We start from the raw sequence: 115,343 nt of genomic DNA on the forward strand, positions 1-115,343 counted from the left end.
CTGCGAAGAACGTATGGAACGCCCACAGTTCCTCATACCAGACAGCAGGGTAGATCGTATTGTACAGTCTTGCGTTGTACCAAATCACGACATGGGTGATGGCAACGCCAAGCCAGATCGCGTAGATCGGCGCCCAGACCAGCAAGCGCACGCCAAGCGGCTTGCCCCCGTCTTCCCTCGACGCGACATAGGCGCGAAGCTTAGGATAGAAGATCCCCATCGCCGCGCCCGTCATGAAGTAGGAGAAGTAAGAGAGCGACCAGCTGCCTTTGTTCGAGAGCTGCCAATCATACAGATTCCAAAGCACGAATGCCCATTGTACGGCAAATCCAAGGGGAATGAGCCAGTAGGCCGTCTTCTTCCAACGCTTCGTAATGGCCAGCAAAATCGGGAACATGAGATAGAATTGAATGCTTATGAAGATGAAGTAGAGATGCGAATAAGCCTTGCCTTGCCAGAGATCGTCCAGGAAATCATGAAGCGAGTCCATAGAGAAGACAGGCAAATGAACGGCAAGCCGCACTCTAACAAAATAAATAATAGAGAATAGCACATAGGGAATAATAATATATAAGAGCCGCTTCTTATAGAAGCCGGTCACCAGCTTGCGGTCCAGCGGACGGTTATAATAGCTGTAGAACAGGACAAAGCTGCTGAGCATAATGAAAGTAGGCGTGCCGATGCGCATGAAGATGTTAATAAAGTTATAGAAGAAATAATAGGCTGAATCCTTCATGTCGATGGTAGCCGAGGCCGTCGCGTGAACAGAGATAACGGCAAGAATGGCAAGCGCCCGAACGATCTGCAGCTCGGGAATATGTTCTTTTTTTACAGGCATGTTCGATTTCATTCGTCTACCTTTCTCACTGCTGGATTGGGAGCGCGAAAGCGCGCGTATCTTGTCCATAGTATCACTCTCGCAATTGCGCGCGCAAGGAAATAGACTGTAAATCATAGACTAGAAATGATAATGAATTGTAAATAAAAGATTGCGCATACTAATGTAACGCCGAAAGCTCTATTAAAGTTGCATAGATGAGAATAACCTCATGCAAAGAAACAGCCCCTGAAAGAGGCTGCTTCAACAATGCCAAGGCTTGCCATTAGCGGGCATAAGCCGGTTATCTGACAACGAACGCCATCATCGGCTTTGTTCGCCGAACATGCTGATGTATGTGTGAGCGGGAGATTAGCTATTCTCGTCGAAGGCTTCCATCAACTCCTTAGCGCGATCGATATCGTTCTTCTTCACATGAATTCTTTTGATCGAATTGCCTTCCATCGTCACCTTGGCCTTCAATCCCTCGGCCTTGAAATTGGCATACAAGCGGTCGATATCATCCGCTCTGGCGCCGCTCTCCGTTCGCACGGTTACCCAAGAACTACCGAACAAACCCATACTTATCACCTCCTCTGATCCCAAGAAGCGCAATAGTGGAGACTCCCTTCATATGTATTCGTGTCCCATCCTGTTTCATGACAACGAAAATCATCGATATTCCATAAAATATTGAAGTGTCGGGGACGAATATCCGAAATTGGCGGTTGAATACGGGGGAATGAAGCCGCGGACTACCCTTGAGCGGCTCCATAATAACGTTTCCGATATTGAATGGCCGGGATGGACTCATATCTCCGGAACATTCGGCTGAAGTGGTTCAACGTCTGGAAGCCTGTAAGCTCTGCGATTTCCTTCAATGAATAGGATGTATTCACGAGAAGATCCTTTGCTCGCTGCAGACGCAATTGCCGCAAATACTCAGAGGGCGGCATTCCCATTGTTGTCCGGAAGAGGAGACGGAGATGGCTTTCGCTGATATACAGGTATTGGGCCAGGTTCGACAGCGACAGCCGTTTGTCCAGGTTTGCTTGCATATAGTCGCACAGCCGGCTGATGCGGGAATCGATTTCCTTAGGATAGTCAGGCAAATGGCGTCGCAGAATGTCCAGGATGCGAATAAACCAGGCTTGGAACGAGGCGTTTACGGCTAGCAGCGCGATCGTTTCATCGGTGTCGACCTTGCCGATAATCAGTTGGGGTTGATTCAAGGCGTTAAGCGTTTTGATTACTGCCAGGGCTTGCGACAGAAGCTTCGCGGTCAGCTCCGCCAGCTCGTGAAGGGCGGATGTATCATTAATCGTCGATTGCAAAGGCAGTTTGTATAATTCCACGAAGTTCAGGGAGCCTATCTTGATATCGCAGCCGATTGAATAGTAGTGGAACGGGGCGGAGGACGGCTTGCCCAATAACACGATGCGAGGTGTTTGAGGCGGGATGACGACAATATCTCCTGCTCGCACCTCATGTAGGAAACCGTTCACCTCTATCGTTCTTTCACCGTCCAGCACGAGCCATATAATCGTATTCGGGTAACTGGCACGCGGGAATTCCGTCTCGGCCTCCACGACATTCTCGATAACCCATGCCATTCGGATAAAGAGTTCTTCAATAAATTTGATCCTGCTGAGAATAGCCAACGGCATACAGACCTCCTTGTTCATTGCTGTCATCATAATCGAATATGCATAATGGTTAATCGGTTGTCCTTCACTCACTATGCTACTATTTGATTGTATCACACGGTCTCTAAGGCAGAGTGACAGCGTTTACATTAGACGGAGGAAACTACATGCGCACGATTCAGGGGAAAATGTTCATGGCCTTCAGCATTATGATCTGCTTGGCAATCATTCCGATTTCGTACAGCACCTATCGAAACGCTTCGAGCGTTATTGAGGAGAATGCGACAACCTATATTTCGGACAGCATTCGAAGAGCGGATGAGAAGCTTCGCTCCACAATGGAGGAAGCCGATCAAATCGCCAAGGTGATTGTTACCCGGGACATGATGGCTCAAAGCTTGCTTAGCGACACGGCCGCTCCTTCGTATGAGTGGTTCAAAGAGAAGAAGCTGGTTGAGGATTATATCACCTCTATGGCGGCGTATAAAGCCTATATAGAGCGAATTTCGATTATCGGCTATAACGGCAAGCTGTTTCAGAACGGCTCTGCGAGGATCAGTCGGTCCAAGCTGCAAAGGCTGCTTGAGAACGAGGATTTGCGGAACAATCAAAGGCATGTGCTATTCGACAATGGAACGGAGAACTCCATGTTTCTTATTCGCCCTTTATTGGCGGGAGGGAAGAGCATTGGGCTATGCGTGATCGAATTTCATACCGACTTCATGAAACGGGTCTTCGAAATTCAACCTTTGAAGGGGAGTGTCATCGGCGTGGTCGACAGCCAGAGCCGAATGATCTATTACAGCGGTTCTAATGAAAGCGGGCAGCCGAATCTGGCTTTGGCGATGGAGGACGTGAGCAGGGAGGCGGGAACGGATTCCGGAAGTCATCTGAAGCCGGCCGGGGGAGAAACGTATTTAACCGTACAGATTGCGTCGGAGCTCACAGGCTGGACCACGATCGGTATGGTTCCGACAAGGGAGCTGCTGCGGGAGGTGGAGCAGATTCGCAAGCATCTCATTCTGAATACGCTTCTGGTGTTGCTGGCCGTGCATATGATCTCCATCGTGCTCTCGAGACAGATTACTAAAAATTTGAAGCGATTGCACAACACGATGAAGCGCGTTCGGGAAGGACAATTAAAGGCAAGGCCGCGCATTCAAGGGGATGATGAGGTGGGACAGCTTAGCGTGATGTTCTCCTCTATGATGACGCATGTTCAGGAGCTGATGGAGGAGACGGAAGAGCGGGGCAGGCAAAAGCGGGAAGCCGAATACCGAGCGCTGCAATCGCAGATTAATCCGCATTTTCTCTATAATACGCTGAACACGATTAATTATTTGGCCAAAATGCAGCAGGTGCCGAATATTGGCGAAATCTCGTCGGCTCTCGTCGAGCTCATGCGTTCCGCCGTGGATCAGAAACAGGATCTGATTTCGATCCGCGAAGAACTCGAGCTGTTGAAGCGCTATTTGAGCATTCAGAAATATCGCTTTATGGATCGAATTACCGTAAGCATCGATGCGGAAGAACAGACGTTGGAATATCTGATTCCGAAGTTTGTGCTTCAACCGATCGTGGAAAACGCGCTGTTGCACGGGTTTGGCGTTTCATCGGAGCGAGGAGGTATGATTACGATCAAATGCTATTGCGGTAATCATTCCGATTTGATTATCGATGTGACGGACAATGGCACGGGAATGACGGAGGAGCAAATCGCAGCCATCCATAAGCCTGAATCCGGAACGGATGCACAGGAGGGTACCGGCATTGGGATCCGCAATGTGGAGGACCGCATAAGGCTTACCTTCGGAGATTCGTATGGATTGTCGATTGTCAGCGTGCCGGGCATGATGACGACGGTGGAGCTGCGGCTTCCGCAATGCAAAGAGAAGGGCAGGGCAAAAGCATGAACTGGAAAATCGCCTTCATCGATGACGAACCGCTGGTGCGCAATCACCTTCGTTCCATTCTGGAATGGGAGAAGGAAGGCTTCGTGCTGTGCGGAGAAGCCGGAGACGGACACGAAGCGCTGGAACTGGTGGAGTCGCAGAGGCCGGATGCCGTAATCGTCGATATGAGCATGCCGGGCATGACCGGCTTGGAGTTAATTCGTCAACTGCTTGCCGCCAATCCTCTTTTGAGAGTAATCGTGCTAAGCAGTTATGATTCTTTCGAGTACGTTCGGGGGTCTCTTAGCCATGGAGCGGTCGATTATTTGTTGAAGCATCGGCTATCTCCCGATACGCTCGGCGCTGTAATCGGCCATATCCGCAAACAGCTTCAGGAGAGCGAAGCACGGAAGCAGGCAACGGAGCTTGCGGACATGGCATTGGCCAGAACCGTTCTTCACGATCATTTCATGGGCGTAGATTCCGATTTGCATCCTTTGGAAAGCTACTTCTCGAAGAGCGGCTTGAGCAGGGAGCAATCGAGCTTTGTTCTTATGGTTATACAGCTTGCCCACTACGACGTACTCGCCGCGCGCATGCAAGAGCAGGAATTAATTCCGTATCTAAAGTCGATAACCGATTTATGCGATCAAGCCGTCGGCGGATATCCATGGAGCTGCACCGTAGCGTTGGATCGCGGACGCTGGGCTATGCTGATTGTCAGCGGCAAGGAGAGAAGCGAGCATGCGGCAGCGCAGCGGGTCGCGGCCAAGGGCTCCCGTCTGGAATCTTCGCTGAAGCTGTATATGAACTTGGCAGCCAAGCTTCTGATCAGTCCGAGCTTCTCCATGCTCGAGCAGAGCAATGAGGTCTATCGTCGACTTATTCAACAACTGGAAAGACAGGAAAGCCGGTTTGTCCATGACGGACATTCTTCGGAGGCTCCGTTTGTGACCATCGGGCACGAGAAGCGGCTTCTCGCCGCTATGGAGGCGGCCGATGCGGAGGAGGCGATAGCTGTCATTCAGGATATCATGGGCGCCGGGAAGCAAGGGCAAGCCAAGACGATGCCTCTGGAACGAGTATCCGCGGAGCTGGTGCAAATCGCGGCCAAAATTGCGCGGAAGGCGAATCTTTCGGCTGCCTGGATGGTGCAGGAGCTATCGATATTCCAGCGCCCCGGCCTGACGAGCGCCCAAGCGCGATCGGCGGTCTGCTGTATTTATACGAAGTTGGCCGAGGAGCTCCAAAGTCGTCATTTCTCTTCCGGCTATTCGCGTCATGTACGGCAAGCGCTGCAGATCATCGCCGGGCGATACCGCGAAGGCGTTACGCTGGAGGAAACCGCGGATGGTCTAGGCATCACGCCATCGTACTTAAGTCGGTTAGTGAAGGAAGAGACCGGCCGGACGTTCACAGGCCTGCTGACGGAGCAGCGCATCGAACGCGGCAAGCAGCTTTTGCTTGAAGGGGATACGCCGCTCAAAGAGCTTCATGCCAAGCTGGGGTTCAGCAGCAACAGCTATTTCATCCGCGTGTTCAAGGAAGCGACAGGCGAAACGCCATATGCCTACATGCAACGCATACAAGGACGATCTCATTGAAGACGGCTTCATAAATGTGATACGAAAGTGCATAAATGTGAAACGCTTTCACAAGCTCCCCCGGTTTATAATGATTTCAAGTTCCCGAATGTAAGCCTTTGCATAAGAGTGGGGACCATGATAATGAGAAAAGGGGATGAAGGGTTAAATGAAGGCGAGGACGAGGAAGCTTATGTTCACGATGCTTGCGACTGTCTTGACGGCAACGACGCTGACATCGGCTTGCAGCAACGCAAAGGAAAAGAATGATTCCGATTCCAACCATTCGGAAACGGGAACAAATCTCACTGAGTCGGGCTTTCCGATCGTGAATGAGGCCGTCACCATGAAGGTATTCGGCTGCAAGGATCCGAATCAGGCGGAATGGGGCGATGTTCTGATTTTCAAGGCATACGAGAAAATGAGCAACGTCAAGCTGCAATTCGACGAGATTCCATCGAGCGGACAGGGCTGCGACGAGAAGCGGAATTTGCTGTTTGCCTCGAATGAGCTGCCGGATATTTTCCTTCGGGCCGGTCTGACCAATACGGATATTTCACGCTACGGACAGCAGGAGCAAATGCTGATTCCTCTCGAGGATTTGATAGACGACAACGCACCCAATCTGAAGAAAATTTTCGAGGATTATCCGGAAGTGAAAAAATCGGTGACGGCTGCCGACGGGCATATCTACTCGCTGCCAAGCGTGCGCCTGCAGAGCTCGGGCCGTTCGGACAAGATCTGGATCAACAAGGAATGGCTAGCCAAGCTTAATATGGAAGCGCCTGCGAATATCGACGAGCTGTTCACGGTGCTCCGCGCGTTCCGCGACAACGATCCGAACGGCAACGGCAAGAAGGATGAGATAGCGCTCGGCTTAAGGGATATTGGAATGGTGTATTCCACATTCTCGGGCTCGTTCGGCCTGGAGCAGCAGATGGGCTATCAGCTCAACATCGAGGACGGACAGGCTCGAATTTGGCTGGCGGATGACCGTTTCAAGGAATTGCTGCAATTTCTGAATCGGCTCTACAGCGAGAAGCTGTTGTGGCAAGACTTCTATGCCGGTGATTTGCCAAGCTGGAGAAGCAATTTGTCCCAGGCCCTTATCGGCATGTTCTTTATTCAAGCCTCCGATCCGTTCTTGCAGGTCGAGAATCAATTCACCGGCATGGCGCCGATTACGGGTCCACATGGCGATCAGATCTACTCGGCTACCGGACCGATTGCCGCGCCGATTGGTACGTTTGCGATTACCAGGGAGAACAAAAACCCGGAAGCCGCCATTCGTTGGGTCGATTATTTCTACAGCGAGGAAGGATCTAAATTTTTTCAATATGGCGTAGAAGGCGAGACTTATACGATGAAGGACGGCAAGCCGGTCATCAATGATTCGATCAAGAATGATTCCCGCGGCTTTATGGCATCTCTGGGCGAAGTGAATCTGGTGCCCGGCGGAGGCTTTCCTTACGTCGTGACAGAGAAATACGGCAATATCGTTGAAAATGACAAGGTGTTGGAGCTGAATCAATATATTGAAGATTATTTGCCCGAAACCGTCCTGGGCGCTCCGATCTTCGACAAGGAAACCTCGGATCGCATCATCCCGATCAAAGCGGATATTGATAAATACGTGAAGGAATCGGTTGCGAGGTTCATTATCGGCGAGCTCAGCTTCGATAAGTGGGACGAATACGCGGCTACGCTGAAGAAGATGAAGATTGACGAACTGGAGAAGGCGTATCAAGCGGCGTACGAAGCCATGAAATAAGGAGGGCCCCCGGGGCGGCGAATCGAACGCCGCCTTCGGTTTTTCCAGGGGCCTATAGACAGGAGCGTGAAAGGATGCAAGCGGAGGCTGCGAAACCGGCAGCATCACCCCGAGGCGGGCTGAAACAGAAGCATGTTTTATGGAAACGCGCGCTGATTCGCTATCAACTCTACGTGATGCTGTTAATCCCTGTAATCTGGTATATTTTGTTTAAATATGTTCCCATGTACGGCATTACGATTGCCTTCAAGGATTTCTCTGCGACGAAGGGCATCATGGATAGTCCATGGGCGGGCTTCAAGCATTTTGATCGATTTTTCTCCTCGGTTTACTTCTGGGATTTGCTGTGGAATACGATCTCCCTTAGCGCGCTTCAGTTGATTGTCGGCTTCCCGATTCCAATCCTGCTGGCGCTGCTGCTTAATGAAATTCGAATCGGCTGGCTGAAGAAGCTGCTGCAGAATACGACGTACATTCCTCATTTTCTCTCGATTATCGTACTGGTCGGGATGCTGAATATCTTCCTCGATCCGGAGACCGGCAAGGTGAATCAAATGCTGACGATGCTGGGAATGGACCCCGTGTTCTTCATGAAGAAGGCGGAATGGTTTCAAGCGATCTTCGTCTCCTCGGGCATCTGGCAGCATATGGGGTGGGGCTCGATTATTTACCTTGCCGCGCTTAGCGGCATCGATCCCACCTTGTACGAAGCGGCCAAAATCGATGGCGCCACGAGGCTTCGGCGGATCCTGCATGTATCGATTCCGGGCATTCTGCCAACCGTCATTATTTTGTTCATTCTTCAGATTGGCTCATTGATGGATGTTGGCTTCGAGAAGGCGCTGTTGATGCAGAATCCGCTGAATGCAAGCAGGAGCGACATATTGCCGACCTTCGTTTATAAAAACGGGATTCAAGGCGGTCAATTCAGCTATACGGCGGCTGCCGGTCTGTTCAATACCTTGATTGATTTCACCCTTTTGTTGCTGGTGAATTGGTTTGCGCGGAAAAAAACCGGTTCGAGTCTATGGTAGAGGAGAGAGAACATGCATACATCGAATGATACCGGGCTGCGATCAAGAGATGACAAGATCTTCGACGCCGTTGTCTACGGCATCACTATCCTTCTTTTTATAATGGTTGGGTATCCCTTGCTATTCGTGATCAGCGCCTCGTTCAGCAATCCGATTGACGTTGTTGACGGAAGGGTTTGGCTGCTCCCCAAAGGCTTTACATTGGAGCCGTATAAGCTGGTTTTCGAGAACGAGAAAATCTGGAACGGCTATGCCAATACTATTTTTTACGCGGTGGCGGGCACCATCATTAATCTGACAATGACCGTGCTGGCGGCTTATCCGCTTTCCCGCAAGGATCTGCCGGGCCAAAGCTACCTGATGTTCTTTGTGACGTTCACGATGTTTTTCAGCGGAGGCTTGATTCCGACTTATTTGTTGGTGAAGGATCTGGGGATAAACAATACAGTGTGGGCTATGCTGCTTCCCGGCGCCATCGCGACCTACAATCTCATCGTGATGCGGAGCTTTTTTCAGAACAGCATCCCTGGCGAGCTTCAGGAGTCCGCATGGATGGACGGCTGCAACTTTTTTCGAATGCTGTGGAGCATCATTCTGCCGCTTTCCAAGCCGATTCTGGCGGTGATGGTGCTGTTCTACGGCGTAGCGCACTGGAATTCTTATTTCAATGCTTTGATCTATCTGAAGGATCGCGATTTATATCCGCTTCAGCTTGTTCTGCGTGAAATTCTTATTCTGAATCAGGATGACATGACAGGCGGCGATATCGGCATGACGGAGCGCGTCATGATGGCCGAGAGCATCAAGTATTCGGTTATTATCGTTTCGAGCGCTCCCGTGCTGCTGCTTTATCCGTTCATTCAACGTTATTTCGTCAAGGGCGTCATGATCGGCTCCATTAAAGGCTGAGGGCTTAGAGGCCGCAGATTTCGAGGAAAGGGAGAAAGAGATGAGCAACAGACTTAATTTGCTTCTTGTTCAAACGGATCAGCAATCGGCGGAAACGCTTGGGTTGTACGGCAACTCCGTATTAAAAACACCCGCGCTGGAGAAGTTGGCCGAACGCGGGGTTGTCTTCGAGCATGCTTTCTGCAATTATCCGGCTTGCTCGCCGTCAAGATCGTCGATGTTCACGGGCAGGTATGCGTCTACAATCGGAGTTCAGGCGAATCATATGATGATTAATCCTGCCGAGGTTACCTTGCCCCAGGTTCTCAAGGCAAACGGCTATCAGACGGCTCTTATCGGCAAGAATCATGCGTTCATGGACAACGCCAAGACGTATGATTCGGCGGGAATGACGGAGCCAGGGAAGGCGAGCGTGCTTGGGGAGGTATTCGATTACGTCCGGCTGGCGGATCATGGCCATCTCGTTGACGGCTACAGGGATGATCCCGAATGCAAGGCGGCGCATGAGTGGTCCCGATCTTGCTGGGCAAGTCCGCTCGGGCATGGAACGAATCCGGCGCGTCCTGAGAAATGCGGAACCTACCTGCTCGGGGAAACCATGCTCGACTATCTGGAGAATAAGCGCGATCCCGAGAAGCCCTTCTTCACCTGGCTGTCGTTCCCGGATCCGCACACGCCCTATCAGGCTCCCGAACCGTACGCGAGTCTGATCGATCCCGCAACGGTGCCGCTTCCGCCCAAGGACCGCTTGGAGGAGAAGCCGGAACGGCAGCGCGTGGCTCATCTGATGGACGCCATGGACACGGCGGACGACGATCTGGTCCGCAAGGTTCGGGCGATTCATTACGGCATGATTCGCTTCATTGACGATACGCTTGAACGAGTGTTTGCGAAGCTGGACGAGCTGGGGCTAACGAACAATACCGTCGTCCTGTTCACATCGGATCACGGCGATTCGATGGGCGCTCATGGATTGATTCAGAAGCATAACATGTTCTACGATTCCTTCACCCGCGTTCCGTTCATCGTGGCCGCCCCTGGCTATGGAGGGTCGCGCAGGACCGCGCAGATGGCGGAGTTGATCGACATGATGCCCACCTTCCTGGACATGGCCGGCATCCCGATTCCGCCAGGCGTTCAGGGTAAGAGCCTTGCGCCTTTCCTGAGAGGCGAGCCTTGCTCGGCGCGCGAGTATGTGGTGATCGAGAGCGGCGAGGAAGGAGAGCCCATGCGCGTCTCCGATATTACGGTTCGCCCGGAGCATCCGTTCGATGACCGGTATTTCGTCTGGTGCGCTTACCGCGACGCTTGGGTAGGAAGAGGGAGGAGCATCCGCACGCCGGAGTGGAAGCTGAACGTCTACGCGAACGGAGAAGGCGAGCTCTACGATCTCGCGGGCGATCCCGACGAGCTTCGCAATCGGTTCGATGATCCCGCTTGCTCGGATATCCGTTCGTCGCTCGAGCGGAAGCTGCTGCATTGGATGCTGGAGAAGGAGGATCGTCTGCCTCTGAACGAGACGGTGAAGCTGAATTATGCAGAGGTGAAAGCGAAGCATATCTAATCGTCGTCACAAAGCGATCTGCGCGATTTCCGGGACATTCGTTATCCAAAAGCCTCTTTCGAAGATTAGCGAATAATTGCGGCTCGAAATCCATATCCTACACATGGCGCGTGCAATGAATAGGCAGAGCTTCAATTGAAAATACCGCTATGCAGCCCTTGACAGCATCAACTGTAACTGATAATATTACAGTATCAAGCAAGGGAGGCCAGCTCACAGTGAATAGTGAATTTACGATTGCGGTTCACAGTCTCGTATATTTAGCTTATTTGCCGGAGAGAATGGCGAGCAGCGACATGATTGCCGAGAATGTCGGCACGCATTCCGCGCGTATCCGCAAGGTCATGAGCGGACTGCGCAAGAGCGGTTACGTGGAGACTCGCGAAGGCTCCGGAGGCGGCTACAGGCTGACCATCGATCCGGCTTCGGTGACTCTGTCCGATATTTATCGCGTAATGGCGCAAGGCTCCTTAATCCCAAGCTGGTGCTCGGGCGATCCTTGCATGGATTGCTTAGTGGGCTCCAATATGAATCAAGTAATGTTCGGCATCTTCTGTACCGCGGAGAAGAAGCTGGAGGAGCATTTCAGCACGATTACCATTGGTGATGTGCTCAGTCAGATTCATGATTGCCAGTAGCGGGTAATGATTTGCAGCGATGAGGGCGGGATATCCCATCATCATATATAATTTGGATAAGAGAGGATGATTAGAATGGCAGTAGCACTGACGAAAGACAACTTTACCGATAAAGTGCAAAGCGGCGTATCCTTGGTGGATTTCTGGGCGCCATGGTGCGGACCTTGCAAAATGCAGCTTCCAATCGTTGAGGAATTGGCCGGCGAGCTTGAAGGGCAAGCGACAATTGCGAAAATCAACGTGGACGAGGAGCCTGAGCTGGCTTCCCAATTCGGCGTTATGAGCATTCCGACATTGATTTTGTTCAAAGACGGGCAGCCTGTCGACAAAATGGTAGGCCTGCAGAGCAAAGACGCTTTGAAAGCGAAAATTTCGAGTCAAATGTAAGCTATAGCTGTAAAACAAAAACCGCTTGTTCATCGTCTCAGGACGAGGCAGGCGGTTTTTTTGGCGCGTGTGGAGTGGGTGTCGCAGCTCGAGAGGTGGAGCGGGCGGAGCTGTTGAAGGTGCGGAGTGGCTGGGGCGGGTGGAGCTGCTGGAGGTGCGGAGTGGCTGGAGTGGACGGAGCTGTTGAAGAGTGTAGAGTAGGCGAAGCTATTGGAGCGGCTGGAGCTGTCGCGAGCGCTAACGGACATTTTCGACTCTTACACAGCAAAATCAGCTCGTTTTTATTTTTAAAGGACATTTTCGACTGTTAGAGCCCATTCTTAGGTTGATATTTGTTCATTCGTCGCTCTAAGGGTCCAAAATGTCCTTTAGAATTTGGATTTAACCGAAATGGGCTTCTAAGAGCCGGAAATGTCCGTTACATTCTAGCAGATGCCAGGATGCCAGGATGCCAGGATGCCAGGATGCCAGAATCCAGAATCCAGAATCCAGGATACAAGGATGCGAGGATCCGAGGATGCAGATGGAGTGGGAGTCGGGCAACTGCCCTATGCTCAGGACAGCTCCCGGGCATACGCATCGGGCGGTTTGCCGACCATCGCCTTGAAGTCCTTGATGAAATGGGCCTGATCGAAATAACCGAGCTCTTGGGCGAGAGCGGTCCAATCGTCGTGCTCTCCCAGCTTCATGCGTTCGGCAGCCTCTTGAAGGCGGAAGCGCTTGATGACCCATTTCGGACTAACGCCGATATAGCGGCTGAAGAGACGCTGCAGCGTGCGCACATGAAGGCTGAAATGTTCAGCGATATTTTCTACGGAGATGACCGAACGCTCCTCGCTGATCCAATCGACAATTAGTCCGGCAAGCTCGGCTTGCTCGTCGCGCTCAGGAAGTCTCGCAAGCAGGAACCGTTCGGCGGCCTCAGCCATGCTCGCCACGGTATGCTGCTCCAGAATGAAGGCGATATCTTGAGAAGAGGTCTCCACATGTCCCTCTAATGGCAGGATCTTATCGTTAAGCTCGGCGACGCTTCGTTTCCAGAACGGGAAGAAGCCGCCAGGCTTGAATTTCACGCCGAGCACCATGCCTTCATCCTGCAAGGAACGCGTATATGTAGCGCTGGGAATGCCGTAGACGCCCGCGAATCTCTCGTCTCCGATGATTTCGAAGGAGAGATTCACCGACGGGAAGGAGAGAATCGTCTGCTTGTACGGCGCATGATCTCTGAGATCCCATTTCACCGACCAATAGTTCTCAACGAAAGGCCGGAGCGCGTCTGCAGGCTCGAATCGATCCAATTCGAAGTTTTGAAATCCTGCGGCAGGCTTCAGAATGCCTCGGGTAGAATCGGGTTGCTGAGCCGTCAATGTTGCCACCTCCTTTGAGTTGATACGGAATTGTCGCAATTTTACAATACGAAGTTTCGATAGCCTATTATCATAGAGATTAGCAATCGCTTACCAACATTGCAACTACTAACCACGTATCCCCAAGGAGGACATTCCTATGAAACCAGAGTTGAGCTATGTAATCTATGTCGGCACGGAGCCGCAGAAGGTATGGGACGCGCTCGTAAGCCCAGAAGGGGTGAAGGCGATCTTCTTCGGCTGCGCGCTCGACACCACCTTCGAGATTGGCGCTCCTTACCGTTATATTGGTCCGGGAAGCGAAGGCGACGAGACGGTTCATGTCTACGGCAATATTCTTGCGTTCGAGCAGAACAAAGTCATGAGCTATACCGAGCATCCGGGACCGTCCTATAACGAGAATCACGCCAATCTTGAAACGCGAGTTACCCTGACGCTTGATCAGGTTGGCAACAGCACCAAGGTTACGCTCATCAATGATGAGTGGCCGGATGATCATCCTTCCTACGAGAGAACGCGGGAGAGCTGGCCGATCATTATGAGCAATGTGAAGACGTACGCCGAGACGGGCAAGACGATGGATATGGGCTTCTAGATTTTTGTACGCGCAGCAAAATAGACTTTCCCCGGGCCGGCGTTGATTCATGAATCGCGCCGGCTTATTCGTATTCTCATATCCAATCGATTAATTTGACCCTGAATGCAACCAAATCATTAGCCGCATCGTCTAAATAGATGAATATATTTCCATGATCAGAGGGGGAGTATGAATTGAAGTCGAACAGAATGAAAAAAACGGCGCTTGTGTGGACCGCTGCCATGCTGGCAGGAGCTTTGACTTTGCCTGCTGCGGCCTACGCAGCCGACAAACCGACAATGGGGATGGCGAATGATATGGACGGAGACATGTTCAGCGGGGCGGCAGGAGAAAGCGTGAATGCGGTTTCCGGCTCCGGCGGCGACGGAACATCGGGAGCTGCTGGCATTCCGGAGGAAAGCGGGGACGCCTCAGAAGCGAAAATCTCGAAGGAACAAGCAGAGAAGCTGATTCGTCAATATGTCAGCGTGCCGAAGGAGTATGTCCTTCAGAATACGAGTTATGGCTCCTATAAGCTAGTGAATGGCGAGCAAAATCGATGGTCGATGGACTTCGTGAAGCGGGTGAACGGCAAACAAACGGGCAGCATTAATGCTTCCATCGATGCGGACAGCGGTCAATTGCTGAGCTTCTATTCGTATACGAACAACCCCAATGCGAAGCCGACTTATCCGCTTGAGGTAGATCGCGAAGCGGCTAAGGGGCTTGCTGAGACATTCATTAGCCAGGTCGCGCCGGACTACGCGAACCAGTTGGCCTTCAATGCGGATTACGGCAAGCAGCTGCTGCCTCCGTTGTCCGGCGAGGTTCGTCATCAACTGCGCTTCGAGCGAGTCGTGAACGGCATTGCCTTTCCTGCCAATTACATAGACATGGAGTTCAACAGCGACGGGCAGGCACTCAGCTTTCAAATGCAATGGGACGACACGATTGAGTTCGGGAAGGCTTCCGGGCATCTGACACAGGAGCAAGCCCAAGCGGCTATGCTGGAGGCGGCCGATCCTGAACTGCATTATATCAAGCTGTACGGTGGAAACGGCAGCCAGTCGTCGACTGCGCTCAGCTACGAGCTGCCAGCCTTCGCAATCGACGCGGCTTCGGGAGAGAGGATGGACGATGCCCGGTTATCTTATTACCGTTACGGCGAGTTATCGGAAACGCCCCTGACCGACGCTCCGCTCGGGTCTCGACCGAAGCCCGGCAAGATATCGGAGGAGCAAGCGATTGCGAGTGTGGAGACGGCGTTCGGCAAGCTGCCGGCGGGAGCGGAGCTGCAGTCCTCCAACTATAATGAAAATAAGAATGAGAACGGCGGCGTCAGTTCACAGTGGTATTTGGGGTGGACGGTGAAGAAGGACGGCAAGGAGGTCGGCTCGATCTCCGCTGCGGTGGACGGCAGCACGGGCACCGTTCAGAGCTATAATCAATATGAATTCAATCAAAGCCAGGCTTCGACTTCCTCCTCCGTTACGCTGGAGCAAGCCGAGATGAAGGCTGCCGCGACGGTGAAGAGGCTGTTGCCTTGGTTGACTGACGAGTTGTATGAGAACGAGCTTAAGGCAGAGCAATACGAAGGCCGCTTGCCGGAGGATATCGGTTCGTACTATATCCGATTCACGCACAAGGTGCATGACGCGATTGTTGACTATGACAGCGTCAACGTAACGATCGATGCGCTCACTGGAGAGGTGCGCAGCTTCGATGCCAATTTGTCGGACGACAGCTATCCGCAATTTGCGCCTAAGACGATATCGGCGGAAGCCGCGACCGAGAAGTGGCTTGATTATTATGACACCAAGCTGGAATATCGCTTGAATCAACAGTACAGGCTTGGCGGTCAGCCGATTCCGCTGGAGAAATACAAGCTGATGTTGGCGTCCGGAGAACAGATAAGCGATAAAGTGGAGCAAGACGTCACAATCGAGCTTGTCTACCAGCTCGAGTCGAAGCCGGTGCAGGAGAGCGTATTCCTGGACGCGACAACAGGTGAGTGGAGAAGCCGGGACACAGGAGATGTAACCACGCTGGAGCTGCCCGTGGCTACGGATGCGGAAGGTCATTGGGCCGAAGAGTCGCTTCAACTCATGGTAGCTTACAAGGCGCTTGATCTGGTCGACGGCAAGGTACGGCCGAACGAGCTTATTACAAGGGGCGAGCTGATCAAGATGCTCGTGCTCGCGAGCAGCGGAGGAAGGTTCTATAGCTATGCAATGGATGATGCGGCGGACGGTGCGGCATCTCAGGCTTCCTTCAAAGATGTGGCGGCAAATTCCGATTTCTTCGCTTATGTCGAGAGTGCGCTCGATCAGAATTTGATCGATATCGGCGACGGCTCCTTCAATCCCGATGCGAATGTGTCGCGCGATGAGATGTCGGGGTTGATTGTCAGAGCGCTGGGCTACAATACACTCGCTCAGTATGATTATATCTTCAACTCCAGCTTCAAGGACGAAGCGGACATCGAGGGCAAAGGTCAGGCCGCAATCGTGGTCGGGCTCAAGATTATGAGCCTCGCGGACGGCAAGTTCCTGCCGCTGAAGAAGGTGACGAGAGCGGAGGCGTCCATCGCGTTCTTCCGTTACCTGCAGAAGCGGGCCGAGTTGCAGGAGGCTCCGCTGAGGATGTAGCATAAGATCTCACGATCCAACTGACCGACGAGATGCTGAAGGGAGAATTCTGGATTGCGAATGAAGAGCAGCATCTTCGACTATGAGCGGATTGTCGCCTTGCTCAAGGGAGATTAATCGCTCGAAGCAGAGGCAGTGAGCGTACTGAATCAAAGCCAAGACAGCTGTAAAGGGTTAAAATGATGAGGTTGCAAGGCGCCTTCTCTCTAAAACTGGAGAGGGGGCGTTTTTGCTGTGCGCAATGCGAGAATTTTCACCCCGAAATCGTAGAAATGTACCCCTCGAACCGATAGGAATATCCCCCGCCAAATGAGAGGAATGTACCCCCGAAAAAGCCGTCCAATCCGTTGACGAAGGCTGTGTTTATGCCCTAACATTTTGAGTGTAGCCCGATCGGAAACGAGTGGGGCGATTCCAAATCTAATTCATTTTGAGGGGGATTTTACACATGAAGAAGTCGGCATTTACGCTTGTAAGCTTGCTGCTGGTGATGACGATGTTCCTGGCAGCCTGCGGCAACAACGGCAATAATAACAACGGCGGGAACACGGGGAATAATACCGGTACGGCAACGAGTACACCGGAACCGACAAAAGAGCCTGAGAAAGAGCCCGACCCGGTTAAGCTTCGCGTCTTCTCGACCTTCGGCGGCACGGACGCCGCTCGCGACGCCTTCCAGGCGAGACTGGACGCCTTCACGGCGGCCAATCCGAATGTAACGATCGAGAACGACACGATGTCGGCCAATGATGACGGCTTCCGTACGAAGGTCAACACGGACATGACAAGCGGCAACGAGCCGGACCTGCTCTTCTATTTCATCGGCACGGACGCGCAGGACATTATCGACGCCGGGAAAGTCGTTCCAATGGACGATATCCTTGCTTCCGATCCGGAGTGGAAGGACGGCTTCGCGCCAGCGGCGCTGGATTTCGCCAAGACGGGCGACGGCCACATCTATGCGATTCCTTTGACAGGCTACTATGAAGGTCTGTTCGTGAACAAGAAGCTGTTCGAGGACAACAACGTGGAGCTTCCTACCGATTGGGACAAAATGAAAGCAGCCGTATCCGCATTCGCGGCGAAAGGCATTACGCCTCTGGCGGGTCCGTTCGACCAATCCCACTACCTGATTGAGCATTTCGTGCTTGGCGCGGCCGGAACGGGTCATAACGCTGGTCTGTTGAACGGCATCGATCCGAACTGGGAGAAGGGCCTTGCGGCGATGAAGGAGCTGTACGATCTGGGCGCATTCCCTAAGGATGCCGCGACTATCGATCTTGGCATGGCGAGCAACTACTACAGCCAAGGACTCGCGGCGATGATCATAGAAGGCTCATGGGCAATCGGCGGTTGGGCGGATGATGTCAAGAACAATACAACGGTGCTTCCTTTCCCTGCAATCCCTGGAGGTGCGGGAACAGGCAAAGATGTCATCGGCGGATTCGGATCGGGCTTCTATATGTCGAAAGCCGCTTATGATAATGCAGCCAAGAAGGACGCAACGATTGCACTGCTTAAGTTCATGACCAACAAGGACAGCATTACCGAGATTGCGACGGCTAATGGCGGTACTCCAGCAGGCAAGGATATTCAAATCGAAGGCTTGCCTCAAGCGGCGTTGGACGGCTTCAAGATGGTGGCGGACGCAACCTCCGTGAACGCTCCGATCGACAGCCAGGTGGATCCGGAGACCTTCACCACGCTTCGCGGCACGATTCAGCCGGTATTGACGGGCAAGATGACGCCGATGGAGGCTCTGGAGAAAGCGCAGAAGGTCGAAGTGGAAGCGAAGAAGTAAGCTGGAGTTGGGAAGCGCGTGAGAGTAAGCGCGAGCGAGTAAGAGGAATCAAACAAGTAAGAGGAGTAAGTAAGAGTAATTCGGTAAGTGACAGTAAGGTAAGCGAGTAAGGCAAACAAGTAAGCGAGTGAGAGCAAGGCGAGTGAGGCAAGTAAGTGAGTGAGAGCAAGGTAAGCGAGCAAAGCAAACAATTAAGTGAGTGAGAGCAAGAGAAAGTTACAAAGCAAGTAAAAGCCATGCAGCGGGATGCCTTTGGGAAAAAAGGAAAGCTGCTTGTAAGGTCGAAGGCAAGACGCAATTGGCAAAATGGAGGATGTCGCCGCCCCTCTGCCTTCACGGGCGGCGACAATATCTGTAACGGACATCTGCGACCGTTAGAAGTTGGTTTGAGCCTATTTGGATTTCTAACGGACATTTGATCCGCTTAGCGGGCTAAATGAGCTAAGTTTGCGCCTTTTTTATCCGCTAAGGTGACGAAATGTCCGTTAGAGCAAATGGATGCTGAAAAAAGCAGTCTAAGGAGACCAAATGTCCGTTAGAGCTTTAGCCGTAGCTGTAGCTGGAGCTAGAGCAAGTGCAGGTGCAGGTGCAGGAGCAAGTGCAAGTGCAGGTGCAGGTGCAGGTGCTGCACTTCATAGACAGATGAAGTCCGTTATAGCCGTAGTGCAACTGCTGCATTTGATAGTCAGATGTATAGACAGATGTAGTTCTTTTGAGCATGTGCAAGTGCCCGTTTTTTTCAAGGAAGCCACAGCCGTTACTGCATAATCAGCTTGCGCAACAACAAATAAACATCAAAGGTGATAAGGATGAAGGGTGATCGAAAGTATATTTTGATGTTTTTGCTGCCCGCAGCTGCCATCATGTCCATCTTCTTATATTATCCGTTCTTCAAGAGCGTGTTCTTCAGCTTCTTCCGAACGAAAGGTTTCTTCGAGAAAACCTTCATAGGCTTCGACAATTATGTGAGGATGTTCTCCGACGGAGAGCTAGGCGCCTCCACTCTTCATACATTAGAACTCATGGTATACGTCATCGTGTTCCAGGTCGGCATTGCCTTGCTGCTTGCGGTGCTTGTCGATAACATCACGTTCGGCAAGAGCTTCTTCCGCATCGTGCTGTTCTTCCCAGTTGTTATCTCGGGCACGGCGATCGCGCTGTTGTTTGTGTTATTTTACAACTACCAATTCGGTCTGCTGAATACGATTCTGGCGCATTTCGGCGTGGAGAAGGTGCTATGGCTTGGCGAGCATACGGCGCTGAAGGCGATTGCCGTTCCGACCGTATGGCATTACGTGGGCTTCTATTTCGTCCTGTTCCTGACGGCGATGTCGAAGATCCCGGCGGATTTCTACGAGGCGGCGAAGCTGGAGGGCATTACGGGCGTGAAGAAAACGTTCCAACTGACGATTCCGCTCATCATGAGCGACATCAAGGTTGTCATCACACTGGCGATAACAGGCACGCTCAAGGTGTTCGAATTCATCTTCGTGCTCTCCAGAGGTCAGAACGGCACGGAGGTGCTTGGAACCTATATGTACAAGCGGGCGCTCGTCGATCAGAATTTCGGCTATGGCTCCACTATCGCGATCTATATCGTCGTGTTCGGCGTTCTGCTGTCGCTGCTGGCGAATCGTGTGCTGAAGAGAGAGGAAATCACATACTAAGCAAGCAATAGGGGTGTACGATTATGCAGCCAAATGTAAGAGGACAGCTTCACATGCCGCATTCGAGGGCAAAACGCAAAATTCAGACGGGCGCCTTCCTGTCCTATTTGATCCTGAGCGCTTGGTCGTTCACGACGATCTATGCCTTGTTCTGGCTCGTGAACAATTCCTTCAAGATCTCGAGCGACGTCATGAACAGCTCCTTCAAGCTCGCTTGGAACCCGATAACGGTGAATTATACCGCGGCGTTCGACCGCATTAATATCGGACGCAGCTATCTCAACAGCTTGATCATGTCGGGCGGCGTGGTGCTGCTTGTGCTGCTGTTCGGCGGCCTTGCCGCCTATGTGCTGGCGAGATTCAGATTCCGGGGGAGATCGGCGATCTTTTCGATTCTATATGCAAGTCTGCTGATTCCAGCCTTCGCTACCGTTGTTCCCGTCTATGAGCTGCTGATCAAATGGAGCCTGGTCAACACCTACGGAGGCTTGATCTTCCCGCAGACGGCGGGCAACTTGACCTTCGCCATCCTGGTGCTGGCGGGCTATATGTCCACGATTCCGAAGGAGCTCGAGGAAGCGGCCTTCATCGACGGCTGCAACCGCTGGAGCATGTTCGTGAAGATTTTCATGCCGGTATCGAAGCCGGCCTTCGCCTCCGCGAGCATCTTCGTATTCCTGTGGTCGTACAACGATCTGTTCTCGGCTTTGATTTTCGTGAACAAGGATAATGTGCGTCCGATCGTGGCTCTGCTGAGCGAAATCAGTTCGCAATACGGCACGGACTTCGGCCTCATGGCGACTGCTGTGTCGCTCACTGTCGTGCCGGTGCTGATTGTGTACTTGTTCATTCAGCGCTTTATCGAGCAGGGGCTGACGGAGGGCGCGGTGAAGGGGTAGCAGAACCTAACGAAGACTCATAACGTTAATCTCATCCAGCCGCACTTTGTATAAATCTAACGAAGACTTATATCGTTATTACGGCAAAAAAGCGATTTTGCAGCTAAATAACGGCAAATAAGGTTATAAATATTCGTTAGATTTCTAATCATGCAGAATAATGACTAATAACGTTATGAGGATTCGTTAGCGTTTAAGCTCTTCATCGAGCGTTCCAACTTTTCATCGAATGCGAAGTTTGCGTCGACTCCATATTTTTAACGGCGGCAGCTCTGAATGAGATCATAAAGTGATAGCGCAAAAGCCTCGGTAATCAGCCTGGCAGTTAACGAATGGGCGTATAACGGAGCACCATGACGCCGGAGGCGAAGGAATTGGTTCCGCTCAGCTTCAGATTCAGCCGATCATGAATCCCCCCCAATAGTCGAGGACCGCGTCCAGCGACGATTGGCTGTATCAGAAAATGATACTCATCCACCAAGCCTAGTTGCGCCAAGGTGGAACCAAGGCCGGGCCCGCCGTTAACGATCAGCCTCTTCCCTTCCTCTATAAGCTTCGGCACCTCCTCGGAAACGGCCCCCTTCAACAAGAAAGAGTTCTGCCACGTCACTTCATCCAGCGTCCGCGAGAAGACGTACTTGGTTTTCTGATCGAGCTTTCGCGCATAGTCGACCATGAATGGAGGGCCTTCGCCGCTTCGAGCAACGGCCGGCCAGAACTCTTCCATGAGCTGGTAGATTTTACGGCCTGCAAGCAAACCGTCAGAGAGGTCCATCAGGTCCTCTGTATAGCGATGCAGTTCCTCGTCCGCTATAACCTGTGTGTGGTCGCAGCAACCGTCCAGAGTCACATTCATCATCAGAATGACACGTCCCATATTGATTTCCCCCTTAATTAAGCATGTATACCATTCCAAAGCAGGGCAAATTTCTATGGTTGCTAGATTGCGTAGTCCGGGCTCTGCCCAATACAGCTTAAGTGTAACGGAGAAAGGGAGATTAAACAAATCAGACCGTAAGCTCGTGTAAGTAATGAACGCCAAGGGGGGACGCTTGCAGAATTGAAACGGTCAATGCTGCCCATTTCCTGGGAAATAAGCCCGATATATCGAGGGGAAAGGCTGTTCTTCGACAGGAGTCGGAGGGACAGCCTTATTTTTTACTGATTCTGCATGAGGTTAGCCAATAACGACAGGACCAGCATGACCGGCATCATCATGCTATACTGCGTTACAGCTCTATGTGGCTCAAACCGCTTGGACTTAATCGGTCCGCTTCTTCTTCGAGGAAAAATTGCTGACGGATTTCGCATCCTCGACATTATCGTTGACGAACGCCATGTCTTGGTTCCTGGCTTTCATGTTTGTTGTTCCTTTGTAGTTGCCCTTGTGCTTCTGATTTTCCATATTCAATCACCTCCCTGCTATGTTTAGTATGGCTTGAGGGCGGGAGAAGATTCGTAAGGATAGCGCATCTTGAATGAAGAAGCAATTGGTCGCCCATTACACTTTCAAAGTGGGGTCTGCTGGGGTATAATGACGGGAGTTGTTTACTATTTCGGATAATAGGGGTGTCTTATACATGGCTTTGAAAGCAGGCATAGTGGGCTTGCCGAATGTCGGCAAATCGACTTTATTTAACGCAATAACGCAGGCGGGCGCAGAATCCGCGAACTATCCGTTCTGTACGATCGATCCGAATGTCGGCGTCGTTGAGGTGCCGGACGAGCGTCTGGACAAGCTGGTTGAGCTGGTGGAGCCGAAGAGCATCGTGCCGACTGCCTTTGAATTTGTGGATATCGCGGGACTTGTAGCAGGAGCGAGCAAGGGCGAGGGTCTGGGCAACAAATTCCTCGCCCATATCCGCGAGGTGGATGCGATTGTGCATGTCGTGCGCTGCTTCCAGGACGAGAACATTACGCATGTATCGGGCAAGGTAGATCCGATCAGCGATATCGAGACGATCAATCTGGAGCTGATTCTGGCGGATGCGGATTCGGTCGAGCGCAAGATTGAGCGTTCGCGCAAAAACCTCAAGAGCGGCGACAAGAAGATTGCTCAAGAGGTTGAGGTGCTGGAGCGTCTCAAGGAAACGCTGTACAACGATCTGCCTGCGCGCAGCCTGGAGCTGACCGATGACGAGAAGCTGCTCGTTCGCGATCTGCATTTGCTGACGATGAAGCCTGTGCTGTACGCGACGAACGTGAGCGAGGCGGAAGCGGGCAATGCGGATAACAACGAATACGTGCAGCGCGTGCGTGAATTTGCGGCGCAGCAAGGCGCGGAGGTTGTGCCAATCAGCGCGAAGGTGGAGTCCGAGATTGCCGAGCTGGAGGGCGAAGACAAGGAGATGTTCCTAGAGGAGCTGGGCATGGCGGAATCCGGTCTGAATCGGTTGATTCGCGCAGCGTACAAGCTGCTGGGCTTGTACACGTACTTTACTGCGGGCGTGCAAGAGGTTCGCGCCTGGACGATTCGTCAAGGCACGAAAGCGCCTCAAGCGGCCGGCGTGATTCATACGGATTTCGAACGCGGCTTTATCCGCGCGGAGATTGTGTCGTTCGATGATTTGGCGGCGGCGGGCTCGATGGGCGCTGTTCGCGAGAGAGGCCAGCTTCGTCTGGAGGGCAAGGAATACGTCGTGCGCGACGGCGATGTGATTCATTTCCGATTTAATGTGTAGAGGACGACACCCATACTTCAACATGAATAAGCGTCTGCAACGATCCCTGTTAGACCGTTGCAGACGTTTTTCTTATTATGTCGGTTCATTTTCATTTCTAGCGGCGTTCTAATGGGCCACGGTCTATTCTAACGAAGACTGGTAACGTTAAAAGCCGTCTGCTTCATGAATCAGAAATCTAACGAAGATCTATAACCTTATTTGTCACTATTGCTCGATAAAAGGTCCATTTTTGCTGGAATAGCGACATGAATCTTTGTTAAAATCCATATTGGGCTGATTTCGAGGAAATAACGTTATGACTATTCGTTAGGTGGGAATATACCTCAAGATAGAGCGAATAAGTTGTTGCGAATATACAAAAATAAATGAATACATCCCTAAAAAAACCTGCATATATTCTAAAGCGCTTACAGAGTATAATACATATAGGCTTGCTTTATCATTAATCTGCGGTTGAAAATGAGTGATTTATAATGGGAAAACATTGGAAATGGCTGATGCCATTGCCTTTATTTTTTATGTTGGTCGCTTGCCGCAATGCGAATCCATTGCAAAGCGACCTCCACACCGTACAAGAAACGGCGAAAACAGAAATATCTATTGCAGCGACAAATGATAATTTGACGCCTTTAATGATTTCGGAATTTGAAAGCAATCATCCGGGCATCCATCTGAAGCGAGTGGAGCCCAATCCTTATCTCTTGTTAAATCCAAACTCAATCGCCGATGTTCCGGATATTATTTCGATTTCGCTCGAGGATTTCCCCTATTATGCGCAGCAAGGAGCCGCGCTCAATTTAGGCCCGTATGTCAAGGACAATGCTGCATTTGATTCAGAAGCTTTATTCCCGATTGTGAACTTTTTCAGATATAACGGAAGTCAGCACGGGAGCGGCGATTTGTACGGTTTTCTGAAAGGGTGGTCTCCAGGCTCTGTTTTGTTGTACCACAAATCATTGTTTGACGCTGCCGATCTCCCTTATCCGGAGAGAGAACAGCCGATGACTTGGGATGAATTGCTTGAGATATCCCGGAGTTTGACCATTAAACATGAAGAGAAGCATGATCAATATGGATTTGGCGTTCTGGATGAGAATTCGATTATGAATCAGAATATGTATTTGCTTCAAATGGCTCAGCTTGGGAAAACGCCCTGGTACAGCAATTACAATAAGGCGGATTTCACGAGCGATGAATCGAAACGAATATTTCAATATTGGAATCAAGTCCTGCAATATGAAATTGGCCCTGATCCGATGAATCTGGTGACGAATTCCTCCAAGGAGTTGTTCCTGGAAGGGAAGCTTGCGATTCTGATGGCGGATTACGGCTTTGCGATGCAAGTAGAGCAGAGCGCTCTGGACCCTCGGGATATTGGGTTCGCCCCTCTTCCCTTATACGAAAATGGCAAGCATGTCCTCCCTTTTCAGTCCAAGAGCGCAGCTATTATTTATTCGAAGACCGAGCATCCCGATGCCGCCTGGAAGGTGTTCGAATGGTACTTGACAGGTCAGCCCGCCCGGGAATGGGTAACCATGCATAATGAGTTTCCTGTATCCAAGGCTGAGGCAAGCGATTTGTATGCATCAAGCGCATGGAGCCGGCAAGTGTTGAACTTCTTCCAACAACAAATAAACATGGTCCAGCCGTTTCCCGACTTTAATCCCTATGTAACGAATCGGGTCATGAATAATCTGTTCGACAAATATTTGATTCCCGTTTATTTTCACAAAGTAGAGCTCCAAACCGCCATGTACAAGCTGTCCCAAGACGTTTATTTCGAGATTCAAGATCATATTCAAATGGCGGAGTAACGTACAGAAGGGAGGCGTCATGAAAATGCTGAAGCTTGTCATTGTTGATGATGAAGCGGATATACGCGAAGGACTCAGTCTCTATCCTTGGGCGGATATTGGCTTGCAGCTATCCTGCGTCTGTCAGCATGGAATGGAGGCGCTCAAATGGATGGAGGAGCATCCTGTTGATCTATTAATAACAGATATTCGAATGCCTATTATGGATGGATTGGAATTGGTCAGAAGGGTGAGAGCCCACTTTCCTTATATCAAAGTTGTCGTTTTGTCCGGTTATGAAGACTTCGCATACGCGCAGACCTGCATTCAATACGGCGTGTCCAAATATTTGCTTAAGCCGATCGATCCTGCGCTGTTGTTTGAAGCCATTAAGGAGCTGCAAGCGCAGCAGAAGCTGGAATATGAGAAGCTTGAGCAAAATCGCTTGCTGGAGAGAAGATCGAATCAACTGGTGAAAGGCTTGAGAAGGGAGTTTCTCGAGAGGCTGCTGTCCAAGCCGCTTTCAAACTTCGAGATAGAAGACGGCTGCTCCCTGAGCGAAATGATTCTGGACGGAGACAACTATGTGGTCGCGTTAATCCGATTGGATCAGGCCCATATGCACAAAGCGCATTATGCGGAGGAAGAATGGAACTTGATTTTATTCGCCTTTAATAATATTTTGACGGAGGTATGGGAGGACGAGGGCTTAGGCTACCACTACGTCGATAGAAGATCGGGGAACGGGTATTTAATAACGACGTTAAGAGAACAATTGGAAGACGATCTTCAACGTATTCGAAAGCTGCTTTATCGATTCCGGGGACTATTCCGCAGCACCATCTCCATCATTGTCGGCACGCCGGCTCCTTCTGTGTCCAGCCTGCATTCGTCCAGATTGAAAGCCGATCATGTGGCGAGCCAGCTTGCCGAAGGCAGCTTTGAAATCATTCATTTCGATCCGCTAACCTATAGCCAAGGCAAGTCTGCGATGCAGGGCAAGACCGTTTCCGACTCCAGCATGACCATTATCAACAAAGCAAAGCAATATATTTTCAACCATTATTCGCGATCCCTTACGTTATCCGAAGTAGCGGAAGCTACTTTTGTGAACAGCAGTTATTTGAGCCATCTCTTCACGGAAGCTACGGGCAACACCTTTGTCCATTATTTGTCCAGGTGTCGCATCGAGAAAGCCAAGGAAATGCTGGAGCATTCCAATCTTAAGATTTATGAGGTGGGGGAGATGGTCGGTTACCAAAACCCGCGCTATTTCAGCAGCATATTTCGCAAATTGACCGGCGTAACACCGAACGAGTACCGGACGCATAAAGGATAGATGCACAAGTGAGAAACCGAATCATTCTCTTCTCCTTTCTGATCTCCATTCTTGTTCATGCTGTGATCGGCTGGAACGCCATTCACACGCTGCGCAAGGCCGACAAAGAAATGTCAAATCAGAATGATCAGGAAATGATGAACCAGACAAGCTTGAATATCGTGAACTATTACCAGGATTTAGAATCGTTGGCTTCTTTGCTGCGTTCAGAACAGATTACGAATTTCTCCCGACTATATTTGAATATGCAAGCGGATGCGGTTGAATCGCAAGAGGGCAACAAGGTGAATGCGTTCCTGGACCGATTGTCGCTGCAGAATAACTGGGTCGATAAGATTTATATTTTAGGCAAGAACAATAATCAAGCCAATTTCAGCAAAACCATAGGCGAATCGGGTTGGAGTACGGATGAACTGCCTTCAATCGATGAACTGGAGGAATATGGTTTAATGGATGTCCTCTTGAGAGGCGATGGCATTCCTGCTTACCATACGAGGCAAGAATTGCTTCATGTTCTTAGCCATGCTCAAAAGTCAGAATTGGAAATTCCGCAATTGGTAAAGAATGTTCATCTTGTGAATGAGATTGAGGACCGAATGACGATTGCTGTATATGATCACGATGTAATCGTATTAATCGTATTGCCCCAGAATTTCATGCCTTCTTTGACGAATGATGCGTTAACGAAATCGCATGTGAAACTCAGGCTGTACAACCCGGATGAGAGTGTCATATGGACCAGCGATTCCTCAAGCCAATCGACCCCGGGAACAATGGTGCAGAGCAAGCTGTTATTACCGTATCAGCATCGTTTGGAGCTTTATCATGATGAGGCTAATGGGGCGGATTCATGGAGAAATGCTTTAGAAATCGCTTCTTTGCTGGTGATCTCGCTCTTCTCGTCTGTTTTGATCGCTTATTTTCTGTCCGGCTATATCTTCCTGCCCCTCCGTCAAGTATCGCAAGCCATCAAGAATGGGAATGGCAAGATCTTTCCATTCCGTCCGATCAGGTTTAAGAATCCGAATCGTATGCTGGGCAAAATGTCGCTCCAGAGAAAGCTGTTTTACTATTTTGTCTGCACAGTGATGCTTCCGACCGTCTGTATGGGACTGCTCGTATCGTATTCCACCTTTCAGATGCATAAGCAGCAGCTTATTTCCTTCAAAGAGCTTATTACGGAACAGCTTGGCGTCAATGTAGCGCTCAATAAGCAAAGCCTGACGAACTTATCCTATCAACTCATGCTGCAAGAGACGGACTTGCGGAGCTATGCGGTGTCTCTGCATCCCAAGATGAATGACATCAGCTATTACATTCGCTATGACAGCAAGGGAACGACGCAGTTTTCCTCCATCTATGGCAATAATCCCGAGTTGTTTCCCATTGACCCCTCGATTCTGACGAATGCCTTCGAGCAGTCGGAATGGATATCGCTGTCACAAGATGTTTTTAGTCAAAGCACGTCGTCGTTCATTAATAAGATGATGGAAAATGGGCAAACAAAAGGGTATATCGAATTGAGAATAAAACCAAGCGGCTTAGTAACGGAAAGCAGCCTGTCGCGTTCTGTATTATTGTTGCTCAATGAGAACAATCAAGCGCTCTTTCAAAGCTATCCAGGCGATTTGATGTTCAGATCTTCTGCTGCTATTGGAAACCTGCAACAAGTCGATCAGCTCCTTCACATGGAAGGCGAGGACTATATCCGATTTGCGAAGCCCGTTGCCGATACCGGCTGGACCCTGCTGCAGTTTGTTTCTCTGAAAGAGATCGGCAATGACAGCAAAATGATACTCATCAAGCATATTTATGTTCCTGTGAGCATTCTGATTCTGGCCTTTATTCTCTCGTATGCGCTGTCGAGGCGACTGGTTAAGCCGCTTGCCTTGCTGCATCAGCATATGAGCTTGGTCGGAGAAGGAAGCTTCGTCTTATATGAACGGGAGCAGAAGGATGAGATCAAAGAGCTGGCGGATAATTTCAATCGCATGATATCTGAAATCAATCATCTGATGGAAGATCAAATTAACAGTAAAATTCGCGAACAAGAGCTGTCTTCGCTTCGAGTGAAGGCTGAGCTTGCCATGCTTCAGCAGCAGATTAATCCGCATTTCCTCTACAACACCCTGGAATCGGTCAAATATCGAGCAAAGCAGAATGATGTAGAGGGAATCAACAACATTATTATGTCGCTTGCGGAGATGCTTCGTTATGCGGTTCGAGGCGGCTCGCAAGAAGTGCCGTTAGCGGAGGAACTGAAACAAATCAATCATTATTATACCATCCAAAAAATCAGAATGCGCGATAAGCTGCACATGGAATGGGATATAGAGGAGCAAGCCTTGAATGTTCGGGTATTGAAATTTATTCTCCAGCCGCTTGTCGAGAACGCGATTGAACACGGCATCCTTCAGGTGCACACTGGCGGCAGGATAGCCATAAGCGCAAGTCAGGATGAGCAGGCATTAGTGATCGAGGTCAAGGACAATGGCGTAGGGATGGATGAGGAAGAGCTTCAAGAGCTGCGAGCATCCTTGGAGTGGGACGAGCAGAATAGCAATCGAGACGGCGGGGTCGGACTCAAGAATGTCTATCAGAGACTGCAGCTCTTCTATCAAGGAGAAGCGTCCATGCAGATTGAATCTGCAATCATGAAAGGCACGCTGATACGCTTGCGGATTCCGCGATAGACCGGATTTCATCCAAAAAAAGTGGATGGTTTGTCAAAAGAAAGCTACATTGTGGGAACGATTGCCCTGCCTTATCATTAAGTTGTGGCCATGATTGATCATAATCGTAATGGGAGGGTCAACAATGTTTAAGAAAAGAACAAAGCATTTATTGTTAGCGGCAGTCATGATGACAAGCCTCATTGCAGGCTGCAGTTCGAATGGAAATAACAATGATTCGAATGGAAAGGGATCGCAGTCAACAGACAAAAAAACAGAACTTACCTTCGTTAGCTGGTCAAGCGAAGAATCCTCGGGACAAATCATTAAGGATCTCATGGTGAAATCATGGAATGACGAGAATCAAAACGCGCCAGTCAATGTGATTGGATATCCATGGAAGGATACCTTGCAGCAATTAATTATCAAGACAACCTCGAAAGAAAAGCTGGACATTGCCCAAATTCAAAGCAGCTGGCTTATTCCTCTTGCCGATCAGGATGTCTTGGTCGATCTGAACACGGTGCTTGACCCGGCCTGGATGAAGAGCACCTTCTCCGAAGCGGCGCTTAAAGGCGGCCAAGTTGACGGTCATCAGTATGCGCTGCCTTGGACGATTGCGGCTATCGCTCCTCTCTATAATCCGGAATTGCTGGAAAAGGCGGGCGTGGACAAGGCTCCGACAACAATAGCCGAGTTCGAGGATGCTTTAAAGAAGGTCAAAGAATCGATCCCGGATGTGGTTCCTTATGCGATTAGCACAGAAAGCGCATCCAACATTTCGCAAGATTTCCAGGCATGGCTGTGGACCTTCGGAGGTCATGTATTCGACGAGAACGGCAACGTCATTATCAACAACGAGAATGGCGTGAAGGCTCTGCAATGGCTGAAGGATTTGAAGGATAAAGACTATATTCAGATGGGCGTTAATCGCGCAGCAGCTAGAGATTTATTCGGCTTGAATCAGGCTGCCTTCTATGATGATTCCATTGTCGCCCGTGGTTTCCAGGTATCGAAGGGGTTTACGATGGAAGACATGCCTTCTCATATGGTTCCTATGCAGAGACCTGTATTGAAAGAAGGAGATACACCGCGTTCCATTCTGTGGGGACATTATTTGGTAGTGTTCAAATCCAGCAAGGCTCCGGACAAATCAGCTGAGTTCATTCAACATCTATTGAAAGATGATCTGTCCATTGCCTACTTCAAATCTGCTTCCGTGCCTCCGGTTACGAGCACGGCGAAGGAAGATCCGATCATTAAAAACGACAGTTACGTGAATGCGTACCTGGATGTAGCGCAAAATTCCGATCCGCTTGAAACGGAAAATTTCACTCAGGTCAGCGCGCTCGACAATATTATCTCTGAGGAATTTCAGGCTGCTCTACTCGATGCCAAATCGCCTCAGAAGGCGTTGGACGATGCTGCGGCGCGCATAGCAGACACCTTGAAATAACATGAATTCGGAGGGTAACTATGAATGCACCCACAGATAAAGTTCGCCACTTCCGGACGAAAAGCAAGACAGCGGCAGAAAACCAGTTTGGTTTTCTGCTCGCTCTTCCGGCAATGCTCCTATTTACAGCAGTCATCTTGTACCCCTTCCTGAAATCGGTCTATTACAGCTTTACAGATGAAAGCCTGCTAAGACCGATTACGGAATGGGTCAATGTGGATAATTATTCGAATTTTCTGACATCTTCCTATTTTGCCGATACCTTGTGGAACACGTTGCAGTTTGTCGTCATTACGACCTTCATCCCGTTTATTATCGCATTCGCTTGGTCTATCGTGCTTGTCCAAGGCTTCCGCGGAGAGAAATGGCTGAGAACATTAACGTTGTATTGCTGGATATTGCCGTCTGCTTCCATTGGCCTGTTGTGGAAATGGCTCTTCAATGCAAACTATGGAATCATCAATCACATCCTGCAGAACCTGGGCTTCCTATCCGGGAAAATTAATTTTCTCGGGGATGACTCCACCGCTATGATGGCGGTATGCGTGGCTATGATCTGGCATTCCTTTCCCTGGATGATGGCGTTTCTTCTTGGCGGTCTTCATTCCGTGCCGCAAGATCAGATTGAAGCCGTGCGAATCGACGGCGGGGGGAATTGGTCGGTCCTGAAAACGGTGGTCCTGCCTCATATGAATCAAATTGTCATTGTCATTCTTATTCTGTCTTTAATTAACCGTTTCCAGCACTTTGATCTATTATGGGTCATGACCGAAGGCGGTCCTGCTCATTCCACAACAACCTTCTCCGTAGAAGTCTATCATCAAGCCTTCCAAAGCTTTGAAATCGGCAAAGCCGCTGCCATTGGCATGATATGGGTAGTGCTCCTGTCCGTTCTGATTTTCTTCTATATGAGAACAATCAAGGATCACGACTAATCGGCTCTTCCAAGGAGGTGACTGCGCCTATGTTCGAGAGGACGGCAGGATTTCGCATTTTTTTCTGGTTAACGGTAACGATCATCGGTATTTTTGTGTTCTTCCCTATATACTGGATGGTGAACACATCCTTTAAATCGCCTGGCGAGTTATTGAATTCGGACTTTATACCGCTTAAGCCTACGCTGCAACACTACATCGATGCCATTAAGGATAAGCAGTTGCGTATTTATTTCCAAAATAGTGCTATTACTTCGATTATTAGCAGTCTGCTTGCGACAATTGTGTCCGCCTATGCGGCTTATAGCTTCTCCAAGTTCAAGTATAGAGGCAAGAAAACATTTATGATGCTCATTATGATTTCGAAGATGCTTCCTTATGCGATTTTATTGATTTCCATCTATAGTCTCATGAGGGCTTACGGATTGTTGGACAGCTATTTCTCGCTTATATTCGCTTATATTACCTTTACTCTTCCTGTAGGCACATGGACGCTCAAGACATTCTTCGATGAAATTCCCAATGAATTAATGGAGGCGGCCAAGATCGACGGCGCCAGCCAACTGCGCACCTTCCACAGCATTATTTTCCCGCTGGCGATTCCAGGGATGATTGCGGTGTCTGTTTTGGGATTTGTCACGAGCTGGAATGATTTGCTCTATGCGTTAACGCTTGTAACGGACCCTGCCAAACGAACGCTTGCGCCTGGACTGGTGTTTCGTTATTTAGGAGAATCAAGCTCGGATTACGGGGGAATGATGGCGGCGTCTACACTCATATCATTGCCGGCCGCATTCGTATTCCTGTTCGTTCAACGCTTCTTTATTAGAGGACTTACGGCAGGTTCTGTGAAAGGATGAGTATGATGAATGAAATGACGCACAGACGCCCCAATATGATCCTGATTCTCATGGATGATATGGGCTGGATGGATCTTGGATGTTACGGGAGCTCGTTCTATGAAACGCCGAATTTGGACCGACTGGCGGCGGAAGGCATGACATTCAGGGATGCCTATGCGGCTTGTCCGGTATGCTCCCCTACGCGGGCAAGCATCATGTCCGGCAAATATCCGGCCACTCTCGGCATTACCAACTATATAGGGGCTCTGCAGGAGAAGGGCAAGCTCCTCGGGGCGCCTTATGTGGATCATCTGCCTCTCAGCGAGAAAAGTGTCGCCGCCGCTTTGCGTGACGGAGGCTATCGGACATGGCATGTCGGCAAATGGCATCTGGGCGCTTCTCCGTACTATCCCCAGCATCATGGCTTTGATGTGAATATTGGCGGCAATCATTTCGGCCAACCGAAATCGGGGTACTTCAGCCCGTATCATCTGGAGCATCTGGAGGATGGTCCGCAGGGCGAATATTTGACAGATCGACTGACCGATGAAGCCATTGCACTATTATCCGAACAGAGCGATCGGCCTTTCTTCTTGCATCTGGCTCATTATGCCGTTCATACGCCTATTCAGGCGCCAAGCGAGGAGCTTGTGCTCAAATACGAGCGCAAAGCGGAGGCGATGGGCTTAAAGCAGAAACAGATATTCGCCGAAGGAGAATTATTCCCCGCCGAGCACAAGAAGGATCAGCGCCTTATGCGCAGATTGGTGCAATCGGATGGGAGGTATGCGGCCATGATTGAAAATCTGGATCATAACATAGGCAGATTGCTCGATGCGCTTGATCAATCCGGGCAGGCGGACAACACGCTTATTCTATTCACCTCAGACAATGGCGGATTGTCGAGCGCCGAAGGATCGCCTACATGCAATGCGCCGTTGCAGGAAGGCAAGGGATGGATGTACGAAGGAGGCGTGAGGGAGCCGTTGATTGTGAAATGGCCCGGTGTAACGCAGCCTGGCCGAATTTGCGAGGCTCCCGTTACGAGTCCCGACTTCTATCCCACGCTGCTTGAAGCCGCCGGCCTTCCCCTTCTCCCGGAGCAGCATCGGGATGGTGTAAGCATCTTGCCTCTGCTGCAAGGCGCAGAAGCTCTGGAGCGCGAGTCTATATTCTGGCACTACCCGCATTATGGCAATCAAGGCGGAACGCCCGGCTCATCGATTCGGATGGGCGATTATAAGCTTATTGAGTTTTTCGAAGACGGCCGTTTGGAATTGTATCATCTCAGAGACGACATCTCCGAAGAGCATAATCTGGCCCAGAGAGAGCCGCAGCTTGCAGCCAAGCTGCATGCCGCTTTAACCAAGTGGAGGGAAGAGACGGAAGCGATTCTTCCGCTGCCGAATGAGGCGTATATGCCCTGGAAGTGACAGCATGATCAGGGAAGGCGAATGACAGGTTAACATCCCTGTCACTCGCCTTTTTGCTGTGCATCAATTCAAGTTGACGCTGATATGATCGAATTCCGAGGAAGCGTAGTATGTATGAAGAGCGATTTGGCCCGAGGATAATGATGAATCCGTCTGACTCATAAGCAAGGAACCGTTCAGCCATACTTTCAAGCTATCATCGTTTGCCTCTGCCTTCACTTTATATATTTGATCGGTCTGGAAGGTGGCCGGAGCGGATTGGAGCACGGTCTTGACTCCTCCCACCCTTTTCACCAACTGAATGGCATCCGGCGTTATTGCGACGAAATAACGATTGGATAGATCGGTATAACGAAGATTTATATTAATGCCGGCGTTAGCTCCATTAAAGCTTAGTGGCTTTACATCCACTTCCAGAGAGTAGTCCGTCCATGCACTATTACCGGCTTTGGCAACAGCGGCAATGTTGTTGCGGGCTTGTTTGTATACGTAGGTATCATCGTTCACCACTGACCAAGAGCCGGAATCGACGGTCCAATTACTGGCGTTTCCGCTTTCAAAGTCGTCGTACCAATCCGCAGCAGACCATTGACCCGTTTCTGTATCGATTGTCCATTGACCGGAGTTGCTGATGGATATGCCGGTTCCGCTGAATGCGATAGGAAGCCAGATGTTCTTGCTGTTCCCCAGATAGCTGCTGTCCCATCGGTCAGCCACAAACATATACGTAGTTGAAGAGCTTCCCTGAATAACAGCAACATCCGAGCCTTGCGAGTGATAGGTAGTGGCGTTGCCGAAATTAGCGGCAGCGGACCATGGTCCGTTTAAGCTGGAAGCCGTATAGTACTTGGACTGATTGGGATTCCAGCCGGAAGCGCCCGAGGTAATCAAATAATAGATGTTGTCTTTCTTGAATATATTCGGCGCTTCGCGGCCGTTTGCCGTATAGGTGATGTGAGTACTAATGCTCTGAAAATCGCTTGATAATTGATCGATGGAAATCCTTCTATTAGAGGTGGACGAATCGATAGCGCTGTAGACCAGATAAGCCTTGCCATCATCATCCAGGAACAAGGTGGGATCGCCAACATAGTCGCCATTATTGCCGAATGTCGCACCTGCAAAGGAGTAATTCCCGCATACGCTGTCGCTTGTCGCATACGCCGCTTTTCTCAAATTGTTATCTCCATCTTCTTTCCATTTGAACCACATGACATAGTTGTTATTCGCTGCATTGTACAGAATTTTCGCTCGGGTGGCCACGTCTGTCGATTTCAGAATGGTTCCATCCGGCGCGAGAATTTCATTCTCATACGTCCAATTTTTCAAATCGGTTGATGAATAACATACAAATCCCCTGAATTCATTATCATAGGAGCTTGTCCCATTGACTCTTTTTTCGCCAATTAAGTAGTACGTATTATTCTCTTCATACATGCTGGCGCCGTGAACGTCCATTTGCAAACCGTTGGAATCATACCAGAATTCCCCGTTCTTGTTCGTCGTAAATTCGGCAGCATGAACGGAAGCGGTTGAACCGACAAAAAGCATGGCAAAGACGGATAACATGGCAATGAATCTTTTGTTTCTCATTTGTTTTGCCTCCCATGAATAAAGTAAAGGAATGAAACTGGCTTGAGTACAAGCATCACCTCTCAACAATAAAGCGTTTTCAAAATAGTGTTGCGGCCTTTATGGAAAGCCGGGTCCGCGCCTTGTTTCCATAATTGCTCTTATAATATAGAGTGATGCTCGAGGTTTGACAACGCAGTATTCTTTCGAAGTTTATTCCGATATTTTTTGGATGAATTCCTCGATTGGAGTCGTTTCAGATAGAGATGACCGTTTTCGGATTTCATTTCGCGGAAGGCTTGTGTATAACTTTTGTTTCAAAATGCGTAGAATATGTCGATAATCGCGAATTTTCTGTCTTTTCAGCCTATTATCCACTTGATGTGGACAAGATGTGCACAGCCTGTGGATGATATTGTGGATAACTGTGGATAGGTTGGGGATAGCTCGAAGTAGCCGATTATCTGCCGAAAATGCAGGGGATGAGCCCCGGAATCATAAGACCAAAATCCATCCCTATAGAGCGGACGCAGATCTGGATATCGATACGCTTCGAACGTTGTGCTATACTAAGGAATATCCTATAGGAAGAAAACAAGAGGTGAATGACAGTGTTTGATCGATTACAAGCACTTGCCGACAGATACGAGAAGCTGAGCGAGCTGTTATGCGATCCGGATGTATCCAGCGATCCGAAGCGGCTTAGAGAGCTGTCCAAGGAACAGTCGGACTTACAAGAGGCCTACGATGCCTATACTGAATATAAGCAGGTGTCTGAACAACTCGACGACGCCAAGCTGATGCAAGGCGAGAAGCTGGACGATGAGATGCGCGAAATGGTGAAGATGGAGATCGATGAGCTGTCCGGCCGCAAGAGCGAGCTGGAGGAGCAAATTCGCATTTTGCTTCTGCCGAAGGATCCGAACGACGATAAGAACGTGATCGTGGAGATACGCGGCGCGGCGGGGGGCGACGAAGCGGCGCTGTTTGCTTATGAGCTGTACCGGATGTACACGAAGTTCGCGGATGCGCAGGGCTGGCGCGTGGAATTGATGGATTTCAGCGAAAATGATCTCGGCGGTTTCAAAGAGGTTATTTTCATGGTGAACGGCAAGGGCGCTTACAGCAAGCTCAAGTATGAGAGCGGAGCGCATCGCGTACAGCGCATTCCGGTGACGGAATCCGGCGGACGGATTCATACCTCGACTTCGACGGTAGCGGTTATACCGGAGGTTGAAGAGGTGGATGTGGAAATCTTCGACAAGGATATTCGCGTGGATACGTTCTGCTCCAGCGGCGCGGGCGGCCAGTCCGTCAATACGACGAAATCCGCCGTTCGCGTGCTTCATGTGCCGACAGGCATCATGGCGACTTGCCAGGACGGCAAATCGCAGAATGACAACAAGGCGAAGGCGCTGCAGGTGCTTCGCGCGCGCATTGCCGACGCGCAGCGGCAAGAGGAAGAAGCGAAATATGCCAGCGAGCGCAAGAGCAAGGTGGGGACGGGCGATCGCAGCGAGCGGATTCGCACCTACAACTTCCCGCAAAGCCGTGTGACGGATCATCGCATCAATCTGACGCTTCACAAGCTGGATTCGGTCATGAACGGAGACATGGATGAGATCATCTCGTCGCTGACGATTGCCGAGCAGGCCGATCTGATGGAACGCGAGACGATGGGAATTTAACGCCTGGCCTGGGCAAGCCGATTATTTATTTGACGGCAGGAGGGGCAGGGAAGATTAGGCTTGGGGCCGGTTCGCGGTTGCCGCCTCGCTTGAGCGAGCGGCTGCGGCGGGCTGGCTTTTTTCTGTAGGTCAGTAGAAGATGATGATGGGGTGGCGGAAGCCGAAAAGATGCGGATATACCGTTTTTTTGTTGAATGGCGTGTGATGGGGTAAAAGGATGCAAATATACAGGAGTTTTGTGTGTGAGAGAGTAAAGAAGGGATATATGCTGTGAATTCATGTATGATCGCATCTTTTTCTCGATTATGGCGTTATATTCGCCAAATTCATGTATATTAGCATCTTTTCACTCCTGAAACAGGTTAGGGCTCTTGTGATTGCGGAGTATTTGGAAGTGAAGAGGTGTTCGTTGTGGATGAGAAGGCTGGTGGGCAGGTTGCTGGAGATGAATACGAGAAGCGGGACGAATTGAAGGTGGAATCAGGAACGTTGCAGGAGTGTCGGGGCGGCGCTCCCATGTGGTTTCGGCTGCCGCTGACGATAAGGGAAGCGCTGACGGGGGCGTCCGCCTGGCTCGAAGCGCAGGCGGTGGATGAGGCTCGTAGCAATGCGGAGCTGCTGCTCATGCATGTGCTGGGGGTGGAGCGCGCGGCGCTGCTGCTTGCCTGGAACGACCCCTTCCCGGCGGAGAAGGGGAAGCTGTGGCAAGCGCTTCTGCGGCGCAAAGCGGCTGGCGAGCCGATCCAGTACATGATCGGCTCGCAGTGGTTCTACGGCCGGCCGTTCGCGGTCACGCCGGCCGTTCTTATTCCGCGCCCGGAGACGGAGCTCCTCGTCGAGGCGGTGCTGGCGGCGGCCGACCGGCTGTGGCCCGACGCCGCTGCAGAGGAGGGCGCGCCCGCGTCGGCCGCGCGCCCAAGCGCTGACGCGCCGACGGTCGTCGACGTCGGCACGGGCAGCGGCGCCATCGCCGTGACGCTTGCTGCGCAGCGTCCGGGCTGGCGCCTGTGCGCGTCCGATCTGTCCCCGGACGCGCTTGACGTCGCCCGCGCGAACGCGGCCCGCCACGGAGCGGCGGACCGAATGGCGTTCGCGCAGGGCGACCTGCTCGCGCCGTTCCTGGCCGGCGGGAGCGATAACACGGAGCACGCGGGCATGCGCATCGACGTGCTCGTATCCAATCCGCCGTATATACCGGCGGCGGATATGGGCGGGCTGCAGCGCGAGGTGCGGGATTACGAGCCGCATCTCGCGCTGGCGGGCGGCGAGGACGGGCTCGATCCCTATCGCCGCATGCTGGAGCAGTTGCGCGGACTCTCGCGAATCCCGCGCATCGTCGCTTTCGAGCTAGGCATCGGCCAGCCGGCCATTGTCGCCGAGTGGATGGAGCGGATGGAGGCCTGGGACGACATCCGCATTATTCGGGATTACGGCGGGATCGACCGTCATATCGTGGCGGTTCGAAGCGCGGAATAGTCCCCAGAGCCGTCAAGCCGTCAGTCGTTTCATCGAGCGATCATCATTTTTGTTGTCGTGCCTGCAGCGCATTTGACACTGAGGGCCGTTATTTCATTGCTCGTGCTCGAGAATGTTGACAAGCCTGCCGAAGGGATCGCGGACGAAGAAGCGCCGAACGCCCCAAGGCTCTGACACAATACCATATTCAATGGGGAATCCGGCTCGCTTCATGCCCTCGAACGCCGCGTCGAGATCGTCTACTTCAATCGACAGATGGGGCGTGGTCGTGCCTGATCCGCCCTGTTCGGCGAAGCTGATTTGAACGCTCATGCTCTCGTCAGATCCATACGTGCGAATCCATCCGTGATCCATCAACAATTGGAGTCCAAGCACATCCTCATAGAAGGCTTTGGCCTTCTCGGGATGCTCCGCATGGATATTGGCAACGATTCTTTTCACCTTCATGGTTCGCCTCCAGAATCAGAATGTGGATATGGTTATATTAACCATAGTATCATACAGAGCGCGATCATCCCTGTCGCAGAAGGGAAGGCCGCAAGCGCCACGATGAAGTGGTACTTGCGGCCTTCGTTAGTCTAAGAAAACCGGCATGAACGGCTGACCGGAGTTTAACGGATGTTTCAATCATCAGAGGCTGATTCTTACCTGTTTTCCAGCACTAATGTAGCCCAAGTGTCGCCGTCCAGCACTAATGGAGCTTCAGCCGCGGCGTTGCAATCTCGTTTCTAAGGTGAAGCAAAGAGGCTGTCGATTCATTGTGGAAAGGGCTACAAAGCAGAAATTCAGCGTTACAGCCTCGGAGCACGGTCCGACGAGCACTCTAGTGCAGAATTTCAGCGCTGCAGCCTCGGCGCGCGGTCCGACGAGCACTCTAACACAGAAATTCAGCGCTGCAGCCTCGGAGCACGGTCCGACGAGCACTCTAGTGCAGAAATTCAGCGCCGCAGCCTCGGCGCACGGTCCGACGAGCGCTCTATCGCTGAATTTCTGCGCTGCAACTTCAAAAGCGGTACCGGCCGAGATGCTCTACAGGTTGGTGATTAACGAATCGATAGCCTCAGCAAGATCCGTTGCTGCTGATCATTGCGTCCATACAATGATACCGAGCTCTTCTAGCTGCGATTTCGAGCTATCCCAGTTTTCCGGCTCTCAGTCTTTACTCCGGAAGCATCTGCGTCGTAATGGCGATGCGGTTCCACGCGTTAATCGTCACGATTGCCATGATTAGCTCGCCGATGCCCTTGTTATCGTAGAAGCGGGCTACTCCGTTGTATACCTCATCCGACACATGGCGGCCGGAGATCAGCGTGACAGACTCCGTCAGCTCCAGCACGGCGCGTTCTTCCTCCGTGAAGAAATTCGTGTCCCTCCAGGCGCTGAGCGCATAAATGCGTTGCTCTGTTTCGCCCTTTGCGCGGGCATCCTTAGTATGCATATTAATACAGAAAGCGCAGCCATTGATTTGGGATGCTCTTATTTTGATCAGTTCGATAATGGTTTTGTTCAGGCTCGATGATTGAACGAAAGCCTCAAGGCCGGCCATCGCTTGGTAGCCTTTCGGTATTTCTTTTCCGATTTCCATTCTTTGTTCCATTGTATTCTCACTCCCAGACATGGTATTGGAACCGCCGCCCCGTGCACAGGTCTCCGGGTTCGCGACCCCGGCGGCCGGTGGAATGGGCAGTGCTTTTGTTTGCGGTTCTGCTATATAGACAAAGCAGCAAGGTCGTTTGTGACACGCCTTGAGAGAAAGCTCGAAAAAAAATGCAATTATTCAACAAAGCGCCCCAATAGGCAGTCTCGGGCATCGAACCGTCGAAGCGTGCCTAAGCCTGCGACAGCGAGATCGTCACGATAACGCCATCGCTATTATTGCCTGAAATCGTATAATCATGCTCCTCCGGAAGCTCGACCGTCGCGCTGCCCGTAACGGGCACATAGCGAATATCGTAGCTTCGTCCGTCGACCTCGACCGTAAGGCTCTTCTTGTCCTTCAGCTTATCCAGGTATTCCTCCAGAGTGAGATTCAATTCCTTCATGATCTTGCTGTGCGGAAGCCCGACGTAGCGGAAATGCCAGGGTTCGTACCTGATGCCGGTTACCGAGAATTTATTGGGAGGATAGCGCAAAATAAAGCCGTAATCCGCTGCATGCTCCTTCAGCCACTTGCCCTCGGGCGCATGCTCCATCTCCATCAGGGTAGAACCGATGTCGAGCGACATTCCCAGATTATGCTCGCTATGGCCGGCAGGCAAAGCATAGGCGTCGCCTTGCTGCTCGAAGAGCGCCGTCTGCTCCTCCTCGTCCCGATAGCCGCTGGTAATCATGAAATGATTGACATTATCGCTGCCAGCGGCATCCACCATAGCGGCGTATTGACCGAGAACCTCGAGCGACATTCGGATCGTGGCATCATACAACGCCAGACCTGGATAGGTGTCCAAATGCCGATTAACCTTCACAATATCCTGCCGCACGCCTACTTCATGGACGGGAAATTGCTGATTGACCAGCACCAGATTGCCTCTGAATATTTGCTCCTCTTCAATCTTTATCCGTTCGGTATTATTCTGAGTCCCGGTACCTGGTTTCGTTGGCGCCACTGACGATGCGGTGTTATTCGTCTGCCCCTGGGTGTTCGTGGAAGTTGATCCTGAGCGGGTCTGAATAGCCGCATTATTGCTGGAATCGAAAGCGTGACATCCGACCAACAAGATCAGGCTAAGTGCGAGTCCCCATTTTTTCATGCGAAACAGCTCCTAAACGTTGTTTTCACAAGAATAGGCCGAATTCTTTAAAAGAAAACGAGGAAATTCTAAAATTTTTCTTAACCTTTATGAAGGCTTGCGACTATAACGGACTTTTCCGAACCTTAGAAGCTCTTTTTAGCTAGCCCGGATTTTTAACGAATCTTTTCGAAGCTGTCGATTAACTGTGGACTGGGCTGCAATGCTGCTTACCAGCGCAGCAGCTTCGGTTGACGCCCCGACATGCGCTCTAGCGCAGATTTTCAGCGCAGCAGCCTCGGTTGACGCCCCGACATGCGCTCTAGCGCTGATTTTCAGCGCTAGAGCTTCAAATGCGGAACTGGCTGAGGTGTTCCACAAGAAGGTGGTCCACAATTAATTGACAGCCTCCTTTTCGCCTCTTAACGGGTTAATCCCGTTGTTTTTTCGCTCGTTTGGTTGGCTAAGAGGATAAAAAGTCCGTCCCTCTGGTATTAAGGTGTTTTAGAACAAGTTGCTGCTTTCGAAGGATGCCGTAGCCGTTTCACCTTGATTAGCGGTATGCGATGGAGGAAGACGGAGCGCAAAGGCGTGTGTCTTGCCCAGGTTGCTGCATGCTTCAATCATTTGTACGGACCGGAAGCCGAACCTCGAAGACGGTGCGGGTAATGCTGCTGTCGGCGGTGATCGTTCCTCCATGCTGCTCGACGATGTTCTTGGCTATGAATAATCCGAGTCCCGTGCCGCCCTCCTGCGGAGACCGCGCCTTGTCTCCCGTGTAGAACATGTCGAAGAGAAGGGGCAGCTCTTCTTCTGCGATAACATGGCCGTAATTGATGACCTGCACAACAGCCGCAGCAGCATTCTCCTCCTCTATGCTCTCCAGACGAGCCTCGATATCGACGAATTGTCCGTCCTTGCCATACCGGGCGGCGTTCATAACCAGATTCTCGAATACTCTCGCCAGCAGCTCGCCTTCGCCTTCAACGATGATTCCGGGCGCTGCGCGAAGCCTGGCGGAGATACGATTCTTCTCGAAGACGGGGTACATCTCTTCGCTTAGCTGATGCAGGAGCTCGCTGAGATCGATTGGCTTTTTCTCGATGGAGAGCATGCCGTAGTTCATCTTCGCGATCCCGAACAGCTCTTCGATCAGCTTCTCGAGGCGGAGCGACTTCGTGTGGGCGATGGTGGTGTAATGCCGGATCTGCTCCGGCGTCAGGTCGTCATTCTTCAGCAGGAAGTCCAGATAACCGAGCACGGAGGTGAGCGGCGTGCGCAGATCATGCGCCAGATTGAGCAGAAGCTGATCCTTGCTGCTTTCGGCGAAATCTCCGCGTTCCACCGCTTTTTTGAGCTGTGCGCTCGCCCGGTTGATATCCTCCGCAATCGTCTCGAATTCATCCCCGGAATGCAGCTCGACGCGTGATTGGAAATTGCCGACGGCAAGATTATGAATGCCGGATGAGATGCTGTTGAAATAAGAGGCATAGCGATTGGTGAACAGGAAGAAGAACAGGATGGACAAAGGCACGAAGACGATCAGGAAGAAGTTGACGTCGCCGACCTCTTTAATCATTCTGCGCCAGTAGGCGACCGGATCGCCATATCTCGCGTTTTCGCGGTAATAGTATTGCAGAGCCTTGTAGAGCGCATAGGTAATGACGCCGGAGACAAGCATGCTGAGTCCCAGCCACGCTATCATTCTCGATCTGAAGCTGCGCATCCCGTTATTCATTGAACGTGTACCCTACTCCCCAGATGGTTTTGATAAAATGGTTCTTCTCCTCGCCCAGCTTCTTGCGAAGCGTGCGGATATGGACCATGACCGTATTGCCGTCGCTCTCGTAATACGATTCTCCCCATACCTGATGGAAGATATTGTCCGCGCTGAACACTTTCTTCGGATGGCGAGCGAGGAGCAGCAGGATGTCGAACTCCTTGGGTGTGAGTTCTATGGGTTGGCCGAAGACCTGCACGGTTCGCTTGTCGGGATCGATATGCAAACCGCCTGACTCGATCGCCGAAGGATGCTCCTGCAATTGCGGATTCAGAAGCAGGGATCGGCGAAGCAGCGCCTTCACTCTCGCGACCAGCTCCATCGGGTTGAACGGCTTGGTCATATAGTCGTCTGCTCCGAGCACGAGTCCCGTGATTTTGTCCAGATCGGTCGTCTTCGCGCTTAGGAACATGATTGGCAGGCCATTCTGCTCCCGGATTTGCCTTGTCGCCTCGTGGCCGTCCAGAGCAGGCATCATGATGTCCAGAATGGCGAGATCGATTCGCTGGGAACGCACGGCTTCCACAGCGGCTTCGCCGTCGGCGACGATAACAGTCCTGTAGCCTTCCTTCTCCAGATGCATGGCCACAAGGCCGGCGATTTCCTTCTCGTCATCGGCGATGAGAATCGTGATCGCGCTCATGATCGCTTCAATCCTTCCGTCACTGAGGGTTTGGAGATATGCGCAAGCTTCTCGGGATTTCGGATCATGAAGATGCGGTCGATTTTGCCGGCCTCGTCAAGCCCGAACGTCACGACATTGGTCGTCTCCTCGCCGCTGAACAGCACAATGCCCGGCTGGCCGCTTACGTCGGCGAACGAATAGCTTTCGAACAGCGGATTCTTGCGAAGAACGCCTTCGTAGAAGGCGATTACGCGATCTCTGCCGTAGATCGGGAAGATCGCCGCATTGACCTTGCCGCCTCCGTCCGTGGTAAGGACGGCATCCTTTGCGAGCAGGCCGATCAATTGGTCGAAGCTTCCGCTGTCGAGGGCGCTGATAAAGGTGTGGGCCAGCGCCGTCACCTTGCTCTGGCTCGCTCCGTCAGCGAATCCCCCAATCCGCTCGTCGGCGAGCCTGCTATCTTGCTTGTCGGCACAGTCTCCGCTCCCCTCTCCTGCTTCCTTGCTACCAGATTGGCCTGCCTCTCCTCTGGCCGCATGGCCATTCGATATCCCTCCCATGTGATTCGCGCGTCTTTGACTGTCTGCCTCGGACAGGTTGGTGTTCTTCTTCGCGAGCTTCTCCTTCGCGCGGCTGAACAGCTTGCGGCAATTCGTCTCCGACTTTTGAACGATATCCGCAATCTCGGCATAGTCGTAACCGAGCGTCTCGCGCAGCAGGAATACGGCACGCTCTACGCCCGACAGCTCCTCCATCAGCACCAGCATCGCATAGGTAATCGACTCCTTCCGCTCAATCTGGTCGGCGGGATCCCGAAAGCCGCTGCTCGCGTCCATATAGCTGACCGATGGCTCTGGCAGCCAATTACCCACATATTGCTCTCTGCGTACGCGCGCGGATTGCTTCAGATTGATGCAGCGATTGGTGACCATTCGGATTAGATACGCCTTCTCGTGCTTGACGGCGGCAGGGCTCTTGACGCAGCTCCTCTCCGCCGGTGCCTCTAACGCCGCAGCCGTTGTTCGAAGATAATAATCGGCAAGCGCATCCTGCACAATGTCCTCCGCTTCGGCAACAGAGCCCAACATGCGGTAAGCAAGCGTGCGGAGCAGGGGGCGATATGCCTCATAATCCGTTGTCGAGATTGCCATGATGATCAACTCTCCTTTTTATTCGGACGATCTGATTTGTTGATATGGCCAGGGTGCGAAGGTCCACGGGGCTGAACGATTGATCCGCAGCCGCTGGAAGATCTTGCGAAGCTCCCCAGGTACTTCACTGACGCACAGGTACACAGATCCACAGATCCCCAGGTACACAGATGCACAAGTGGAATTCCTGCATATATCCATCATTTTAACGAGGTTGGCTCAAAGACAGTAAAATGCTGCATATATACAGGAATGTTCTGCTGAAAGTACTGCTCAAGTAAAAAGATGCAGGAATTAATGGATATTTGCATCAATTCTTCAAATTTACGCTCTAATCTGAAAAATGGATGGATAATTGCAGGATTTATCGCAGAATCCAACCCACACTCCGGTCAAACAAGCCAATCCTGCCGAAATCCTGCCCAATTCTGCTCTACCCACAATACCCGCCAACTCCAAACTCCCATGCCGCCCAAGCGAAGGGATAATAGACTTCGGTTTACTAGGTTTATAGATTCCTCATCGCGGGCATAATGACGGATAGAGACGTTCCGGAACGCAAGCAGACGCACCGGCGGGTGCGCGAGAGGAGCTTGTGTGATGTCCCATTATTATACCCAATCTTATCCGTATCGCCATACTTACCGTTTTCCTTATCGCAAATCCTATGGGTTCATCGTTTTTGCTATTATTATTCTAATTATGAGCTGGGAAGCCGGCAAGATGGACGCTGCGATTGTTAGTGCGGATATTCCGCAAGAAGCGATTAGATTACGCATTCTGGCTAATTCGGACTCTCCGTCCGATCAGCTTGTGAAGCGTCTGGTTCGCGACGAGGTCGTGAAGGCCATGGCTTCCTGGGCGACGGGCCCGCAGACGATTGAAGAGGCGCGTGCTACGATTCGTTCGCATATGGATGAGCTGAATGCTATTGCGGGGAATGTGCTCGCAAGCAGAGGCTTTGGCTACACGTCGACGATACAACTGGGAAATGTCGATTTCCCTACGAAAATATACGGCAACAAAGTGTATCCCGCAGGCGAGTATGAAGCGTTGCTGATTACGATTGGCGATGGCGCGGGGCAGAATTGGTGGTGCGTGCTGTTCCCGCCGCTCTGCTTCATGGATGCGACAACGGGCGAAGCTTCGGCGGCTTCTGCCGATGCAGCGTCGCCTGACGCTGACGGAAGCTCCGCGAAGACGGCGCAAGGGAAGGCCGAGGTCAAGGAGCAGACGTCCAAGAGCGACGCGAAGCCGGTCATTAAGCCGTTGTCAGACGAATCGGGGGCCAAGGCGCAGAAGCAAGATGTTGGCGAGACGCCTGACGTGAAGTTCTTCTTGTGGGAAATGATCAAGAAGCTTATCGCTTGGATTGTATCCCTATTCTCGTAAATACGCTGTTCCGCAACAACTGTATCCCGGGGCGCTTATCAAGCATGCTCGCATGAAACGGGCTGTGTGTTATAATGGTGTCAAGTATACAGCCTAGGAGAAAGCAAGGTTTGAATGATGATGACGACGGATACGCGAATTTGGCAAATGAATGACGAAGACGCACATCGGAACGAAGAGCTGCTCCGGGAAGCGGCAGACGTGATACGGGAAGGCGGCACCGTTGCCTTTCCGACGGAGACAGTCTACGGGCTTGGCGCGGACGCGAGGAATAGCAAGGCTGTCGAGACTATTTTCCGGGCGAAGGGCCGCCCGTCGGACAATCCGCTTATTGTTCATATCGCCGATCCGGCGCAGCTGCGGGAGCTCGTCCGGCCATATCCGCCGCTGGCGGCGGCGCTGATGGCGAGATTTTGGCCGGGGGCGTTGACGATCGTGCTGCCGTTGCTGGAGACGGTAGCGAATGGGCCAGTATCGAAGGAGACTGTGCCGGCGGAAGCTGATGAAGCGGTGGGAGACGACCTCCTGCCGCATCACTGCGCAGCAGTCTCCTCGCCCCCGCTCTCCCCGCTAGTGACCGCAGGGCTTCGAACAGTCGGCGTACGGATACCGAGTCATCCGATTGCGCTTCAGTTCCTGAAGCTGGCGGATTGTCCTGTCGCCGGGCCGAGCGCCAATCGCTCCGGCAGGCCGAGTCCGACGCTCGCGGAGCATGTGAGCCTTGATCTGGGCGGAAGAATTGACGGCATTATCGACGGCGGGGCTTCGGGCCTGGGCTTGGAATCGACCGTGATCGAGCTGGAAGACGAGGAGACGATTCGTATTCTAAGACCTGGGGGCGTCGGCAAAAACGAGCTGCGGCAAGCTTTCCCCCATGTTCGGGTGCTTACAGCCGAGGACAGCGGGCCTCATGAGCTGCGGGAGGCGCCCCGTTCGCCCGGCATGAAGTATACGCACTACGCGCCGAAGGGCGAGCTGACGTTGGTGAAGGGCGGCGCCGAGCGGATGCAAGCGTATATTCAGAAGCAGATCGATGAGGCGAATTTTGCGGGATTGAAGACCGGCGTGCTGGCGTTCTCGGAGCATGTCTCCGGCTATCGCGCGGACATGGTGCTCGACTTCGGAAGCGAGCTTCGGCTCGACCAAGCGGCCCGGCGCTTATACGCGGCTCTCAGGCAATTCGATGCCGAGGAAGTGTCGAGGATCTGGGCCGAGGCAAGTCAAGGAGACGGCATCGGGGAAGCTTTGGAGAATCGAATGCTGAAGGCATCGGGCTACCGGGTCGTACAAGTGTAATCAGAACTATTTACACGAAATGAAATGCAAGTCGGACTTATCTCGAAAATAAGTATGTTTGTCCCCTTTTCCGCATATGTTGGTTAAGAATGCAGGCGGATTTGGGGGAGATAGGCTGTGATCGATGCTCATTTTGACACCGGGCAGTTTCTGACGCTGCTCATCATAGCAACGGCTCTTGGATTCGACGCTTTTTCATTAGGACTGGGCATTGGTCTCAAGGGCATTCGGCTGCTTGACGTGCTGAAGCTCGGGCTGGTTATCGGTCTTTTCCATGTTCTTATGCCTATTGGCGGCGTTCTGACGGGTCAATTCGTAAGCGGTTTTCTTGGACATGTTGCCACTACGGTTGCCGGCGTGCTGCTTGTGCTGCTCGGGAGTCAGATGATCTACAGCTCGCTGAAGGGCGAGGAGGCGCGTTCGTTCAACCACCAGTCTTTGGCAGGTCTGCTTATTCTGGCTTTGAGCGTGAGCGTCGACGCTTTCTCGGTCGGCATAACCTTGGGCATGTTCTCCGCGAGCCTCTGGATGACCATTCTGCTTTTCGGCATGCTTGGCTCGCTGATGTCTGTGCTTGGCTTGCTTCTCGGAAGAAAGGTCAGCGGCAATTTGGGCGACTATGGAGAAGCGTGCGGCGGCGCGATTTTATTGCTGTTCGGACTACTATTTATCTTCTGATTGCGAAAGGTCAAGCGAAGGAGGCGATAGCTTGAAGCGGATATTATTCGTATGCACAGGCAATACCTGCCGTTCGCCGATGGCGGAAGCTCTGCTGCGGCAGATGGCGAGGCAGCGGGGAATAACGCTCGCGGTTCGTTCGGCCGGCGTATCGACTGTGGACGGCCTGCCCGTCTCCAGACAGACGCTGGAGACGCTGCGTCGCAGAGATATTGATCATACGGGAACATCGAGGGCGATGACGGCTGAGGCGATTAATTGGGCGGATCTCATTCTTACGATGACATCCGGACATAAGCGGGATCTTATACACAGGCATCCGGCCTCCGTGGACAAGGTCTACACCTTGAAGGAGTTCGCCAATCAGGACGAATCGGTGCTGGCCGATATTAGCGAGATGGAGCAATTGTATACGGAGATGCAGATGAAAGCGGCGCTTGGCGGGCAGCTGACCCCAGAGGAACGGGGCAGATTGCTGGAGCTGGAGAGACGCATTCCAAGCTTCGATATTGCCGACCCTTTCGGCGGGCCGCAATCGCTATACGACGCAACCTCGGAAGAAATTGAGGAGGCTGTTCGGCAATTGCTCGACAAGCTGACCAGACGGGGCCAGTGACGGGGTCCGGTTTTTTTTCAGCCTTCGTCTCGTCTGTTCGAGCCGGCGCCGCGCATATGCTCTTATTTGGCGGGATGTCGATTTGGGCCTGCGATGGATTGATTTATTCGCGGAGTTGAGCTATGATAATGACCATATACACGGTATCCAATGTAACTGGCGACGGAAGTGGGCAACCACGGTGGAGCATTGGAATATACGGCCGGTCGCCTGGGCAAAGAGCAGCATGCTGTAATGGCATGTTTTGCTCTTTTTTTTCATTTCAAGGGGGCGATTCGACGATTACAGACTTTCATTGCGCAGGATGAAGGACATGGTATTGTCGAACCTTAGTCAAATGCGGGCAAACAAGGTATACTAGCGGTAGACTATTCCTCTTGATGAGAAGTCATTTATTACCAAACTTTGAGAAGCAGGTGATCCCTATGAAAATTGCAATTGGCGCCGATCACGGCGGTTATCGCTTGAAGGAAATTTTGGTGCCTTTCATCGAATCGCTAGGCCATGAAGTGGAGGATGTCGGCTGCAGCTGCGAGCAATCGGTGGATTATCCCGATTATTCGCTGCCTGTCTGCGAGATGGTGACAGGCGGGAAAGCGGAGCGCGGCGTGCTGATTTGCGGTACGGGCATCGGCATGTCGATTGCGGCGAACAAATTCCCGGGCATCCGCTGCGCACTGGTGCATGATCTCTTCTCGGCGAAGGCGACAAGAGAGCATAATGATACGAATGTGCTGTCCATGGGGGAGAGAGTAATCGGCCCGGGCGTTGCTCAGGAAATTATCCGCACCTGGCTGGAGACGCCGTTCTCGAACGGAGAGCGGCATATAGGCAGACTGAACAAGGTTGCGCAGATCGAGCAGAAATATAACCTGCATCCATAAGCGAACAGGGAAGGAGGCATCCTGCGATGATGAGTCCTGAACATGGGAAGTTGAACAGCTACGATATTACGCTTCAAGTGGAGAGGGTTGTCAGGGAGCTGGCGGAAGCGGGTAAGCTGAAGGTTGGCGAGCTGCTTGTCATCGGCACCAGCACCAGCGAAGTTATCGGTAGACGAATTGGCACCTCGGGAGCGCTGGAGACGGCGGCGGCTATCTATGCCGGCATCGAGTCCGTGAGGAATAACATTCCGTTCATATCCGTCTTCCAATGCTGCGAGCATTTGAATCGTGCATTGGTTATCGAGAGATCCGCTGCCGAGCATTATCGTCTGCCGATTGTTCAAGCCGTTCCTGTGCCGACTGCCGGAGGCTCTATGGCGGCATACGCGTACACTGCTTTGGAAGATCCGTGTCTGGTCGAATCGGTTGAGGCTCACGCCGGCATCGATATCGGCGATACGTTCATCGGCATGCATCTGAAGCGGGTAGCGGTGCCGATCAGGCCGTCGATCAAGATGATCGGATCCGCTCATGTGACGATGGCCATCACAAGGCCGAAGCTGATAGGCGGAGCGAGAGCGGTATACGCTGCAGAAGAAGCAACGAAGCCGGGTCAAGCCGCGCGGCACTGCGAATGAGATAGACGGTTCATTCATAAAAAGGAGGACGTATTGAGACATGGAACATTTACGCAAGCAAGACCCAGAGGTATTGAAAGCACTAGGACTTGAGCTTGGTCGTCAACGCGACAACATTGAACTGATTGCTTCCGAGAACATTGTGAGCGAAGCGGTGCTCGAGGCAATGGGCTCCGTGCTGACGAATAAATATGCAGAAGGCTACCCGGGCAAGCGCTACTACGGCGGCTGCGAGCATGTGGATATCGTAGAGGACCTGGCCCGCGACCGCGCGAAGGAATTGTTCGGCGCCGAGCACGCGAATGTGCAGCCGCATTCCGGCGCGCAAGCGAACATGGCCGTCTATCTGGCCGCTCTTAATCCCGGAGATACAGTGCTCGGCATGAATCTGGCGCATGGCGGCCATCTGACGCATGGCAGTCCGGTCAACGCCTCCGGCTTGCTTTACAACTTTGTCGCTTACGGCGTTCAAGAGGATTCCTTCACCATCGATTATGAAGAGGTACGCAAGCTGGCGTTCAAGCATCGTCCTCGCATGATTGTTGCAGGAGCGAGCGCGTATCCGCGCATTATCGATTTCGAGAAGCTTGGCAAAATCGCTAGCGACGTGGGTGCGTTGTTCATGGTGGACATGGCGCATATTGCGGGTTTGGTCGCTGCCGGCTTGCATCCGAGCCCGGTGCCTCACGCGCATTTCGTGACAACGACAACGCATAAGACGCTTCGCGGACCTCGCGGCGGCATGATCCTGTGCCGCAAAGCATGGGCGGCTGCGATCGACAAAGCGGTATTCCCCGGCTCGCAAGGCGGACCTCTTATGCATATTATCGCCGCCAAGGCGGTGGCGTTCGGCGAAGCGCTTCAGCCTTCCTTCAAGCAATACGCGCAGCAAGTGGTGAACAACGCGAAGGTGCTTTCCGAGGCGCTCATGGCGAACGGCATCAACATCGTGTCGGGCGGCACGGATAATCATCTCATGCTGATTGATACGCGCAACCTGAACATTACGGGCAAGGTTGCCGAGCATGTGCTTGATCAAGTCGGCATTACAGTGAACAAGAACGCCATTCCGTTCGATCCTACCTCCCCGTTCGTCACAAGCGGCATCCGGATCGGTACGCCGGCGGCAACGGCTCGCGGCATGAACGAAGAAGCCATGAAGGTGATCGCTGAAGTGATAACTCTGGTTCTGAAGAATCCTGAGGATTCGGCTACGCTTGAGAAGGCGACCGGCATGGTGCGCGACCTGACGGCCCAATTCCCGCTTTACGAAGGCATGGCTTACTAGGAGAGCAGGAGAGTTAGCAAGAAAGTAAGGTGAATGTGCTGTCTAGGTAAAGCATGCGCACGGTATAGGCTCAAACGCGCTATGAATAAACGATTAAGCCGCTAAGCGGCTCCATGCATTGCTGCAAATGAAGCACTGTCGATTTCCCTTCGGGGAAGGCGGACAGTGCTTTTTTGTTTTAGCTCGAAGACAGCTGATTTGTTCAGCGAGATCCGGCCGCTTCTCTCTGATTCGGCTTTAAGGACGCGGGGTATATATTTCCAAGGACCTATTTATACGAATTTTACTAAGTAATCGGAAAATAATTAATTTTAAAAATAACTAATATATCCTTGTATTAATTACTAATAATGCCAATTATGTAATCGTTAATATTGAATATGAGACCAGAACGTGAAATTTTCCTGTTGAGGAAATGCGATAAAACCGGCAAGCGTTAAAGCAAACAAGCTTTAAAACATACACTTGCTACTATTAGAACGCATCTCAGCAAACCCGCATTGAAGGGCTAAAGCATTAAACAAAACCCGCATTAAAGCGGTATTTCGACAGATACATAAATTTTCTTGGAAAGGAAACAGTAATAGGGCGGATGGAAAGATTTTCGCTCAAATCAAAGATTGACAATTGTTCAAATGGAGTTGTATATTGTTTAACGTTAAAGAAATATGAATTTGATGTTAATAAACATTACATATATATTTCTTTACCTCTTTTTTCCTTATCCTTGGCTTCAAAAAATCATATAGAAATGGGAGTTGATGTTCATGAAGGGTACGTACAAGAAATCGGCACAGTTCATGTTAGTTCTTGTTGTTGCAATGAGCATGCTGCTTGCTGCATGCTCGAACAATAACAACGGAAATTCCGGCAACACGAACACCGGCAATACCAACAATGGGGGGAATAACGGCGGATCAAAAGCGGCGCAGGAATTCCGCTTCACGCTCGGCAGCGAGCCTCCGAGCCTGGATCCTGCGACAATGAAGGACGCGCAATCCGGTATCGTTGCCCAAGGTCTATATGAAGGTTTGACTCGACTGGACTCATCCGGCGAGCCGCAAGCGGCGATCGCGAAGGATTGGGATATCTCGGAAGACGGCAAGACGTATACGTTCCATCTGCGCGACGATGTGAAATGGAGCAACGGCGACCCAGTCGTTGCAGCAGACTTCGTCTATTCCTGGCAGCGCACCTTGATGCCCGAGACGGCTGCTGACTATGCTTACATGCTGTATTACATGAACAATGCTGAGGGAATCAACTCCGGCGATATCTCAGACACTTCGCAGCTGGGGGCGAAAGCAATCGACGAGCATACGCTGGAAGTGACGCTGACCAAACCGGCTCCGTATTTCCTTAGCTTGCTCGCTCACTATTCCTATCTGCCTGTCGATCCGGCCGTAGTAGACGGCAAGCCGGATTGGGCGGCAGATGCGAAGACAATCGTCTCTAACGGTCCTTTCTTGCTGGATAAGTGGGAGCACGGCTCCAAGCTGGTGCTTGTGAAGAACCCGGATTACTATGATGCGGACAACATCAACTTCACTACTGTGACGATGTCTCTGGTGGAAGACAACAACACCGTTTACAACATGTTCGAAACGGACAAGATCGACTGGATCGGCGCTCAAGCAGGCTCTCTGCCAGCCGACCTGACGAAGAAGCTGGTTGACGAAGGCAAAGCGGAGATCACTCCTGTCGCATCCGTCTATTACTATCTGTTCAACACGCAGAAGGCTCCTTTCGACAACGCCAATATCCGTAAAGCGTTCGCGATGGCGGTTGAGCGTCAGAACCTGATCGACAATGTCACTCAAGCGAACCAACAGCCTGCTTACGGTCTTGTGCCGCCGAGTATCGCTGGCGTAGAGGGCAAATCCTTCCGCGACATGTATCCGGACACGGATTATTTCAAAGAGGATATGACCGAAGCGAAGGCGTTGCTTGCCAAAGGTATGGAAGAAGACGGCTTGACCGCCCTTCCGGAAATCACTTTGCTGTACAACACCGATGACAATCACAAGAAAATTGCTGAAGCCATTGCGGATATGTGGCGTCGTAATCTTGGCGTTGAAGTGAAGCTGGCGAACCAGGAATGGGGCACATTCCTGGAAACCAGAAAAGCAGGCAGCTTCGATGTAGCGCGTTCCGGCTGGGGAGCCGACTTCAACCATCCGATCAACTTCACGTATGACCTGATCTACTCGAAATCCGGCAACAATGACGGCAAATACAACAATCCGGAAGTGGACAAGCTTCTTGATGATTCCTTGCTGACAACGGATATCGCCGAAGGTATGGATAAGATCGCTCAAGCCGAGAAGATCGCTTTCGCTGATGACATGGGCGCGTTGCCCCTGTACTACTACACAACGGTAACCTTGAAGAAGGATAATGTCGAGGGCGTTGTATCCGATTATGCCGGCACCCTGGACTGGGTGCATGGCAGCATCAAATAAGTCCATTAAGCTGCGCGAACCCTAACGCTGCGCTTAACGAACGCATTCCTCCAAGAGGGTATATATAGCATCCCTATATATACCCTCTTGAAATGCTTACAAAGACCTGGAAGTGGGTGATGATTTGGTTCGCTACATTCTGAGCAAGTTTGTATTCATGCTTCTGTCATTGTTTATCCTGGTCAGCGCCACCTTCCTGCTCATGAACGCGATACCGGGAAGCCCTCTGCAGACGGAGAAGGCTCCGAGCGCGCAGGTGCAGGCGAATCTCGAGGCCTATTACGGGCTCGATCAGCCTCTTATTGTGCAATACGGCAAATATTTGGGCAATCTCGCTCACGGAGACATGGGCATCTCTATGAAGAAGAAGTTTCAATCCGTGAACAAAATGATCGCGAGCTCCTTCGGTTATTCGCTGCGATTAGGCATCTCGGCCATTATTACATCGCTTATCGTCGGCTGTGTTCTTGGTATTCTGGCCGCGATGTATCACCGTAAGCTGATCGATAATATCGCCATGATTCTCGCGGTTATCGGCCTGGCGATTCCGAGCCTGGTGCTTGCTCCGCTTATGCAGTACTATTTTGGCGTCAAATTTCAAATTTTCACCGTTAACGGTTTAGAGAAACCGATGGATTATGTTTTGCCTACGATTGCGCTGGCATCGGCGCCAATCGCCTTCATTGCAAGACTGCTGAGATCGACCATGATTGAAGTATTAGGCGCGGATTTTATTAAAACGGCTAAATCCAAAGGACTTTCCGGCTATGTCATTATTGTGAAGCATGCGCTTCGGAATTCCATGCTGCCAGTTGTCACTTATCTTGGTTATCTGACAGCGGGAATTATTACAGGTTCCGTCGTTGTGGAGCAGATTTTTGCGATACCGGGTATTGGAAAGTTCTTTGTTCAAAGTGTCATAGATAGAGACTACCCATTAATCATGGGCATTACGATATTCTACGCGATTCTTCTGATGGGGACGAGATTCCTGTCGGATGTCGCCTATGTGTTTGTTGATCCGCGCATGCGAGTTTCCGGCGGAAAGGCGGGGAAATAGCTAATGGCAGAGAAAATGATGCAAGAAAGCGCGGGCGTCGTAACGCCCGATATGTTCGAGAAGCTGAAGCGGGATGAGAAGGACGCAGATCAAATCGGCCGCGCATCCTTGACCGCATGGCAGGATATTCGGATACGCATGATGGAGAACAAGCTCGCTATGTTCGGTTTCTGGATTATTGTATTGATGATTTTGCTTGCTTTGCTTGTTCCATGGCTTTCGCCGAACAATCATTATACCAATGATCTGTCCAACACGAATGCTTCGCCGGACGGCAAGCACTGGTTCGGCACGGATGATCTTGGACGGGATATGCTCGTCCGAACATGGATGGGCGCGCGCATCTCTCTTTTTGTCGGGGTCATCGCGGCATTGATTGATTTAGTTATCGGCGTGGTATACGGCGGCATCATGGGGTATTTCGGCGGCAAGGTGGATGAAGTGATGAACCGGTTCTCGGAGATTCTTTATTCCATTCCCTATTTGCTCGTTGTCATTCTGCTGCTGGTCGTGATGGAGCCGAGCTTGTTCACGATTATCGTCGCGATGTCGATCACGGGCTGGATTAATATGGCGTGGATTGTTCGCGGACAGATTATGCAGCTCAAGAATCAGGAGTATGCTCTTGCGTCCAAATCGCTTGGCGCGGGCGCGTTCCGCATTATTTTCCGCCACCTGATTCCGAATGCGATGGGACCGATTCTGGTTACGCTCACGCTCACCGTGCCGAGCGCCATCTTCACGGAAGCGTTTCTCAGCTTCCTGGGCCTCGGCGTGCAGTCGCCGGTCGCTTCATGGGGAACGATGATTAACGACGGTGTGAAGGCGATGAGCCTGTATCCGTGGAGACTTCTGTTCCCGGCGGCTTTGCTGAGCTTGACGATCTTTGCCTTTAATGTATTCGGAGACGGTCTGCGCGACGCATTCGATCCGAAGCTGAAGAAATAATAGAACGTAATGCTCGAGAGGAGGTCATGAAGAGTGGAGAAGACCTTGCTGGAAGTAAAGGATTTAAGCGTGTCATTCGATATCTACAGCGGCGAAGTGCAGGCGATTCGCGATATCAGCTTTCATGTGAAGAAGGGCGAGTCGGTGGCGATCGTCGGCGAATCCGGCTCGGGCAAGAGCGTGACGGCGCAGACGATTATGCGTCTTAATCCGTCTCCGCCAAGCCGTATCAAGCATGGCTCGATCAAGTTCGAAGGACAGGAGCTGCTGACGCTGTCGGAGAAGGAGATGCAGAAGGTTCGGGGCAACAAGATCGGCATGATCTTCCAAGACCCGATGACCTCGCTGAACCCGACTTTGACGGTTGGCGCTCAGATTATGGAAGGTCTCGTCAAGCATCAGGGCGTCAGCTCCTCGAAGGCGCAGGCTCGCGCGGTCGAGATGCTGAGCTTAGTGGGCATTCCGAATCCGGAAGCGCGCATCAAGCAGTATCCGCATCAGTTCTCCGGCGGCATGCGCCAACGCGTCATGATCGCAATTGCGCTCGCTTGCAATCCATCCTTGCTCATAGCCGACGAGCCGACCACGGCGCTCGATGTGACCATTCAAGCGCAGATCATGCGCGTCATGAAGGATCTGCAGGAGCGGCTCGGCACTTCGATTATATTAATAACGCATGATCTCGGTGTTGTGGCCGATGTCTGCGACCGGGTCATTGTGATGTACGCGGGCAGGATCGTGGAGCAAGGGACGAAATGGGAAATTTTCAAAAATCCGCAGCATCCCTATACGAGAGGTCTGCTCCGCTCTTTGCCGAGGCTTGACCAGAAGAAGGACGAGCCGCTTATTCCGATCTTCGGCACGCCGCCGGACCTGATCAAGCCGCCGAAGGGCTGCAGCTTCTGCGCCCGCTGTGACGAAGCGATGAAGATCTGCGTGGATAATGATCCCGCGTTGCATGCCATCAAGGGCAGCGACTCCCATGAAGCGGCGTGCTGGATGCTTCATCCGTACGCGAAGCGGGAGGTGCCGGTATGAGCCAGCCATTCGTGGAAGTGAATGACCTGCGCAAGTTCTTCGATGTCGGCGGCGGTAAAATATTGAAGGCTGTCAACGAAGTCAGCTTCAACATTGCCCGCGGCGAGACGCTAGGCGTTGTCGGCGAGTCCGGCTGCGGCAAGTCGACGATGGGACGCACCATTATGCGTCTGTACGAGCCGACCGGCGGCGGTGTTAATTTTGGCGGCAAGGATATCTACAAGCTGAAGGGCTCCGAGCTGAAGGGGCTGCGCCGCAATATGCAGATGATTTTCCAGGATCCTTACGCGTCGCTGAATCCGAGGATGACCGTTACGGATATTATCGGCGAGGCGATTGATATTCATGGATTGGCGGGCAGCAAGAAGGAGCGCAAACGCAGAGTTGAGGAATTGCTCGATCTCGTTGGTTTGAATGCCGATCATGCGACTCGTTATCCGCATGAATTCTCGGGCGGTCAGCGTCAGCGGATTGGCATCGCGCGCGCGCTTGCTGTTGATCCGCAGTTCATCATCGCCGACGAGCCGATCTCGGCGCTCGACGTGTCGATTCAGGCTCAGGTCGTCAACCTGATGCAGGATTTGCAGCGCAGACTGGGGCTGACCTACCTCTTCATCGCGCATGATCTGTCGATGGTCAAGCATATCAGCGACCGCGTCGCCGTTATGTACCTCGGCAAGGTCGTTGAGCTTGCGGAGAGCGGCGCGCTGTACGAAGATCCGCGCCATCCGTATACGCGAGCGCTGCTGTCGGCCATTCCGATCCCCGACCCGGAGGTCGAGGCCGAGCGCGAGCGCATCGTGCTGAAGGGCGATCTGCCGAGTCCGATCAACCCGCCGCGGGGCTGCCAGTTCCATACGCGCTGCCCGATCGCTACGGACAAATGCAAGACCGACGAGCCGAAGCTGCTCGAGATCAAGAAGGGACACTTCGCTTCTTGTCACTATGCCTAAGGAACAAAATAAAGCATACAGCAGCATTCAAACTAGAATGCTGCTGTATGCTTTATTTGTTAGTGAGGAGGGATATGGTCAGGCCAGAACCAGAACTCGCTTCCTTGCGAAATAATAAATAACTCTAACCAGGTTTCGAAATTCATTTTTAAATCAACCGCACGTTCATTTGTATTGACACAATCCTGCCAAAATAAATAGCTCTTTCCGGCTCGTTGCGCATGAGTATCAATTAGAATCATTGCACAATCCATCATTGCAATGGGATAGCAATATTCAGGAAACATATACTCATAATCCGTGCGGAAAAGAATAATGTCACTCATACTAAAAATATTCATACCACCGCCATATTCGGGATGCGTAAAAAGCCATGCTCCGTTATGAAGCTGTAAGAATTGCTTATAGTCATCGGGGATTGTCCATTGATGGCTTTCAAAAAAATGCGAAATATCCTCTTCTTTAGCTTCAGCATTAAACACGAAGGAAACCCACCGTACTTGCCCGTCTGTGAACTGAGTCTGGATTGAATTTGATTCAGAAAGCCGAGTTTTTAATCCTGTTAAGGCCTTAAGGATTTTTGACATTTGCTCATCACATCATTTCTTTTCTTAGTAAGCCGCCCACCAGGATGTTAAATAAGTATGTTTTGGAATTGCGGCATGAGAGGAAGAGGTGCCAGAAGCTCAACGTCTGATGTTTCTGTTTATGGTATCATAAAAAACAAAAACAAAATATTATAATCTGGATGCGATTACCTGGGTCGGCTGACGGGAGGATGAAGGTATGGTTTTAGAAAACAAGTTAGGATTAACTGATTCTTCAGAGCTAGCTCATGTTGAAGAGAAAGTCAGCAAGAAAAAAGCTCTTGAAATGTTTGAATCAGGTTTGTTAGATTCTTTCGAGGCCGGAACATTCGAGGCTTTAGCTGAAATTCACAGGTATCTCTTCGGAGAAATCTACGATTTCACTGGAAAAGTGCGTGGAGTAAACATTGCAAAGGGCTATTTTCGTTTTGTGCCTGTTATGTATCTTGAAGCTGCGCTCATTAATATTTCAAGGATGCCGCAATCCACCTTTGATGAAATGATAAAAAAATATGTTGAGATGAATGTGGCTCATCCTTTCAGAGAAGGCAATGGCAGAAGTGCGAGAATATGGCTGGATTCCATGTTGAAGAAAGAAATACAGCAAGTTGTCGACTGGAGCAAAGTTGAAAAAGACGATTACCTGCTTGCCATGGAAAGAAGCCCTGTTAAGGATGTCGAAATCAAGATTCTTCTACAAGCAGCCCTTACAGATAAGATCAATGATCGTGAAGTTTATATGAAAGGTATTGACGCAAGCTATCATTATGAGGGTTATAACGTGTATAGGACGGAAAACCTTGCTGAATGATTCTAATATTTCTCCTGATGCAACGCTCGAGCGGCAGTGCTATAATAGTTGAGATTGCGACCAAGAGGCAATAACGATGTGATGAAGCGGGAGGAAGAAGCTTTGAGCAGATTGGTGATATGTGATCATCCCTTGATTCAGCATAAGCTGACGTACATTCGGAACAAAGAAACGAATACAAAGGACTTCCGCGAGCTTGTCGACGAAGTGGCTACTTTGATGGCGTACGAGATTACGCGCGATATCCCGCTCGATACGATAACGGTGCAGACGCCGGTTGCGGAGACCAGAGCGAAGATCGTGTCGGGCAGAATGCTCGGACTCGTTCCGATTCTTCGGGCGGGACTCGGAATGGTGGACGGCATTCTGAAGCTGATCCCCTCAGCAAAGGTGGGTCATATTGGTCTTGCCAGAGATCACGAAACGCTTCAGCCGCGCGAATATTATATAAATCTGCCAACGGACGCGCAGAGCCGCATGCTCATTGTGATTGATCCGATGCTGGCGACGGGCGGCTCCGCGAATGCGGCGATCTCGTCGCTGAAGAACAATGGTTGCGACCAAATCAAGCTGATGTGCCTGATCGCCGCTCCGGAGGGCGTTGAAGCGGTGCAGGCCGCTCATCCGGATGTCGACATCTATATCGCGGCGATGGACGAGCGTCTCAATGAGAAAGGTTACATTGTGCCTGGGCTTGGAGACGCCGGAGACCGCATGTTCGGAACAAACTAAAACTATTTTCAGCAATGATGATGTAGGAGTGGATTTTTTGTCTAAACTAAAGGTAATGACAATTTTCGGCACGAGGCCGGAGGCTGTGAAGATGGCTCCGCTGGTGCTTGAGCTGCAGAAGCATGATGAAGAGATTGAATCGATCGTATGCGTGACGGCACAGCATCGGCAGATGCTGGATCAGGTGCTCGACTTCTTCGAGATCAAGCCGGACTATGATCTGGATGTGATGAAGCAGCGCCAGACTCTGACCGAGATTACGGTGCGCGTACTGGAAGGCTTGGTTCCGGTTATGCAGGAGGCCCGTCCCGATATCGTGCTCGTTCACGGTGATACACAAACGACCTTCCTCGCCAGCTACGCAGCGTTCATGGAGCAGGTGAAGGTCGGTCATGTCGAAGCGGGTCTGCGCACATGGAACAAGATGTCTCCGTATCCGGAGGAGATGAACCGTCAGCTCGCAGGCGTGCTGTCCGACGTTCACTTCGCTCCGACGGATCGTTCCGCCGACAATCTTCGCAAGGAGAACAAGTCCGAGGAGACCATCTATGTGACGGGCAATACGGCGATTGATGTGTTTCAATATACGGTGGACGAATCGTTCACGCACCCGGTGCTGGAGTGGGCCAAGGGCAAGCGCATGATTCTGATGACGGCGCATCGCCGCGAATCGATCGGCGAGCCGCATCGCAATATCTTCCGCGCGGTGAAGCGCATCGTGGACGAGCATGAGGATGTTGTCGTGGTCTATGCGGTCCATTTGAATCCTGCCGTTCGCGAGCCGGCGAACGAAATTCTCGGCAATCATCCGCGCATCAGTCTGATCGAGCCGCTCGATGTTTTCAAGATTCATAATTTCTTCCCGCATGCGTACATGATCATGACTGATTCGGGAGGCTTGCAGGAAGAGGCGCCAACCTTCGGGTTGCCGACGTTGGTGCTTCGCGACACGACTGAGCGGCCGGAAGGCATTGATGCCGGCACGCTCGAACTGGTCGGTACGGACGAAGAGATGGTTTACGACCGAGCGAAGGCCCTGCTCACAGATTCGGCTCACTATTACAAGATGAGTCATGCGGCGAATCCATACGGTGACGGGAAGGCATCCGAGCGGATTGTGGAAGGAATCCTGCATCATTTTGGAAGGCGCGGCGAAAGGCCGGAGCCGTTCACACAACGTTCATAGTTTTTGCGACAGGTTCGGAGTGAAGCGCCAAGTTACAGCATACAGTGGTACTGTACGGTTTTGAGGCGCTTCAAACGTTGATTTATAAGGGTTTTCCACAATTTGTTCACCGAATGTTTGCTGTTATTTCAATTGACAAACCTTGCGGGCATTCGATAAAATAAACAAGAGTTTTGGAGTGATTCGCATATGGATCCGTCCAATAATCAACCGTCCAAAGAACATAACAACGAGGACAATCGCACCTTTGGCGATGATCCGTGGAGAGCGATGGGATTGGTAGGCGCGGTCGGAGTCGATCTGGCTGTATGCTTATGGCTCGGATACTGGCTTGGCACGAAAGCCGATCATGCCGGTGGAACCGATTACTATTCCATTATTGGATTAATTGCCGGACTGATCGTGGGTGTCGTCACCGTTATTTTCCTAATTCGGACATTCTCGGGAGGCAAGGCGAAATAATGTACGATTTGTCGACCCATGTGAAAGCCGTTACAAGAGTTAACTTCTTTTTTTTGTCCGCGTGCTGTCTTGCTTGGGCGCTCCTGCCTGCCTATGAGGATTGGTGGGGCGGTCTGATGATCGGTTGCGCGGCAAGCTTGATCAATGCCAGACATTTGGCTTGGAAAGTGACAAGAGCATCCGCGAACGCCGCTGCCCATGGAACAAAGCGGGTCAATCTTGGCTATTTAACAAGAGCATGCATTGCGCTTCTGGCCGTTGTGTTAGCAACAAGAACCTACACGTTCCAACTTCCTGCTGTTGTGACTGGATTAATCATTGCTCAGCTGGCAACACTTATACTGGGATTTTTCGCCAGTCGGAAGTTGGCACAGATGGAAATTACTGATGAAAGGGGTGAAACTAACTAATGGATCATATATTCCCAGTGGTTCATAAGTGGGGATTGGAATTCGATATTGCGGCGATCTACATGATTATCATTACCAGCATCATTGTGTTCGTGATAGCGAGGCTCGCTACAAGGAATTTATCAGTCACAAACCCTACCAAGATGCAGAATTTCTTGGAGTGGGTCATTGAATTTGTAGTAGGTATTATTGGTACCTCTATGGATCTGAAGAAAGGTCGTCCCTATCTCATACTTGGATTAACTTTGATTATGTATATCTTCGTAGGGGACATGCTTGGCTTACCACTCGGTATTGTAACGCATGTGCATGAAGGAGCAACCTTGTTCGGATTACCGCTAGATTTGGATGGTGAGCATGAGGCGCATATTTCATGGTGGAAATCACCAACAGCAGATGTTGCTGTTACAGGCGCATTGACGCTTATCGTTATACTGCTGACTCACATTGAAGGTTTGCGTTTGAACAGAAAGCATTATCTTAAGCATTACATCGAACCTCACTGGGGTTTCCTGCCGCTTGCGTTGATCAAAGAAGTATCCAAGCCATTGTCGCTTGCTTTGCGTCTATATGGTAACATCTTCGCAGGAGAGGTTATGATTGGTGTAATTTTGGGAATGGGCATTTTCGGTATTCCAGCACTAGTGATATGGCAAGGGTTCAGCGTGTTTATTGGAGCGATTCAAGCATTCGTCTTCGTTATGCTGACCATGGTATACATGTCGCAAGCTATTGTTCATGAAGAGCATGCAGAGCATTAGAAAAAGTTAGCTTCAAGCCAGAGGAAACCGGCGAATCGTTGGAACCGAAGGTCTATATATACCAAATTTAAAGTACAAACTGAGGAGGATTTTAATAATGGAACCATTAGCATTGATAGCAGCAGCAATTGTATTCGGTTTGGGCGCACTTGGCGCAGGTATTGGTAACGGTCTAATCGTAGGCCGCACAGTTGAAGGTATTGCTCGTCAACCTGAGCTTCGCGGCACGCTTCAAACAACAATGTTCATCGGGGTAGCGCTTGTCGAGGCCCTTCCAGTAATCACGCTTGTCCTTGCATTTATTTTCTTGGGTAAAGCAGGTTAAGTAACGCACAATTTCACAGAATGCTGCATGGCGGGGAGTGAGTAAGCCTCCGCGCCTTGCTTTTTATCTGAAAGTTTGTCGGTCGATTGAGATTGGCACGAGATAGATACAATCGTTAGAAGCTACAGAAAGGAGTGACGTTTTTTGGAAATCAGTTGGGAGACATTTGTCATTCAATTAGTTGCGTTTTTGATCCTTCTTTATCTATTGAAACGGTATGCGTTCGGTCCATTACTGGGCATTATGGAGCAGCGAAAGCAGTTTGTCGCGGACCAAATTAATAGCGCGGAGACCAGCCGCAAAGAAGCAGAGCAACAGCTGGAGCAACAGAAACAAGCACTTCAGGAAGCGCGCAAAGAAGCTTACGATATTATCGAGCAAGCGAAGCAAACCAGCTCCAAGCAAGCTGATGATATGATTCAAGCAGCGAGATCCGAGACGAATCGTCTGAAGGACGACGCGCTCAAGGATATCGAGAGCGAGAAGAACAAAGCGGTTGCGGCCCTTCGTTCCGAGGTTGGCGGCATCTCCGTGAAGATTGCTTCGAAGATTATCGAGAAGCAAGTGGATGAGAAATCCCAGGAACAGCTTGTTGACCAATACCTGAAAGAGGTAGGAAGCAAATGAGCCGGGACGCGGTCGTAGCGAAGCGCTACGCTAAAGCGCTGTTCGAGCTTGCGTCCGAAACAGGCATCGTATCTGAGGTGGAAGCGCAGCTGAAGCTGATTGCAGATGCTCTGGAGCAGGACGAAGCTATTGGCAAATTCCTCTCTCTTCCGAATGTAGATCCGAGTCAGAAGATAGCCGTGCTGAAAGCGTCTTTCGGCGACAAGGTGTCCGTGCTTGTACTGAATGCGCTGCAGGTCATGATGGACCGCAGACGTCAGGCGATCATCGGCGAGGTTTATGAAGCGTATAAGAAAATTGCCGGCGAAGCCACTGGCGTCGCCCATGCTACTGTATACACTGCAAGCGAGCTTTCTGAAACAGAGCTGGCGGCGGTGGCCAAGCAATTCGGCGGTATAACCGGCAAGCAAATTCAAGCTGTTCAAGTGGTAGAGCCCGCTCTGCTTGGCGGACTTCAAGTTCGCATCGGCGACCGTCTCTACGACGGCAGCTTGTCCGGCAAGCTTTCGCGCTTGCAAAAATCTTTCCAATCTAAAGCACTGTAGATAGGGGTGAACGAATTGAGTATCAGACCTGATGAAATCAGCACGCTGATTAAGCAGCAGATTGAACAATATAAATCCGAAATTCAAGTCGTGGATGTCGGCACTGTTATTAATGTCGGTGACGGTATCGCGCGCGTGCACGGCCTCGAGAACGCGATGCAAGGCGAATTGCTCGAATTCGCGAACGGTGTCGTAGGCATGGCCCTGAACCTCGAAGAAAGCAACGTCGGCGTTGTTATTCTGGGACCATACACAGACATTCGCGAAGGCGACCAAGTGAAGCGCACAGGACGTATCATGGAGGTTCCGGTAGGCGACGAGCTTCTGGGCCGTGTCGTTAACCCGCTGGGTCAGCCGCTTGACGGCAAAGGACCTATCAATACGACGCAATCGCGCGCCATTGAATCCCCTGCGCCAGGCGTAATCGATCGTAAGTCGGTTCATGAGCCTATGCAAACGGGTATCAAAGCGATTGACGCGATGGTTCCGATCGGCCGCGGACAACGCGAGCTTATTATCGGCGACCGTCAAACCGGTAAGACAGCGATCGCGATCGACGCGATCATTAACCAAAAGGGCAACGGCGTGAAATGTATCTACGTTGCGGTTGGTCAGAAGCAATCCACGGTTGCGAACGTTGTGGAAACGCTGCGTCGTCATGGCGCAATGGAATACACGATCGTCGTTACAGCGGGCGCTTCCGAGCCGGCTCCGCTCTTGTTCCTTGCTCCATATGCTGGATGTACAATGGGCGAATACTTCATGTACAAAGGCGAGCATGTTCTTGTCATCTATGACGATCTGTCGAAGCAAGCGGCGGCATATCGTGAGTTGTCCCTCTTGCTCCGTCGTCCACCGGGTCGGGAAGCTTATCCGGGCGACGTATTCTATCTTCACTCCCGTCTGCTTGAGCGCGCGGCGAAGCTGAGCGACGCAAGAGGCGGCGGTTCGATGACCGCTCTGCCGTTCATCGAGACGCAAGCGTCAGATGTGTCGGCTTACATCCCGACGAACGTCATCTCCATCACAGATGGCCAAATCTTCCTGGAAGCCGATCTGTTCTACTCGGGTCAACGTCCTGCGGTTAACGTAGGTATCTCCGTATCCCGCGTCGGCGGCTCCGCGCAGATCAAAGCCATGAAGAGTGTTGCCGGCACGCTTCGTCTGGATCTTGCGGCATACCGCGAGCTTCAAGCGTTCTCGCAGTTCGGTTCCGATCTGGATAAATCCACATTGGCTCGTCTGAACCGCGGTGCGCGTACGATGGAAATTCTGAAGCAAGGCGTTAACCAGCCGATGCCGGTCGAGAAGCAAGTCATGTCGATCTACACAGCGGTTAAAGGCCATCTGGATGATGTTGCGCTTGAGAACATCACTCGCTTCGAGAAGGAATTCCTGGCGTTCATGGATTCGAATCATCCGGAGATCGGAGCTTCCATTCGCGACACGAAGGTTATGTCGAAGGAGAATGAGGCCGCTCTCGTAGACGCGATTAACAAATTCAAGAAGAGCTTTGCTTAATATATAGGAAAGTATATCGTTTCATCATACTTCTCTATATGTCTCCGGAATGAAACGCGCCCCGCTGCCAAAGGGCGGCGTAGCCGTTTCACCTTGAGCGGCAAGCTTGATATAGAACTGGGCCATGAGCGGTCTTGCGCGTTGGCGCAAGGCGCCGCTCATGGCAAGTGTTTATCTGCGCTGAGGTTAACATCTCGGCGCGGATCCCTTACCAAGCCTCGGGTCACACCGATGCATCGAAGGCGGGTGAAATCAATTGGCAAAAGGCATGCGTGATATAAAGCGTGAAATCAAGAGCAAGCAGAATATGAAGCAAATCACGAAGGCGATGGAGATGGTGTCCGCGGCCAAGCTCAGAAGAGCTCAGGAGAAAGCGCAGGCGTCACGTCCATACGCTGACAAGATGAAGGAAGTTGTGGCGAGCATCGCGGCCGGAACGAAGGGTGTCAAGCATCCGATGCTGGAGACGCGTGATGTGAAACGCACAGGCTATCTCGTTATTACATCCGATCGTGGTCTTGCAGGCGGCTATAACGCCAATATTCTGCGCAAGCTGTCGCAAACCATTAAGCAGAAGCATAAATCTGCCGATGAGTATACATTGTTCGTCATCGGACGGAAGGGCCGCGACTACTTCCGCCGCAACAATATGCCGATCGTGGAAGAAGTGATCGGATTGTCGGACGCGCCGACCTTCGCAGACATCAAATCCATAGCTGCTAATGCTGTGTCGATGTTCGCTAACGGCGCTTATGACGAGCTTTACTTGTATTACAATCAGTTCGTGAACGCCATTACCCAAATTCCGACCGAAACTCGTCTGCTTCCGCTGGAAGAGATCAGCGAGGAAACGACTGTTTCTTCTTATGAGTACGAGCCTTCCGCGGAAGGCGTGCTTGAAGAGCTGCTTCCGAAATACGCGGAAACCTTGATCTACAGCGCGTTGCTGGACGGCAAGGCGAGCGAGCACGGAGCGCGGATGACGGCAATGGGCAGCGCGACGAAGAATGCGACGAAGATGATCAATCAATTGACGCTCACTTACAACAGAGCGCGTCAAGCTGCGATTACGCAGGAGATTTCGGAGATCGTTGCCGGAGCAAACGCACAATCTTAAGTTCATATAAGTAAGAACCAGGAGGGAAAGCAATGAAAAAAGGACGCGTTGTATCCGTCATGGGTCCCGTCGTCGATCTTGCGTTCGAACGCGGCAATCTGCCGGAGATTCTGAATGCAGTCAAGATCGAGCAGAAGGGCCAAGAAGGCGGAGTCGACATTAACCTTACGCTCGAAGTAGCCGTGCATCTCGGCGACAATATGGTTCGCGCAGTTGCAATGAGCACGACCGACGGACTTGTTCGCGGGATGGAAGCTGTTGATACTGGCGCGGCAATCACGATCCCGGTTGGCGCAGCAACGCTTGGTCGCGTGTTCAACGTGCTTGGCGAGCCGATCGATGAAGCTGGCGATGTGGTATCCGATGTTAATCTTCCGATCCACCGCCCGGCGCCTGCGTTCGACGAATTGTCCACGCAAGCGGAAATTCTGGAAACGGGAATTAAAGTAATTGACTTGCTTGCTCCTTACGCGAAAGGCGGCAAGATCGGCCTCTTCGGCGGCGCGGGCGTAGGCAAGACCGTTACGATCCAAGAGCTGATCAACAACATCGCGCAAGAGCATGGCGGTATCTCCGTGTTTGCCGGCGTCGGCGAGCGTACTCGTGAAGGTAATGACCTGTATCACGAGATGAAGGATTCCGGCGTACTTGGCAAGACGGCTATGGTATTCGGTCAGATGAACGAGCCTCCCGGCGCGCGTCAACGCGTCGCACTTACAGGACTTACAATGGCTGAATTCTTCCGCGACGAAGAAGGCAAGGACGTTCTCTTGTTCGTCGACAACATCTTCCGTTTCACGCAAGCGGGCTCCGAGGTTTCGGCCTTGCTGGGTCGTATGCCTTCCGCGGTTGGTTACCAGCCGACGCTGGCAACGGAGATGGGTCAATTGCAAGAGCGCATCACATCCACGAAGAAAGGCTCTGTTACATCGATCCAAGCGATCTATGTACCTGCCGATGACTATACGGATCCGGCTCCTGCTACGACGTTTGCTCACCTTGACGCAACGACAAATCTGGAGCGTAAAATATCCGAGATGGGTATCTTCCCTGCGGTTGATCCGCTGGCGTCGTCATCCCGTATTCTTAGCGCAGAGGTTCTGGGCGAAGAGCATTACAACGTTGCTCAAGGCGTGAAAAGAATTCTTCAGCGCTACAAAGAGCTTCAAGATATTATCGCGATTCTGGGTATGGATGAGCTGAGCGAAGACGACAAGGTTACCGTTGGACGCGCTCGCCGCATTCAATTGTTCCTGTCGCAGCCGTTCCACGTTGCCGAGCCGTTCACGGGAACGCCGGGCGTATACGTGCCGGTTAAGGAATCCGTACGCAGCTTCAAAGAAATTCTCGAGGGCAAATATGATCATCTTCCGGAAGAATCCTTCCGTTATGTAGGTGTCATTGAAGAAGCCGTGGAGAAAGCCAAAACGCTTTAATAGCGAAGGGCGGGAGGAATCCACATGAGTACCTTTCTAGTAGAAATCGTAACGCCTGAGCGCAAGGTCTATGAAGAAACGGCGACTATGGTAAGCGTAACGGGTTCGGAAGGTGAGTTGGGCATACTGCCTAATCACATTCCGCTTGTAACGCCGCTCCGTATCGCTCCTGTCATGATCAAGCGCGATGGCGGAACGGATGTAGCAGCAGTAAGCGGCGGCTTCATCGAAGTTCGCAAGGACAAGGTCGTTATTCTTGCAGAGAGCGCCGAGCTTGCGCAGGACATCGATGTCGAACGCGCCGAGCAAGCGAAGGAGCGCGCACAGCAGCGCTTGAACGCGAAGCAGGACGAGGTTGATTTCCGCCGCGCCGAGATGGCCATGCAGCGCGCGATGAATCGCTTGAACGTAAGACATAAGCTATAGTCTAACAAGAGAGAGAGCTGTTAACGCGGAATGATGCGTTAACAGTTCTTTTTTGTCATTATATTGTCTTTATTTACAGAGAAATCGACAAATATTTTAGAAAGCATATCCAAATTCGCCCAAAGCTATGTTAATATAGTTAACATCATAGATACAAAGCACTATTCACAAAGGGGTGAGTGGGATGTTTGATTGGTTGGGAGCGAGAACGGGATTGCCATTATGGATCTCATGGCGATTGAACAAAGATTTGAAGGAAGATGTCGAGCATATCTTCGAAGGGTTCGCGGAAACGCGCAAAGAGCTCTTGATGGGCTGGGCTTCGGATAACTGGATGTTGCTCGAGAGAATTGGTGCTCAGATTGAAACCGTCATTGAAGTCGGAGCAGACAACGCTTTGATCGAACAGATCGAACAATTGCTGAGCAAAGCTTACATTCGCGCAATGGATATGACAGAGCTGTCTTATCTGAGCGCGGATCGGACCGTGCTGGCGTCAACTTATGCTTCGCATATAGGCAAGACATACGGCGCAGATTCGGTATTATCAGATGCCTTCAGCTTCATGGAACGCAAGGCAGGAGTGGATAAGCTGCTATTCGGGCCTTACCGCGACCCCATGACTAAGCAGATCGGATCTCGTTCGTCTTCCTTCCATGACGCTATGACGCTGTTATTCATTTATCCCATTCCTGCTAACGGCAATAGGGTCGCAGGATATTTATGCGGCCGAGTTCCGAATGATGTAATCGGAGACCTGATTCAGCGGGAGTCGGGTCATATTTATCCGGATTCAGGCGATAACTATATCTTCATGGCGGAGTCCAATTTGAACAAATCGATTAAGCCGGGAACGGCTTTGTCCCGAAGCCGCTTCGAGGATCGGACCTTTACTCACGGCGAGAATTTGAAGGACGGAGTGACCACGAAGTGGGGGACTGTATCGGTTAAAGAGCATACGGAGCTGGAACTTCTGTTCACGGATCCGGCGACAGGCGAGCTGCATCCGGGCGTATCCAATACGATTCGCAATGGCAGCAATCTCTTCGTGGCTTTTCCGGGCTACTCTGATTATCGGCATATTCCCGTTATCGGGAAGGGAGTTACCTTCCAGCTGCCTCATAGTCCCGACAAATGGGGGATGATGTGTGAAGGCGATTTGGAAGAAGTCTATCGCTTGCGAAGCGTCGCCTGGAGACAAAGAAGACTGCATGTCATATCAGGTATATTGACGAGTATTCTTCTTGCGGCGCTAGTTGCGGTCCTCTACGGCGAGACTTCGGCCTGGGTTGTCGCGGCTGCGGTCGGAGGCTTTAACCTCTTGCTCACTTTGTTCGTAATCGGAGCATTCAAGAGCAAGGAGGATAGACGGGTTGTTCAGCATATTCGAACATTGACCCGATTCATCCGAATGAACGCGGAGGGCAAGGGAGATTTAACCCAGCGGCTTGCGCTTAAGGACTTCGATAATGATGAGCTGAAGGACACGTCGAAATGGCTGAACAATATGATGGATTCGCTGGAAGGCATTATGCTGCAAGTGAAGCTGGCGGCTGCCGATGTATCTTCGTCCCAGAGAACGATGAATGAATCAGCTTCTTTAACGACGCAATCGACGAGCAGAGTAAGCACGCAGATTACGGATATGATCGCCAGCATCCGGAATCAGCTGAAGGATATCGACATGGCTAAGGAAACGGCTGATCAGATGCGGGCGACCTTGCTCGAGCTGGAGCGTCAAGCGGAGGAGCAGATTGGAATCGCCAAGTCGGAGGTTGACCGCATCGGCGACAAGATGCAGCATATTTCCACCAAGGTAGGCGAGACGAATGCGACAATTCACGCGTTCATGAATACGGTGCAAGAGATTCAGAATGTGCTTGGGGTCATTGAGCAGATTTCCTCCCAAACGAATCTTCTTGCTCTGAACGCTTCGATAGAAGCGGCTCGTGTCGGCGAGCAAGGCAGAGGCTTTGCCGTTGTGGCCAACGAAATAAGGAAACTGGCGACAATGACCAAGGACTCAACCGAGGAAGTGCATGAGATTACCCGGCATATCTATGAAGAAGCGCAGAAGGCTTTCGCATCTATGGATGAAGGAACGCGAGTGGTAGAAGAGGGCAATCAGCTTGTTGCCGCAGCAATCAGCACGTTGTCCGAAGCGCATTCCAAGGATGCGCGGAAATCGCAGGTCGTGGAAGAGGTTGTTCATCTGCTCGAGAATATTGCGCTCGTCAGCCGGGAGAATCGTTCCGTGTCCGGTGAGGTCGAGGGCAGGGTGAAGGAGCTGATTGGCGAGATGAACAATGTGCAGCAAACCTCACTTAGCGTCGAATCGATTACGAAGCTGATGCAGCAGCTCGTGGGACAGTTCAAGCTGACCGAGTCCAGAATTCGTTAATCCGTTATGAGATATAGCTGAACCGCAATCAAGCGCAAGTCGCGCTGGTTGCGGTTTTTTTGTTTGAAAAACAAGAGGCGGGAGGGGCGCGCATACATAATTTTTCCTTGGGCGAGTTATCCTAATGCGTAGTGAATATCAGGATGGGGGAACAGCTGTGAAGAAGCCGCGCTTTCAATCGACAGGCGGAATGCGCCAAGCTGACAATGACAGGCGTCCTCCCGCCGCGGAGAAGCATGAACAAGAGACGCTCGCCAATTATCAGGATCAGGCGATTCCGAAAAGCATGGAGTCTGCGCTGCTGAAGATGAAGGATGATCTGGGCAACAGCGCCGATTTGGCCATCCGTCGCATCTCCCTATGCGGCGATGAAGGCAACCACTTGGCAATCACCTATATGCAGAGCATGGTGGAAGAGATGAGGTTGGATGAGTTCGTTATTCAGCCTATTCAGAGAGATGACAAGTTGATGGAAATGATGAGGGAAAGGGTCGACGTTTGTCAACGCATTCAGGAGCATCTGCTGCCTATCGGCAATATCAAGGCAGTGTCCAACTATAAGGAAGTTTTCGAGCAGTTATTTCTGGGAGGCAGCATCATCTTTATTGAAGGCAGCAATACGGCGCTCGTCGCTAACATTTACGGAGGACCGAAGAGAGCGATTCAGGAACCGATTACCGAAATGTCGATACGGGGTCCGCGCGAGGGCTTCACGGAATCGATGCGTTTGAATTGTATGTTGATTCGCAGGAAAATCAGGAGTCCGAGGCTGTGGCTGGAGCAGTTCACGATTGGCGAGGTTACGCAAACGCCGGTCGGCATTATGTATGTGAAGGGCTTGGCTGATGAAGCCGTGCTCGAGGATCTTCGAGAACGATTGAATCAAATTCGTATAGACGGCATTTTGGAGTCAAATTATGTTGAGGAGTTTATTGTCGATCAGAAGTGGACGCCGTTCCCGACGATAATCAATCATGAGCGGCCGGATGCGATCGCAAGCAATCTCTTGGAGGGCAGAGTCGCGATAGTGGTGGATGGCACGCCTTTCGTGCTGGTGGTGCCTTCTACGCTCAATATGTTCTTTCAAGCAGCGGAGGATTATTATCATAACTTTCAGATGGCGACCTTTCTTCGCATGCTGCGCTTCGTATCCTTCGTCATTGCGCTCTTGATGCCGTCCATCTATGTTGCCATCATCGGTTTCCATCAAGAGATGATTCCGACGCAGTTGCTGCTCAAGCTGGCCGCACAGCGCGAAGGCGTGCCTTTCCCTGCTTATCTGGAGGCATTCATTATGGAATTCGTATTCGAAATATTGAGGGAAGCCGTGCTCCGAATGCCGAGCTCCGCGGGCAGCGCCATCTCGATCGTCGGCGGTCTTGTTATCGGGCAATCGGTAGTCGAGGCAGGCATCGTATCCTCTGCAGTCGTTATCGTGGTTGCGTTCACCGCGATTTCCAGTTTCGTCGCGCCTGTGTACAGCCTGGGCATCGCCGCTCGACTGCTTCGCTTTCTCTTGCTTCTGGCCGCCTCGACGATGGGCTTCTACGGCATCTCCATCGTTATTCTGCTTATTCTGCTGCATCTGAATAATCTGCGTTCCTTCGGCATGCCTTACATGAAGCCCTTCGCTCCCTTCTACTGGACGGATGTGAAGGATACGCTGCTGAGAGCGCCGCTTTGGAAGATGAAGAGGAGGCCGCAGCTGCAGACGAAGGATAATCCGGTTCGCGAGCAATCCTATGTGGAGCCGAGACAGGAGCCTTCCCAATGAGGAGGAGAGAAGACGGGAAAAGACATTTCGCAGGGAAGAGAGCAGCTTGGGCGTTAATCATCCTTTCACTGATGCTGCCGATCGCAGGCTGTTGGGACAATCGATACCTGGACAAGCTTGGAGTCGTCATCGCGGTTGGAGTGGACGATGATCCGAGGGAGAAGATGAGGTACCAGGTGACCGTGCAGGTGGTGCTGCCCCAGAATGCGGTAACGGGCTTGGGCGGCGGTCAGGGGAGCCCGGTCATGACGCTCACCGAGAGAGGCGACACCTTATTCGAGGCGATTCGCAAAATGACGGATAAAACGCCTCGCAGGCTGTTCTTCTCCCATACCCAGCTGCTTGTCATCGGAGAAAAGATCGCTCGCAAGGGCGTCTATCCGCTGATGGATCTGATTGAGCGCAACGCGGATATTCGATCGGATATCCATGTTGTCATCGCCCGCAATATGCGCGCGGAGAAGCTGCTGCAGATTCGAACGCAGATGGAGTCGATTCCGGCTACGCAGATGAAGGAGATGGTGGGCATCGACCAGACGGCGAAAGGACAAGCCTTCACCATCACGGTTCGGAATATCGCCTCTACCGCCGATTCGGAGCAGAAGCAGCTTACGCTGCCGTCAATCGGTATTGAAGGCGACAAAGAGGCGGGCAATACGAAGAAAAACATAGAACGAATCGAACCGGAGGTACTTCCGGAGGTGTCTACGATGGCTGTCTTTCGGGAGGGCAAGTTAATCCGATATTTGACCTCGGCGCAGTCAAGGGGATTCTCCTGGATGGAGAACAAAATATCGAATACAGTCGTTAAGTTGAAATGTCCCCAGTCTGCCGGGTATTATATCGTCGAAGTGTCCTCCTCGAAAACGAAATTGAAAGTCGAACAGAAACAAGAAGAAAAAGAGCTGCCGCGTATATTCGCGCGAATTCGATTGGATGCTGCCGTTCATGAAGTGACCTGCGCTGGCTTCGATATGTCCGATGAATCCCATCTGACGGATATCGAGAAGGCATTAAATGAAGCGGTTGTCAAAGAAGCGACATCGGCAATCGAGGTCATGCAGAAGGAATTGAAGGTCGATGCGCTAGGCTGGGGACAGCTGATTTATCAGAATAAGCCGGAGCTATGGCATCGCATTTCCGGGGAGTGGAAGGATTTATTCCCTGAATTGTCCTACAAGGTCGAATGCATCAGTCATATTGAATCGACCGGAACGCGAACGAATTCGATAGCAAAGTGAGGCAGGACTATGATTAGCAAAAGCATCCTTCTTCTTAGCGCAATATGCTCCTGCTTCGTAATCTGGAAGAGGAATCATGCGAAAGGCCGGGTGGTAGAGGCTGTCTGCGGCATCTTGATTATAGGCGCAGGAACGGGACTGGATTTGGCGATCATGATGCATCTGCCAATCTCGCCGCCTACAGATTGGATCACGTTCATGTTCGCTCCTTTCTACCAGCCAATTGTCAATTGGATAAAAGGAGGTTAAAGCGATGTCGAAGCTAAGCGGCGTTACGAACGGAGAAGTCACATCGAGTCAGTTGTCCAAGATGCTGTATCTGTTCTCGCTCGGAAGCGCGGCATTAATCGTGCCTTCGGCTATGATTACGCTGGCCAAGCAGGATGCCTGGATATCTCTGTTTCTGGTTATCCCCTTTCATTTCCTGCTTATTATCATTTATCTGCAGCTTTTCAAACGCTTCCCCCGCTTGACCATTGCGCAATATGCGGAGAAGATTGCCGGCAAGTGGCTTGGCAAGGGGATCACCTTCAGCTATGTGTTCTTCTTCTTGCTGCTAAGCTCGCTTGTGCTGCGGAACATGACCGATTTCGTAAGCAAGTCAGTGCTTCCCCAGACGCCGGATTGGTTTGTGGGAGGAACGTTCATGTTTGTTGTCGTCTACGGGGTCTATCTGGGCATCGAGACGATCGCACGAACCGGAGAGCTTCTGTTCATCGGAGGAACGCTGGTCATGATCCTTATTACGCTTATTCTGATGAATCAGATGCACCTGGAGAATCTGAAGCCGATTATGGGGAACGGCTGGACGATGCCCTTCAAGGGCATGTATCCCTTGCTCGGTTTTCCCATCTGCGAAGGCGTGTTCATCACCGCGCTGCTGCCCTTGGTTCAGGAGAAGGATCGGGAGAAGTTGAGAAAAAATCTCTTCTCGGCCGTTCTGCTTACGGTAGCGGTGAGCGCTCTCGTTATTGTGCTGGTGTTGGCCGTACTTGGGGCATCGGAGGCGATACGCAGCCCGTTCGCGGTGTATGAGATGGTCAAGCTGATCAATATCGAGGATATTGTCGTCCGCGTGGAAATCCTCTTCGCGGTTGTGTTCATTGGAACGGTGTTCATGAAGCTGGTTCTTACCGTGTATGTGCTGGCGGTGCTGCTCGCGCAAATGCTCGGGTCGACCTGCTACCGCCCTTATGTGTATCCATGCGGCTTCCTGATCGCGCCGCTCTCTCTTGTCGTTTACCGGAACAGCGTGCATTCCAGCATATTTGCGACGGATGTATGGACGGTGTACAGCGTCGCACAGGGCTTCCTGCTGCCGCTGTTTCTGCTTATGGCAGCTGTTATGCTTCGCAAGAGAAGCAATCAGGACGGACGATTCCCAATCAAGGAAAGCGATTGGAGGAAGATGGACGCTGTGGGAAAGAAAGGGGAAGCGATTAGCGATGCATTGCCGAAGCAAGGCTAACTCCGTCATAGACGGCTGTGGAAGCATTTGTTATAATTGTGAGGTCTATTGACCATGATTAGCAAATCTGCATTCCATCCTGTGACGGAGGCGATTATGTGGAGAATTACTATAACCAGTACATTGTGGTCGTCATGTTTATCGCGCTTGGCATTCTGCTTCCCGTTGTCGCGCTGACCCTTGGCAAGGCGCTGAGGCCGAATAAGCCGACGGAGCCGAAGCAAAGCACGTACGAAAGCGGCAATGAGCCCGTTGGGGAAGGCCAGATTCGTTTCAACATCAGGTATTATGTGTTTGCGCTGATGTTTGTCATTTTTGATGTAGAAACCGTTTTCTTATATCCTTGGGCCGTTGCGTACAATAAGCTCGGCCTTTTTGTGCTGCTTGAGATGTTCGTGTTCACTGTGATGCTGCTCGTCGGACTTCTATATGCCTGGAAGAAGAAGGTGCTGAAATGGATTTGAATCTGGAATCAATCTCGATCGAGGAGCGCAAGGAGCTCGAACGCAATGTATTCATGGGCACGCTGGAGCAGCTGAAGGCGTGGGCGCGAAGCAATTCCCTGTGGCCGCTCACCTTCGGACTTGCGTGCTGCGCCATTGAAATGATGGGTACAGGAGCGTCTCACTATGACCTTGACCGTTTCGGCGTCATGTTCCGCACCTCGCCCCGGCAGTCGGACGTGATGATTGTGTCCGGCACGGTGACGAAGAAGATGGGGCCGCTGCTGCGCCGGCTGTATGATCAAATGCCGGAGCCGAAATGGGTTATCGCGATGGGATCTTGCGCGACCGCGGGCGGTCCGTACGTGAAATCTTACGCTGTTGTGAAGGGCGTGGATCAGATTGTGCCGGTCGATGTATACATACCTGGATGCCCGCCCAATCCGGCGGCGCTCATCTATGGCATCAATAAGCTTCAAGGGAAGATTCGCTATGAGGCGAAAACCGGGAAGCGGGTGACGGAAGGATGAGCGAGGAGAAGCAGGATGACCGGAGCGAGATCGAAAAAGAAGAGGATAAGAGCGAGAAGAAGGATGAGGTTGACGTGGCAGGAGAGGAGAAGAACAGGGCCGATCTAGGCGAAAGCGGGATCAGCGAGGCCGAGAGCAAAGCAAAAGTCGGCGATAGCGGGACCAGGGCGGCCGAAAAGCAGTCGGAGCCGGCCGCAGCCGATACGGCGCCTGCGGCGGATCCTGAGCGCGAAGCGAAGCTTAAGGCGGCGGCAGAGGCTCGCGCCGCAAGGGCTGCCGCGAAGGCGAAAGCCGAGGCGGAGGCTGCGCAGCCGAAGGAGCCGTCGCCGAAGCAGGGGGAGCTGGACCGCATTGCCGAGCTTCTGCGTTCGGAGGTGTCGCCGGACGCGGTGCTGGAGGCCGTCCTTAACGAGTTGAACGGCGATATGCCGATGCTTGTGCTGGAGCCGGCGCACTGGCCAGCGGCGGCGGAGCTGCTTAAGCGGCATAGGGAGCTGCGCTTCAATTATCTTCGCAATGTATCCGGCATAGACTATGAGACGCATCTGGAAGTTGTCTACCATCTGCTTTCTATGGCGAGTCATCGCGAGGTCGCCGTAAAGCTGAAGGCGGATCGGGAGCAGCCAAGCCTGCCTTCCGCTGCGCCGGTTTGGGCGACCGCCAATTGGAACGAGCGCGAAATTTACGATTTGCTCGGAGTGAAGTTCGAGGGCCATCCCGACCTGAGGCGCATTATGATGCCCGATGACTGGGAAGGCCATCCGCTGCGCAAGGACTATGAACCGCTCGATTCGGAGGTGTAGCCCAAGGTGATCAGAACCGAAGAATTATTGCTGAATGTCGGCCCCCAGCATCCGAGCACGCATGGGGTCTTCCGCATTATCGTGAAGCTGGACGGAGAGATCATAACGGAAGCGACGCCGGTGATGGGCTATCTTCACCGGGGCACGGAGAAGCTGGCGGAGAACCTCAATTTCACGCAAATTATCCCTTATACGGATCGCATGGATTATGTCTCGGCGATGACGACCAATTACGTGCTGGTCCATGCGGTGGAATCCATGATGGGCCTCGAGGTGCCGATTCGCGCGGAGTTCATGAGACTGCTCGTGATGGAGCTGCAGCGCGTCGCGAGCCATCTGGTCTGGTGGGGCACGTATCTGCTCGATATCGGAGCGATGAGCCCGTTCCTCTATGCGTTCCGCGACCGCGAAATGATTATCAATCTGTTCAATGAGCTGTGTGGAGCCAGACTCACTTATAATTACATGCGCGTGGGCGGAGTGAAATGGGATGCGCCTCCAGGCTGGCTCGACAAGGTGAGAGAGTTCGTGCCTTACATGGAGAAGAAGCTTGAGGATTACGACAAGCTGGTGACGGGCAACGAAATCTTCCTCGCCCGAATCAAGGGAGTCGGGGGTTACGACGCGGCGACGGCAATCGATTACGGCTTGTCGGGCGCGAATCTGCGCTGCACGGGTGTGAAGTGGGATCTTCGAAAGGATGAGCCTTACAGTCTGTACGATCGTTTCGAATTCGACGTGCCGACAGGTCAAAACGGCGACTGCTACGACCGTTACCGCATAAGGCTAGAGGAGATTCGGCAAAGTCTGCGCATTCTGAAGCAGGCGCTGGAGCAATTCCCGAGCGGCGGCGAGACGATGGGCAAGGTTCCTCGTGCGATCCGGCCTCCTGTTGGAGAGATCTATACGCGGATCGAATCGCCGCGCGGCGAGATCGGCTGCCATATTGTGTCCAAGGGCAAGGCGGAGCCATACCGGCTCAAATTCCGCCGGCCTTCGTTCGTTAATCTTCAAATTTTGCCCAAGCTGCTGGTGGGTGAAACGATGACGAATCTCATTACGATACTGGGCGGCATCGATATCGTGGTCGGGGAGGTGGATTGCTGATGGGCGCTTGGCTGAATGAGCCTATGACCTGGAGCAATGCGATCATTCTGTTCCTGTGGGCGGTCGTGCTGCTGCTCATCGTGCTTGGATTCGTGACCTATGCGATCTATTACGAGCGCAAGGTGATTGGTTGGATGCAGCTGCGCGTTGGCCCGAATCGCGTTGGCCCGCTTGGCCTCTTGCAGACCGTGGCGGATATCTTCAAGCTGCTGGTCAAGGAGGATACCGTTCCCCGCAAGGCCGACAGGCTGCTCTTTCTGATCTCGCCGGGCCTCGCTTTCGTTCCGGCCTTCGCGGTGCTGGCCGTCATTCCGTATGCCAAGCATCTCTATTTCGCAGACCTTAATGTCGGTTTACTGTATTACGTCGCGCTGTCCGGCATCTCGACGCTGGCGATGGTGCTGGGCGGCTGGGCGTCTAATAACAAATACGCCTTGCTAGGCGGCATGAGATCGGCGGCGCAGATGATCAGCTACGAGGTGCCGCTTGTCATCTCGATTGTCGGCGTCATCATGATGACGGGGAGTCTCAATCTTCGCGATATTGTGGAGGCGCAGGGCGGAGGATGGTTCTGGCAATGGAATTTTCTGCCGCAGATTATCGGCTTTGCCATCTTCTATATCGCCGCCGTATCGGAGCTGAACCGGACGCCTTTCGATCTGCCTGAGGCTGAGTCGGAGCTGGTGGCGGGCTATCATGTGGAGTACAGCGGATTTCGCTTCGCTTTCTATATGCTGACGGAATATGTGTATGTGTACGCGATTGCCGCGCTAATGACGGTGCTCTTCCTGGGAGGCTGGCAAGCGCCGCTGCCGATTCTGGATTTCGTGCCGGGAATCATCTGGTTCCTCATCAAGTTCGCGGCGATTGTATTCTCATTCTTCTGGATCCGGGCTACCTTCCCCAGACTGCGGGTGGATCAATTGATGAGTCTCGGCTGGAAGGTGCTTCTGCCGGTTGCCTTGCTGAATGTATTCCTGACGGCGCTCTGCATGGAGCTGTTCGTCAAATAGGCGAAAGGGGAGAGAGGACATGAATGGACTGTTTCGAGGACTAGGCGTGACGCTCAAAGCGATGGCTTCGCCCAAGGTGACGACCTCTTATCCGGATGAAGAGATGCGGATGCCGGATCGTTTCCGGGGCATTCAGCATTTTATACCCGATCTCTGCATTGTCTGCAATCAATGCGCGCGCATCTGCCCGACGGATTGCATCACGCTGACGGGCAAGCCGAATCCCGACCCCGAGAAGCGGGGCAAGGTAATCGACACATTCGATATTAATTTTGAAATTTGCATTCTTTGCGATTTGTGCACGGAGGTTTGTCCGACGGAGGCGATTGTGATGACCAATCACTTCGAGCTCGCAACTTTTAGCCGGGATGAGCTGTATAAAGATGCAGAGTGGTTAAGCGGCAACAATTCACTCGTCAGAGTCGACAACAACAATATCGGCGCTCCGGGCAAAGGGGGCGGCAAATAATTGTTCAACGTCGAGATAACGGGAGAGTTTGTCGCATTCTTCATCCTGGCCGTCATTCTGATCGGCGGCGTCGTCTTGATGATCAGCTTGGAGAAGGTCGTTCATATGGTGCTTTCCATGGCGGCGGTGTTCGTTGGTCTTGCCGGCATGTACGTGCTTCTCGAGGCTGAATTCGTTGCCTTCGTGCAAGTGCTGATCTATGCGGGCGCGGTGTCTGTGCTGATGATTTTCGGCATTATGATGACGAAGCACGGCGATCACCAGAAGGAACCTGCGAGGCCGGCGCATGAGCTGCTGTCGGCCATCGGGGCGCTATGTCTGTTCGGATTGCTGTTCTACGCGATTCGGACGACGGATTTGTCATCGGCTGGAACTACGGCTTTCGATCCGGGGAACGATCAGACGATGGAAATCGGGAAACAACTGTTTACCAGCTATGTGATTCCTTTCGAGCTGGTGTCGATCCTGCTTACCGTGGCGTTCATAGGCGCCATAGCGATTGCGAAGAAGGAGGAGGAATGATGATATGCTGCCTTCTTACCTGACGATGGCGGCCATCTTGTTCTGCATGGGTCTCTACGGGGCCTTGGCGAAGAAGAATGCCATCATTGTGCTGTTATCGCTCGAATTGATGCTGAATGCGGTCAATTTGAATTTGGTCGCCTTCTCCAAATACGGGGTGATTCCGTCTCTCACGGGGCAGATTTTCTCGATCTTTACTATAACGGTTGCGGCGGCGGAGGCTACGATTGCCGTAGCGATCCTGATTGCCCTGTTCCGCGCTCGCGGTACGGTGCAGGCGGATGAATTCAATCAAATGAGGAGGTAACGCGGAGAATGGACTTCTATACGAAAATAGCCTGGATCATTCCAATGTTCCCGTTCCTGTCCTTCTTGATTTTGACCGCGCTGGGCAGAAGCTATCGTATGGCGGGCGCTGCAATCGGCTCCTCGGCTTCCTTGTTGTCCTTGTTGATGTCGCTCTTGCTGCTCTATGAACGGTTGCAGGAGGGCGCGCTGGATTACAGCAACAGCTTCGAGTGGATTTCGATGGGCAGCTTCACCTTGCAGATTGGCTATGAAATAACGAACTTGACCGCGATGATGCTGGTAGTCGTAAGCCTGGTCAGCTTTCTGGTCAATGTGTATTCTGCCGGCTATATGAAGGATGACGAGCGGATAGCGGTATTCTACAGCTATATGTCGCTGTTCGCGTTCTCGATGTTCGGGCTTGTGCTGTCCGACAATATATTGTCCATGTATATCTTCTGGGAGCTCGTCGGCGTCTGCTCCTTCCTGCTGGTCGGCTTCTGGTATTCGAAGCCGTCGGCGAGAGCCGCCGCCAAGAAGGCGTTCATCGTAACCCGAATCGGCGACGCGGGCTTGTTGATAGCCGTGTTGCTGCTCTTCTGGTATATGCCGGATCACGCCTTGGACTTCACGATGATTCAAAGTGTATTCCAGGGGCAGGCGGGCTCGATCACATCTGGCATCACAACGGCGATTGCCTTGCTGATTTTCCTCGGCGCAATGGGCAAATCGGGACAGTTCCCGCTGCATGTCTGGCTGCCCGACGCGATGGAAGGCCCCACGCCGATCAGCGCCCTGATTCATGCGGCGACGATGGTGGCGGCGGGCGTGTTCCTCGTCGCACGAACGTTCGACATCTTTGAAGCTTCTGCCGCGGCGATGCATACGGTCGCTTATGTCGGCGGCTTCACCGCACTGTTCGCGGCTACGATCGCGCTTGCGCAGAATGATCTGAAACGAATTTTGGCGTACTCGACGATTAGTCAATTAGGCTATATGATGATGGCGCTGGGGCTCGGCTCGATCACTGGAGGCATGTTCCATCTCTTCACCCACGCCTTCTTCAAGGCGCTGCTCTTCCTCGGAGCGGGAAGCGTCATTCATGCTGTACATACGCAGGATGTCCGGGAGATGGGCGGTCTCGGTTCGCGCATGCGCATCACTGCCTGGACCTTCGCCATCGGCTCGCTCGCTCTGGTCGGCATTCCGCCTCTGGCGGGCTTCTGGTCGAAGGATGCGATTCTCGGCATCGCGTTCGACGAGAACAAGCTGTTGTTCGCTGTTGGTCTTGCGGCGGCTTTCTGTACAGCCTTGTATATGGCGAGGCTATTCATCCTTGTATTCCTCGGGGAGTCGCGCGGAGAGAAGCCGGTGCAGGATGAAGAGCCTGTTCGGGAAGGGTCTGAAGGGGCGGGAAGAAGCCTTGAGTCGCCTATGATTATGACCTTGCCGCTTCTGGCGCTGGCGGTGCTGGCGGCGGTCGCCGGTTTCGTGGAGACGCCTTGGAGCGGATGGCTGAGCGATTGGCTTGGCGATAACGGCGAAGCTTCGCATGGCAGCGCGGTTATTATGATCCTTTCGACAATCGTGCTTTTGCTTGGGCTTTACACAGGTTGGGCGCTGTTCAGAAGGGGCGGGGGAGAGCGCCTGCTTGTCTTCCAGCAATCGCCGTGGCTGAACAAACTGCTCGAGCGCGGCTATTATATGGATGAGCTCTACGAGCTTGTATTCGTGAAATCTCTTAAGGCGGCGGGTGACGCGTTGAATGTCTTCGACAAGTACATCATCGGCGGATTGGTCCGACTTACTGGCGCGCTTGCAAGCTCGGCAGGCAGAGGGGCGACGCGTCTGCAGAACGGTCAAGTGCAAGCCTACAGTCTGGCGGCTATTATCGGTATTCTTCTGTTTGTTATCGCGATTGTCGGAAGGAGGCTTCTCTCATGAGCTTGCTTCAAGATATTCCGATTCTATCGATTATACTCGGAACGCCGCTTCTTGGACTTATCGTCGTGCTTCTGCTGCCGAAGTCCAGGAGCAATTGGTTGAAAGCGGCGGCCATTATAACAACCCTGATTCCAATGGTGCTGTCGATCTGGCTTTATTCGGACTACGACAGCATGCGCGGCGGCGACGCTTACGGCGAGGAGGTCGATTGGCTGCAGCTGCCGCTTAATCATGACGTCATCTCTGATGCGGACAGCAGCTTTGTGCTGCAATATTCGCTTGGAGTCGACGGTTTGACCTTGCCGCTGCTGCTGCTCACGGCGATTGTGACGGCGATGGCGGCGCTTGCCGCGACACATATCAAGAAACGGTGGAAATCGTTTTTTGTCTGGTTTCTCCTGCTGGAATTCGGGATGCTGGGCGCATTCCTGGCCAGGGATCTGTTCCTGTTCTTCCTCTTCTTCGAGATTACGCTGGTGGCGACCTACTTCCTTATCGGCATTTGGGGTTATTTCAACAGGGAGCGGGCGGCGAACATGTTCCTGCTCTACAATGGAATCGGCTCGGCGCTCATGCTGATTGCATTCGTGATGCTGGCGAATACGGCGGGCTTCCATATCGATCAATCCGGCGCTACCGCTACGTTCATCTACAGCGGAAGTTATTCGGACATTATGCGGAACTTGACGGACAGCGGAGCCTGGGTCAATGTCTTGCCAACCGCAATCGGAAACGTGAATCCATTCTATATGAGCGACGGGATGCAGTGGTCGATCTTCGTGCTGCTGCTCATCGCCTTCGGCATCAAGCTTCCCTTGTTCCCGTTCCATACGTGGATGCTTGGCGTGCACAAGGAGGCTCCGCCTTCTGTTGTGATGATTCACTCCGGCATTCTGCTCAAGCTTGGCGCTTACGGCTTGCTGCGGTTCGGGCTGCTGCTGTTCCCGGAGCAAGCTCGAGATTCGGCGACCGCGCTTGCCGTGCTTGGCGTTGTCAATGTGCTGTATGGCGCCGTTCTGGCCTTCCGTCAGCAGGATTTCAAGCTGGTGCTGGCATATTCGTCGGTGAGCCATATGGGTATTGTAATGATTGGCCTCGCGGCGATGAACGAAATCGGCTTGCAGGGCGCAGTGTTCCAACTGGTATCGCATGGTTTAATTTCGGCGCTGCTGTTCCTCATCGTCGGCAGTCTCTATGAGCGAACGAAGACAACCGAGCTCGGCGAGCTGGGCGGACTATCGCGGTCCATGCCCTTCATGAGCGGCGTGCTGCTGGTCGGAGGTCTGGCTTCGCTTGGCTTGCCGGGCCTCTCCGGCTTCATCGGGGAGGTGTTAGCGTTCCTCGGCTTGTTCGAGACGATGAAGGCGGTCACGGTCATTGCGATCGCAGGCATCGTGCTTGCTGCGGCATATGTGCTGAGAAGCGTGCTCAAGATTACGTTCGGCCCGCAGAAGGAGAGCTTCTCTTCTTTCAAGGATGTGAGATTCATAGAAGCGCTGCCGATGATCATTCTGCTGGCCTTCATTATCCTGCTCGGCTGTTATCCGTCCGTGCTGACCGATACGGTGCAATTCAGCGTAGGCGGGTTTATGGATCAGTTATTCGCGGGAGGGGGCGGGGGGTTGAATCATGGGTGAACTAACAAATGCTGAAGGGCTGATGTGGTCCGAGGTTTGGTATATGGCTCCCGAGGCGTTGCTTGGCGTTTGCTTCCTTATTCTAGTCGTCGCCGAACTGTTCTTGCCGAAGTCTCGGGGAGCAAGCATGATTGGCGGCGCCGCTCTGGCCAGCCTGATCGCGGCATTCGGTCTCGTCATCTGGCAGATGACGGATCGTATGGGGAGCGGCAACGGAGATGAGGTTGTCTCGCTGCTCGGCGACAGTTATCGAATCGACGATTACGGGAGTCTGGTCAAGCTGCTGCTGCTAGCCGGCACCATTCTGGTTGCCTTGCTCGGCATGGGGTCGATTCACCGGGATCATGAGTTGCCGGGGAAGGGCGAATTCTATTATCTGCTTCTGCCGGCGGCCATCGGAGGCATGATGATGGCGTCCTCCGCCAATCTGGTTACGCTGTATATCGGGCTTGAGCTGCTCAGCATCACGACTTACGTGCTGGTCGCTTTGCGCAAGCGCTCGGTCTTGTCCTCCGAAGCCGCCTTCAAATATGTCGTAACGGGCGGCGTATCGTCCGCTTTTATCCTGTATGGCATTTCTTATATTTACGGGGTGACGGGGTCTTTGCAGTTAAGTGTCATTGCAGATGCGTTGCCTGCTGCGCTGGAGCATTATGAGGCGCTGCTCTATGTCGGGTTCGGCTGCATGCTTATTGGCTTTGCGGTGAAGATCGCGGCGGCGCCGTTCCATGTTTGGGCGCCGGATGTGTATCAAGGCGCGCCGACGCCAATCTCGGCCTTCCTTGCCGTCGTTTCGAAGGGTGCGGCGCTTGCCGTCGTTCTGCGAATCATGTTTGCGGTGGTGCTATACGGCGGCGGGGGAAGCGGCTTGCAGGATGATCTGTTCTTTGGGCTGAAGCTGCTAGGCGCCATCGCGATGCTGGTCGGCTCGGTCGCCGCGCTGAAACAGATGAATGCGAAGCGTATGCTGGCTTTGTCCGGTGTGGCGAACGCGGGTTATTTGCTCGTGCCGATCTCGCTGTCCATCACCGTCGTGCATAGCAACAATGTGTCGGAGCTCATCTTTTATCTTGCCGCCTATTTGCTTATGACGATCGGCGCGTTCGGGGTACTGACCGTCGTCAGTCGGGCGGAGGGGCATGACGAGCTGAGAGGCTTCGCCGGAATGTACTACCGGGCTCCCTGGACCGCCGCTGCAATGACGGTGCTGGTGCTGTCCCTCGCCGGCTTGCCGGTGTCGGCGGGCTTTTTCGGCAAGCTGTTCATTCTGCTGGGGGCTGCCAATGCGAAAGCGTACTGGCTGGTCGCGGTGATGGTCGTCAGCAGCGTAATCTCGTATTATTTCTATTTCGGAATTCTTCGTCAAATGTTCATGCGCAGCGAAGGGGCCGGGGGTCATAAGCTAATGGTTCCGGTTCCAATCGGCATCGTCATCTGGTTCTGCGTCGCCGCGACGCTGGCGCTTGGCTTGTTCCCGGGGCTTCTGCTGGATCCGATTAATCAAGTGTTCTCATTCGCCGGGGATTTGATGAACCTGGCTGGGTAAGCGGCTTGAGAAAGAGTATAGTCATACGCGGAGAATGCGAATTTCTCCCCTCGCGAATCTCTCCTCGTGAGGGGAGATTTGTTTTTTGAAATGATGATTCTTCTTGGATTTTGGACAGAATGTGCATAAAATTATTCAGCATCGTTTCTCCGCCGGGCTATCGGGAATTGCTTATGACTGCGAGTCGACCGAAAAATAAGCCGGATTTCTCCAAAGAATGCCCTCTTTTTTCATCAAGCTTTGATATACAATAGAGGGATTATAGGGGGGTCGACATATGATCTTTCAGAGCTACAGGCCATTCAAAAGTTTAAAAATAAAAATATTGGCTGCCTTTGCGCTATTCATTGTTCTGCCTGTTTTACTGATCTATTATATCAATACCGAGATGTCCAACCGCCTGATGATACATCGGATTAATGACGCTAATGCGCAAATTTTGGATAATGTGGCTGATCGGTTGGACGAAGCCGCGGAACGAATGCTGAAAGCCTCGAATCTGATTGTGTATGATAATGAGCTTCTGGACTTGCTGAAGACGGACAAGTCCTGGATTGAGGATTACGGCAGCTTTCAAAAATCGCTCCATGTTTCAGTCAAGCTCCAGAACATCCGGAATTTTTTCCCTGACGGCCGCGCTTTTTTAGCTGTTGTCGATGATCGCGGACATCTGCTGTCCACTTGGGGGGAAGACGATTACAGGGAAGACTACGATGCTATTTACGAAGCCAGCCTTGAGCATGAGACGGCAGCGGAGAAAGGATACCCGTTATGGAGAACCGCCCAGGCCCAAAAACTCGGGCTAAACGGCGTGGATCCGGAGTCGACCCTCCTTCTTATGTCGCGGTTAATTAAGGGCAATTCCGAAAGCGGTTACGGAACGGTACTGATTGGGATCGAGCTATCCGGTCTGCTTCCCTCCCCCGCCAACGAAGACGAGGCGGGAGGCGAACTGCTGCTGGTGCATGACAAGGAGCTGGCCAGCGGCAATGGAGAGCTGTACCAAACCTTGCAGCCGCTGCTGACCGATGAATGGATACATGGCAACGGCTATGAACAATCCGCAGCCAATCCCAATTATCTCATTGCAGCGAGAGAGATACGGCAGAATGATTGGATATTGTATCAGGTGATGTCCAAGGACCAATTTTCGAGTCAACTCCATGCTCTGCGCAATCTATCCCTATTTTGGATGCTGCTGCTGGTTCTCGTTTTATGTCTGGTGGTCATGACGATCATACTGCGGTTCATCAAGCCGCTTGGGGCGTTGCAGAGATCCATGACCCGGGTGGGCAGCGGGGATTTTAACTCACTCGTGCACATTAAGGGGAATGACGAAATCGCCGTATTAAACCGTCAATTCAACCGAATGGTCGGCGATCTGCAAGCGTTAATCCGCAATCTGTCGGAGGAGCAGCGGCGCAAGGAGGAAGCCCGATTTCAGGCCTTGCACGCCCAGATTACGCCGCACTTCCTGTTCAATACGTTGAATTCCATCAAATGGTCCGCCAGGCTATCGGGCGCGGAGCACGTTAGCGAAATGATTACGGCGCTCGGAAAGCTTCTGAGCTTTGTGATGAAGCACGACCGGGAGCTTATCCCGTTAAAGATGGAATTAGATTTTATTCGAATGTATGTTGATTTGCAAAATATCCGATACAATAACGGCATCAGACTCCTTATTACCGTGGATGAAGAGGTGCTCGAAGCGAGCATCAACAAATTCACGCTGCAGCCCTTGGTGGAAAACGCCATCATCCACGGGCAGAAGCTGCCGTTAACCATTCATATCACCGCTTCTCGCGAGAATGGGGAATTGACGATCTACGTGGAGGACGACGGCAAAGGGCTGTCGGGACATTCGGTTAAGGATCGGACGATTTCCACTCCGTCCAGGCTCAGCGGAATTGGTCTGCAGAATATTAACGAGCGGATTCAAATGTACTTCGGCAGCCGCTACCATGTAAGTCTGACAGAAGGAGCAACTGGCGGCGCATTAGCGACGATCGTCATACCTTTTCGCAAAGGAGAGTCGGGAGATGATCAAGGTTCTGGTTATTGATGACGAGTTTTTGGTTCGCGTCGGCCTGAAGACGTTCATTGCATGGAAGGAGAAGGGCTTTGAATTGATCGGGGAAGCTACAAACGGGAGGGAAGCGCTCGAGCTTCTGCGCAGATTTCCATGCGACATTATACTGACGGACATCTGTATGCCGGAGATGGACGGACTGGAATTGCTGGAACAAGTTCGGAAGGAATATCCTCATATCCAGAGCATTATCCTGACCAATCACGATGAATTCAAATATGTGCGCAAGGCGCTTCAGTTAGGAGCCATCGATTATGTATTGAAGCTGACGATGGAGCCCAAGGAGCTGGAAGAGAAGCTGATGCTGCTGAAAGAAGAGATTTGTCGTAAAAAGAACGAGCAGGCTCAATCCGATGATGTGCAGTTGGAGATGAAGAGGCTTCAGCAGGACGCTCGCGAGAAGCGGTTCCGGGAAATCGTGACGAAGAGCTGCTCTCCGAAGGAAGTGCGGGAAGTATTTGTCGAATTTGGGTATGATGCTCCCTGGGAGGTTTCATTCGCGACCGCGATCAAGATCGACGGCTACGGCAAGGTCGCAGGCGAAAATCGCTTTAAAAGCGAGAAGCTGCTTCACTTCTCCGTTCGGAATATCATACTTGAACTGTTAAAATCAGCAATGCCCGGGGAACTGATCGAAACGGACAAAAGTACGTTTACGCTGCTGACGCCCGACTATTCCTCCGCCTTGCTGACCGAAATGAGGGAAAGTATCGGCCGTTATTTGAAGCTGTCGGTCAGCTTCGGCGTATCCCGTGCGTGCACCGATTACACAAGGCTGCACGAGGCATATAAGGAAGCGGAAGCAGCACTTGAACAAACGTTCTATGCAGGTGCAGGTCAAATCATCGAATACGACGAAGAACGGTACGGCGGCTCTAACGGGGGGGAAGCGTTCATTTCCTGGACGGAAGAAGATTGGAGCCGAATGATCGAGCAGCGCGACGAGGAGGCGCTGCTCGCGGCGCTGGAACGCTTCCGGGACAAGCTGGCCGGTTCGATTCGCATGTCGACAGACGAGGCAAGGGAACGGTGGATTCTGCTCATCCAACAATTCTCCAAGGGCGTCAGGGAATTGGATGGCGATATTTATTCCATGGAGCCGTACCGGGACTGCTATCCGAATCAGGCGGTGAGAACCCTTGAAACGTTGGAAGATATTTATGAATGGTTCCGCGCTTGGGTGCCGCACTACCTGCGATATGTCAAAGAACGTTCCAATCATCAATGGCGGCCTGAAATAAGGCGGGTCGTCCATATGATCCGCGAACAATACATGACGCAGGTGAAAGTCTCCGATTTGGCGAAAGCCGCCGGCTTTACGGAAGCTTATCTGAGTGTATTGTTCAAGAAAGAAACCGGGGAGACCGTCATTGACTGCTTGATTAGGCACCGAATGGATAAAGCGAGAGAGTTGCTCAAAAGTCCAGGCGTCAAAATTTACGAGGTATCCGAAGCGGTTGGCTATACCGATCCGAACTATTTTGCCAAGTTGTTCAAAAAAATGGAGGGGATTTATCCGCTGGAATATCGGAAGAAGTATCTCAACAAAGAATAAGAGAACGGATTCTCCCCAAAATAATCCATTCTGTACGGAGCGGAACCCTTGCTATGCTTGCAATAGTCAGGCAACTGACTCATAAACCGCAAGGAAAGGGGTTTTACACAAGATGAAGAAACGTAAATTATTGCTTGTTGCAGCCTTGGGCGCAATGCTGGTGACGGGGGCATGCTCGAATGGAGGCAACGCGGCGAATGATCCGACCAACGCTCCAACAACCGGCGGCGAAAGCAGTCAAACGCCGTCTACGCCGGAAAAAAAGGTTAACATCACCTTCTGGGGCGCAATTCAGGAGGAAAACGGACCTAAGGATGTGGTTGACGCATGGAATATGGCCAACCCCAATATCCAGGTCGAATATGTGCGATACGTAAACGATAATGCCGGAAATACGAAGCTTGACACGGCGCTGATCAGCAAATCCGATGCGCCGGATATCTTCATCAGTTATGGCGAGACGCATCTGAACCGTAGAGTGAACGCCGGCATGGCGGCTCCGCTCGATGATTTGATGGCGCAAGCCGGCCTGGATGTGGACGATATCATCGGTTCGGACAATATTATGAAGTACGACAACAAAATCTTCAGCTTGCCGGCGATGAAGCTGGTGGCTGCGGTGTTGCTGAACCAATCGGCTCTGGATGAAGCCGGCGTCGCGCTGCCGGAGGATTGGACCTGGGAGGAGCACAACGAATTAGCCAAGAAGCTGACGAAAGGCGATCGGAAAGGAACCTACATCGCGCCGCCGTCGGAGTCTATTCCACGCTTTGCCTTGATCGAATCGAAGTCGGTGGATCCGTATTACAAGGATGACGGCACCTCCAATTTCGACAGTCCGGTGCTGCGGACCGCGCTGGAGCAGCAAAAGATGCTGTACGATCAGGATTTGATGATCCAATGGGCCGAGGCCAGGGCGAATAAAGTGCTGGGTCAAAGCACCTTCCTGACGGGAGAATCGGCGATGGTAATCGGCGGCACCCATTTCATCCGTTATGTCAAGGATACGAAAAATTATCCGCGGGATTTCAAAGTCGCCTTTGCTCCGATGCCGCAGATTCAAAAAGGCGCGAACGTCAACACGGCAGGCTTCAACGACTACATGTCCATTAATAAAAACAGTGAAAACAAGGAAGCCGCAATGAAATTTATCGCCTGGTATCTGCAGGAAGGGAACAATTACATGATTCCCGGCGGCAGGCTGCCGAGCAATCGACACGCCGATATCGATAAGGTCGTGGAACTGTTCGTCGGCGACGATATCGATCTGATGGACGGGGAATCGCTGAAGCGGGTGCTGAAGAAGGACTATCAATTCCCGCTTCAACCGACCTCGACGGCTTATGCCGAGCTGTCGACGATCATGAGCGAAGAATTGGAAAAGTACTACATGAACGTGCAGGATCTGGACCAGACGATGAACGCGTTGAAGTCAAGGGCGGACAAGGCCATTCAAGCCGCTCAAAAATAGGAATCTCACACGCCCTGCGGAGCTTCGAATCCGCAGGGTTTTTCTATGCTCTCTTCGTCATTGGGGGGTTAATAATAAACCGGATAATACAAAAAACAGACCATTCAAAAGGAGCGGCTCTTCCGGTACGATGGGCTCAAACAGATAGAAGAGGTGATGCATTTGAGGCTTTATAGGATGGCGGGAAACCATCGGTGGAAGGAGCACGCTGCGGGGTACTTGTTCGTTCTACCCAATTTTTTAGGGGTCTTGGTTTTTGTCTTGTTTCCCCTTTTGTTCAGTATGGTTCTGGTTTTCATGGATTGGGATTATCTAAGAGGCTTTGACGGGCTGAGCTTTGCGGGAATGTCCAATGTGACGAGCATGTTTCATGACGAATATCTGATACATGCGCTGAAAAACAATTTTGTGTTCACTGTAGTGACAGTACCCGTCTCCATGTTTATCGGGCTTGTCATCGCGGTTGTGCTGAATAAGTACGTCTACGGCAAATCGATGCTGCGTACGATGTTCTTTCTGCCGCATGTCGGCAGCATGGCGACCGTCTCGGTGGTGTGGCGGGTGCTGTACAACACGAAGGAGGGGCCTATCAATTCCTTTATCCACGCGCTGGGCTTCGAGAAAGCGCCAGGTTGGCTCGCGAGTCCCCATTGGGCGCTGCCGGCGATCATGATCATGGTTGTCTGGCTGCACATCGGTTACACGATGGTTCTTTACATGGCGGGCATTCAAGGGATTCCGAAGGATCTGTACGAGGCTTCTGAAATCGACGGAGCCGGGTGGCTTCATCAATTCCGGGATATTACGCTGCCTATGCTGAAGCCCACCTCGTTCTTCCTTACCGTGACGCTGCTCATTTCGAGCTTTCAAGTTTTTGCCGTCGTCGCGGTTATGACCAGCGGGGGGCCGATCAATTCAACGATGGTGATCTCCTATCACATCTACATTCAAGCTTTTCAGAACTATAAGATGGGGTATGCTGCGGCCATGTCGTGGTTCTTATTCCTTCTGATCTTCATCGTCACCATGATCCAATGGAGAAGCCAGAAGAAATGGCAAGAAAACTTCTAAGACAGAAAGGAGAGGCGGACATGCATGGATCGGAAACGGCAGAGTGGAAGCAACCGCACGCGGTTATTGTCAAAAGGAGCCGAAGAGCAGCAGGCTGGCTGACCGTATTCAAAGCGCTCGTTAGCATCGTGATGTTTCTGGTCGGGGCGTTGATCTTGTCGCCCTTCATCTGGATGCTCTCGGCATCCTTCAAGGTACAGGCGGATTTGTTCAATTTCCCGATCGAATGGATTCCGGAACGGTGGAATCCCGACAACTACCTGGACGTTTGGGCTGGAAATTACAACTTCCTGCTCTATTATTTCAATACGATTAAAATCACTTTTTTCACTGTGCTCGGCTCTCTGGTTACCAGTTCCATGGCGGGTTTTGCCTTCGCCAAACTGAATTTCAAGGGAAGGAATGGCCTGTTCCTGCTCTACTTATCGACGATGATCATTCCCGGACAGGTGCTCCTGATTCCTCGATTCATCGTGTTTGACCAATTGGGTTTGATCAACAGTCATCTGGCGATTATTTTGCCCGGCATCTTCACCGTATTTGGAACCTTCCTGATGCGCCAGTTTTTTCTCACAATTCCGAACGAATTGGTGGAAGCGGCTAAGATGGACGGGGCAGGTTTCCTGCGTATTTACGGGCAAATTTGCGTGCCATTGACGAAGCCGGCCATTGTGACGCTCTTAATCTTGAGCTTCACTTCGCATTGGAACGAATTCGAGGGGCCTCTCATTTATTTAAGAGACGAGAGACTGTACACGATTACCTTGGGACTAACCAATTTTGTCCATGAGTATTCTACGGACTATACGTTGATGATGGCAGGCGCCGTGTCCGCTTTGCTTCCGGTCATACTGGTCGTTGCGTTTTTCCAGAAGTGGTTCGTGGAAGGCATCGCCGGAACGGGTTTGAAAGGATAATTCAACAGGGAGGCACATTGACATGAATATATGGATGCCGGGTCAAGCGATAAAGGTTATTCGGGAAACGGATGTCGTAGTTGCGGGAGGCGGTCCTTCCGGCTTCGCCGCGGCTGTGGCGGCTGCCCGAAGCGGAGCGAGGACCATGCTCATTGAAAAAGGGGCGTTTCCGGGCGGCGTGGGAACCGCCGCGATGGTCGCGGCCTTCGCCAGCGGATTCCATGACGGTGAGCGGCACATTATCGGCGGAATCTTCGGAAAGATGCGGGAAGCGTTGTACCGGCAAGGCGCGTTGGTGAAAACCGACAATTTCGAGCCCTTCGATCCCGAAGCGCTGAGCTTGTATTATATCAAGGCATTGATGGAGGCAGGAGTGGAGCTGAGGCTTCATACCTGGGTTGCGGATGCGGCGATGAAAGGCGATCGTCTGGACGCTGTCATTGTCCAAAGCAAATCCGGTCGCCAGGCGATAAGGGCCGACGTATTCATCGATGCCACGGGGGATGCGGATGTGGCGGTACAAGCCGGCGTCGGATATGAACAGGGGCGTCCCTCCGACGGGTTAACTCAGCCGGTGAGCATGATTTTTGCATTAGGCGGGGTGGACGGCGACAAGGTGATTCGGGAGCTCGACGCCAGCCCGGGGGCACCATTCGACGGACATACACTCGGAGTGAATCATACGATCATCGAAGGACAGCGGGAGCGTGTGGCCCGCGCCAAGGAACAAGGCTATCTGGCCCGCGTGCCTCGGGACAATATCGGCATCTGCTGGAGCTTGCCGGGAAGACCCGATGTGATGTATGCGAATTTTACAAGAATCGGCAAGATTGACGGAACGAACGCGGAGGATTTGACCAGGGCGGAGATCGAGGGGCGCATGCAAGTCGAGGAGGCGACGGCTTTCTTCAGAGACTGGATGCCGGGCTTCGAGAACTGCTTCCTTCTTCGCACGGCCACCCACGCCGGAATTAGGGAAACGCGGCGGATCAAGGGACTGTACACGCTGACGGAAGACGACGTGCTGAATTTGCGCCAGTTCGACGACGTGATCGCGCAAGCCCACTATATGATCGATATCCACGATCCGTTGGGCCATGAAACGGAGATTACCCGATTGAAGAAGGGCACGTCATACGATATTCCATACCGCGCCTTGCTGCAGGACAAAGTGAGCAATCTGCTGGTGACGGGGCGCTGCATCTCATCTACGCATGAAGCGATGGCTTCGCTTCGGGTGATGGCGATTTCCATGGCCTTGGGCGAAGCGGCCGGAACGGCGGCAGCCCTGTCCTTCAAGCGCAAGGTGGAACCTGCTCTTCTTCCTGTGAAGCTGCTTCAGGGAGAACTGCTGAGGCACGGGGCGATTTTGGAATAAGCGCTCCTTGCAACGAGGTGCACATTTGCGCGGAAGGGAGGTGATGAATCGTTTAACCGCGGGAGTGCAGCGAGTTCAAGCAACAAGACGGTAAGTTGCCGGTGAGTTGCATTTATTCAGCGGCAGCTGAACGAGTTCACTAAACTGGAGGGATGAAGATTGAGGAGGAAAAGATGGATTGCGCAGGTGCTGGTGTTGGTCATGGCAGCCGCATTGCTGCCGATTCGCATGGGAGCGGTTTATGCCGATGCTCCCGAAGTCGTGAGTGTTCAGTTGGGACCGAACGTTATCAATGACGGGATCGACGTATGGAAGGGCGACAGCTCGGCAACGGTGGGCACCGCCACCTACGGCGGCAAGCCCGGCTGGCAGACGAAGCCGGAGGAAGATCTCAGGTATATTTACGCAGACGTAGACGACAGCTTCATCCATGGCGGGCGCAATACAGTACGAATCACCGTGGAATATTACGATGTGGAAGGCGACGGAAGCCAGGGCTTCACCCTGCTGTACAGCTCCGTCACTTCCGGACATGCCACTATGCCCAAAGTGATCTTGACCGGAACGAATACCTGGATGACGCACATCTATGAGATTGACGACGCCCAGTTTGACAACGACCAGCTTCACGGGGCTGATTTCCGGCTGAATACGGATGCTTCCATCTCCTTCGCGAGCCTGTCGGTGGGGAAGATCAGAGTGATTCAATTGGAAGCGTCGACGACCAGGCCGGACAATACGTTCATGGAAGGGCAGGACGTCGCGGCGAACCTGTCGGTGACGAATCAATTCCTGACGGATCGAAGCCTTACGATCGCTTACCAGGTTTTGCAGGACCAATCGCCGGTTGTGGAAGAGGAGATTCCCATTGTTGTGACTGCGGAGGGTCAAATCTTGCAAGCGCTTCAATTCGGACAGCTTCCGGAAGGCGAATATGCGGTGTCCGTTCAGGCTGTCCATGCCGATGCTTCCATCGCCGCGGAGACGGAACTTCCCTTGCGCGTCATCCGGGACGAGGACCAGGTCGGCATTGTCTTCGGAACGACAGCGACGGAGGACGGCATTCATGTCTGGAAGGGGGACGGAAGCGGCAAAGTGACAATGCCGACCTATGCGGGGCGGACAGGCTGGGAGACCAGTCCCGACACGGGAGCCAAATATCTCTATGCCGACGTCAGCGACACCTTTATGCACGGGGGCAAGAACAAGGTAAGAATATCAATTGATTATTATGACAAGGCGCAGCCGGGCAATAGCGAATTCGGCTTGATGTACAGCTCCGTCGATTCGGGAAATGCCACCAAGGAGTCAGTCAAATTAAATGGCACCAACACGTGGAGAACGAAGGTGTATGAAATCGACGATGCCAAATTTGACAATGACAAGCTTCACGGGGCCGATTTCCGAATCAGCACCAGCGTGCCGGTGTGCTTCGGAAGCATTACGGTGGAAAAAATCCGCACGGTTCAGGTTGACGCTACGCCGGTTACGACAGGCAACATCTTCATGCCCGGCGAGCCGATCTCGTTCAACCTGTCCGTGACCAACCAGTTCCCGACGCCGCAAAACATGGACTTCGGGTACAAAGTGTTGGATCACCGTGAAAGCGTCGTAGCCGAGGGAGAGTTCAGCATGTCCCTGCTTGGCTACGATCTGCAAATCCCATACTCGCTGGAGTTGGAAACGCAGCTGCCGAAAGGGACGTATACCCTTGTCATTCGAGGCGCGAATACGGAAGGCACCGTGACGGTGAACGAGGACTTTCCGCTTAGCGTCGTTGCGCCTTTGCCGGAAAACGCCGGCGATCCTGCGTTCGGAATCTCCACCCACTTCTCTCAGCAGAAGGGTGATCCGGTGCAACTGATACCACTGCTGGCCGAAACCGGCGCAGGTTCGTTGCGGGACAGCTATAGATGGGATACGGTGGAAAAGAAGGAAGGGGTGTTCACGTATCCGGCCAGCCACGAGCTGTACTTGAACACGGCGCAAAACGAGGGGATCGACGTTCTGGTGACGTTGTACGGCAATAACAAGCTCTATGTGGACGGGATCATCGATACGCCGGAGGAAAGAGCCGCATTCGCCAATTACGCCGCAACGTTGGCGTCGCATTTGCTCGGGCGCGTCGATACCTTCGAAGTATGGAACGAATGGAATGGAAGTCCCGGCAATACGACTGCCGATTATTTCGAGCTGCTGAAGGCTACTTCGCTGGCCGTGAAGGCGGCCAATCCCGATGCTAAAATGGTCGGCGGCGTGGCCGTAGGTTATGACGCAGTTTACTTGAAGGAACTCGTTGATCTCGGGGCATGCGATTATGTGGATGCGTTCTCCTTCCATCCCTACATGCGCACGAATCCGGAGCAGGCGGATTTTGTTGGGTTTTTCCACGATCTGCAAGATTATATCGTATCCAAAGGCATCATCAAGGACATCGAGCTGTGGGTGACGGAAACGGGCTGGGCCAATCAGTCGCCTGGCGGGTTCAGCGAAATGACGACGGCCGGCTACGGCGTCCAATTGTATGCCGCGTTTCTGGAAAACCGCGGACTCATCGACCGATTGTACTGGTACGACTTGTTGAACGACGGGACCGATCCTTCCGACAAGGAGTTCAACTTCGGCCTCTTGAGCCAAAGCGCCGGAGGCGCGGCCAAACCGGCCTATGCCGCATTCAACGCGGCAGCCGCCAAGTTGGCAGGCGCCGACTTCGTCGAAGCCTATGACGATCTCGACGCGGATGTCCGCATCCACAAGTTCCATCGGGCTTCCGACGACAAGGATGTTCTGTTGGTTTGGTCAAACGGGGAACCGAAAACCGTGGGCTTGAACTTCGGCGTGAGCGCGCTCGAGGTCTCCGACATCTTCGGCAATCCGCAAACTTATGCCGGCGACGGCAATGGCGCGGTCACGCTGACGATATCCAGTTCGCCGGTTTATATCGAAGGCAGTTTCTCCGCAGCGCCGGAATTGAGCGAACCTTCCTTCCTCATCGACGGTGACGGCATCCGGATCATTCCTGGGGAAAGCGCCGTTCTCACCGTCGAAAGATCCTCGACTGCGGAAGGCTTGTCCGGAACCTATGACGTCAGGCTGCCGGATGGCGCCACGCTGCAGTCGGGCACCTCGTTCGCGGCAGGACAATCCAGCGATACGCTGACGATCGGCGCATCGGACGCGCTGGAGAATTCCGGCACGATCCTCCTCTATCCAACCGGACCCTCCGGCGAACGGTATGCCGCACTTGAGACGCCGCTCGTCAAGATGCCGGCTATGACGGAGGAAGCAGGTCCCATGGTCAACACGGCGGGGGACGGCTGGGACGTAGGGGTGAGAATTCGCAATCTGATGAGCGCTCATACGATAGCTGGAGGAACGGTCGAGGTGACAGAGCCCGAGGAAATGGCGGGCGAATATGCATTCGACGATCTGGCGCCGCAGACGGAACGGCTGATTCGCATCCCGGCGCCATACATGACCATGGACCGGGCGATGCGAATCCGGCTCGAAATCCGATATGACGACGGCCGAGTGACCGTCATCGATCGCGATATGAGCGCGCTGACCGCGGTAAAAGCGGAGAATGCGATCGCGATTGACGGTGTGCTGGATGAAACCGAGTGGCAGGACGGACTTGGCTTCCAATTGGATGAAGCTTCACAATTGGTAAAGCTGGAAGACTGGGCGGGCCCCGAAGATCTGAGCGCAATCGGTCGTCTGAAATGGGATGACGATTATTTGTACCTTGGCGTCGAGGTAACGGACAATTCGCATGTGCAGACGAACGCGGCCGCCAACGTCTGGCAGGCCGACAGCATCCAGTTCGCCATTGATCCGGGGAGAGCGGGCGTACCGGGAGCGCTGGGCAAGAGCGAAATCAGTATCGCCCTTCGAAGCGATACAGGCGACGTGTTGACCGCCATCACGTCCAGCGTCGACGGCGTGACGGCCGCCAATCTGGGCGAAAGCTTGGCGGATGTTAATAGAACCGGAACGCGCACCGTCTATGAAGCGGCTTTGAAGTGGTCGGATAACCTGCCTCCCGGAATGACGGCGGAGGAAGGTACGGATCTCGGCTTCTCGTTCCTGGTCAACGATAATGACGGGAGCGGACGAAGAGGCTGGATGGAATTCATGAGCGGGATTGGCGCCAAGAAGGACGTTGGGCTTTACGGCGATTTGACGCTGACAGACCTATCCTCATTTCACCCGATCGTCAATGCGTCACCTGTGCTGTCGGCTATCGGGAACAAGTCCGGCGAGGAAGGAGCTGAGCTTCGCTTCACTCTCTCTGCCGAGGATCCGGAGGAGGATCCATTGACCTACAGCGCGCAGGGATTGCCGGCGGGAGCGTCGCTGGACCCTGCATCCGGCGATTTCGTCTGGACGCCCGATTACACGCAGGCGGGTACGTATGAAATCACCTTCATCGTTAGCGACGACAAGAGAGGCTCGGACAGCGAGCAGGTAACGATAAGCGTAACGGATGTTCAACCGGTGATTCAATACGTGCCGCAAACGGAAATGACGGTTGCGGCCAGCAGCTACAATGCCGGGAATGAGCCTTCCCTGGCCATCGACGGCGACGCTTCGACGCTATGGATGATCCGCAAGACGCCAGCGCCAGCGGATGAACTGCCCCAGTCTCTCACGATTGATCTGGGCGCGTTATATCCAGTGGCGGAGCTTCGCTATTTGCCGAGACAGGACGGGATCAGGTCCGGCATGATTTCGGACTATAACCTTTATACAAGCGCGGACGGGGAGGACTTCGTCCCGGCGGTCATCGGCGGAACGTGGGTTAAGGATGATTCGGAGAAGAGCGCCTTCTTCGGCACGGCATGGGCGCGTTATGTCCGGCTGGAGGCTCTAGCGGGAGGCTCGGGTCAAGCGGGTGCGGCGGAAATCCATGTCGGATATCTTAATCTGAAGCCGATTCTCGCACCAATCGGGGACCGCACGGTAGAGCCAGGCGTCAATCTTGCATTCTCGCTTGTTGCAACCGACCCTAACCAGGATAATCTCCAGTATGCCGCCTCCGGGTTGCCGGCTGGCGCGGTATTGGATCCGTTAACCGGCGAGTTCACCTGGACGCCGGATGCTTCCCAGACGGGGGTCTATCCGGTTACCTTCCAAGTGACGGACGGGAAGGGCGGAGAAGTGGAAGAGACGATTCTCATCACCGTCGAATACGCGGTTCCGACGATGCAGTACGTTCCCCAGTCCCAAATGACGGTAACGGCAGCCAGCTATCAGACGGATCATACGCCCGAGTTGGTGCTGGACGGAGATTCCGATACCTACTGGAACATCAGAACCAGACCTTTGCCGGTAGATACTCTTCCTCAGTCCTTAACACTGGATCTGGGCGAAGTGTACCAGGTGGCTCAATTGGATTATACGCCAAGGCAAGACGAGACTACGACCAAGGGAATGATCACGGCATATAACCTGTACACTTCTGTGGACGGAGTCGCATTCACCCAGGTCGTCAGCAACGGCACGTGGATCAAGGACTTGTCCGTAAAGTCGGCGGCGTTCGAAGAGGTCGAAGCGCGCTATATTCGGCTAGAAGCATTATCCGGCAGCTCCGGCCAAGCTGCCTGCGCGGAATTGAATATTGGTTATTGGCCTGCTACAGGGGGAAATGCATGAAGAAACGTCCTCATATTCTGCTCTATATGACCGATCAGCAAAATGCGGATACGATCGGCGAGCGCGGATTGTGCCATACGCCGCATCTGAACCGTTTAATGAAGGACGGCGTTACCTTCGCGAGCGCGTTCACCAACTGTCCGATGTGCACGCCGGCAAGGGCGACCGCTCTGACAGGCTTGCACCCGCATCAGCATAAGCTGATACAGAATTCGCATTCTCATATGGCGTTCGTGAACAAGCTTGATCCCGAGACGGAGACGCTCGGAACCGCCCTGCGGCGCGAAGGCTATCATACCGTCTATGCGGGCAAATGGCATATCGGCTCGACGGGACCGGAGGAGCATGGATTTGCCGAAAAGCTGCACCTGGCGAAACCTGCGGCGGAACCTGAGATCACGCCGGTCGTCACACTCAAAAAGCGGTACGGCGATGAGGTTCTCGCCGGTACGACCGCCGAATGGGAGCATACCGAATCGTTCCGGCTGTCCGCTGCGGTGAGCGACTGGCTCGATCGACGAAGCGACGAGGATGATCCGTTCTTCTTGTTCGCATCCTGCATCGAACCGCATGTGCCGTGGATCGCGCCGAAAGCCTATTCGGACAAGTACAATCCCGAACTTATGCAGGAATGGGACAATTTCCGGGATGACTACCGCGACAAGCCGACGACGTTCACGAAGCACGGGGGCAACGCCAACTTCTGCCGCATGAACAACGATTGGGACCGCACGGCGTCAGCGCTATCCTGTTATTACGGCACCGTCACCATGCTCGATGAAGCCTTCGGATCCATTGTCGACAAGCTTAAGGAGAAGGGGTTGTTCGACGACACCGTCATTATCTTCACCTCCGACCACGGCGAGTTGATGGGCCGTCACGGACTCGTCGGCAAGAACGAGCTGGCGCTGGAGGATCTGATTCGCATCCCGTTGGTTATGTATTGGAAAGGGCACTTCATGCCTGGCGTATGCGAATCATTCATCACCCTGACCGACTTGTTCAATACCGTGATGGAGCTTGCGGACGCGCCCCGACGGGAGCAACTGGACAGTCTGTCCTACGTTCCATGCTTACGCGGCGAGCGTTTCAAGGGCCGTGAAGAGGTCTTCGTTGAGCATCACGGAGCGACAGTCACGCTCAATGTCGTGAGAGCCGTTCGAACCGGACGGTTCAAATATGTCTTCCGGGTCCATGAGGTGGATGAACTGTACGATCTGGCTAACGATCCTCAGGAAATGACCAATCTCTTCCGCGACCCGGCCTATCGAGAGACCGTATGGGAGATGCGCGGCAAGCTCTTGGCCTGGGCCGAAGAGACGGATGATTTCGCTTTGAACACGCTGCGATCGTTTTTTGACAATCCCGAATTGGACGCCTTCGTGTAAGGAGACAACTCTTTCGTTATCCGAATGGATGTCGTCAAGGGTGGCGATTGGAAATAATCGCAGAAGTGAACTGTTAAACAAGCGTTGAGCTCCTTGCATTGCAAGGGGCTCAATTTAATTGTGTCAGAAGGTTCGTTTATGTGATGAAGGGAGAAGACGGAAAAAATATCTTTGCTCTACGGACCAAAAGAGGAGGGGTTATGCGAATTTTATAAAGGTGGATTGTGAATGGCTGTTGATTCATAGTCTGGAAAGAAGGGTATTTATGCGAGAAGAATGTGAAGCATCCGGGATGCGGTCATTTTGGGATCGGGAGCAATATACATACTTTCTACAGCAGTCGTCCCGGTTTGCGGTGTAAGAGGCCGACAGAAGACGAGATCATTCGTTTCCTTTTGCGGGAATCGATCCTTTTTCATGAAAAAAGAAGGGAATACGTATCGCATAACCGAAATAGTTATGAAATACGTTAAAAAAGGCAGAATGCTATGAACAATGTGATTGCATCGATGATGAATAGAGAGGGATGGCCGCGCAGGCTTGCGCGGCTCGTATTGACGCTCGCGCTGGCGAGCGCGCCGCTCGCGGCGGCGGCGCCGGCTGCGCCCGCCGCCGGAGCTGCAGCCGGCCCGGCCGCTGCAGTCTCGGCGCGGCAGCTCGCCGCGCAGCAACCCGCGGCGGCGCTCAGCCGCGCCGCGGAAACGGCGCCCTCCGGCGCCGCTGAGGAGCAGCCGCAAAGCTGGCTGCTCCGCTGGAGCGATCCCGCGCTGGCCCATGAGCTGCGCGGGGTGGAGGTGCTGCACCGCCAGGAGCAGGCGGCGGTGCTGGAGGTTCGTCCCGCCGCGGATGCGGGCGAGGACGTTGACGCTTGGCTCGGCCGCTTGCGGAGCGAGCTTGGCGTAGCCTATGTGGAGCCTAACAGCAAGGTGAGCATTCTGTCCGATGCCTCGTCCGCATCAACCGGCAAGCCGTATGCATTGCAGGCATCGTCGTCCCCTGAACCGCAGTCCAGCGGTTCAGGGGACGACGGCGGCATAGAGCCGACTATCACTCCGCCGCCGACCGAAGCAGTGGAAGTTCGTGAAAGCGACAGCCAACTCCCGACCGCATCGCCTTCGCCGACTCCGACAAGCGCGGAGGGAAGCGATTCGACAGCGTCGACTGAAGAACTAGCGTCGGGCAGCCAATCGACGGCTTCTGCGCCAATCGAAAATCAGGCGGCGAAGACGCTTGCTCCTGTCAGCAAGGATGAAGCGGCGGCTGACCAAGCCAGCGTCGGGAAATTAGCCGCTTCACCCGTTACAGCCAATGATCCAGAGCTTGCCAAGCAGAAGTATCTGGAGCAGATCGGCGCTCCGGCTGCCTGGAAGACGCAGCATGATCAGTCCGAACTAATCATTGCGCTAGTCGATACGGGAGTCGATCTCGACCATCCGGATTTGAAGGCTAATTTGATTCCCGGCATCAATTTGCTGGACGAAAGCAAGACCGCCGATGACGACAACGGGCATGGCACGAGCGTAGCCGGCGTCATTGCCGCGGCGGGCAACAACGGAACGGGCGTGTCGGGCATTGTCTGGCATGCGAAGCTGATGCCGATCAAAGCGCTCGACGAATGGGGAGACGGCACGGAGAAGGACCTGGGCGAGGCGATTATGTACGCGGTCGATCACGGCGCCAAGATTGTCGAGCTGTCTGTCGGCCTTCACCGATACTCCCCGTATATGCTCGATATCGTGCAGTATGCGGAGGATCACGGCGTGCTGCTCGTAGCCGCGTCCGGCAACGACGGATTGACGCTTGGCGACCAGGTAGCCGTCAAATACCCTGCCGCCTATCCCACCGTTCTCGCCGTTGGCGGGGCAAGAGCGGACAATACGCCGGATCCCAGGTCGAACAGCGGAACGGAGCTTGATCTCTTGGCGCCTTGGAGCGTATATACGACCGAGGTTGGCGGATCCTATCATGCCGAAGAGGGCACATCGATGTCCGCGCCCCAAGTTGCCGCCGCCGCCGCTCTCATTCTTGCTCAGCATCCTGCGTATAAGCCTTATCAGGTGCGAGCGCTCCTGAGACAATCGGCGAAGGATATCGGCGCTCCCGGCGTTGATTCAACCTCCGGCTATGGCATTCTGCAAATCGATAAAGCTCTGGCCGCAACCTTGTCCAAGGACGCCTTCGAGCCGAACGACAGCGAGGCGCAAGCTGCAGTGTGGCCGATACAGACGGAGATGAACGGAGAATTGGCGTCTCTTGGCGATACGGATTGGTTCGCGGTAGACGCTCCTTACGCCGGGAAGCTCACTCTGCAGTGGAAAGAGCGGCTGACGGAGGGGCAGTCCGCTCAGAAAGCGAGGATTTCCCTCTACGAAGGGAGCAATCTGAGCGCTTACAAGGATGTGTCTCTGGCAAGCGACGAAATAACCTTCGAGGTCCGGAAGGGCAGGCAGCTAATCAAGCTGCAGCTAGCCCAGTCGAATCAATCCCCGGGCCTCTCCTATACGATATCGAACAGCTTTGTCGTGGCTCCTGACAGCTATGAGCCGAATGACAGATCCGACGAAGCGGCAGTGCTCGCGCCTGGGTCGCAGACGGTGAAGGGGAATTTCCATCAGACGGCAGACCGCGATTGGTTCGAGATCACCTTCAAGCAGGAAGGCAGGCTTCAGCTTACACTGAGCACGGATTTCGTCCGCATCGATCCGGGACTCTCCGTGCAGCGCGACGGTCAGCCTCTTATGCTCTACGACGATCATGGCGAAGGCGAAGCAGAGCAATCGCCGTTTATCTCGATTACGCCTGGCAAATACTATATCCGCGTGCATAACGCGATTTCGACGCAGGCGAGTCCGACGCTCGGCGAGTACAGCTTGAAGCTGGACTTTCAGCCGCAGCTTGCCGATCCGAACGAGCCGAATGACAAATCCTACGAGGCGCTTGAGATCAAACCGACTACGGAATATGTAGGCGTGTTCGACAAGAAGGAGGATAAGGATTGGTTCCAATTCCGACTCACGGGGCAAAGCGTCGTGTCTCTCGCGATTGACGGCGTCCCGCTTGACGTTCCGCTGCGTTTGCAGGTGTTCGACAAGCAGATGAACGCGCTTCTCGATACGGATACAGGCAACGCCGGCAATGTGCATTCGAAGGAGCTGGTGCTTCCGCCGGATATCTATTATGTGCTGCTGACGGCTCCGCAAATGTTTCAGAATCAATATTACAGGTTAAAGCTTAACGAAGAGGGGCTGGTGTCAGGCTTTAGAGATATTGCGCAGCACTGGGCGAGGAAGGAAATTGTCAGCTTTGCGGACAAAGGCTTCATAACCGGCTACAGCGATCAGAGATTCGAGCCCGAACGCTCCATTACGAGAGCGGAAGCGGCGGCGGTTCTGGTCAGAGCGTTCGTTCCCATGGGCGGCGACATGACTGCGAGGAACCAGACATTCACAGATGCGGGCAAACATTGGGCCTCGGATTACATAGCAAAGGCCGCTCAGAAAAAATGGGTTCAAGGCTTCCCGGATGGAAGCTTCCATCCCGATGAGCCGATTACGAGGGCGGAGATGGCGGTCATGATCTCCCGGGTCAAAGGTCTCCCTGAAGGATTGCCCATGAGCAAGCCCTTTGAGGATGTGGAGCTAAGCAAATGGTATGCATCCGCCTTATATGCGATGAAGCAGGACGGAAAGCTCAATGGCAGCGGCAATAATCTCTTTTTCCCGGAAAATACGGCGAGCAGAGCCGAATTTGTATCGTTGCTCTATCGTTATTACACCAGTTCATGAGCTAAGGCGGGTGAAGGGTAAACCATGTTTACCGAAACAAATGATGTGATTAATAACCTGGGGATGGCCAGCGGCATGCTCGGTCTTTTCTCCTTAATCGCGGAGCTGCTCAGCATTTTCTTCGTTTGGATGCTTTTGCAAGAAGTGAAATGGGAAAGCTTTTTCCGATTTCCGAGAAATGCGAAGGCGAGAATGCTTCAAGTCGTGCTTTCGGTCGCGGTTGGGCATATGCTGGCTCAATTTATTTTGCAATATTGGGGCTACACTTTATTATTGAAGGGATTTGTCGAATAACATCGGCGAAACTTGTTAACAATGGGTAATACGGACCTTCATTTTTTCGCGAAAAAAGTCGATACATGTAGGAAGAGGTACTTTCGGCCCATTCAGCAATTGGAAACAAACTAATTCTTGTCGATAACTGCAGGATAATGTTATGATGAAAGATAGTGATTATCTCGGGACGGAGCAAGAAAGCTTCATTGGCATCAAGCTATCGAGACAACAAAGTACGTAAAATGCTATTCGCGGAGGGAACACAAAAATGACAAAAATAATCGTCCGCGGAGGAAGGCGCTTAATGGGCACGGTCCGCGTCAGCGGCGCAAAGAATGCAGTGCTCCCCATCCTTGCGGCCTCATTATTAGCGACGGAAGGGGAAAGCGTCATCCATGACGTTCCGCTCCTTGACGACGTAATGACAATTAAGGATGTGCTTGCCTCTCTCGGCGCGCAGCTCCATTATCATAATGAAACGATGCGTGTATCAGCGCCGCTTATTTCTTCGTACGAAGCTCCGTATGAATTGATCCGCAAGATGAGAGCCTCTTTCCTCGTCATGGGTCCGATGCTTGCGCGAGTGGGCAAGGTTAGAATATCCCTTCCGGGCGGCTGCGCGATTGGAACGCGTCCAATTGATCAGCATCTGAAGGGCTTTGAATCGATGGGCGCGGAAATTATGCTCGGCCAAGGCTTCATTGAGGCCAGCGTGAACGGACGACTTACGGGCGCCAAGATTTATCTGGATGTGGCAAGCGTAGGCGCGACAGAGAACATTATGATGGCGGCTGCGCTCGCATCTGGCACAACAACGATCGAGAATGCGGCTAAGGAACCGGAAATCGTCGATCTTGCCAATTACATTAATGCTATGGGCGGCAAGATTCGCGGAGCAGGAACAGGCATGATCCGCATTGAGGGTGTCGAGCGCCTGAAAGGCGCAAATCATCATGTCATTCCGGATCGAGTGGAAGCCGGCACCTACATGATTGCGGCGGCAATTACCGGCGGCGATGTGTTCGTGGAAGGCGCCATTGCCGATCATCTCACGCCTGTTATTTCCAAGCTGCAGGAAATGGGAGTAACCATTATCGAGAGCGACAACGGGCTTCAGGTTCGCTCGGCCAAGTCTCTTCGCGCCGTGGATGTGAAGACCCTTCCGCACCCGGGCTTTCCAACGGATATGCAATCGCAGATGATGGCATTGCTGCTCGCATCGGAAGGAACCAGCGTGGTGACGGAGACGGTGTTCGAGAATCGCTTCATGCATGTGGAGGAATTCCAGAAGATGAGCGCCAGCATTAAGGTTGACGGGCGTTCGGCTATCGTGACCGGCGGCCTTCCGCTGACGGGAGCCAAAGTATGCGCTACCGATCTTCGCGCGGGAGCCGCTCTGATCTGCGCCGCCTTGCGCGCGGAAGGAGAGACGGAGGTAACGGGGCTGCATCATGTAGATCGCGGTTATGTGAACATAACGGGCAAGCTTGCATCGCTCGGCGCGGATATCGCGCGGGTTGAAGAAGGACTTGTTCATGCATCGACAGCTGCGGCTTCAGCCAAGATCGTTGAGCTTGGCAATGAAGCGATTGCGGCGTCGGCAGTCGCGGCTCATGCGTTGAACAAGGGCCAGGCAGCCGCAAGCGCAACAATGTCTGATTCTTCCTCCTTCAAGCGCGAGAAGGAAGTTGCGGTTATGAAGGTTCAGCCGACCTGGGCATAACGCCCTGCCTTTTGCAATACAGCGGATCTACCAAGCGGGAAACTATCTTGCAACCATCAAGGCATAGGGCTTTGACGGATGGAAGATAGTTCCTCGCTTTTTTTGGTGCTTCTAAAATATTTCCACCCCGTCAGCTAAAAATCATCCTACTCGCGGCTAGTCCTTTCGCGCTATGATAGAAGGAGACGGAGGAGCAGGAAAGGAAGCGCGTGAACGCCTATGTCCAAGAGACGATGGAATAATATCACCTTCAAGAACCGCATTATCTTCATCTTTCTGATCAGCAGCCTGACGCCGTTCATCTGTCTGGGCTTTATCTCGTTCTATACGATTGATTCCATTATCGGCAATAAAGTTGAGAACGCTTTCCAGAGCAATCTGAAGCAGGATCTTATGCTGCTTGAGAACACGCTTAACAATATGAATCATGTGTCGCAGCAGCTCGCTTACGGCGGAGGCGCGAATAAACTGATCGAGCAGCTTGCGACGGAGCGGGAGCCCTATGAGAAGCTGCGTCTCAACAATGAAATACGAACCGAGCTTAATATTATTACCTTCTCCAATCCGAATATCGGATTACTGCTGTATTACAGTCCGGATGACGGGACGTATGAATTCGAGAACTTCCGAGTGCGCGAAGGCTTCTCGCCGGAGAAATTGCCGCTTATGGCCGACTCTCCGGAGATTGCGTATTACGGCCCGCATCTCAGCTATAACGGTTCGATTAATCAATATGTGTTCAGCTTGATGCGCAAGGTGAATCTGCCCGATCAGAATCTCTACTTATATATTGAGTCGGGGCGCAATGCGATTGCTACTTTGTTCGCGCCCCAGAATCGCAAAGAGAGTACCCGCAGATTGATTCTGCTTGATACGACGGGCAGAATTACCTTCAGCGAGGTGCCGGACGCATTCAAGGAGCAGGAATTATTCCCCGGAGTTAGTGTCGGAGCGGTGGGTAAGGGCAATGACAGCACTTCGCAATCCGGTTATGCGGGGGGCTACTTCTGGAGCAAGGAGACGAGCAATCAGGGCTGGAGCATCGTGTCCATCGTACCGGAGGGAGAGCTGCATCAGGAGCGAAACCGCTGGCTGCTGCAGATTTCGGGAGTTTTCCTCCTATTTATCATCGTCGCCATGTTTTTTGCATGGCTGCTGTGGAAGATGGTGTACCGGCCACTGGATAAATTCCATCGCGAGATCAAATCGCTAATCCACTCAGATGATCGCGAGCACAGGGAATTGACGCATATTCCGGAATTCGATTATTTGCTGTATCAGACTCGCAGCATGAAGGGGAAGATATGGGCGCTCTATGAGGAGATCGAGCAGAAGGAGAAGCGGAGGGGAGAGCTTGAGGTCGAGAAGCTGCTGTACCAGATTAATCCGCATTTCCTCATGAACACACTGGACACCGTGCATTGGTTGGCGCTCATGAACGGCCAGAAGGAAATCGACAAGCTGGTGCTGAGTCTGAACAAGCTGCTCTATTATAATCTCGGGAAGATGGGCGAGACCTCGACCATCGGCGATGAGATCAACGCGCTCAAGGAATATTTGCAGCTGCAGCAAATTCGGTATGATTTTCAATTCGATGTGGATATTGAGGTTGACACGAATTCTCTGACGCTGTCGAGTCCAAGATTTCTGCTGCAGCCGCTGGTGGAGAATGCGCTCTATCATGGCGTAAGCGACGACGGTTATATTCATGTCAGCGTCTTGCCCGGGGAGGGGGGCTTGCAGATTACGATACAGGATAATGGAGCGGGCATGACCAAGGAGCAGATCGAGCAGTTGCTTGGCGATGATAGCGAAGACAGCCATAAAGTCGGAATGGGTATCGGGATGAAATATGTAAAGCGGATTCTGCATGCCAATTATGGAGACGAAGCCAAGCTGCACATCCGGAGCGAGCTGGGGAAAGGCACGGTTATCGCCTTGCGCCTGCCCGTGTCAGCTCCTGCAGCGCTCATGCCTGCCGAGCGGAAGGAGGAACTCGAATGATACGCGTATTAATCGTAGATGATGACAAGCTGGTGCGCAAAGGTCTAATCTCCTCGATGCCGTGGGAGGAATTCGGCATGGAGATTGCAGGCGAAGCTAATAATGGCGAGAATGCGTTGAAGTTTATGGAGAATCATGAGATTGATCTGCTGCTGACGGATCTGTCGATGCCGGTCATGTCGGGCATTGAGCTCATGCGGATTGTTCGGAAGAGATACGAGCATGTGCCGATTGTCGTGCTGTCGCTGCATCAGGATTTCGAGTATGTGCAGGAGGCGCTGCGCCTTGGAGCTATTGATTATATTGCCAAAATTCAGTTGGAGGAGGAGCAGTTCGAGGAGGTGCTCGGCCGCATAGTCCGGTTAATGGAGCAGAAGGAAGGAGGGAGGAGGAAAGCGATACAGCCTGACGCGGGCGGTTTGCAGGGCGATGAGATCTACGCTTACTATGCCATGCATGTGAATGTGGAAGAGACTCGAACAGGGCAGAGTCTGCAAGGCTTATTAATGGAGGCGGAACCGGGCATCTGGTACGGCGCCGAGCCGTTGCCCGCCGATCATCCTGTCGTTTCCACGCTTGCCTGTGTTCGCTTCGTCAATCTCGGGAAGAAGGACAGGAGGAGTTTGCTTGGCTTGCTTCGTGCATACGGCAAGAAAGAGCTGTTCTATGATTACGAACCTGAACAGGGCTGCCGCGAGCTTTTGGCGAGCGAGGTCTTGAAATGCGCCGGAGACAAATCGGGCGACATCGTCGGGATGGATGAGCTGAAGACGAGATGGGGCGCGGCGGATTGGATGCAGGATGACGAGCTGTACGCGCGACAGCTTGCGGAGCTGAAGGCGCTGAGGCTGCCTTCCGTCCGTCTGGCTCGCATCTTCTATTCCTTATCGGATGAATGGAACAGGCTGTATCAGGCGATTCTTGCGGAACCGATCAGGATCGAGGATTTCTTCCCGAGCTGGCATCGATTCGAGCAGTGGCTGAACGAGGTGCGGGAGCGGATTAGCCAGGCAGGAGCGAAACAGCAGTTCTCCCCGGAGATTCAAAGCAGCATTCTGAAGGCGGTTGGTTTGGCGCAGCAGTATCTGGGCGAGGGAATTTCCTCATCCGAGATGGCGCATCGAGTCAATATGAGCGGCAGCTACTTCAGTCAATGCTTCAAGCAGTATATGGGCCAGACTTATACCGATTACATGAGAGATATTCGCATGGAACGGGCGAAGGAGTATCTTCGCGGCACATCGAAGACGATTCAATGGATTGCGGAGCAGATCGGCTATACGGACGAGAAATATTTCTCGCGATTATTCCGGGAGCATAGCGGCATCTTGCCAAGCGAGTATCGGCAGCAGGGGAAATAGCCGAGCAGAGAGCGACTTGCACAGCAAGAGGAGGGGAATCGGGGAGAAGGTAGAAGACGTGCGGAAGGAGGGTAGAACCTTTTCGCGCGTCTCTTGTTTTCTAAAGCGATTGCTCTACCCTGACTGCGTCAAGCTCTCTATCCCGGCGCTGCGCGGGAGCGTGATACAGTAGGGATGTCGATAAAATCATGATGAAGAACAAGGGGGATACACATGAAGAAGGCTGTTTTCTGGGTAGTTGCCGTCATGCTTGTGACAGCAACCTTGACCGCGTGCAGCGGCAACGGCAACAACAGCAATAATAGCGGAGGGGCGACAACCGCTCCGAGCAGCAGCGCGGAGACGCCTGCGGCAACAACAGCTGCGGACGAGGTGATTGATCCGTTCGCCAAGTTCGACGAGCCGACGGAAATCTCGATCGGTCGCGCGATTGACCCGAACTACAAGTACGACGGCAGCGACACGGCGGAGGACAATGTGTACACGCGCTGGCTCAGCGACAAATACAACATTGTGGTGAAACATGCTTGGGAGGCTGCCCAGGGCAATGACTACCAGCAGAAGGTGAGCCTCGCGATCTCCAGCAACGACTTGCCGGACGCGCTGGTTGTGAACGAGACGCAGCTGAGACAGATGGTGAAGGCGGGACAGCTTGCCGATTTGCAAGAGGTGTATGACCAGTACGCCAGTCCGGAATTGAAAGCGGTGTACGATTCCAATCCGGGACTGCTGGACAGCGTAACCTTCGACGGCAAGCTGTACGCGCTGCCGGAGACGACGCTGCCGTCCGCTCCGATGACCTGGATTCGCAAGGATTGGCTGGATGAGCTGGGACTCGAAGCGCCGAAGTCGCTGGATGATCTGAAGGCGATCGCGCAAGCATTCATTGAAAACAAGATGGGCGGCGAGAACACGGTCGGCATCATCGGCACGCAGCAAGGCGGAACATTATCGTCCAACTTCCTGGCATCGACAGATCATTGGTACAACTTCGCTCCGCTGTTCTTCGCCAATGACGCGTATCCGGGAATCTGGGTGGAGGATGCGAACGGCGATGCGGTTTACGGCTCGATTACAGAGGAGACGAAGACGGCTCTCTCCATGATGAGCGATTGGTACAAGAACGGCATTCTCGACAAGGAGCTGGGCATTCGCAAGAGCACGGCAGAGGTAGTGGCAAGCGGTCAAACCGGCATCTTCTTCGGACCGTGGTGGTCGGCGTACAATCTGGCGGATTCGATGGCGAATGATCCTAACGCGAACTGGAGACCTTACGCGGCGCCGGTGGACGCAGCGGGCAAGTTCAACTCCAATCAGGCAACGGGCAGCAGCTATATCGTGGTAAGCAAGAAGGCGAAGCATCCGGAAGCAGTCATCAAGATGACGACACTTCATAAATGGGGCAAGGATGAAGAGTACAAGACATTGACGGCGGGCAAGGAAATGACCTCGCAAGAGGTGCCGTTGTTCCTGATCCTCGGTGCGGGCGATCAGTTGGAATATGCGGTGGATGCGCTGCGCAAAGTGTTGAAGGATGAGATGACGGTCGATGATGTCGACAATATCAACTATGGCTGGGCTTACGAAATGGCGACGCATGTGAAGGCAATCAAGCTTGATCCGGTGGACGACTATGATATTCAATATTTTGATCAGAAGACCGATCCCGGATTCTTCACGCATATCTATGCGCATCTGAACGGCGGCTCAACCTTCGTCGATGCGGATATCAACTGGGTGCGAAGCATCGCAACCGCTCAGACGAAAACGATGGAATCGAGATGGACCAACCTGAAGAAGCTCGAGGACGAGACGTTCCTCAAAATCATTCTTGGCAGCGAGGACATCAGCGCGTTTGACGATTTCGTGAAGAAGTGGAAGGAGCAAGGCGGCGATAAAGTAACCGAAGAGGTTAAGGCGTTGCAATAGAACAGCAGCCGGGGACGAGCGCTTGCCGCTCGTCTTGCTATTCGAGCAGGAGGAAGTGGGGAGAATGATACACAGAAGCTTTGCGAAACATTTCATCATCATGCTGCTGCCCGGACTCTTGTGGTTGATCTTCTATAACCTCTATCCGATGTACGGCGTCATTACGGCATTCAAGGAATTCAATCCGGGCATCGGCATTCTGAAGTCTCCCTGGGTGGGGCTGGACAACTTTGAGTACATGTTCGAGCTGGACGACAGCAAGCTGATCTTCCGGAACACCATTGTCATTGCCTTTGCCAAAATGGTTGGGAACCTGCTCGTGCCGCTGGTCTTCGCGCTCATGCTCAATGAAGTGAAGAACCGCATGCTGACGCGCACGGTTCAGACGATCGTCTATCTGCCCCATTTCTTGTCCTGGGTCATCGTGGCGGGCATGATGCTCGATATCTTCTCGTATTCGGGCCCGGTGAATCAACTGCTGATGGGACTTGGCTTCGAGCCGAAGCTGTTCTTCGCGGACGCTTCGATGTTTCCGGCGCTTGTCGTCGGCAGCGATATCTGGAAGGAATTCGGCTTCAACGCGATCATCTTCTTCGCGGCGCTGACGTCGATCAATCCGGAGATGTACGAGGCGGCGGCGATCGACGGGGCTTCGCAGTGGAAGCGGCTCGTCAAGATTACGCTTCCTAGCATTATGCCGGTTGCGGCTTTGCTGGCAACGCTGAGTCTTGGCAATATTTTGAATGCGGGCTTCGATCAAATCTTCAATATGTACAACCCATCCGTCTACTCGACGGGAGATATTGTGGATACCTGGGTGTACCGCGCGGGTCTCATCGATATGCAGTACGGGCTCGCTTCGGCGGTAGGCTTGCTGAAATCGATTGTGGGCATGTGTCTGATCGCGGTATCGTATACGCTGGCGTACCGGTTCGCGAATTACCGGATTTTCTAGGAAAGGTTGGGTGAAGAGCTATGATAACCGAACGTTCGGCGGCATCAAGACTTCTCAATGGCGTGAACTTGCTGCTGCTCGTGCTGATTATGCTGCTCTGTCTCGTTCCCGTCTGGTATACGCTGTCGATCTCGCTCAGCGACAAGGCGGCGGCTTCTGCAGGGCAAGTATTCCTGTGGCCGAAGGGCCTCACCTTCGGTTCTTATACAACGATTATGCATGACGGGCAGTTCTTCACGTCGTTCTTCATCTCGGTGCAGAGGGTGGTGTACGGGGCGGCGATTTCGTTCTTCGTCGTGCTGCTGATGGCGTATCCGTTGTCGAAAACGTCGAAGGAGTTCAAGCCGCGAAATATCATTATGTGGCTGCTCGTGTTCGCAATGCTGTTCAACGGCGGCTTGGTGCCATGGTATTTGACCATGAAATCGCTCGGCATGATCAACAATATATGGGGACTAGTGCTGGGGGGCGGCCTGCCGGTATTCAACGTTATTCTCGTCATGAACTATTTGCGCAATATGCCGAAGGAGATGGAAGAATCCGCGATGATCGACGGAGCGGGGCCTTGGCGCATTCTGCTCGGCATCTGCCTGCCGCTCGCGGTCCCCGTGCTGGCGACCATCCTGGTGTTCACAATCGTGTATCACTGGAATGAGTTTTTTCAGGCGTTGGTGCTGATGAACAAAACGGATCATTATCCGCTGCAATCATACATCCGACAGGTGGCGGTCGTGATTGATCCGACCAAGATGGACGCGGAATCGGTGAAAAGGATGTCGACGCTGTCGAATCAGACGCTGAACGCGGCGAAAATCTTCATCTCCATGCTGCCGCTGCTCGTCATCTATCCGTTCTTACAGAAGTATTTTGTGAAGGGCATTACGCTTGGCTCGGTGAAGGGTTAGGCAGGGTTGAATGAAACGATGGCATGGCAAGGTAGAAAGAATTGGACGGAGCAAGGAAGGGCTGCATCATGTAAGGCGGCTCAGGACAGGACGAAACTTGCGCTGAACGAGGCTGGGAGGG

General features: G+C 52.6%; 94 protein-coding genes and 1 riboswitch (1 of these 95 only partly in view). Of the genes, 80 read left to right on the forward strand and 14 right to left on the reverse strand.

The annotated features are described in order from the left end of the window. The 3 genes from HFP08_RS14710 to HFP08_RS14720 form a co-directional block, all read right to left on the reverse strand. Positions 1-850, reverse strand: the 5' end (the start) of a protein-coding gene (locus HFP08_RS14710; RefSeq protein WP_168121351.1) for an FAD-dependent oxidoreductase. Its footprint begins 2,426 nt before the window's first position; only the first 850 of its 3,276 coding nucleotides appear in the window; it begins with the start codon at positions 848-850; its stop codon lies off the left edge, out of view. 339 nt (positions 851-1,189) lie between these two features. Next, a complete protein-coding gene (locus tag HFP08_RS14715; RefSeq protein ID WP_168121352.1) occupies positions 1,190-1,399 on the reverse strand; it encodes a hypothetical protein in 210 nt (69 codons plus the stop codon). A 173-nt stretch (positions 1,400-1,572) separates the two neighbouring features. Further along, complete coding sequence (locus tag HFP08_RS14720) at positions 1,573-2,484, reverse strand: helix-turn-helix domain-containing protein (protein ID WP_168121353.1); 912 nt, start codon at positions 2,482-2,484, stop codon at positions 1,573-1,575. 146 nt (positions 2,485-2,630) lie between these two features. Between HFP08_RS14720 and HFP08_RS14725 the strand changes: the two genes are divergently transcribed. The 8 genes from HFP08_RS14725 (at position 2,631) to trxA (ending at position 12,241) form a co-directional block, all read left to right on the forward strand. Continuing rightward, positions 2,631-4,376, forward strand: a complete 1,746-nt coding sequence (locus tag HFP08_RS14725; protein WP_168121354.1) for a cache domain-containing sensor histidine kinase — start codon at positions 2,631-2,633, stop codon at positions 4,374-4,376. Then, positions 4,373-5,959: a response regulator gene (locus HFP08_RS14730; protein ID WP_168121355.1), complete on the forward strand. Its 1,587-nt coding sequence runs from the start codon at positions 4,373-4,375 to the stop codon at positions 5,957-5,959. Before HFP08_RS14725 ends, HFP08_RS14730 begins: the two co-directional genes overlap by 4 nt. 148 nt (positions 5,960-6,107) lie before the next feature. Beyond that, positions 6,108-7,709 (forward strand): extracellular solute-binding protein, encoded by a 1,602-nt coding sequence (locus HFP08_RS14735; protein ID WP_168121356.1) that lies wholly within the window; start codon positions 6,108-6,110, stop codon positions 7,707-7,709. 74 nt (positions 7,710-7,783) lie between these two features. Continuing rightward, complete coding sequence (locus HFP08_RS14740; protein ID WP_168121357.1) at positions 7,784-8,743, forward strand: ABC transporter permease; 960 nt, start codon at positions 7,784-7,786, stop codon at positions 8,741-8,743. A gap of 12 nt (positions 8,744-8,755) precedes the next feature. After that, a complete protein-coding gene (locus HFP08_RS14745) occupies positions 8,756-9,652 on the forward strand; it encodes a carbohydrate ABC transporter permease (RefSeq protein WP_168121358.1) in 897 nt (298 codons plus the stop codon). Between the two features lie 40 nt (positions 9,653-9,692). After that, on the forward strand, positions 9,693-11,216 hold the full coding sequence (locus tag HFP08_RS14750; protein ID WP_168121359.1) for a sulfatase family protein: 1,524 nt from the start codon (positions 9,693-9,695) through the stop codon (positions 11,214-11,216). A 218-nt stretch (positions 11,217-11,434) separates the two neighbouring features. Then, positions 11,435-11,854, forward strand: a complete 420-nt coding sequence (locus HFP08_RS14755; RefSeq protein WP_168121360.1) for an RrF2 family transcriptional regulator — start codon at positions 11,435-11,437, stop codon at positions 11,852-11,854. A 75-nt stretch (positions 11,855-11,929) separates the two neighbouring features. After that, on the forward strand, positions 11,930-12,241 hold the full coding sequence (gene trxA, locus HFP08_RS14760; protein ID WP_168121361.1) for a thioredoxin: 312 nt from the start codon (positions 11,930-11,932) through the stop codon (positions 12,239-12,241). A gap of 554 nt (positions 12,242-12,795) precedes the next feature. Here the strand turns inward: trxA and HFP08_RS14765 are convergent. Beyond that, a complete protein-coding gene (locus HFP08_RS14765; protein ID WP_168121362.1) occupies positions 12,796-13,608 on the reverse strand; it encodes a helix-turn-helix domain-containing protein in 813 nt (270 codons plus the stop codon). Between the two features lie 139 nt (positions 13,609-13,747). Here HFP08_RS14765 and HFP08_RS14770 point away from each other — a divergent pair, with 139 nt between their 5' ends. From HFP08_RS14770 to HFP08_RS14790, 5 genes are all read left to right on the forward strand, one after another. Beyond that, positions 13,748-14,203 carry an SRPBCC domain-containing protein gene (locus tag HFP08_RS14770; RefSeq protein ID WP_168121363.1) on the forward strand — a complete coding sequence of 152 codons (456 nt, stop codon included), beginning with the start codon at positions 13,748-13,750 and terminating at the stop codon, positions 14,201-14,203. A gap of 176 nt (positions 14,204-14,379) precedes the next feature. Further along, positions 14,380-16,833: an S-layer homology domain-containing protein gene (locus HFP08_RS14775; RefSeq protein ID WP_168121364.1), complete on the forward strand. Its 2,454-nt coding sequence runs from the start codon at positions 14,380-14,382 to the stop codon at positions 16,831-16,833. 448 nt (positions 16,834-17,281) lie between these two features. After that, positions 17,282-18,634: an ABC transporter substrate-binding protein gene (locus HFP08_RS14780; protein WP_168121365.1), complete on the forward strand. Its 1,353-nt coding sequence runs from the start codon at positions 17,282-17,284 to the stop codon at positions 18,632-18,634. A gap of 809 nt (positions 18,635-19,443) precedes the next feature. Then, positions 19,444-20,301, forward strand: a complete 858-nt coding sequence (locus tag HFP08_RS14785) for a carbohydrate ABC transporter permease (RefSeq protein ID WP_168121366.1) — start codon at positions 19,444-19,446, stop codon at positions 20,299-20,301. A 23-nt stretch (positions 20,302-20,324) separates the two neighbouring features. Then, complete coding sequence (locus tag HFP08_RS14790) at positions 20,325-21,200, forward strand: carbohydrate ABC transporter permease (protein WP_240941406.1); 876 nt, start codon at positions 20,325-20,327, stop codon at positions 21,198-21,200. A gap of 325 nt (positions 21,201-21,525) precedes the next feature. Here HFP08_RS14790 and HFP08_RS14795 read toward each other — a convergent pair whose 3' ends face one another. Continuing rightward, positions 21,526-22,077, reverse strand: a complete 552-nt coding sequence (locus HFP08_RS14795; protein ID WP_168121367.1) for a dihydrofolate reductase family protein — start codon at positions 22,075-22,077, stop codon at positions 21,526-21,528. Positions 22,078-22,461: 384 nt separating this feature from the next. Then, a complete protein-coding gene (locus HFP08_RS14800; RefSeq protein ID WP_168121368.1) occupies positions 22,462-22,605 on the reverse strand; it encodes a hypothetical protein in 144 nt (47 codons plus the stop codon). Positions 22,606-22,780: 175 nt separating this feature from the next. Here HFP08_RS14800 and ychF point away from each other — a divergent pair, with 175 nt between their 5' ends. The 8 genes from ychF to HFP08_RS14840 all read left to right on the forward strand — a co-directional run bounded on the left by ychF (position 22,781) and on the right by HFP08_RS14840 (position 34,354). Further along, complete coding sequence (ychF, locus tag HFP08_RS14805; RefSeq protein WP_168121369.1) at positions 22,781-23,881, forward strand: redox-regulated ATPase YchF; 1,101 nt, start codon at positions 22,781-22,783, stop codon at positions 23,879-23,881. 476 nt (positions 23,882-24,357) lie between these two features. Next, a complete protein-coding gene (locus HFP08_RS14810; protein ID WP_168121370.1) occupies positions 24,358-25,698 on the forward strand; it encodes an extracellular solute-binding protein in 1,341 nt (446 codons plus the stop codon). Between the two features lie 19 nt (positions 25,699-25,717). Next, on the forward strand, positions 25,718-27,016 hold the full coding sequence (locus tag HFP08_RS14815; RefSeq protein WP_168121371.1) for a response regulator: 1,299 nt from the start codon (positions 25,718-25,720) through the stop codon (positions 27,014-27,016). Positions 27,017-27,024: 8 nt separating this feature from the next. Further along, the gene (locus HFP08_RS14820; protein WP_168121372.1) at positions 27,025-29,709 is read left to right on the forward strand and encodes a sensor histidine kinase; all 2,685 of its coding nucleotides are present in this window, start codon (positions 27,025-27,027) and stop codon (positions 29,707-29,709) included. 124 nt (positions 29,710-29,833) lie between these two features. Further along, positions 29,834-31,144, forward strand: a complete 1,311-nt coding sequence (locus tag HFP08_RS14825) for an ABC transporter substrate-binding protein (protein WP_168121373.1) — start codon at positions 29,834-29,836, stop codon at positions 31,142-31,144. 20 nt (positions 31,145-31,164) lie between these two features. Next, positions 31,165-32,079 (forward strand): carbohydrate ABC transporter permease, encoded by a 915-nt coding sequence (locus HFP08_RS14830; protein WP_168121374.1) that lies wholly within the window; start codon positions 31,165-31,167, stop codon positions 32,077-32,079. A 29-nt stretch (positions 32,080-32,108) separates the two neighbouring features. Continuing rightward, complete coding sequence (locus HFP08_RS14835; protein WP_168121375.1) at positions 32,109-32,939, forward strand: carbohydrate ABC transporter permease; 831 nt, start codon at positions 32,109-32,111, stop codon at positions 32,937-32,939. Further along, on the forward strand, positions 32,936-34,354 hold the full coding sequence (locus HFP08_RS14840) for a sulfatase (RefSeq protein WP_206109253.1): 1,419 nt from the start codon (positions 32,936-32,938) through the stop codon (positions 34,352-34,354). Before HFP08_RS14835 ends, HFP08_RS14840 begins: the two co-directional genes overlap by 4 nt. Positions 34,355-34,417: 63 nt before the next feature. Here HFP08_RS14840 and HFP08_RS14845 read toward each other — a convergent pair whose 3' ends face one another. Continuing rightward, positions 34,418-35,947 (reverse strand): family 43 glycosylhydrolase, encoded by a 1,530-nt coding sequence (locus HFP08_RS14845; RefSeq protein ID WP_168121376.1) that lies wholly within the window; start codon positions 35,945-35,947, stop codon positions 34,418-34,420. A 590-nt stretch (positions 35,948-36,537) separates the two neighbouring features. Here HFP08_RS14845 and prfA point away from each other — a divergent pair. Beyond that, positions 36,538-37,614 carry a peptide chain release factor 1 gene (prfA, locus tag HFP08_RS14850; protein WP_168121377.1) on the forward strand — a complete coding sequence of 359 codons (1,077 nt, stop codon included), beginning with the start codon at positions 36,538-36,540 and terminating at the stop codon, positions 37,612-37,614. Between the two features lie 516 nt (positions 37,615-38,130). Beyond that, entirely contained in the window at positions 38,131-39,090 is a 960-nt protein-coding gene (prmC, locus tag HFP08_RS14855; protein ID WP_168121471.1) for a peptide chain release factor N(5)-glutamine methyltransferase, read from the forward strand. Between the two features lie 93 nt (positions 39,091-39,183). Here prmC and HFP08_RS14860 read toward each other — a convergent pair whose 3' ends face one another. The 6 genes from HFP08_RS14860 to HFP08_RS14885 form a co-directional block, all read right to left on the reverse strand. Then, positions 39,184-39,537, reverse strand: a complete 354-nt coding sequence (locus tag HFP08_RS14860) for a VOC family protein (RefSeq protein ID WP_168121378.1) — start codon at positions 39,535-39,537, stop codon at positions 39,184-39,186. A 712-nt stretch (positions 39,538-40,249) separates the two neighbouring features. After that, positions 40,250-40,687 (reverse strand): carboxymuconolactone decarboxylase family protein, encoded by a 438-nt coding sequence (locus tag HFP08_RS14865; protein ID WP_168121379.1) that lies wholly within the window; start codon positions 40,685-40,687, stop codon positions 40,250-40,252. A 232-nt stretch (positions 40,688-40,919) separates the two neighbouring features. Next, positions 40,920-41,840, reverse strand: a complete 921-nt coding sequence (locus tag HFP08_RS14870) for a M15 family metallopeptidase (RefSeq protein ID WP_168121380.1) — start codon at positions 41,838-41,840, stop codon at positions 40,920-40,922. A 598-nt stretch (positions 41,841-42,438) separates the two neighbouring features. After that, positions 42,439-43,557 (reverse strand): HAMP domain-containing sensor histidine kinase, encoded by a 1,119-nt coding sequence (locus HFP08_RS14875; protein WP_168121381.1) that lies wholly within the window; start codon positions 43,555-43,557, stop codon positions 42,439-42,441. Next, entirely contained in the window at positions 43,550-44,242 is a 693-nt protein-coding gene (locus tag HFP08_RS14880; RefSeq protein ID WP_168121382.1) for a response regulator transcription factor, read from the reverse strand. The genes HFP08_RS14875 and HFP08_RS14880 overlap by 8 nt, the downstream gene beginning before the upstream one ends. Beyond that, positions 44,239-45,375, reverse strand: a complete 1,137-nt coding sequence (locus HFP08_RS14885) for a sigma-70 family RNA polymerase sigma factor (protein ID WP_168121383.1) — start codon at positions 45,373-45,375, stop codon at positions 44,239-44,241. The genes HFP08_RS14880 and HFP08_RS14885 overlap by 4 nt, the downstream gene beginning before the upstream one ends. A 600-nt stretch (positions 45,376-45,975) precedes the next feature. Here HFP08_RS14885 and spoIIR point away from each other — a divergent pair. From spoIIR to HFP08_RS14945, 12 genes are all read left to right on the forward strand, one after another. Then, entirely contained in the window at positions 45,976-46,767 is a 792-nt protein-coding gene (gene spoIIR / locus HFP08_RS14890) for a stage II sporulation protein R (RefSeq protein ID WP_168121384.1), read from the forward strand. 114 nt (positions 46,768-46,881) lie between these two features. Further along, the gene (locus HFP08_RS14895) at positions 46,882-48,063 is read left to right on the forward strand and encodes an L-threonylcarbamoyladenylate synthase (protein WP_346768738.1); all 1,182 of its coding nucleotides are present in this window, start codon (positions 46,882-46,884) and stop codon (positions 48,061-48,063) included. A 117-nt stretch (positions 48,064-48,180) separates the two neighbouring features. After that, positions 48,181-48,741: a manganese efflux pump MntP gene (locus HFP08_RS14900; RefSeq protein ID WP_168121385.1), complete on the forward strand. Its 561-nt coding sequence runs from the start codon at positions 48,181-48,183 to the stop codon at positions 48,739-48,741. 31 nt (positions 48,742-48,772) lie between these two features. Continuing rightward, a complete protein-coding gene (locus HFP08_RS14905; protein ID WP_206109254.1) occupies positions 48,773-49,357 on the forward strand; it encodes a low molecular weight protein arginine phosphatase in 585 nt (194 codons plus the stop codon). Between the two features lie 142 nt (positions 49,358-49,499). Continuing rightward, positions 49,500-49,580: riboswitch (ZMP/ZTP riboswitch) on the forward strand. Between the two features lie 202 nt (positions 49,581-49,782). Then, positions 49,783-50,241: a ribose 5-phosphate isomerase B gene (gene rpiB / locus HFP08_RS14910; RefSeq protein ID WP_168121387.1), complete on the forward strand. Its 459-nt coding sequence runs from the start codon at positions 49,783-49,785 to the stop codon at positions 50,239-50,241. Between the two features lie 26 nt (positions 50,242-50,267). Continuing rightward, the gene (locus HFP08_RS14915; protein WP_168121388.1) at positions 50,268-50,879 is read left to right on the forward strand and encodes a TIGR01440 family protein; all 612 of its coding nucleotides are present in this window, start codon (positions 50,268-50,270) and stop codon (positions 50,877-50,879) included. Positions 50,880-50,919: 40 nt separating this feature from the next. Then, a complete protein-coding gene (locus tag HFP08_RS14920) occupies positions 50,920-52,167 on the forward strand; it encodes a serine hydroxymethyltransferase (RefSeq protein ID WP_168121389.1) in 1,248 nt (415 codons plus the stop codon). Between the two features lie 767 nt (positions 52,168-52,934). Beyond that, entirely contained in the window at positions 52,935-54,629 is a 1,695-nt protein-coding gene (locus HFP08_RS14925) for a peptide ABC transporter substrate-binding protein (RefSeq protein WP_168121390.1), read from the forward strand. 124 nt (positions 54,630-54,753) lie between these two features. Beyond that, positions 54,754-55,689 carry an ABC transporter permease gene (locus HFP08_RS14930; RefSeq protein WP_168121391.1) on the forward strand — a complete coding sequence of 312 codons (936 nt, stop codon included), beginning with the start codon at positions 54,754-54,756 and terminating at the stop codon, positions 55,687-55,689. A gap of 3 nt (positions 55,690-55,692) precedes the next feature. After that, on the forward strand, positions 55,693-56,637 hold the full coding sequence (locus tag HFP08_RS14935; RefSeq protein ID WP_168121392.1) for an ABC transporter permease: 945 nt from the start codon (positions 55,693-55,695) through the stop codon (positions 56,635-56,637). 33 nt (positions 56,638-56,670) lie between these two features. Next, complete coding sequence (locus tag HFP08_RS14940; RefSeq protein WP_168121393.1) at positions 56,671-57,675, forward strand: ABC transporter ATP-binding protein; 1,005 nt, start codon at positions 56,671-56,673, stop codon at positions 57,673-57,675. Beyond that, positions 57,672-58,628 (forward strand): ABC transporter ATP-binding protein, encoded by a 957-nt coding sequence (locus HFP08_RS14945; protein WP_168121394.1) that lies wholly within the window; start codon positions 57,672-57,674, stop codon positions 58,626-58,628. The genes HFP08_RS14940 and HFP08_RS14945 overlap by 4 nt, the downstream gene beginning before the upstream one ends. Positions 58,629-58,687: 59 nt before the next feature. Here HFP08_RS14945 and HFP08_RS14950 read toward each other — a convergent pair whose 3' ends face one another. Next, on the reverse strand, positions 58,688-59,110 hold the full coding sequence (locus tag HFP08_RS14950) for an SMI1/KNR4 family protein (protein WP_168121395.1): 423 nt from the start codon (positions 59,108-59,110) through the stop codon (positions 58,688-58,690). 304 nt (positions 59,111-59,414) lie between these two features. On the opposite strand from HFP08_RS14950, the gene fic reads away from it, so the two are divergent. The 45 genes from fic (at position 59,415) to HFP08_RS15175 (ending at position 115,222) form a co-directional block, all read left to right on the forward strand. Next, complete coding sequence (gene fic, locus HFP08_RS14955) at positions 59,415-60,026, forward strand: protein adenylyltransferase Fic (protein ID WP_168121396.1); 612 nt, start codon at positions 59,415-59,417, stop codon at positions 60,024-60,026. A 102-nt stretch (positions 60,027-60,128) separates the two neighbouring features. Then, entirely contained in the window at positions 60,129-60,758 is a 630-nt protein-coding gene (gene upp / locus HFP08_RS14960; protein WP_168121397.1) for a uracil phosphoribosyltransferase, read from the forward strand. A gap of 37 nt (positions 60,759-60,795) precedes the next feature. After that, entirely contained in the window at positions 60,796-61,944 is a 1,149-nt protein-coding gene (gene wecB, locus HFP08_RS14965) for a non-hydrolyzing UDP-N-acetylglucosamine 2-epimerase (protein WP_168121398.1), read from the forward strand. Positions 61,945-62,133: 189 nt separating this feature from the next. Beyond that, entirely contained in the window at positions 62,134-62,406 is a 273-nt protein-coding gene (locus tag HFP08_RS14970; RefSeq protein WP_168121399.1) for an AtpZ/AtpI family protein, read from the forward strand. Beyond that, entirely contained in the window at positions 62,406-62,816 is a 411-nt protein-coding gene (locus tag HFP08_RS14975; protein WP_168121400.1) for an ATP synthase subunit I, read from the forward strand. The genes HFP08_RS14970 and HFP08_RS14975 overlap by 1 nt, the downstream gene beginning before the upstream one ends. Further along, a complete protein-coding gene (gene atpB / locus HFP08_RS14980; RefSeq protein ID WP_168121401.1) occupies positions 62,816-63,577 on the forward strand; it encodes a F0F1 ATP synthase subunit A in 762 nt (253 codons plus the stop codon). Before HFP08_RS14975 ends, atpB begins: the two co-directional genes overlap by 1 nt. Positions 63,578-63,674: 97 nt before the next feature. After that, positions 63,675-63,902, forward strand: coding sequence for a F0F1 ATP synthase subunit C (gene atpE, locus HFP08_RS14985; protein ID WP_168121402.1), 228 nt, complete (start codon positions 63,675-63,677; stop codon positions 63,900-63,902). Between the two features lie 144 nt (positions 63,903-64,046). Next, on the forward strand, positions 64,047-64,529 hold the full coding sequence (atpF, locus tag HFP08_RS14990; protein WP_168121403.1) for a F0F1 ATP synthase subunit B: 483 nt from the start codon (positions 64,047-64,049) through the stop codon (positions 64,527-64,529). After that, a complete protein-coding gene (locus HFP08_RS14995) occupies positions 64,526-65,074 on the forward strand; it encodes a F0F1 ATP synthase subunit delta (RefSeq protein ID WP_168121404.1) in 549 nt (182 codons plus the stop codon). The genes atpF and HFP08_RS14995 overlap by 4 nt, the downstream gene beginning before the upstream one ends. Positions 65,075-65,089: 15 nt before the next feature. Beyond that, positions 65,090-66,595, forward strand: a complete 1,506-nt coding sequence (atpA, locus tag HFP08_RS15000; protein WP_168121405.1) for a F0F1 ATP synthase subunit alpha — start codon at positions 65,090-65,092, stop codon at positions 66,593-66,595. Between the two features lie 256 nt (positions 66,596-66,851). Then, positions 66,852-67,712, forward strand: coding sequence for an ATP synthase F1 subunit gamma (gene atpG, locus HFP08_RS15005; RefSeq protein WP_168121406.1), 861 nt, complete (start codon positions 66,852-66,854; stop codon positions 67,710-67,712). Between the two features lie 32 nt (positions 67,713-67,744). Beyond that, complete coding sequence (gene atpD / locus HFP08_RS15010; RefSeq protein ID WP_168121407.1) at positions 67,745-69,148, forward strand: F0F1 ATP synthase subunit beta; 1,404 nt, start codon at positions 67,745-67,747, stop codon at positions 69,146-69,148. Positions 69,149-69,172: 24 nt separating this feature from the next. Further along, entirely contained in the window at positions 69,173-69,574 is a 402-nt protein-coding gene (locus tag HFP08_RS15015) for a F0F1 ATP synthase subunit epsilon (protein WP_168121408.1), read from the forward strand. A 184-nt stretch (positions 69,575-69,758) separates the two neighbouring features. Next, positions 69,759-71,975 carry a methyl-accepting chemotaxis protein gene (locus HFP08_RS15020; protein WP_168121409.1) on the forward strand — a complete coding sequence of 739 codons (2,217 nt, stop codon included), beginning with the start codon at positions 69,759-69,761 and terminating at the stop codon, positions 71,973-71,975. 124 nt (positions 71,976-72,099) lie between these two features. Further along, positions 72,100-73,749 carry a spore germination protein gene (locus HFP08_RS15025; RefSeq protein ID WP_168121410.1) on the forward strand — a complete coding sequence of 550 codons (1,650 nt, stop codon included), beginning with the start codon at positions 72,100-72,102 and terminating at the stop codon, positions 73,747-73,749. Continuing rightward, a complete protein-coding gene (locus HFP08_RS15030) occupies positions 73,746-74,990 on the forward strand; it encodes a Ger(x)C family spore germination protein (protein ID WP_168121411.1) in 1,245 nt (414 codons plus the stop codon). The genes HFP08_RS15025 and HFP08_RS15030 overlap by 4 nt, the downstream gene beginning before the upstream one ends. A 9-nt stretch (positions 74,991-74,999) precedes the next feature. Further along, positions 75,000-75,239 (forward strand): hypothetical protein, encoded by a 240-nt coding sequence (locus HFP08_RS15035; protein WP_168121412.1) that lies wholly within the window; start codon positions 75,000-75,002, stop codon positions 75,237-75,239. A gap of 4 nt (positions 75,240-75,243) precedes the next feature. Further along, complete coding sequence (locus HFP08_RS15040) at positions 75,244-76,458, forward strand: GerAB/ArcD/ProY family transporter (RefSeq protein WP_168121413.1); 1,215 nt, start codon at positions 75,244-75,246, stop codon at positions 76,456-76,458. Positions 76,459-76,592: 134 nt separating this feature from the next. After that, entirely contained in the window at positions 76,593-76,922 is a 330-nt protein-coding gene (locus HFP08_RS15045; RefSeq protein WP_240941429.1) for an NADH-quinone oxidoreductase subunit A, read from the forward strand. Then, positions 76,913-77,431: a NuoB/complex I 20 kDa subunit family protein gene (locus HFP08_RS15050; RefSeq protein ID WP_168121415.1), complete on the forward strand. Its 519-nt coding sequence runs from the start codon at positions 76,913-76,915 to the stop codon at positions 77,429-77,431. Before HFP08_RS15045 ends, HFP08_RS15050 begins: the two co-directional genes overlap by 10 nt. Continuing rightward, positions 77,428-78,234 (forward strand): NADH-quinone oxidoreductase subunit C, encoded by an 807-nt coding sequence (locus HFP08_RS15055; RefSeq protein WP_168121416.1) that lies wholly within the window; start codon positions 77,428-77,430, stop codon positions 78,232-78,234. Before HFP08_RS15050 ends, HFP08_RS15055 begins: the two co-directional genes overlap by 4 nt. A gap of 6 nt (positions 78,235-78,240) precedes the next feature. Then, positions 78,241-79,341: an NADH-quinone oxidoreductase subunit D gene (locus HFP08_RS15060; RefSeq protein ID WP_168121417.1), complete on the forward strand. Its 1,101-nt coding sequence runs from the start codon at positions 78,241-78,243 to the stop codon at positions 79,339-79,341. Beyond that, on the forward strand, positions 79,341-80,354 hold the full coding sequence (nuoH, locus tag HFP08_RS15065) for an NADH-quinone oxidoreductase subunit NuoH (RefSeq protein WP_168121418.1): 1,014 nt from the start codon (positions 79,341-79,343) through the stop codon (positions 80,352-80,354). The genes HFP08_RS15060 and nuoH overlap by 1 nt, the downstream gene beginning before the upstream one ends. 19 nt (positions 80,355-80,373) lie before the next feature. Continuing rightward, entirely contained in the window at positions 80,374-80,823 is a 450-nt protein-coding gene (gene nuoI, locus HFP08_RS15070; protein ID WP_168121419.1) for an NADH-quinone oxidoreductase subunit NuoI, read from the forward strand. Beyond that, a complete protein-coding gene (locus HFP08_RS15075) occupies positions 80,824-81,345 on the forward strand; it encodes an NADH-quinone oxidoreductase subunit J (protein WP_168121420.1) in 522 nt (173 codons plus the stop codon). A gap of 4 nt (positions 81,346-81,349) precedes the next feature. After that, the gene (gene nuoK, locus HFP08_RS15080) at positions 81,350-81,652 is read left to right on the forward strand and encodes an NADH-quinone oxidoreductase subunit NuoK (protein ID WP_168121421.1); all 303 of its coding nucleotides are present in this window, start codon (positions 81,350-81,352) and stop codon (positions 81,650-81,652) included. Between the two features lie 8 nt (positions 81,653-81,660). Next, the gene (gene nuoL / locus HFP08_RS15085) at positions 81,661-83,577 is read left to right on the forward strand and encodes an NADH-quinone oxidoreductase subunit L (RefSeq protein WP_168121422.1); all 1,917 of its coding nucleotides are present in this window, start codon (positions 81,661-81,663) and stop codon (positions 83,575-83,577) included. Next, positions 83,574-85,214, forward strand: coding sequence for a complex I subunit 4 family protein (locus HFP08_RS15090; protein WP_168121423.1), 1,641 nt, complete (start codon positions 83,574-83,576; stop codon positions 85,212-85,214). The genes nuoL and HFP08_RS15090 overlap by 4 nt, the downstream gene beginning before the upstream one ends. Beyond that, positions 85,207-86,760: an NADH-quinone oxidoreductase subunit N gene (locus HFP08_RS15095; protein WP_168121424.1), complete on the forward strand. Its 1,554-nt coding sequence runs from the start codon at positions 85,207-85,209 to the stop codon at positions 86,758-86,760. Before HFP08_RS15090 ends, HFP08_RS15095 begins: the two co-directional genes overlap by 8 nt. Before the next feature lie 277 nt (positions 86,761-87,037). Then, positions 87,038-88,822, forward strand: coding sequence for a sensor histidine kinase (locus tag HFP08_RS15100; RefSeq protein WP_168121425.1), 1,785 nt, complete (start codon positions 87,038-87,040; stop codon positions 88,820-88,822). Next, positions 88,800-90,404, forward strand: a complete 1,605-nt coding sequence (locus tag HFP08_RS15105) for a response regulator (RefSeq protein ID WP_168121426.1) — start codon at positions 88,800-88,802, stop codon at positions 90,402-90,404. Before HFP08_RS15100 ends, HFP08_RS15105 begins: the two co-directional genes overlap by 23 nt. Before the next feature lie 112 nt (positions 90,405-90,516). Further along, positions 90,517-91,875, forward strand: a complete 1,359-nt coding sequence (locus HFP08_RS15110; RefSeq protein ID WP_168121427.1) for an ABC transporter substrate-binding protein — start codon at positions 90,517-90,519, stop codon at positions 91,873-91,875. A 297-nt stretch (positions 91,876-92,172) separates the two neighbouring features. Further along, complete coding sequence (locus HFP08_RS15115; protein ID WP_240941407.1) at positions 92,173-92,946, forward strand: carbohydrate ABC transporter permease; 774 nt, start codon at positions 92,173-92,175, stop codon at positions 92,944-92,946. A 20-nt stretch (positions 92,947-92,966) separates the two neighbouring features. Next, the gene (locus tag HFP08_RS15120; RefSeq protein WP_168121429.1) at positions 92,967-93,863 is read left to right on the forward strand and encodes a carbohydrate ABC transporter permease; all 897 of its coding nucleotides are present in this window, start codon (positions 92,967-92,969) and stop codon (positions 93,861-93,863) included. 22 nt (positions 93,864-93,885) lie between these two features. Beyond that, entirely contained in the window at positions 93,886-95,241 is a 1,356-nt protein-coding gene (locus HFP08_RS15125; protein ID WP_168121430.1) for an FAD-dependent oxidoreductase, read from the forward strand. A gap of 159 nt (positions 95,242-95,400) precedes the next feature. Continuing rightward, complete coding sequence (locus HFP08_RS15130; RefSeq protein WP_168121431.1) at positions 95,401-100,896, forward strand: discoidin domain-containing protein; 5,496 nt, start codon at positions 95,401-95,403, stop codon at positions 100,894-100,896. After that, a complete protein-coding gene (locus HFP08_RS15135; RefSeq protein ID WP_168121432.1) occupies positions 100,893-102,284 on the forward strand; it encodes a sulfatase-like hydrolase/transferase in 1,392 nt (463 codons plus the stop codon). The genes HFP08_RS15130 and HFP08_RS15135 overlap by 4 nt, the downstream gene beginning before the upstream one ends. A 488-nt stretch (positions 102,285-102,772) precedes the next feature. After that, positions 102,773-106,069: a S8 family serine peptidase gene (locus tag HFP08_RS15140; RefSeq protein ID WP_168121433.1), complete on the forward strand. Its 3,297-nt coding sequence runs from the start codon at positions 102,773-102,775 to the stop codon at positions 106,067-106,069. 24 nt (positions 106,070-106,093) lie between these two features. Next, a complete protein-coding gene (locus tag HFP08_RS15145; protein ID WP_168121434.1) occupies positions 106,094-106,363 on the forward strand; it encodes a DUF1146 domain-containing protein in 270 nt (89 codons plus the stop codon). 250 nt (positions 106,364-106,613) lie between these two features. Then, positions 106,614-108,068: a UDP-N-acetylglucosamine 1-carboxyvinyltransferase gene (gene murA, locus HFP08_RS15150; protein WP_168121435.1), complete on the forward strand. Its 1,455-nt coding sequence runs from the start codon at positions 106,614-106,616 to the stop codon at positions 108,066-108,068. Positions 108,069-108,287: 219 nt separating this feature from the next. Beyond that, positions 108,288-110,072 (forward strand): sensor histidine kinase, encoded by a 1,785-nt coding sequence (locus HFP08_RS15155; RefSeq protein WP_206109255.1) that lies wholly within the window; start codon positions 108,288-108,290, stop codon positions 110,070-110,072. Further along, complete coding sequence (locus tag HFP08_RS15160; protein ID WP_168121436.1) at positions 110,069-111,433, forward strand: response regulator; 1,365 nt, start codon at positions 110,069-110,071, stop codon at positions 111,431-111,433. The genes HFP08_RS15155 and HFP08_RS15160 overlap by 4 nt, the downstream gene beginning before the upstream one ends. 213 nt (positions 111,434-111,646) lie before the next feature. Further along, complete coding sequence (locus tag HFP08_RS15165) at positions 111,647-113,362, forward strand: type 2 periplasmic-binding domain-containing protein (protein ID WP_168121437.1); 1,716 nt, start codon at positions 111,647-111,649, stop codon at positions 113,360-113,362. A 64-nt stretch (positions 113,363-113,426) separates the two neighbouring features. Beyond that, the gene (locus HFP08_RS15170) at positions 113,427-114,317 is read left to right on the forward strand and encodes an ABC transporter permease (protein WP_168121438.1); all 891 of its coding nucleotides are present in this window, start codon (positions 113,427-113,429) and stop codon (positions 114,315-114,317) included. A 20-nt stretch (positions 114,318-114,337) separates the two neighbouring features. Then, positions 114,338-115,222 carry a carbohydrate ABC transporter permease gene (locus HFP08_RS15175; protein WP_168121439.1) on the forward strand — a complete coding sequence of 295 codons (885 nt, stop codon included), beginning with the start codon at positions 114,338-114,340 and terminating at the stop codon, positions 115,220-115,222. The last annotated feature ends 121 nt before the right edge of the window (positions 115,223-115,343 follow it).

The organism is Paenibacillus sp. HB172176 (assembly GCF_011947265.1).
Classification (GTDB): Bacteria; Bacillota; Bacilli; order Paenibacillales; family Paenibacillaceae; genus Pristimantibacillus.

What these genes read in the sequence shown, in the direction of transcription:
- HFP08_RS14715 (WP_168121352.1), bottom strand. Translation starts at nt 1,399, where the DNA reads ATGGGTTTGTTCGGTAGTTCTTGGGTAACCGTGCGAACGGAGAGCGGC.
- HFP08_RS14720 (WP_168121353.1), bottom strand. Translation starts at nt 2,484, where the DNA reads ATGCCGTTGGCTATTCTCAGCAGGATCAAATTTATTGAAGAACTCTTT.
- HFP08_RS14725 (WP_168121354.1), top strand. Translation starts at nt 2,631, where the DNA reads ATGCGCACGATTCAGGGGAAAATGTTCATGGCCTTCAGCATTATGATC.
- HFP08_RS14730 (WP_168121355.1), top strand. Translation starts at nt 4,373, where the DNA reads ATGAACTGGAAAATCGCCTTCATCGATGACGAACCGCTGGTGCGCAAT.
- HFP08_RS14735 (WP_168121356.1), top strand. Translation starts at nt 6,108, where the DNA reads ATGAAGGCGAGGACGAGGAAGCTTATGTTCACGATGCTTGCGACTGTC.
- HFP08_RS14740 (WP_168121357.1), top strand. Translation starts at nt 7,784, where the DNA reads ATGCAAGCGGAGGCTGCGAAACCGGCAGCATCACCCCGAGGCGGGCTG.
- HFP08_RS14745 (WP_168121358.1), top strand. Translation starts at nt 8,756, where the DNA reads ATGCATACATCGAATGATACCGGGCTGCGATCAAGAGATGACAAGATC.
- HFP08_RS14750 (WP_168121359.1), top strand. Translation starts at nt 9,693, where the DNA reads ATGAGCAACAGACTTAATTTGCTTCTTGTTCAAACGGATCAGCAATCG.
- trxA (WP_168121361.1), top strand. Translation starts at nt 11,930, where the DNA reads ATGGCAGTAGCACTGACGAAAGACAACTTTACCGATAAAGTGCAAAGC.
- HFP08_RS14770 (WP_168121363.1), top strand. Translation starts at nt 13,748, where the DNA reads ATGAAACCAGAGTTGAGCTATGTAATCTATGTCGGCACGGAGCCGCAG.
- HFP08_RS14780 (WP_168121365.1), top strand. Translation starts at nt 17,282, where the DNA reads ATGAAGAAGTCGGCATTTACGCTTGTAAGCTTGCTGCTGGTGATGACG.
- HFP08_RS14785 (WP_168121366.1), top strand. Translation starts at nt 19,444, where the DNA reads ATGAAGGGTGATCGAAAGTATATTTTGATGTTTTTGCTGCCCGCAGCT.
- HFP08_RS14790 (WP_240941406.1), top strand. Translation starts at nt 20,325, where the DNA reads ATGCAGCCAAATGTAAGAGGACAGCTTCACATGCCGCATTCGAGGGCA.
- HFP08_RS14795 (WP_168121367.1), bottom strand. Translation starts at nt 22,077, where the DNA reads ATGGGACGTGTCATTCTGATGATGAATGTGACTCTGGACGGTTGCTGC.
- HFP08_RS14800 (WP_168121368.1), bottom strand. Translation starts at nt 22,605, where the DNA reads ATGGAAAATCAGAAGCACAAGGGCAACTACAAAGGAACAACAAACATG.
- ychF (WP_168121369.1), top strand. Translation starts at nt 22,781, where the DNA reads ATGGCTTTGAAAGCAGGCATAGTGGGCTTGCCGAATGTCGGCAAATCG.
- HFP08_RS14810 (WP_168121370.1), top strand. Translation starts at nt 24,358, where the DNA reads ATGGGAAAACATTGGAAATGGCTGATGCCATTGCCTTTATTTTTTATG.
- HFP08_RS14815 (WP_168121371.1), top strand. Translation starts at nt 25,718, where the DNA reads ATGAAAATGCTGAAGCTTGTCATTGTTGATGATGAAGCGGATATACGC.
- HFP08_RS14825 (WP_168121373.1), top strand. Translation starts at nt 29,834, where the DNA reads ATGTTTAAGAAAAGAACAAAGCATTTATTGTTAGCGGCAGTCATGATG.
- HFP08_RS14830 (WP_168121374.1), top strand. Translation starts at nt 31,165, where the DNA reads ATGAATGCACCCACAGATAAAGTTCGCCACTTCCGGACGAAAAGCAAG.
- HFP08_RS14835 (WP_168121375.1), top strand. Translation starts at nt 32,109, where the DNA reads ATGTTCGAGAGGACGGCAGGATTTCGCATTTTTTTCTGGTTAACGGTA.
- HFP08_RS14840 (WP_206109253.1), top strand. Translation starts at nt 32,936, where the DNA reads ATGAGTATGATGAATGAAATGACGCACAGACGCCCCAATATGATCCTG.
- HFP08_RS14845 (WP_168121376.1), bottom strand. Translation starts at nt 35,947, where the DNA reads ATGAGAAACAAAAGATTCATTGCCATGTTATCCGTCTTTGCCATGCTT.
- prmC (WP_168121471.1), top strand. Translation starts at nt 38,131, where the DNA reads ATGTGGTTTCGGCTGCCGCTGACGATAAGGGAAGCGCTGACGGGGGCG.
- HFP08_RS14860 (WP_168121378.1), bottom strand. Translation starts at nt 39,537, where the DNA reads ATGAAGGTGAAAAGAATCGTTGCCAATATCCATGCGGAGCATCCCGAG.
- HFP08_RS14865 (WP_168121379.1), bottom strand. Translation starts at nt 40,687, where the DNA reads ATGGAACAAAGAATGGAAATCGGAAAAGAAATACCGAAAGGCTACCAA.
- HFP08_RS14870 (WP_168121380.1), bottom strand. Translation starts at nt 41,840, where the DNA reads ATGAAAAAATGGGGACTCGCACTTAGCCTGATCTTGTTGGTCGGATGT.
- HFP08_RS14875 (WP_168121381.1), bottom strand. Translation starts at nt 43,557, where the DNA reads ATGAATAACGGGATGCGCAGCTTCAGATCGAGAATGATAGCGTGGCTG.
- HFP08_RS14880 (WP_168121382.1), bottom strand. Translation starts at nt 44,242, where the DNA reads ATGAGCGCGATCACGATTCTCATCGCCGATGACGAGAAGGAAATCGCC.
- HFP08_RS14885 (WP_168121383.1), bottom strand. Translation starts at nt 45,375, where the DNA reads ATGGCAATCTCGACAACGGATTATGAGGCATATCGCCCCCTGCTCCGC.
- spoIIR (WP_168121384.1), top strand. Translation starts at nt 45,976, where the DNA reads ATGTCCCATTATTATACCCAATCTTATCCGTATCGCCATACTTACCGT.
- HFP08_RS14895 (WP_346768738.1), top strand. Translation starts at nt 46,882, where the DNA reads ATGATGATGACGACGGATACGCGAATTTGGCAAATGAATGACGAAGAC.
- rpiB (WP_168121387.1), top strand. Translation starts at nt 49,783, where the DNA reads ATGAAAATTGCAATTGGCGCCGATCACGGCGGTTATCGCTTGAAGGAA.
- HFP08_RS14915 (WP_168121388.1), top strand. Translation starts at nt 50,268, where the DNA reads ATGATGAGTCCTGAACATGGGAAGTTGAACAGCTACGATATTACGCTT.
- HFP08_RS14920 (WP_168121389.1), top strand. Translation starts at nt 50,920, where the DNA reads ATGGAACATTTACGCAAGCAAGACCCAGAGGTATTGAAAGCACTAGGA.
- HFP08_RS14925 (WP_168121390.1), top strand. Translation starts at nt 52,935, where the DNA reads ATGAAGGGTACGTACAAGAAATCGGCACAGTTCATGTTAGTTCTTGTT.
- HFP08_RS14935 (WP_168121392.1), top strand. Translation starts at nt 55,693, where the DNA reads ATGGCAGAGAAAATGATGCAAGAAAGCGCGGGCGTCGTAACGCCCGAT.
- HFP08_RS14945 (WP_168121394.1), top strand. Translation starts at nt 57,672, where the DNA reads ATGAGCCAGCCATTCGTGGAAGTGAATGACCTGCGCAAGTTCTTCGAT.
- fic (WP_168121396.1), top strand. Translation starts at nt 59,415, where the DNA reads ATGGTTTTAGAAAACAAGTTAGGATTAACTGATTCTTCAGAGCTAGCT.
- HFP08_RS14970 (WP_168121399.1), top strand. Translation starts at nt 62,134, where the DNA reads ATGGATCCGTCCAATAATCAACCGTCCAAAGAACATAACAACGAGGAC.
- HFP08_RS14975 (WP_168121400.1), top strand. Translation starts at nt 62,406, where the DNA reads ATGTACGATTTGTCGACCCATGTGAAAGCCGTTACAAGAGTTAACTTC.
- atpB (WP_168121401.1), top strand. Translation starts at nt 62,816, where the DNA reads ATGGATCATATATTCCCAGTGGTTCATAAGTGGGGATTGGAATTCGAT.
- atpE (WP_168121402.1), top strand. Translation starts at nt 63,675, where the DNA reads ATGGAACCATTAGCATTGATAGCAGCAGCAATTGTATTCGGTTTGGGC.
- HFP08_RS14995 (WP_168121404.1), top strand. Translation starts at nt 64,526, where the DNA reads ATGAGCCGGGACGCGGTCGTAGCGAAGCGCTACGCTAAAGCGCTGTTC.
- atpD (WP_168121407.1), top strand. Translation starts at nt 67,745, where the DNA reads ATGAAAAAAGGACGCGTTGTATCCGTCATGGGTCCCGTCGTCGATCTT.
- HFP08_RS15015 (WP_168121408.1), top strand. Translation starts at nt 69,173, where the DNA reads ATGAGTACCTTTCTAGTAGAAATCGTAACGCCTGAGCGCAAGGTCTAT.
- HFP08_RS15020 (WP_168121409.1), top strand. Translation starts at nt 69,759, where the DNA reads ATGTTTGATTGGTTGGGAGCGAGAACGGGATTGCCATTATGGATCTCA.
- HFP08_RS15025 (WP_168121410.1), top strand. Translation starts at nt 72,100, where the DNA reads ATGCGTAGTGAATATCAGGATGGGGGAACAGCTGTGAAGAAGCCGCGC.
- HFP08_RS15030 (WP_168121411.1), top strand. Translation starts at nt 73,746, where the DNA reads ATGAGGAGGAGAGAAGACGGGAAAAGACATTTCGCAGGGAAGAGAGCA.
- HFP08_RS15035 (WP_168121412.1), top strand. Translation starts at nt 75,000, where the DNA reads ATGATTAGCAAAAGCATCCTTCTTCTTAGCGCAATATGCTCCTGCTTC.
- HFP08_RS15040 (WP_168121413.1), top strand. Translation starts at nt 75,244, where the DNA reads ATGTCGAAGCTAAGCGGCGTTACGAACGGAGAAGTCACATCGAGTCAG.
- HFP08_RS15045 (WP_240941429.1), top strand. Translation starts at nt 76,593, where the DNA reads ATGTTTATCGCGCTTGGCATTCTGCTTCCCGTTGTCGCGCTGACCCTT.
- HFP08_RS15050 (WP_168121415.1), top strand. Translation starts at nt 76,913, where the DNA reads ATGGATTTGAATCTGGAATCAATCTCGATCGAGGAGCGCAAGGAGCTC.
- HFP08_RS15055 (WP_168121416.1), top strand. Translation starts at nt 77,428, where the DNA reads ATGAGCGAGGAGAAGCAGGATGACCGGAGCGAGATCGAAAAAGAAGAG.
- nuoH (WP_168121418.1), top strand. Translation starts at nt 79,341, where the DNA reads ATGGGCGCTTGGCTGAATGAGCCTATGACCTGGAGCAATGCGATCATT.
- nuoI (WP_168121419.1), top strand. Translation starts at nt 80,374, where the DNA reads ATGAATGGACTGTTTCGAGGACTAGGCGTGACGCTCAAAGCGATGGCT.
- nuoK (WP_168121421.1), top strand. Translation starts at nt 81,350, where the DNA reads ATGCTGCCTTCTTACCTGACGATGGCGGCCATCTTGTTCTGCATGGGT.
- nuoL (WP_168121422.1), top strand. Translation starts at nt 81,661, where the DNA reads ATGGACTTCTATACGAAAATAGCCTGGATCATTCCAATGTTCCCGTTC.
- HFP08_RS15090 (WP_168121423.1), top strand. Translation starts at nt 83,574, where the DNA reads ATGAGCTTGCTTCAAGATATTCCGATTCTATCGATTATACTCGGAACG.
- HFP08_RS15095 (WP_168121424.1), top strand. Translation starts at nt 85,207, where the DNA reads ATGGGTGAACTAACAAATGCTGAAGGGCTGATGTGGTCCGAGGTTTGG.
- HFP08_RS15100 (WP_168121425.1), top strand. Translation starts at nt 87,038, where the DNA reads ATGATCTTTCAGAGCTACAGGCCATTCAAAAGTTTAAAAATAAAAATA.
- HFP08_RS15105 (WP_168121426.1), top strand. Translation starts at nt 88,800, where the DNA reads ATGATCAAGGTTCTGGTTATTGATGACGAGTTTTTGGTTCGCGTCGGC.
- HFP08_RS15110 (WP_168121427.1), top strand. Translation starts at nt 90,517, where the DNA reads ATGAAGAAACGTAAATTATTGCTTGTTGCAGCCTTGGGCGCAATGCTG.
- HFP08_RS15115 (WP_240941407.1), top strand. Translation starts at nt 92,173, where the DNA reads ATGGATTGGGATTATCTAAGAGGCTTTGACGGGCTGAGCTTTGCGGGA.
- HFP08_RS15120 (WP_168121429.1), top strand. Translation starts at nt 92,967, where the DNA reads ATGCATGGATCGGAAACGGCAGAGTGGAAGCAACCGCACGCGGTTATT.
- HFP08_RS15125 (WP_168121430.1), top strand. Translation starts at nt 93,886, where the DNA reads ATGAATATATGGATGCCGGGTCAAGCGATAAAGGTTATTCGGGAAACG.
- HFP08_RS15135 (WP_168121432.1), top strand. Translation starts at nt 100,893, where the DNA reads ATGAAGAAACGTCCTCATATTCTGCTCTATATGACCGATCAGCAAAAT.
- HFP08_RS15140 (WP_168121433.1), top strand. Translation starts at nt 102,773, where the DNA reads ATGAACAATGTGATTGCATCGATGATGAATAGAGAGGGATGGCCGCGC.
- HFP08_RS15145 (WP_168121434.1), top strand. Translation starts at nt 106,094, where the DNA reads ATGTTTACCGAAACAAATGATGTGATTAATAACCTGGGGATGGCCAGC.
- murA (WP_168121435.1), top strand. Translation starts at nt 106,614, where the DNA reads ATGACAAAAATAATCGTCCGCGGAGGAAGGCGCTTAATGGGCACGGTC.
- HFP08_RS15155 (WP_206109255.1), top strand. Translation starts at nt 108,288, where the DNA reads ATGTCCAAGAGACGATGGAATAATATCACCTTCAAGAACCGCATTATC.
- HFP08_RS15160 (WP_168121436.1), top strand. Translation starts at nt 110,069, where the DNA reads ATGATACGCGTATTAATCGTAGATGATGACAAGCTGGTGCGCAAAGGT.
- HFP08_RS15165 (WP_168121437.1), top strand. Translation starts at nt 111,647, where the DNA reads ATGAAGAAGGCTGTTTTCTGGGTAGTTGCCGTCATGCTTGTGACAGCA.
- HFP08_RS15170 (WP_168121438.1), top strand. Translation starts at nt 113,427, where the DNA reads ATGATACACAGAAGCTTTGCGAAACATTTCATCATCATGCTGCTGCCC.
- HFP08_RS15175 (WP_168121439.1), top strand. Translation starts at nt 114,338, where the DNA reads ATGATAACCGAACGTTCGGCGGCATCAAGACTTCTCAATGGCGTGAAC.